Genomic DNA, 115,343 nt, shown 5'->3' with positions numbered 1-115,343 from the left:
GTGTCACCGAATTCAACTCGGGTAGCGACGATACTCTGGTCACAGACGAAGAAGTCAGTGCTAGTATCGATGTCCTGAGCAATGACAGTGATGGTGACACTAAAGTGGCTAAAGCCAATGCTAGCAGTGGTGGCCAGTCTGCGATGGCGCAAGGTTTGGTAATGATTATGCCAGAGGGCGCGTTAGGCAATGTGGCTATTGCCGAGCAACCGGCCAACGGTAGCGCGACGCTTAACAGTGATAACACTATCACCTATCAACCCAACCAGGATTTCTTCGGCACTGATAGGTTCAGCTATACCAGCGAGGATGAGCAAGGCAATACCGGCATACCCGCCTGGGTCAATGTGACCGTCAACAACATCAATGACGTTCCGACCTTGTCGCCTACTGGAGCCACAGTTAATCAAGGTCAAAGCGCGACATTGAACGCCAATGCCACCGATGTGGATAACGACGCGCTGACTTTCAGTTGGTCGCAAGTGAGCGGGCCGAGCTTGGCTATTAGTGCCACTACCGAGCAGGTAACGGTCACGCCTAGCGATGCTGGTACCTATGTCTACGATGTAACGGCTAACGATGGCACTGTAGATAGCGCGACCGCTGAAGTGACCTTGGTGGTTAATCAGGTGCAACAACAGCAACAATCTGGCTCTTCTGGCGGCGGTGGCGGCGCTTGGGGTTGGCTACTGAGCCTAACCGCTCTGATGCTGTGGCGACGCCGCTACAGCCATTAAATCGCAAGCAAAAAAAAGGGAAGCAATAATGCTTCCCTGCGTAGTATTAACAGCCCCAAGCCTGTTTTTTGCACTACTAATTCCCACATGGGAGAAAGTTTTAGCGCGTGAGTAGCTCCTGTGCTGCTTCCGCGCTCATATCATTGGCCGTCATCTGCTCCACGTCTTGCGACAGAATACGCAGTACACGCGCCAGATACGCTTGCGTATCTAGGCTGCGCTTGTCCGCCTCATCCTTACTTGGCTGATAGGCATCGATTTGCCCTTGGCTGATCACGCCGTTTTCTACCAACAAGGCTTCCATGGTCGCCAGACGCTCACGAGTCACGCTTAATTCCATCGCCAGTGACATGGCAATCGACATCACCTGCTCGGTTTGTTTGTCTTGCAAAAAGTATGGGCGCTCACCCTTGGCTTTTTGCGCTGCTAATGCAATTTTGTCTAAGTCTTTCATGGCCACTTCCTTACGCCGCTTTCCATACGCCAAAGGCGTTCCACACTGGTGCTCGACCAAAGTCTTCTCCAGCGTCTCCTGCCTTGCGGGCACCAAAGATCTTTTCGTCTACTTTAGAAACCACACCAATTTCAAACATGGCGCTACCGTCTAAGCCGGCGTTGTTCAACGCGCTGGCCAAGTCCAACTCGTGCATTGGTCCCCAGTATGGTTCGTTATTGAAGTAAGTATCCCAGTCACGAGCGAACTGCTCGTATACCGACATGCCTTGGTACTGAGGCTGCTCAAGGTGAAGCGTCAAACCACCGGGTTTCAGCAAGCGAGAAATGCTGGCCATTTTCTTAGGCAGCGCTGCGTGGCTTGACTCGTGCCAGAACATGGCGGTGGTGATCAAATCAAAGCTCTCATCTTCAAAGCGAGACAAGTCTTCGGCGTTGGCTTGGACGAAGTGAATGTTGTTCACGCCAAGCGCTTTAGCGCGAGCGTGACCGTAGCGCAAACTTGGTCGAGCCACATCGATGGCAATCACTTCCGCATCAGGGAAAGCTTGAGCCAAAGGCACAGCGTTGTGGCCGATGGTGCAACCTATGTCCAAAATGCGCTTTGGTTTAAAGTCAGGCTGGTTTTCTTTCAACCAAGTGGCCACGGCTTGGCCGCCACCGTCGTTTAGCGCACCGAGCAAGCCCGCGGTACTGACAAACAAGCCCAAGTCGTAACTGGCTGCAACGGTAACATCGTCTTCAAACAACTCTTGGTAGTAACAGCCGGGCTGACAATGAATATCAACCGCTGAGACATTGTCTGGGATAGTCACAGAGTCATCGAGCTGAAGTGTGTCTGCACCTTCGTTTAGGCCGTTGACCTTGTTGACTATTTCGTCAATTTGCTCAAGTACTTGCTCGCGACCCGCTTGATGGCGCATTTCCATGGTGTTGCGACGCAGTGCGCTCCACATTTGAAAGAAGCCATTATCCATCATGGCATGGCGCACTTCGTGTCTGTCCTGCGGCTCGCGACCGTTTTTGGCTTTAAACTCAGGCAGCACTTCAGTTTCGTAGGCGGTCTTCACACCGGGCAGTACTCGACCACCTAGGTGCACGTTTAAATGGGTCAGAAAGTTCAAGCGCGCGGCTTGGTCGTGGTCGCCATCGGCAAACACAGTGTGCTTTTCTAGATTGTGCCAAGACGGCAATGGTTTGGCCTGACTCATAAAAGACCTCCTTCAATAATTTGATAGTCGATAAGCTCGTAATGAGTTTGCATATAGCCACCCACACCGGCTTTTAACAGCAAATAATCCTCATCGGCAGTCAGCCATACATCGTATGGAGGATGCTCCTCTGGCAAGTTGCCTGCAGTATCCACCACCTGAAAGTGGCGCGCTTTAAAGGTGCCGGCTTTTACCGTCACCTCTTCAATACCTACGTAGCGAATGCCAAAACCGGTTTTAAACAACAGCGGGCCTGTGGCACCACGGTGATCCGGCGAGGTCAGCATCAAATCGTCAAAGAAGGTTTTACCTGGCCCCTTGGCAATGTCGTACAACTTCATCAGCAGGCCATCCCCAACAATTGGGTGTGCCTGCAACCAGCGAATTGGATTTGGCGTTTCAATGCGCTGAGTGATGCGACCGTCCCTTTGATTATGGGTTTCGCATTCCACGCTGTCTTTGCCAAATCGCATCCAACCGCTGCCTTCGTAGCGATCGCCAACACTTAAGCGCACGTGGCAATCGATTGGGCTAGCATCAGGGTTCATCGACAACACCACATCGCGAATCACATTTGGTGCGTCGTCAATTTCGCAATGGGCGTGCAGTACCTGCACCCCATCCGCCTGCGTGGTCAGCGTGAAAAATTCGCGACCGCGCTCTTGGTCCATGCGCTCTGGCTTTTTCGAGGTGTATTGAATCACCCCTTTTATTGTTCTATGCGCCACAACAAGCTCCTTTTGTCGGCTTTAGAAAAACGCCTGCAAACCGGTCTGGGCACGGCCCAGAATCAAACCGTGAATATCATAAGTACCTTCGTAGGTGTTCACAGTTTCCAAATTGATCATGTGACGGATCACGTGGAACTCGTCAGCAATACCATTACCGCCATGCATGTCGCGAGATTGACGGGCAATGTCCAAGGCTTTACCACAGTTATTGCGCTTCACTAGCGAAATCATGGTTGGGTCCCAATCGCCCGAATCAATGATGCGACCGACTTGCAGCGAGCCTTGCAGACCCAAGCTGATTTCGGTTTGCATGTTGGCCAATTTGGTTTGGAACAACTGAGTTTGCGCCAAAGGCTTGTTAAATTGCTTGCGATCCAGACCGTATTGACGAGCTGCATGCCAGCAGAATTCAGCCGCACCTATTGCACCCCACGAAATGCCGTAGCGCGCCATATTCAAGCAGCTAAATGGCCCGCGCAGTCCGCGCACATCTGGAAACATGTTCTCTTCTGGAACGAACACCTGATCCATCACAATCTCACCAGTGATAGACGAGCGCAGCGATAGCTTGCCTTCAATCTTAGGCGCTGAAAGGCCTGCCATGCCCTTCTCAAGCACAAAGCCGCAAATGGCATCGTTTTCTGCTTCGTTTTTGGCCCAAACCACAAACACGTCCGCGATTGGCGAGTTGGTGATCCACATTTTCGAGCCAGTTAACTGATAACCACCCGGCACCTTCTTGGCACGGGTTTTCATGCTGGCGGGATCCGAGCCCGAATCCGGTTCGGTTAGACCAAAACAGCCAATCCACTCGCCGCTGGCAAGTTTAGGTAAATACTTTTCACGTTGCGCTTCTGAGCCAAACTTATGGATAGGATGCATCACCAGTGAAGACTGTACGCTCATCGCCGAGCGATATCCGCTATCGACGCGCTCGACTTCGCGAGCCACAAGGCCATAGCTGACATAGTTAACCCCAGAACAGTTGTAACCATTGATGGTAGCGCCCAGAAGGCCCACTTCGCCAAACTGACGCATCACATTAGGGTCAAAGTTCTCGTGGCGGTTGGCCTCAAGGATCCCTGGCATCAATTCGGTTTGGCAAAAGCTGTGTGCCATATCGCGGATCATCCGCTCATCTTCGCTGAGCTGACGGTCCAAATGTAGAATGTCGTCCCAATTACTTAATACTGCCACTTCTGACTCCTTTTGGGCCTTTGGTTAATCTTGCGTTAACCTGGGTTATTGCGTATAACTGATTCCAGCTTCTTGATTTGATTGATGTCTTTCCCGCACAGAATTACATCTGACTTGGCACCACCTAGGTGCGCAACAAAAGCTCAACATCGATTGTTGATAATTTCCACAGGAAATACGTTGATAAAAGTCAAACCAGAAATTGATTCAAATGAAGAGGTCTCGCCATGCAAACCACAGATAAAACCGCCAAAGAAATCTACTTTGACGTGATCAACAACCCAGCGCGCAAACGCTTTGGTTTTGGTCGAAAAGCCGTACTTGTCAATATAGACCCTCAAAAGGCCTACACCTGTACTGACGAGTTTGCCACGGCCTATGAAACCGACCCCAAGCAAATGCAGTACATCAACGAGCTGTCACAACGTTTTCGCGAGTTGGGCTGGCCAGTTGTTTGGACTCATGTGGCTTACATGGAATCGGGCGAAGACGCCGGTATTTGGGGCACCCGCACCGACACCCCCGACAGCCTGCAAAACATTAAGTTTGACTCGCGCCGCTCAGAGTTTGACGACCGCCTCGACATTGATCGCGTCAAAGACGTGGTGTACTTAAAGAAAATGCCGTCAGCGTTTTTCGAAACTCAGCTGCAAAGCCTGTTGGTTTGGCATCAGGTGGACACAGTGATCATCACTGGCGGCTCGACCTCAGGTTGTGTGCGCGCCACTGCAGTAGATTCATTGTCCCGCGGTTATCGCACTATCGTGCCTGAGGAGTGTGTGGCGGATAAGCACGAAAGCTATCACTACGCCAACCTCACCGACTTGGCGCTGAAGTACGCTGATGTGGTGTCGGTGGACGAAGTTATGACTTATCTGTCTCAACAGGACGAAAAATAAGAATTCAGGCTGAAATCACAAGGAGTGAGCCATGAAATCCGATCCCGGTTTCTACGACTATTGGCCCTACAAAGACCGTCCCAAAATCCAGTGGCCTGACGGCAAGCGCATGGCATTCTGGGTCGCCCCCAACATTGAGTTTTACGAGCTAAATCCGCCCGCTAATCCGCATCGCCAGGCGTGGCCACGTCCGCTACCCGACATCGGCGGCTACGGCATCCGCGACTACGGTAACCGCGTCGGACATGTGCGGCAGATGGAGCTTTTGGACAAGTACGGCATTCGCGGGTCTATCTCGCTGTCGACCGCGCTTTGTCAGCACCATCCAGAAATCATTGAAATGTGCAAAGAGCGCAATTGGGAGTTCTTTAGCCACGGCATCTACAACACTCGCTACACCTACGGCATGTCCGAGGTGCAAGAGCGAGCGATGATCAAAGACTCGATGGAAACCATCTATCAGGCCACCGGACAAAAGTGCGCGGGTTACTTAGCACCAGCCTTAAGCCACTCAGAGAATACGTTGGACTTGTTTGCCGAAGTGGGCACTGAGTTGTTTGGCGATGAGGCAGGCTTTTACACCTGCGACTTGTTCCACGACGATCAGCCAACCCCCATTCACACCCGCAGTGGCAAACGCTTCATCTCCATTCCCTATTCGTTGGAAATGAATGACACCATCGCTTACGTCGTAAACAAAGTCGAACCGCGCCGATACGGCCAAATGCTCAAAGACAATTTTGACCGCTTGTACGCAGAAGGCGAGCAATCGGGCACCATCATGTGTATTCCGACCCACAACTATCAAGTGTCCTGCCCTCACCGCTTAAAAGCCTTTGAAGAAGCGCTGGAGTACATCACTAGCCATGACGACATTTGGGTGGCTACCGGACGAGAGATTGCCCAGTACTACATGCAAAACTACTACGACTCGAGCCTCGCGAGCATTGCGGCTGTCAATGGAGGAAAGCGCTAATGTCCATTAACGACGATTATCTGAATTACCCAGAGCGCAGCTATGGCATGGATCACGAGCGCTACGATTGGTCCATGTTGGCCAACCGTTCAAAAGTGGAGTGGCCACAGGGCAAAAAACTGGCATTGTGGATCAATGTGCCGCTGCAGGTCTTTCCGCTCAATCAGCAGGGTAAGCCGTTTAAAGTCCCTGGCGGGATGACCATGCCCTACCCGGATTTGCGCCACTTTAGTCTGCGCGATTACGGTAACCGCATTGGTATCTTTCGCTTTTTGGAGGCCTTTGACCGATTCGGCATCAAAGCCAGTTTCGCGTTCAACTCAGTGTTAGCCGAGCGCAACCCGTATCTGTTAGACACCATAGTCAATCGAGGCGACGAAATCCTTTGCCACGGCTTGCACATGGACGCCTTGCACTACGGCGGTCAGGACAAAGCGCAGGAATCAGAGCAAGTGGCTCAAGCTTTGTCGAGTTTGCGAGAGCTCAGCGGACAGGCGGTTAAGGGGTGGCTGAGTCCAGCTCGCAACCAAAGTACCAACACGCCGGACATTTTGGCGGCGAACGGCATCGACTACTGCGCGGATTGGGTTAATGATGACATGCCCTACCCGCAGCACACCGACAATGGTGCCCTGTGGGCGATGCCATTAAGCAACGAGCTCGAGGACCGATTTATCATTCAGAACAACCTGCACAGCGAAGACAGCTATGTCGAACAGGTGCTCGATGCGGCTCATATGCTGATCAATGAAGCACAAGCGAGTGGTGGCCGCATGTTGACGCTTAACATTCATCCTTGGCTAATGGGACAACCCCATCGCATTGGAAAGCTTGAGAAAATGCTCGAAGCCCTGATGGCGCTGGATGTGTGGTGTGCGCACCCAAGCGAGATATTGGCTAAAGCGAAATCGTAACAAGGAATGAGCCAAGGCGCTGTATACTGCGTTTAGCAACTAAACTTACAACACTAATGTGACAAGCGAGGAAAGAGTATGAAGCGCTTAATGGCAGCCCTAGCCGGCGTCCTGTTTACATGGGTTGGGGCCTGGTCCGGAGCCGTATTTGCGGTACCGAGTATGCAGTTTGGTGAGCCCGTAGATGGCTCGGAGGCGATTTCGGTAGACACCATCTTAGACAGCCCGGATGACTATTTGGAAGCACCTGTGACCATAAGCGGCAAAGTCACCGGCGTTTGTGCCAAGAAAGGGTGCTGGCTAACGGTGGCCTCGGCGGATCAACGTCCAGAGCTTCGCGTAAAAGTTCGCGACGGTGACATGGTATTCCCAATGAGCGCCCGCGGTAAAGACTGCTTGGTGAAAGGCCAGCTGAAAGCCATGAACCTAAGCATCGAGCAAACTCGAGCGCGCATGGCTCACTTTGCAGAAGACGCTGGCGAGAAGTTTGACCCAGCGAGTATCACTGAACCTATGGTGGTGTATCAGCTAGCGCCTACCGGGGTCGAGATTATTAACTGATAATCACTGGTCAACATTTGAAAGCTCTGGCATAGCCCAGAGCTTTTTCGTTTCTATGCCAGTCGAGCGCTATACGCCTCCATTTTCCACGCTCAAATGTGATAGATTAGCGGCGTGTTGACCACTCATAGTACAAAAGGTGTTTTGTGGTAAAAATCATTGCTGGAGCCTTGTTGCTGCTCGCCCTGCTGTTCATCGGCGGCCCGATGCTAGGTGCCGCGGGCCTAATTGGCATCGGGCTCTTGTTCATCCCGGGCTTTGGCAGTTTTATCGGCTATACCACCCTTGCAGGAGTGATTGCCGCGGCGGCGATAAAATTGGGATTACCCGCGGAGATTGCAGTGCCTGGTGTGTTAGTGCTGGGCCTTGGCGCTACCTACGTATGGGCATTTAGAGAAAAAGCCAATGCTCGAGCGCGCCTCGAAATGGCAAGAAACCAATCCGATGCTAACGCAAAACTTTCGCCGGACGAAGACCAGCAAGCCTAGTCGTCGCACATAAAATGTGTACACCTAGAGCTAGATTTAGAGCTAATGACGCTCAATATTTATAAAGTAGCTCAAAGTCTTTTCATTCTTGCTGCTTTTGTTCTGTCGTCTTTGCGCCAGCAAGATTGAGTACTTAAACCCTTTCATCAATTTAAATCTGGTAAATAGTTCATTGATTAAAAATTGTCACATTGATCAACAGCAATATTTTGCGAGAAGCGTCACACGGAGGGGAACAAGCATACTCAGCATGCCTACAAGGATTACAATTCCTCGCAACATGTCAGCAAATTGCAGGCAATATATAGCCCGAACAAATATGATAATTGCGCCTGATTACAGGAGTTATATAGTCAATTTTTTAATTAAGGGAATGATGTTGAAAAAACTTTTCATAGTGACAGTCTTAAGTTGTGCGTTATTGGGTTGTAAATCTGACGAACCATCGACAGGCTCTAACACCAATTATCAATGGCACAATGATCTAAACTTTGAATTGGGCTGCAGTGAAAACCACTATAGTTCTGAAACTAAAGATTCGAACATCCCAGGTGTAATACACTACACATACTTCGAAACTGAACTCGAGAAGGATGTTCTTAACGCCTGCGACAACAGCGAATTCTCAAACGTATATTCCATTATCGACTTTAGGGAAGCCGAAGTGGAAGATGGAGTACTGAAAGAAGTCAGCGAATTACTAGATTTTGGAACGTTCGAATGGGTATATGAAATTGGCAGAGACAATGACACCGTTTTTCAGATGAACTACATATTAACGGATTATCTAGCTGACAACACTATTGTAGTAGGAATACCGTACTCAATTATTAATCCCGGCGTATCCTTCACGGATTTAGAAGATGGCGAAATATTTAATATTTTAATTAAGCATAAATATGGCAGTTCAACTTTTGACGTACAACTTTTGAAATATCGCAAAGACTCAAACGATTTTTCTGAGTCGGACATCATAGAGTTGACGATGGGGCCAGACGATAACCCACAGCAATTACTTCCATGGACTTTAGGAGAAATTGTTAGTACCCGCCGTTCAAAAGAGTATATTGAAAAGCTAATAGAAGTTTCTAAACCTTCAACCAACTAACTCTGGGTAGATGTGACACAATTTAGAGTCGCATTACTCCCAAAAAAGTTAAAAATTAGGCGGTCGCTTTTGTAGAAAGGCGGCCGCACCTTCTTTGAAGTCTTTACTTTCAAAGGCGTCACTAAACAACTGGCGCACTTCACTCTCAAAATCCGTTCCAATGGCTAACGCCGCCAAAGTGCGTTTCATGCCCGCAATCGACTGTCCGCTGACACTTACCAAATGCTCAATCATTTGAGCCACAGTGTCATCGAGTTGTTCCGCTTCCACCACTTGGGTGACCAAACCCCAAGCCTCAGCAGTGCTGGCGTTTATAGGACGTCCTAATAACAAGAGTTGTTTCGCTCGTGCCAATCCAACTAGGTTAAGCAAGCGTTGAGTGTCTTCGAGACTGTACAACAGACCAAGCTTGGCCGGAGTTACTGCAAAGCGCGAATGACCGACGCACAATCGAAAATCACATGCGGCTGCTAGCCCCATACCACCACCAAAACAATCCCCTTGGACTTTGGCAATTGTCGCTTGTGGTAATTGCTCCAAAAGTATTTGCGCCTGTTGTACCAAGTCTTGGCTGGCTTTCATGGCCGCAACGTCGCCTAATTGCTGATTAAGCTCAGCGATGTCTGCACCAGCGCAAAAAGCCTTATCACCGGCGCTTTCTAACACCACTACGCGCACTTGTGACGCCCCTTTCGAGAGTGTGTCGCAGTGATCAATTAGGTCCTGCCACATACCTTTGGTCATGGCGTTGCGCTTGTCAGCGCGGTCCAATATCAGCCGCGCTTGCTGGCCTTGAATCTCGAGTCTTACCCTTGACATTAATCAAAAATTCCCTGTGTATGAGCGGGCTTAAGTTGTATTCCCCAAGCGCACACCGCACCATTAAAACTAACAATAATTAGTACCACCGCCGTCCTATTCAGCACAAGCGCATTTTATTCAATGAGTTAACTGTTGTGGACGCGCCCTAGACAGTCGTTGGAGCTAGCATGGCCCTAGAACAAGCCGTATCTACGCCGCAAACATTGGCACAAAAGATCATCGCCAAAGCCTGTGGTAAATCTCAGGTTCGCCCAGATGAAATCGTCACTTGTGCCGTTGATTTGGCGTTAATGCATGACTCCAGTGGCCCGCGTCGAGTCAAATCACGTCTCGAAGAACTGGGAGCCAAAGTCTTCGACCCAAGCAAAGTCGTACTGGTTAGCGATCATTTTGTACCGGCTACCGACCCGGAAAGCGCCGAGATCCTCGCCCTCACCCGCCGTTGGGCCAACGACAATCAAATTGCACACTTTTACGACATGCAGGGCATTTGCCACGTGATGCTGCCCCAACAAGGCCACTTAAAGCCCGGCATGTTCTTGGTGGGTGGCGACAGTCACTCGCCCACCGGCGGTGCCTTTGGTACCTTCATGGTGGGTATTGGCGCAACCGAGATGACCGGCGTGCTGGCCACCGGCGAGATTTGGGTGAAAGTGCCGCAAACCGTGCGTCTAAATTGGGAAGGTCAGCTTCAACACGGCGTCAGCGCGAAGGACATGATGCTGTTCTTGTGCGCCAAGCTAGGCATGAACAACAACTACAAAGTAATGGAATACGCCGGCAGCACGGTAGCTGAAATGTCCATGTACGAGCGTATGGTGCTGTGTAACATGTCCGCTGAACTCGGCGCTAAAACCGGCATCATCGAAGCCGACGCCACCACCCTTGAGTGGATCCGCAACACAGGCCAGAACATCGATGACTCACAACTCAGTTGGCGCTCTGACGAAGGAGCGCAGTACGAAGCGGTACACAATTTCGATGCCAGTCAACTATCGCCTCAGGTGGCCGCTCCTCACAGCCCAGAAAACACTCACAGCGTCGATAACTTTGAGCAAGTCAAAGTCCATCAGGCCTACATTGGTGCCTGTACCGGCGCTAAGTTGTCGGATCTAAAAATGGCGGCGGAAGTACTGAAAGGCAAAAAGGTCGCCGCGGGTACTCGTCTACTGATTGCACCAGCTTCTGCCAAAACCACCGAAGTCGCCGCTAAAGACGGCACTTTAGCCACGCTTACCGAAGCCGGAGCGATTTTACTGCCGACCGGATGTGGCGCTTGTGCGGGCATGGGCGCAGGTGCCATTGCCAAAGGTGAAAACTGCCTCTCAAGCACCTCGCGCAACTTCAAAGGCCGCATGGGCTCACCAGATTCCAATGTGTATCTGGGCTCACCTTACACGGTAGCTGCCAGTGCGGTTACCGGCATCATTACCGATCCACGCGAGCTACTGGGCTAAGGACGACTCATGACTGACAAGATTTGCGGCAAAGCCTGGGTATTTGGCGACAAGATTGATACCGACTTATTGGCACCAGGCGCTTACATGAAAGCGCCGCTATCCGAATTGGCCGCCCACTGCTTAGAGGCCATTGCCCCCAATTTCGCATCCGAGGTGAACGCCGGTGATGTGGTGATTGGCGGCGATGCGTTTGGGATAGGTTCCTCGCGCGAGCAAGCCGCACAAGCGCTCATTGAGCTTGGAGTAAAAGCCGTGGTTGCAAAATCCTTTGCACGCATCTTTTATCGAAACGCTCTAAACCTTGGTTTGGTAGTAGTGACCTGCGACCAAATCGATGCGATTGCGCAAGGCGATCAAATAGAAGTCAATCCAGTGGATGGTAAAGTCATCAATCACACGCAAAGCACCAGCTATGACTGTGAAACCATTCCTGAGCAGTTGATGGAAGTGGTTAATGCCGGTGGGCTTATGCCCTACCTAAAGAACAAATTTGCACAGTCCAACGGATAACCAAGGAAGGCATCTATGACTCAACGTCAACTGACAGGTGTGCGCGGCGCCACTTTGGTCGCAAAAGATATCGCTGAAGTTGCCAAAGCCTACACAGGCGGGCTGCATTTCAGTGTGACCGAGGAAACTCAGGTGTCACCAGAGTTAGCCGAATGCTGGGGTGCGCCTAGTATAGCTGGCCAGCCCATGTTGATACTGGCAGCCGCCAACGGCAACGACTGGCTGAGATTAGTCCAAGACCCTTCTGCCGTCGAATTTGAACCGCTGAAACGCTTGGGCTGGATGTCATTAGAGATCAATGTTCGCGACGTGGATTCACTACGCCAAAGCGCTATCGATTCAGGCTTTGAAGTGATTGGTGAACCGGCCTATTTGGCCATGAGCGACGCCATCAAAGCCATGCAACTTATCGGCCCGGCTGGCGAAGTTTGCTATATGACTCAAATCGACCGAGAAGTTCCACCGTTTGAGTTGCCTCAGACTAATGCGAAAACCGGTGATTTGTTTATTCCTGTGCTCGCCTGTGCCGATCGCGACCAGACCAGCGATTTTTACCAAGACCTACATCAGGCCGACAAGCCGCTCAAATTTGACACGAAAGTCACCGTGCTCAATCGTGCCTGGAAGCGCCCGATCGATAGCCAATATCCGTTGGCTACCCTGCAAATGGGTGGACTGAGTTGCTTTGAGTTCGACCAACTACCGCAAGCTAGCGCGAATCACCTAAGTCAATCTGGGCTGCCTAGTGGTATTGCGATTATCACACTGGAAGTACAAGACTTGGATGCAATAGCGAAACGGATTAACTGCCCAGTTTTTGAGTTCGATGAAACTATTAGCTATCAATCGCGACGATGCATAATGCTCAAAGGACCTAGTGGTGAATGGCTTGAACTCATTGCCCAAAAAGCGACCACAAGCTAAAGCAACCGAAAAACGCCTAATTATCGAACCAGCCGCCGCACTATTAAAGGCGGCTCTTTTGTTCCTATTAAAGCCAATCCACCCACAAAAGCCGCATATTTAGAAAATTCTGTCAAGTCGCTGCTAGACTCACGAAATGTCGCGATAATGGTTAAGCTAGGCTCACTTAAATCCGTCGACAAGAGTAACTCTACCATGCAGCTATTCAAGATCCTCGCGGTGCTCAGCGCCGGCTTATTCACCCATTCTGCGATCGCCTGTGGCAACCACGACCTCGCCCACATGGATATGGCGCTGGAAGGACAACGTCTCGACATAAGCCTTTCGGTTCCAGCAGACAGCTTAGTTCACGCTGGCCACCAAGATTCGCACGCCGCCATCGCCACGGCAAAGAGTCTACTCGAAGACCCAAGCCAGACCTTTGCAATTCCTGCGAACGCTCAGTGTCAGCCCGTTAGGGTCCAACCAGATTGGAACGACATTGACCATAAGCACGCGGATGGTCATATGCATGTGGATGTCACCGTCAGGTATCAGTTCACCTGTGATAACCCTGAGCAGTTAACCGACGTTTCGGTACGATTATTTGAACATTTTGATGCCCTTTCGAAAGTTAAGGTACAAATCATCGACCAAGACTCGCAGCATCAAATGGAATTGAATTCAGACTCTGCCAATGTTGCGTTGCAAGCGGAGTAACGCCCATGTCGCTACTGTCTCTTTCTGATATTCGTTTTCGCTGGCCCAATGCCACGCATGACGCGCTCCAGATTGATTCGCTCGACGTTCAAGCGAACGAGCGCGTATTTCTTTATGGCCCCAGCGGCTGTGGAAAGTCGACCTTGCTGAGTTTGATTGTTGGCGTTGTTGCGCCGCAATCCGGCAAACTCGAAATGCTAGGACAATCGTTAGCCGAGCTATCAAGTGCAAAGCGCGATCAGTTTCGCGCTGACCACATTGGCTATGTGTTTCAGCAATTTAATTTGCTGCCCTATCTGAGCGTACTGCAAAACGTGACGCTCGCTTGCCAGTTCTCCAAGACACGAACTGCCAAGGCGATCAAGCGCAGCGGCACGGTTGCTCAAGAAGCAAGACGCTTACTCAACCAACTGCAACTGCCTGGTGAGCTAATCGATAGCCCAGTAAATGAGCTAAGCATTGGCCAGCAACAACGGGTGGCTGCCGCCAGAGCGCTCATTGGCTCTCCCGAACTGATCATTGCCGATGAGCCAACTTCAGCGCTCGACAAGGTCAACCGCCAACGCTTCATGGAACTGCTACTCACCGAAATTGAGCACGCAGGTTCGAGCTTAATTATGGTGAGTCACGACGAGCAACTGCTTGAGCACTTTCAGAAAGACATTCATCTTCCTAGCTTGAATAAGGCGGTACAGCATGGGCTTGATTAATATCGCATGGCGCAGCTTGGCGGCTCGTCGTTCGTCGGCGATCCTGACTGTCTTAACCATATCCCTGAGTGTGGCTTTACTGCTCGGTGTCGACCACCTACGTCACCAAACCAAGCAAAGCTTTGCTTCTACCATCTCGGGAACGGATCTCATCGTTGGTGCGCGCACCGGCCAAACCCAGTTGTTGTTGTATTCTGTTTTTCACATCGGTGAGGCCACAGACAATATCTCGTGGGAGTCCTACCAAAAAGTCGCCAATGACCCCAAAGTCGACTGGACCATACCCATAGCGCTAGGCGACTCTCACAAGGGCTATCGCGTCGTTGGCACCAACAATGACTTTTTCGAACATTATCAATATGGTCGTCGCAACAACCTCGACTTTGCCCAAGGCCATGGCTTTGAAGATGTGCTCGATGTGGTATTAGGTGCCGAGGTGGCGCGCAAGCTAGGCTATGAAATTGGCGACAACATTGTGGTGTCCCATGGTGTGTCAGAAATCAGTTTTGCTGATCACGATGAGCACCCGTTTGAAGTGGTGGGGATTTTAGCGCCGACCGGCACGCCGGTGGACCGCAGTTTGATGGTGGGGCTTGATGCCATTGAGCTGATTCACCTGCCCTACCAAGACGAAACGCACAGCCTAGATTTAACCCCTGACAGTGTTACCGCTTACTTAGTGGGACTCAAATCTCGTGTCGCCGTGTTTGGACTGCAGCGTCAAATCAACAGCGATGCCAGCGAACCCATGCTGGCGATTCTTCCGGGGATCGCTCTGGCTGAAATGTGGCAAATGGTAGCGATGATCGAAACCGCGCTACTGGCAATCACAGCTTGCGTGGTTGTCACTGGACTCCTGAGCATGTTGGCCGCGCTGCTGGCTAGCCTCAAAGAACGCCGCCGTGAAATGGCGATCCTGCGTTCGGTAGGCGCTCGCCCAATGCACGTGTTTGCCTTGCTAATTTTTGAAGCGACCTTGCTAACCGCGCTAGGCTGCGCACTTGGCGTTGCCAGCTTTTACGCACTGGTACTCATCGCTAAGCCAATCTTGCTCAATTTGGTGGGCTTTAATCTCGGCCTGAGCATGCTGTCTTTGACTCAGTTGTACATGCTGGCCGCTGTGCTGGTTTGCGGAACTGTTGCCGGAGTGATTCCCGCATGGCAGGCTTATCGCAACTCGCTTAGCGACGGCATGAGTATTCGCGTCTAAACAAATCTGTGGCCGCAATAGCGGCCACTTGTTATCCCTGAATATGCAGGAGTTGCTGCAACAAATAGCTTTGCACCGAATCGGCTTTGACACTCGGGCGAAGAAAACACTCAACCGGCGTCAAGATGGGTTGTGCTATCGGGCGAAAAACCGGCTCAAATACTGACAGTGCGCCGATAGCCACTCGCTCATCCACCATTGAGGCAGGCACTAACGCAAACCCCAAGTCCTGCTCTACCATCTGAATGACGTCCAATTGCTCTGACACGGACCAAACTTGCGTTGACGCCGTACCCAGCAACTCGGTCAAAGGCAGTTCTGACAGCGCATCACACACGATTTGGCGATAACTCGACAAGGCATCCATATCGATTTCGTTCAGGGTCAACAAATCTGAGTCAGGCGAACATACATACTTCCACGCCAAAGGCCGGCATTCGTACAGGTCGACAAACTCTGCCAGGGTGCCTCCTCCCATGATCTGCACAAAAACATCAAGCTCGCCTTGCTCAATCTTGTGGCGAAGCACCTCATGGCTGCCTCTCTCGACTTTGACTTGTAGATCCGGAAAGCGATTGGCCAGCTTAACTAATGCCTCGTCGACATAACTCATCGGCATTAAACGCCCAAGGCCGATTCGCAATTCGGTGACGCCGCTGTCCGCGAGCGAACTGGACAAGCCAATCAAGCGGTTGTGCTGGTGAATCATAATTCGGGCGCGCTTTAACACCTCAGCCCCTTCATCGGTGAGTTTTGGTTGATGAGGAGCGCGATCGAATAACTTTAGATTGAGCTCAATCTCCAGTTCTTCAACCAACTGGCTCACACGAGTTTTGTTGGTGCTCAATGACTTAGCTGCAGCACTGAAAGAGCCGGTTTCAACGGTTTCTAAAAACGCGACCAATTGATCCATTTGCAACATTTACACCTACCTAACTACAAGTGATTCAGAGAGTTAATAGCCAATCCAGATTTAGACTCACATTGTTGACCAGCTTGTCAAGTCAGAGTCTAAATCAATGAAACACTAAACAAAAGTTAATATCACGGTAAGCTAAACCAATGGCCTATTGCCAATTTAAATCACCGGAGAAGTTTGATGAAGCCATCAAGTATCGCCCTAGCCCTTGCCGCCACTTTGGCCGCTTCCGCTGCCAGCGCAGCTGACACTGTATTTTTGAGCAAGAACATTCACACAGGTAATGCACAAATGCCTGTCGCCCAATCGATGGCGGTTGAAGGCAACACTATCGTTTGTATCGCTGCCGACGATTCGTGCAAAAAGCTGGCTACCAGCAACACAGAGATTGTCGATAACGGTGATGCCACCATTATGGCGGGTTTTGTCGATACTCACCTTCATACTCGTTTGTTTGGTCAAACCCACGGCACCATGTTGAACCTGTTTGGCTTTAACGACAAAACTCCGGAAGACGTCGAAAACGCCATTCGCGAATGGGCGGCAAAATTAGGTCCTGATGAGTGGGTTATCGGTGGCGGTTTTTCTGCAGGCCACTTTCCTAACCCAACCAAAGAGCGTCTCGATGAGCTAGTCGACGGCCGCCCTGCGCTGATTTCTGACAACACGCAACACAATGGTTGGTACTCCACCAAGGCGCTGGAGATCCTAGGCATAGACGAGAACTTCCAAGTGCCGAAAGGCGGCTACATGCCTTTGGGTGAAGACGGCAAGCCAACCGGTCACCTGCAAGAGAAAGCGCACTTGGCCACTGGCTTTGTTGAGCAGCACAAACTCTACTCACATCAGAAGCAAGAAGAGTCCATCGCGGTTGCAGCGCGCATGATGAACGAAGCCGGTGTTACCTCTGCTTTAGAGGCCGCGGGTGGTTCCAAAGAAGGTTCTGACGACGTTTATGTGCGTATGGCGAAGAAAGGTACCCTAAACCTACGTCATGACATTACCGGCGTATTCTGGGGTGGTCACGGCGATCGCGCTCAAGACCAAGCCATGATTGACGAGTTAGTTGAGCGCCGCGAAGCGGTTCGCAAAGCCATGGGCAGTGATTCTCACGAATTCTTGACCATGAACACAGTTAAGTTTGCCATTGACGGTACGCCTGGCGCCTACGCTCACATGGAAGAAGCCTACCTCGACGGTACCTCCGCCGAAATGAACTACGGCGAAGAGAACTTGGGATGGATTTTCAACGAGCTCACCGAGCGCGGTTTCCGTTTGATGCTACACGTTGAAGGTGATGCTGCCATTCGCAAGTCGTTGGATGCCTTTGAGCATGCCAACGAAACCGGTGACAAACTCGACCCGAATGCTCGCCACATCATGACTCACTTAGACCACGTCACCACTGCGCACATCTCTCGTATGAAGACACTGGGCATTTACGCACAGTTGCAATACCACTGGGGTGATCCGGCCGATGAGTACTTCCAGTCCGTAGTTAAGAAAAACGTTCCTCAGTTCATTCTGGATAACTCGTTTAACGCTCACGGTATGGTTGTCAACTCAGGCGTTGAATACGGTGCAGGTCCGGATGCGCCAACCAGTCCTATCTACAAGCCGTTTGACGGAATTGAGATTGCCATGACTCGTCAAAGCCCTGGTGAGCCGGATAGCGAGCGTCTGCCAGGTCAAACCATGACTCTTGAGCAAGCTCTGTACGGTTACACCTTGGGTAGCGCCAAGATCATGCACAAAGACGACAAAATCGGCACTTTGGAGCAAGGTAAACTGGCTGACATCATCGTGCTTGACCGCGACATTCACGCCCAAGCCGAGAAGGACGTGTACCAATTGCACCAAACTCAGGTACGACGCACCTACTTGGACGGCAAGCTGGTTCACAAAGCCGACTAGCCTTTTAAGTCAAAGGGCAAACCACCCGGTTTGCCCTTTCTCTCTGTTAGCGAGATTCTTGCGCCAAAAGTTTGTTTTAGAAAGTGCCGAGCAAAGGACTGACTCACAACGAGGAGTATTATGAAAAGTTTGTTCCGTTTGTTTGTCACGCTTTGCTTAGTGATTTCGAGCAGTCTAGCCAGCGCCGCGCCGGTTAAACTGCATTGGCATCAGCTGATACCAGAAGAGCACCGCGAAGATACTCTGGCACTGATCAAATCCACCATGAACCCCTACATTCACAAGGATGGTGTGGTTGCGCCGCAACGAGTTAACGACACGCTAAAGACCACGGTGGACACCTTTAACGGTCAACAAATCGCAATTCGCGGCTACATGGTACCCTTGGATGCCGATGAGCGCGGTATTTTCACCTTGATGCTAGCCCCTTTTGCTGGCGCCTGTATTCACGTACCGCCACCACCACCGAACCAGTTGATTTACATCGAATTGGCCGAAGGCGAGATTTTGCCTTGGGAAGCCTACTCAAGCCCTATCGAAATACGCGGTGTGATACAAACCGAGCAAATCGACGGCGAGATGGCCATGACCAGTTACACCATCAAAGGGGCTGACTTTAGCCTGCTTTAATCGCCAGTTTCACAGCCAAGTCACTGACATTACAAACACTATTTTGTAGTGGTCGCGTGCCAAATTAGCGGTAATTAAGCAGCTATTAGCGACTGACCACTAAACTATTCTGGCTTTCCTTTCGTTGTTAGCTTAGCGAACGACTATGCTAACAACGACCAAGGAAAACACATGAAACAGCGACAACTGGATGCGCTAGAGCAATGGTTGAACGAGCGCAATCCCAATCAGCCCGAATTCACTCAAGCGGTGCGCGAGCTCTATGCCGATATCACACCATTGTTAGAAGACGAACCCGCTTACCAAGACGCGTCAGTGTTGCAGTGCCTGACAGAGGCAGACCGTTGCATAGAGTTTCGCGTTTGTTGGGAAGACGATGACGGCAAGATACAAGTCAACCGGGGCTATCGAGTCCAGTTTTGCGGCGCTTTAGGCCCTTACAAGGGTGGCATTCGCTTTCACCCCAGCGTCAATCAATCCATCTTAAAGTTTCTAGCTTTTGAGCAAACCTTTAAAAACGCTCTAACCGGACTGCACCTAGGCGGTGGTAAAGGTGGCTCTGACTTCAATCCCAGAGGTCGTTCTGACCGAGAGATCATGCGCTTTTGCCAGGCCTTCATGAACGAGCTATATCGTCACATCGGCCAGCACACCGACGTTCCCGCCGGCGATATCAATGTCGGCAGCCGAGAGATAGGTTATCTATTTGGCCAGTATCGCAGACTCGCCAATGTGTTCGCCGGCAGCTTAACCGGCAAGGACATCGAATTTGGCGGCAGCCAAGTCAGACTTGAGGCTACGGGATACGGTCTAATCTATTTCCTGCGCGAAATGCTATCGGCCAGTGACACCTGCATCGATAACAAGCGTATCGCCATCTCAGGTGCGGGCAATGTCGCGCTGCACGCGGCGCTCAAGGCCATCGAGTGCGGCGCTTCCGTAGTGACGCTCTCCAATAGCGACGGCACTCTGCATGATTCCAATGGCATCAAGGCCGATGCGATAAAACAGATACTTAAATCCAAACAGCGCCCTGACCTAGAGAAGATTGCTAAGGACACACAAGCGGATTGGCATTCTGACAAAAAACCTTGGCAATTTGACTGCGATATTGCACTGCCCTGCGCCAGTCAAAATGAGCTGGACGAATCAGACGCGCAAAACCTTGTGGACAACGGCTGCTCCTGGCTTGCAGAAGGTGCCAACATGCCTTGCACCGAAAAGGCCATCGCTGTGCTCAATGAGTCACGAGTCGCTAACGCACCGGGTAAAGCGTCCAATGCCGGTGGTGTTGCGGTATCGGGATTAGAAATGTCACAAAACGCCAACTTTGCGTCCCTGCCCTTTGAAGAATTGGACGAGCGCTTACAAGCCATTATGAAGGACATCCACAACCAGTGTGTTAAGCATCAGCAGACTCAGGAGAATGGCTGGGTTAACTATCGCCAAGGCGCTAATGTGGCCGCTTTTAAACGAGTTGCGGCCGCATTGATTGCTCAAGGCATCGGCTAGTAAAGCACTTAAAATGGACCAAGACTTCACAGGAGAGTGAGCCAATGAATGACAAGCCATTAGAAAACTCAGAAAGGAGAATCGGTGTTGAGTTGGAGTTTGCCGGCCTAGGCCCGGACGTTATCGCTCGAGTAATAAAGCGGTTGTATGGCGGGATTATTAAGCCGCAAACAGCGTTTGAGTATCAAGTCACTGATACCAGCTTTGGTCATTTTAGAATCGAGCTCGACTCTGAGCCCCTGCAAGAATTGGCACAAAGTCTGAGCGAAGAGCCAAGCGTTTCGGCAGAGTTAGAAACCAAAGCACTAGAGCTTGCGCAAAAAGCCGCTGAATTGATGGTTCCCTGGGAAGTGGTTAGCCCGCCAATTTCTTCTGCTGAATTTTTGCAGCTGGAATCTTTGGTGGATGCCCTACGCGAACATGGCGCTTTGGGCACTAGGCATTCGTTGCGTTACGCCTTTGGTATGCACCTCAATCCAGAGCTTACGCCGATAAACGCAGACCAAATATTGCAACACCTCAGAGCCTACTTTTGCCTAAGAGATTGGATAGAAGAGCGCGAGATAATCGATACGAGTAGGCAGCTAACGCCTTATATTGCCAGTTTTGATACCGACTATATTCAGCGGGTGTTAGCGAAGGATTACCGCCCGTCAATGGAGCAGCTCATCGACGACTACCTGCGCGAAAACCCCACTCGTAATCGCTGTTTGGACATGTTGCCACTGTTCGCTCATATCGACAGTACAAGGGTGGAGCAGGCCGTAAAGGATACCAGAATCAATCCAAGGCCCACCTTTCATTTCCGGCTGCCAAATTGTGATATTGATAACCCCGATTGGAATATCGGCAAAGCTTGGCGATTATGGCGTTTAGTGGAGCGGTTAGCTGCAGACAAGACCACGCTAGCTCGTTTCAGCAAGCATCTGATTGAAATAATAAAAGCACCATCAGAAAAAGCTGATAATGTTTATTTTTCAGCAATAAACGAATGGGCTAAAAGTTAATTAATTCGACAACTAAAAGAACACAGAAATCCAATTAAAACACTAGAAAAATTCGATTTAAAACACAGCAATTTAATTCATCATTAATATTGACGCCCTTGACTTATTAATGAGCAATGCTAGTATTCGATACCTCATTCTAACGATGAGGATAAATTAATTTTTATGAAGATTTTTGAAGAGTACTTGAAAAATCTAAACGTCAAATTCTTTTATCATTCCCCTACCAGCAAGGTGCTTTCTATCGACGACTTGGGCGATGCCGATGTCGCCGTGCTTGCCAGTCTTGTCAAAATGATTGGCCTACGTCGAGGGCTTCAATACGTATCCTTGCGGGTCAAACAGCCTTTGGCCATCTATTTCTTCCCTCATGGTTTTGAAATCTATGCCACTGATTCGTCTGTCAGTTTTGATGACGACAGTTATGTGGTGCTTACCAGCCCAGTCTCCACCGAAATTCCTCGAGAGTTCGTGCTCGAGAAATTACACGCGGTTCGCCACATGGCCTATGTGAGCTAGCCTCAAGCAGTCGATTACCCAATAGACTTAATTCAATAAAAATGTTGCCCAAAGGAACACCATGATTGCAGCACATCCAAAAGCGTCTGGCGCAGATTTGCGCCAGGCCCTAAAAGAGTTCGGTAAACGACAAACCCAGGATTTTTTCTCGTCCTCTATCGCAGAGTTAGAGCGAGAGCGGGCCGCCTATCTCGACACTGTGTTGGTTTCCTTGTGGGAACAGTTCGGCCTATGCCAAAGCAGCCTATCGCTAAACGCGGTTGGCGGCTACGGGCGACAGCGACTCCATCCCCAATCGGATCTGGATATCTGTGTCCTTCACCAAAGCCCTCTAACCGACGAGCAACAGCAACAGCTGTCGCGCTTTCTCGCTGCATTGTGGGACTTAGGAGTGGAGATTGGTCATTCGATTAGGGCTGTTGATGATTGCTTAGCGCAAGCCGCGAGCGATGTCACCATTGCAACCAACCTATTGGAAATTCGCACCATCTGCGGAAATCAGCAGTACTCAGCAGAGGTGCTGCGGGCGCTCAACCAAGAGTCGGTTTGGACTAAGCAGGGCTTTTTCAAAGCCAAGTTAACCGAGCAAACCAAGCGTCACGAAAAGATCAAACAAACCGCTTTGTATTTGGAGCCCAACCTAAAGACTCAGCCCGGTGGGTTACGTGATTTCCATACAGCCAATTGGCTAGCACAGAAATACTCAGCGCAAGTGCAGCCAGAAAAACCTGCCAAGATCTTTCTGACCAGCGATGAGTACAACGAGTTTTCCGAATGTTATGACTACTTGAGTAGAATTCGATGGGCGTTGCACTGTGTCGCTAACCGGGCCGGCGATGTGCTGCGATTTGAATATCAAGCCCAGGTTGCCAGTTTTATGGGTTTTGGCGAGAAAGACACCCAGCTAGCCATTGAAAGCATGATGCGTCAATTGTTTCGAGCCATGACTCGAATCCGCGAGTTGAATAAGATCATTCTCGACCGCCTGTCCGAAGAGGTCTTTCCCAGCACACAAGAACGACAGTGGTTAGACGAGGTTTTTTACCTGCAAAATCGTGTGTTGCACAGCGCTACAGACACAGCATTCATTAAAAAAAGCAATGTGTTGAAACTGTTTCATCACCTGCTTCAGCATCCTAATATTACAGATATCTGTCCTCACACACTGCGAAGATTACGCCAAAATCGAAGACGCTTGTTAGGAGAGCTTAAAGACTATCAAGACTGCAGAAAGTTGCTGATTCAAATACTTGATCACCCAAACTGCCATAAGAGCGCAATAGGTTGGATGCATCGCTATGGCGTACTGGCCAGTTACTGGTCAGATTGGCGTAGCATCGAGGGCAAGATGCAATTTGATATGCACAACGCGTACACCACCGACGAGCACGCTGTACAAGCGGTCAAGCAAATAAAGTCAATCTGGGCATCTGCCAGCAAGAGTGAAACCTATCAAATCTGCGCTCAAGTTCAGCACAAGACCGCGCTTACCACAGCGCTACTGTTTCATCACGTTGGCGGGGAACTATGCTCACAGAGCGCTCAACGCAGTGGCGAGAAAATGGCCGAATTTGCTCAGCTGCACGACTTTACCGCCTACGAAACCGAATTGATCGAATGGCTAATAGTAAACCAACACGCGATGACAACCGCAATTCAAACCTTGAACTTAGATGACGTCAGAGCTGCTATTCCACTGGCGAAAAAGATTAGTTCACGGATGCGCTTAAACGCCTTGTTTGCTTTTACAGTGGCAGACATGAAAGCGACCAATGATCAGCATTGGAACGATTGGCACGAGTCCCAGCTGCACAAACTTTACCAAGCACTGCTGGACAATATTGTCGGTGGGATAGAAACGGAGACAAAGCTTGAGGATTCGATGCAAGCTAGCTATGCGGAAATCAAAATGAAGGGTGAGCGTTTTAATCGTCTGCCAAACTCGCTGGTGTCCATACTAGACAACCGACTGAATCTAGAAGAGTCTCAAGAACAATTGATCCGAACGTTCAATTCTGGCGAGCAGATCTCTATTTTTCAAATGGACAGCGAGAACTGTACGGGTTTGATAATCTACACTCAAGATATGCCCTATTTATTCTTAAATGTATTTAACTTAATTCGCTCTGCAAAATTCAATGTAAAAGAAGTTGAAATATTCTCGACTGATGACGGAAAAGTCATTGAAATAATCAAATTATTGGACGAAAACCACAAGCCGATTTTAGACGATTTGAGACTCGAAAAGTTGCAGAGCAAAATAACGCAGTTGATTGCTGAGGGTGAAATTAATGTAGCGTTAAATAACCCGCGCCATCTGCGTAACTTTGACGAGCCCGCCGAAGTTGAGATTGTAGAAAAGCTGAGCGATGACACCTTCCTCATTCGCATCAAAGCCCTAGATGATCCCAATCACATGGAGAGTATCTGCAAAGCCTTTGACTCGATGAATTTACGCATTCACTCCGCCAAAATCACTGCGCTTGGGGAAAGTTGCGACAATGTGTTTTTAGTCTCACCTCGAACAGATGAACAATCCCATGCCGATTCAGACAGTGTGATTAAAGCGGTGGAGCGTCAATTGGCATAAATGACTGAAGCCCACAGCAGTCGCTGATTACTGCTGTGGCGCTCTGCTACAGCCATCGTTTACGTCTAAAGGTCCACACCAAGGCACTCGCCACAGCTAGCATGAATCCCCAAAGCATAAAGTAGCCATGCTTGTAGGTAAGCTCAGGAATGTACTCAAAGTTCATCCCATAGATACCCGCGATAAAAGTCAGTGGAACAAATATCACTGACACAACGGTGAGTAATTGCATGGTGCGATTCAACTGGTGAGAGCTTAGGGATATATAGCCTTCAATCAAGTCTCCACAGAGGTCGTAGTACATCAAGGTCAAACTATCCAAACGGTCAAACTTATCGTAAACGTCGGTAATGCTGTGTTTGAGTTCACCTTGCTCCACATCAAAGCGTGCCATTTCACCGGCCATAATTTTCTTAACCAGTTTGACGTGGTAGGACTGAATTCGGTGGATTTTTCGAAGATGGGATTTGAGCGCTATCAACTTGTGCATTAACTCGTCATTGGACTCAGTGAGCATAGCATCTTCCAAATCGCTAATATCGTCCTCAACTTCCAATACCGCTTGCATGTAGCGATTCGCTGAAGCGTTCATGATTTTGGCAAACAGCAAAGGCGGAGTTTGCAGGTATTTGATTATCTTAGACTCTTCCCAAAGCGCATTGACGCCAATGGATTCACCGCCTCGGCGAGTGATAAGTATGTCGTCACCAATGAATGCCGCGAGCGCTAGAGTTTTAATGTCTAGCAGCTCGTCGCTCGAGCTAAAACCTCGATACAAGATGAAACAGAATTGTTCGAACTCTTCTATTTTGGGTGGTCTGCGGTCTTTTTGCGCATCGGCAATGGCCAGGCTGTGACAACCCAAACTCCTGAGCAATTCGGCCTCTTGGCTTTGAGGCTCATCAACCATGTCTAGCCAGAGCTGACCTCCCTGCTGCTGCCAGTCTGGTATCAGCTCCACACTGCCAAAGCTGAGTTGATTATTGAGTAACCATGCTGCTCGTATCATTCCAGGTCCCTAGCACCAAATCTATCGTGTGAGTTTCAGCTCGCCATCAACATGTATGTCCCTTTGCGGGAAAGCGATAACGATCTTGTGTTGATTGAACGACTCGTCTATGGCGAAGCGAACTTTGCTAGCCGCAGCTCGTATGCCACCCTCAGCGGTGGAATTAATCCAAAACAGCACCTCAAACACCAACGCGTTGTCGCCGAAATCCTGAAAGAATACCTGAGGCGGTGGCACATCTAATATCTGATTTTGCTCAAGAGCCACCTGCTCGATTAATTGAGCCACCAGCTTTACATCGCTGCCGTAAGCCACCCCTACTTTCACCGAACCTCGAACTAGCTTGTCTCTTAGAGTCCAGTTGATCACTGTGTTTTCGAGTAACTTGCTGTTGGGCACTAACAGGTGCACCCCGTCGACGCGGCGAATGCGCGTGGAGCGAGTGCTAATTTGCTCTACCGTTCCTTTGAACCCCTCGAGCTCCAAAAAATCCCCCAAACGTATGGGTTTTTCGCCGATGAGGATCCAGCCACTAATGAAATTGTTGATGATGTTTTGTGCGCCAAAACCAAAACCAATGGCAATCGCGCCGGAGAGAAAAGCAAACGCTGTGATTGGAATATTTAGCAGTGACAAGGTCGTCAGAAAAATTACCGCAATCGTCAGCACAAACAGTATGCGCTCTATCAATAGAATGATATTGGGGTCTTTATTCTTAGCAGCGAGACGATTTGATACCCCCTTAATCAACATTCTCGCCGCCCAAAAAGCGACCAAAATGCCCACGGGCACCATCAAGATTTCCCACAAGGCGATGGGCTCTTCATTGAAAGTGAACAGGGTGATCTCAAAAAAACTGACAATATCGCTCAACATTATTTCACCTAAATACCGGCTACAGCTGCCTATCTAGAGTCTAAGTTACACGTAACGCCTTTGCTTGCAACAACAATTTGTCGCCTAAGTTTCGAGCGACTTTCTTCAGTTAGGCTATGATCTAAAACGTAAATTTGTGCGTTTACCTAAGCTCGTGAGTAGGGAGAGCTAACGACATGAACTCAGTGATTAAACTCATCAAACACGATGCTGCCAGCGGCGTGTTACTAGTTATCGCGGCGGTGTTCGCGCTAATACTAGCCAATTCATCATTAGCCGGCTTTTACGCAGATTTTCTCAATATTCCGGTCACTTTTCGCTTTGGCGACTTTGAAATTGCTAAACCCTTTGTACTCTGGATCAACGATGGCCTGATGGCTATTTTCTTTTTCTTGATTGGTCTGGAAGTCAAAAGAGAATTACTCGAAGGCCAGCTCTCTAAGCCATCACAAGTGCTGCTGCCTGCGGTCGCCGCAATTGCTGGTATTGTGTTCCCTGCCCTGGTTTACGTTGCATTCAACCTTGACGACGCTATTGCCATGCGAGGCTGGGCAATCCCATCGGCGACAGATATCGCTTTTGCTGTTGGTCTGTACGTGTTGTTCGGTGACCGCCTACCAACCTCACTCAAGATATTCCTTCTCAGCGTGGCCATCTTTGATGACATTGGCGCGATCATCATCATTGCCATTTTCTACTCGCAAGACTTATCGCAGCTGTCGCTTGGGGTCGCTCTGGCGGGCTTGGCTGGCTTGTTTGTGCTCAATCGATTTCAGGTGAGATCCCAAGCCGCATACATATTGGTGGGCGTTGTTGTTTGGGCGGCAGTGCTCAAGTCTGGAGTACACGCCACACTCGCCGGATTTGCTTTGGCCTGGTTCATACCACTCAAATTGCCAAACTATGCGGACAAGCCGATGGCTCCCCACATCGAGCATACGCTCGAACCTTGGGTTGGTTTTTTGGTGTTGCCTTTGTTCGCCTTCGCCAACGCTGGTGTTCGAGTTCTGGACGCATCAGCTGAAACACTCTTCAACCCGGTTTCTATCGGGATTGCAACGGCACTGTTTTTGGGCAAACAGATCGGCATCTTTGGCAGTTGTTGGTTAGTGGTCAAAGCAGGCCTTGCCAAACTGCCCGAAGGCGCGTCGTGGCGTCAGCTCTACGGTGTCTGTTTACTCTGTGGTATCGGCTTTACCATGAGTTTATTCATAGGCTCGCTAGCCTTTGAAGAACAAGGGGAGTACTACAATATAAGTGTGAAAGTCGGTGTTCTTATGGGCTCATTCTTATCAGCAATAACGGCCGCGCTTGTACTTGCGGGGAGCGGAACGAATAAAGTCAAAGCATCAAAGGGAGAAAACTATGCTTAGAGTAATTTTGTGGTTAACGGTCGTTGTGGGTGTCACTTTGACACACAGCGCAAGAAGCGAAACTTTTACCTCAACGGATAGTTGTGACTTGGCCAAACTATCGAATTCAGAAGCGGTTGACCAACCCTGCTTCCAATACGTGAAGGGCTTTCTAGAGGGTGCTGTAGTTACCGATGCGGCCACACTAGAGGGGATTAAAGCCGAGCGTGGTTTTACTTCCAATTTTTCAAAACGCGCATTTTCTCATCGAGTGGGCGGTGAGCACGAGGGTGTGCCCGCGACCTATTTTGCTCAGTTTTGTCTGCCCGGCGATCGAGTAACCGACGACACAGTCATGCAAATACTCAAGTTGCTACCGACCAAGGCCAGCTCAAGAGATCCGTTGAAAGAGCAGGTATATGACATCATCAGAGAAGAGTTTCCCTGCCGCGGTTAGCTTGAATCAAATAGTTCGCTAAACGGTGGTCGATTCACGACCACCCTCACTCTGTGTGATGCTTTAGCGCTTACGGAACCCTCTTGTCTAAATCCAACCGACTGCTGCTGATAGGCAGCCAATTTTTAAGCAAAACTGCCGATGAGCTTTCAAGCGCCAAAGTGGTTCTGCCGTGGCTGCTAAACGGTGTGGGTATTCCTGTGTTTGTCAGTGGCTTGCTAGTCCCAATCAGAGAATCTGGTTCGCTCCTTCCACAACTAATATTCGGTCCTTGGGTCAAGACCAAGCGCCACAGAAAAACACTTAACGCGCTAGGGGCTGTAATTCAGGCCTTGAGTATTCTCGCCATCGCTCTGCTGGTGTTCCAAAGTACCAGCCCGATAGTGTTAGGCACCGGCGTGCTAGTTTTAGTTCTTGTTTTGAGTCTTGCTCGCGGCTTGTGCTCCTTGACCGCCAAAGACTTGCTTGGCAAAACCGTAGAAGAAGCCCAAAGAGGCAGCGTTTCTGGCCTAAGCGCTTCTTTGGCAGGCGTGGTCACTTTAGGTATTGGAGCCTTAATCCTTTATCGAAGCCAGTTATCCAGTGATGTTTATTTTGTACTCTTGCTAACTGCCGGACTGTGTTGGTTGCTTGGTGCCGCCCTCACCTCACGCTTACAAGAGCCCGCCAGCGAAACTGAGTCACTCGATAACAATGCGTCACAAAACTTGCTCGACACACTTGCACTGCTAAAAACAGAACCAGACTTTCGGCGTTTCATCCTTGCCAGAGCTTTGTTAGCAGGTTCTGGATTATCCATTCCCTTCGTTATCATCCTGGCTCAGCGAACTCACCCTGATTCTTTTTGGGGACTGGGTGCATTTGTCATCATCAGCGGTATTGCCAGCCTGACCAGTGGTGCAATTTGGGGCAAGCTCGCTGATTGGAATTGTCGACGAGTGTTGATTCTCGCCGCAGCCTTAACCAGTATCAGTTGCTTAGCGGCGGCGCTTTTCAGTTTTTCAAGCAATGCGGTTTCCATGCTCGCGTTTTTCGGGCTGGCGTTAGTGCTTTCGATTGCTCACCAAGGGGTGCGTCTAGGCCGAAAGGTGTTGCTGGTTAACATGGCGAAAGGCAATCGACGAACCGACTATGTCGCGATAGCCAACAGTGTTATGGGTCTGTGGTTGTTGGCCTTGGGTGCTGCCAGCGCATTGCTGGCCCAATGGTCAATCAATGCCAGCTTTGTACTTTTTGCGGCGGCATCCGCCTTGTCGATAACTTTTCTTATGAGTAAAAACAAAGACTAAGCTTTGTCATATGAAGTCAAACTTTAACAGCGAAGATCTCAGCCAAATTTTAGTTGGTGCGTTTGCGCTAGGCGTGCCCATTTCTTTTTCAGAAGAAGCCTGGCGGCTTGGTGAGAATTTGCCAAACCAGAACTTATTGCTACTGGCGTTGTTGTCGCTGTTTTTCTTGGCACTCTACACCTATGAAAGTGTATTTCAACGCCAGGTAGCCAATCGCATTTTTGCCTTTGTATTCCGTGTGGTCGCCGCGTATTTGATAGCGGCACTGGTGGTGGCTTTGATTCTCATTTGTTTAGACAAATTACCACTACTTAGCGATCCCGCTATCGCGCTAAAGCGCATAGTGGTTATCACCATGCCAGCCTCCATGGGAGCAATTGTCGTGGATAGCTTTGACAAAGAGTAATGCTTTAAATGGCCAAGGCTTTCAGAAACTCGACCACAGGTAACACGTCTTTTGCTTGCTCAGCTGTGTCGCTGTGGGCCAAATAGACGCCGCGAATCACACTGGGCACATGCTCCACATGCACAAGCTCACCGCGGTCGATATGCGCTTCAACCAAGCTAATTGGCAAAAATGCCGCGCCACCGTGCTTAAGCAAAAACTCCAACGCTATGTGGCTCTGCCCCGTGTGCAGAACCGGCGCAATCGGTGCATCAAATACTCTCGCTTGTTGCAGGTTGAAAGCCGTGCCCCAGTCCACAAAAACATAACCACAGGCTTCCAGCTCTTCGGCATCGGCTACCGCTCGACTGGCCACCAGGGTCAGCTCCAAGTGCCCAATGGCCTGCACATTGAGCTCTGAGACTTGTGGCGGGTCAAGCAACACCGCCAAATCGAGACGACCACCAAGCATGGCTCGAACCAGCTCCCGTTGCGGATTGATTTCGGTGCGCATGTATAATTCAGGAAAGCGAGTGGCCATTTGTGGCAACAAGGACTGTAAAAAGGTGTCCCACAGATTCGAGGTACTGCCAATAGACAATTGCACGTTTTTCGGCCCTGCCACACCAACATCCTGCAGCGCCGCTTGCCATGCTGCGAGCATGTTTTCTGCATGGGGCAGCAGACGCTCGCCACTCGGTGTCAACAAGATGTTATTGCGCTCGCGAGTAAACAGGTCCGTGCCCAGCATTTCCTCGAGTTGCTTTACGCGAAAGCTCACCGCCGATTGAGTGATAAATAGGTTTTCACCAGCCTGTGCAAAGTGCCGCGTCTTGGCCACTTCTAAAAAAGTGCGCAGTAATTCTGTATTCATACCATCTCAATAAAAAATTTTTATCAAAATAAGAAATATAACTCGTTTTACCAAATCTGAGTTTGCCAACTATATTTCAACAACGCAACTACGCCGCCAAATCAAGGCGTTAAGCCATGCATTTATTGCGAACAGAATTTTTTATTGTAACTAACATAATTGCTCTAACTAAGCACATTCAAAGGACAGAATCATGCGTGTAGCCATTTTATCTCGCAACCCGAACTTGTACTCCACCCGCCGCCTTAAAGAAGCTGGCGAAGCTCGCGGCCATCAAGTGGACATCATCGACACTCTGCACTGCTACATGGACATCACCCGTAGCCGTCCAGCGGTGCGTTACCACGGTGAAGAGCTGCCGAAGTACGACGCGGTGATCCCCAGAATTGGCGCTTCGATTACTTTTTACGGTACCGCTGTGGTGCGTCAATTCGAGATGATGGGCGCATTTTGTGTCAACGAGTCGGTGGCTATCAGCCGCTCTCGCGACAAGTTGCGCTCATTGCAATTGCTGTCGCGCAAAGACGTTGGACTACCGCGCACAGGCTTTGCTAACCGCCCAGACAACATCAAGGATTTGATCAAGAACGTCGGTGGTGCACCTTTGGTGATTAAGTTGCTAGAAGGCACACAAGGTATCGGTGTGGTACTGGCCGAAACCAACAAAGCCGCTGAGAGCATTATTGAGGCCTTTATGGGGCTAAAAGCCAACATTTTGGTGCAAGAGTTCATTAAAGAAGCCGGCGGCGCGGATATTCGTTGTTTTGTGGTGGGCGACAAAGTAGTTGCAGCGATGAAACGCCAAGGGGCTGAAGGCGAGTTTCGCTCCAATCTGCACAGAGGCGGCAGCGCCAAACTGATACGCCTGACCAAGGAAGAGCGTGCGACCGCGGTAAAAGCGGCAAAAGTGATGGGACTCAATGTGTGCGGCGTGGACATTTTGCAGTCTGCCAATGGTCCTGTGGTGATGGAAGTGAACTCTTCGCCGGGCCTCGAAGGCATCGAGAGCGCCACCAACAAAGATGTGGCGGATCTGATTTTTCAGTTCATCGAAGCCAAAGCAAAACCCTTTAACACTCGTACTCGAGGAAAAGGCTAATGACTCAAGAAGTGTTGCAAATTGCCGGAGTGGATATCGCTCCGGGTCGCAGCCTGCGCTTGGCGATTCCTGTCGCCAAGCTCTACACAGATACTCAGGTGTCGATCCCAATTCAGGTGATCCGCGCTAAAAAGCCCGGGCCTGTGGTGTTTGTGTCGGCAGCGGTACACGGCGATGAGCTCAATGGCATTGAGATCATACGGCGTTTGATTAACTCCAAGCGCTTGAGCCTCAAAGCTGGCACTCTGATACTGGTACCTATGGTGAATGTATACGGCGTGCTTAACCAGAGCCGCTATATGCCAGATAGGCGCGATTTGAATCGCTGTTTTCCAGGCTCAGAGAAAGGCTCGTTAGCCGCTCGAGTCGCATCGATATTCATCGAGGAGGTGGTACGCCATTGCGACTATGGTATCGACTTGCACACCGCAGCGATCCACAGAGCTAATTTGCCGCAGATCCGCGCCAATTTAAAAGACGCGCAGACACGGGAAATGGCCGAAGCTTTTGGTGTGTCGGTGATGATGAATTCGGATTTGCGCGACGGCTCATTGCGCCAAGCCGCGGTGGAATCGGACACTCGAATTTTGCTCTATGAAGCAGGACAAGCACTGCGATTCGATGAAGTATCGATTCGCGCCGGCGTTAAAGGGGTACTCAATGTGTTGAGTCATTTGAATATGCTAAAACGCCGCATGACTCGCAAGAAAGTGACGCCTTTTATGGCCAATAATTCCGCTTGGGTACGAGCCAACGCCAGCGGCATTGTGACGCTTTTGAAAGAGCTTGGTGACCAGGTCAGCAAAGGCGAGCCTTTGGCCATCATAGGCAACAGTTTTGGCGATACCTTGGGCACCATTAATGCCCATCGCAGTGGTGTTATTGTTGGGATGCAAAAGATTCCTTTGGTGCAAGAAGGCGATGCCATGTTTCACATTGCCTACTTCTCGGAAGACGAAGAAGTGATTGCCGAACAAATCGAAGCCATGCACGATGAGTTAATACAAGCAGAAACCGAGGTGATAGGAGCCATGCCATGACGGCAACCACAGTGATTCTACTCGTCGCAGTCATTATTGGATTTGTTCTGAGCAATCGCGCCTTGCGCGCTTTGGTGCTCAGAGTGGGATTGGAGCGCGACATTCCCGAAGCGCGAGTGGATTACGTCCTTAAAAGTCTGCAGGTGCTGCTGTTGTTCGTCGCGGCAATTGCGGCATTGGCGGCAACCGGACGTGGCTTACAGGACGTGGGACTGCTGCTGGGGTCATCGCTGGCGTTTATTGGTATTGGACTATTCGCACACTGGTCGCTGTTAAGTAACGCCACCGCTAGCATCATAGTGTTTTTCTTTTTTCCCTATGGTGCGGGGGATTGGGTGCGAATTATCGAGGGCGAGAATAGCGTCATCGGTAAGATACGAGAAATTACCCTGTTTCACGTGATATTGGTGGACGACGAGGGTGATGTGTACACCTACCCTAACGCCATGGTGTTTCAAAAAGCGGTACAAATTAGCAAGCAGAAAATTGTGGCTAAGCCCAAAGTGCTCGCCGCAACCAAAGAGGACAAACTGCCGTGAAGCAAAAGATGATTATTGGCAACCTAGAGATGTGCCAGTTACCCGACTTGGGGATCAGCGATTTGCAAGTGCGCATCGATACCGGTGCAAAAACTTCGTCATTGCACGTGGATAACCTAAAGCGAATTAAGAAAAACGGTCGCCCTTGGGTGAAGTTTGATTTGCACCCAGACATACACTCGGTAGACGAACTTGTGGCTTGCGAAGCGCCATTACACGATATTCGGCGGGTCAAGTCGTCCAATGGCGTATCGCAGGAGCGCTATGTCATCAAGAGTACACTCAATTTAGGCGGGCAAAGCTGGCCTATCGAGATAACGTTAACCGACCGATCGGACATGAGTTATCTAATGCTGCTCGGGCGGGAGGGTATGGCTAAGCGAGTACTGGTAGACCCGTCACAAACATTTTTGTTGAGCGAGGATGGCGAGTAACATTGCCTCCTTTCAAAAAGGTTAACGCTAGTTTGAGGCAATCATGTTATCGACAAAGCAATCAGCTGCACTGCTTAACCACCTATCAGTGCGGTACGCTACTTCGGCATTCCAAACAAAGGCCTGCTCGCCTTCAAAACTAAATTCAGACACTAAGCCCTGTTCAATATAGGGCTTAGCCAATTCGCTAGGAACGCTGGCCCAACCTATTCCACTGGCTACCATGCGAACCATTTCATCAACGTTATTGACATAAATGTTGTGGTGGCTTTTTTGTTGATGCGAAAGATCTAAGTTTTTCAAGAAGCGAAAGTTAATCAGTGGTTTACTTCTTACCTGCCAATCGTTTAATACCGCTCCTTGATTGAACCAAGTCGGCGGCGCGATATCGACAATGTCGAAGCTGAAAATGCCAAAGTGAGTTAGACCTTCGAATCTATCCATCAAGCTGGTTAGGACACCAACTTCAGCGCGACCATCCGCAACCCACTCCATCACGCTTTTGGTATCACCACTCAGTAGTGTCAATTCAATTGTGGGAAATTGTTGTGCGACCGTGGCTAAACTCCGGTAAATCCGGCTTCTTGGTAACAGACTGTCCACCGCTAGAGTCAAGTGATTGGGCTCGCTTCGATTTAAGCCCTCAACACTTGAGTTAAACAGTTTCTGCTCTTCAAGTGTCGCTTTGGCAAATTGAAAAAGATGCTGCCCGGTGTCAGTCAATGTCAATTTGCGCGCGTGTCGCTCAAACAACTTAAGCCCAGCATCGACTTCTAGACTCTCAACTAACTCGGAAATGGTGGTTCTATCTTTTTTGAGAAATTTGGCCGCTTGACTAAAACCACTGTGTTCCGCTGTTGCTACAAAAGCCTGTAACTGCTTGATTGTATACATATACTCAAGCTCCAATAAGAAATCTTTGAAACTAGCTTAGCTTAGCCAAATCCTTCCCACAATCGCATAAAACGGAAAACCCCACCAAGAGCGTCTCATCGATTTTCCCCAACAGCACAATAATTGACAGCAAGTGTTACAACTCACTTGGTTGCTTAGCACCCATTTAGCAACCATCAAATTTCAATCGTCAGGGTAAACTTCGATGAAAAAATCACTTCTCAAACAGGCCAGTTTGGCTCTTGTTGTTACCAGTGTTCTCACTGGTCAGGCGCTTGCGGGCGATCTTGCAGATCGCGTGCTAACTAGTGGAACAATTGAAACCATGAACCCGAATCAGCCAGTTGCTGAAGCGGTAGCTATGAAAGATGGTCGTATTGTTTACGTTGGATCGAATAAGGGCGCCAAGCAGTTCATCGACGACGCTGACGATGTTATCGATCTTAAGGGCAAGTACGTAACCCCAGGTTTTCTAGAAACCCACAACCACGTGGTTGGGTCGACTTGGATGACTCAAGGTGTTGACTTGAGCCAAGCAAAATCACCAGAAGAGATCGCTCAAACTCTGAAAGAGTATGCCGATGCTCACCCCGATGCCAAAATCATTGTTGGTAATGGCTGGATCCCAGCCGCGTTGACTCGATTGCCAACCGCTGCGGATTTGGACGCTATTGGTATCAATGTTCCTATCATTGCGATTGGTAACTCATGCCATGACGCCGTGTTTAACAGCCTAGGCTTGAAACTGGCCGGGATTACTGAGGAAACACCTGATATCCAGCCTGGAATCATCTACTGGGCAAAAGACGCCAACGGCAAAAAAACCGGTTTGGCTATTGAAGGGCAATGGGCTCAAGCCTACGTAGACTTGGGCGCTTGGCAACCAGAAACTATGATCCCAGAAGCCTCGGATTACCTGCAGGGCTATCTATCAACCCAAGGGGTCACCACCACTCAGGTGGCGGGTATTATGTCTCCTGAAGCCATTATCAGCCCAGAAGCAGTGCTGAATTCGTTCGAAAACACTGTCATGCCAATTCTCAACGAACGGGTAGAAAACGGCAAAGCACCTATGCGTCTGAGTGTTATGCCGATTTTCAAAATGATTGATGCAGACCCCAAAGAGTATGTAGACCTAGTTGTGAAAATGGGTGAAAAGTACAACTCTGACATGCTGTGGACTGACACTATTAAGCTTCATCCTGAACTTGCATGGATCGACGGTGGCTCGACTCAATTTGTACCATATGTCAACACGCAGCCGGGCGAGCAAGCTAACTTCGGCGAGTACGGTATTCCTCCTCACATCATGTACAACCTGCACGCAACGGCCAATGCGCAAGGTATTAAGATCATCACTCACTCAACCGGTGCCCGTGGTCTGCGCCGCCTAGTCGACATTTTCTTAGAGCTAGAAGAGTTGTACCCGGATTCTCGTAACCGCCTGGATCACGTGGACTTTATCACCAAGTACGACCAAGAGCGTATTATCAAGCACGACATTCCGATGAACGTCACGCCAGCCTTTACTCTGGATTCTGACTCAGGTGAAGCTATGTTTGATACGGTAGATCGCGAGTACGCCAAAGAAGTGTTCGGTGCATACTCAGATATGGCCTACGAATACAAAAACATCAGCCTGTCTGGTGATTCGCCAGGGTTCCCAATTGAGCGCGCTTACCCAGTATACTTGATGCAACAAGTGCTAACCTTGACCGATCCAAATAACAAGGACTCTAAGCACTTCCCTGAGTGGCGCAAGACTATGACTTACGACCAAGCTTTGTACTCGTACACAGTTGCGCCAGCATGGCAGCTTAAGAAAGAGAATGACCTAGGTTCAATCGAAGTCGGCAAATACGCAGATATGGCGATTTTCAAGAACAACCTTCGTGAAGTCGCTGAAAACGAGCCACACAACCTGATCGAAAAAGGCACTGTGGTTGGTACGCTGCTAGGCGGCGAATTTACGCACCGCAAAGGTATGTAATTAAACCCCGACCTAAGCAGGCCTCGGTTGGTGAATTCTCAAGTTCGAGAATCACCGCGCCGAGGCCTTTTTGTATCCAAAACTTGCCTTTCGCGACCAATCCAAGTCATTGTTGTACATAGCAAGCCACCTTATTGAAGGCTAACCAGCAATGAATTCTCTAGCCCAACTCCAAGCATTTGTCGCCACAGCAGAGCTTGGCAGCTTTAAACAAGCCGCCATTAAGCTCAAGAAACGCGCTTCAACAATCGCTGAGCTAGTGGCTAGCTTAGAAGCGGAAAAACAAGTCCAGCTATTTGTTCGAAATACACGACAACTGCAAATTACCGAGAACGGCACTCAGATATTGAGCGGCGCCAAAGCGGTACTAAAAGAGGCACAACGGTTTTCTATTGCAGTGGAGCACATCAATCAGGGCCAGCCGATTCAGTTTAGGATTGGGATAGGTAGCCTAATGGCCGGACTTGACGTCACTCAGTCGCTGAACAAATTGAAACTGCAATTCCCAAGCATGGCTTTGGAAGTACTGGTTGCTGACTCGGCCCAAGTGGTGGAGTGGATCCACCAAGGGGAACTAGACGCTGGTATTGTGGTGGCTCCATTTGAGACTTCACCGGCGCTGGTCACCAAGGCTTTGTATCCTATTCAGCGAGCGATCATTGCCCCAAAGAGTTGGGCATTGAATAATGAGGTAGCGCCAGAGCAACAACTGGTTGAACGGCGACAAATCATGTTCACAGGGGATCGAAGCGAGCGAGCGGCCAACACGCGAATAACTCAAGCCAACAGCAGCCAAGACATCATAGGTATGGTCGCCGACGGTCAAGGCTGGGCCAAATTACCGTTAAAGCTGGTCCAAAACTCAATTATCGCCAAGCAAATTTCGGTGTTTGTATTGCCGCAAGCGACAGGCGATATGGAACAGGCTCAACTGGCTTTCCTTAGCGACAATGCACAAAGCACCGCCATTCAAAAGATGCACGAAATTTTAACCGATTCAGCTGCCAAAGTCTGACAGCAGGATAGACAGGAAATCCCCTCTCTTACTGTTTTAACAACCCAAACCTGCCTCCGTATAATTTGCCTATCAGTCAATCAGTGACCTAATCACTGTTTCGCTTTATATCAATTCGACCAAGGGCCCGCTGGAGGTGCAACTCTATGAAATGGTTAGCAACACTATTATTGGCATTCAGTGCCACCTGCAGTGCCACAACCACCTTGCAGTGGCTGGATTTAGCCCCTAAAGAGGCGCACCAGGACATCATTTTTTACTCGGGCAAGGTCAGCAATGCGCACCGAATGGGCGGCAATCACGAGACTCAGTACGATCAAGTGCGCCATATGCGCAACAATCCACAGATGAGTAAAGTTATTGATGCACTCGATGGCAAACAAGTGAGGCTAGCGGGTTACATTGTGCCTCTGAATATCGATGGCGATGTCATCGATGAAATTTTGCTGGCACCCTACCCCGGCGCTTGTTTGATTGCTCCTCCACCTCCAGAAAACCAATTGGTTTACGTCAAACTTAAGCAACCAATACCAATGAGCCAGCTATTTGAGCCAATTTGGATTGAAGGAGTGATTTCTACCGAACACAGCGATACCGATGCTGCTGCATCTGGATACAGCATGATGCAAGCCAATTGGCAACTTTACGCCAAAGGTTAACAATTTTCTGCTGAAGTGATGTTTGGCGGCTCTTCCTAGAGGAGTCGCCTTTTTTTGGTTTTTCGCCTGGCTAAAATTAGTACACCTTGACCGATAGATCGCGCTAACATACTTGTATTATTTTTGTTCAAGCAATCGTTAGGAACGCAGTGAGCCAAGCCTACAAAAAAAGCTCAGCACTAGTATGGACTGTAATAGCCTTGGGAAGCTGGCTTTCCCATTCGGCTTCGGCCAACCAACTTGACGACATAATTAGCAATGATTTGGCTGGTGACTTCGCCGTCGCCGGTATCATTCACGATAGTGAAAGCTTAAAAATAGGCTTTAAATCTTTTGACCCTAATCGCTTTCTGCCAATCCAAGACGACAAACTCGGCAACGCAGAATCGGCGAAACTCAAAAGTGAACTGAGCAGCTACACACTGCCTTGGACCAAAGAATTTAAGCGCAAAGACAGCAAGTGGACGCCTTTTTTCAACCTGCGTTTAGGCCTTTTTGAACGCCGCGCCAAAACGGCACTACTCGAGGGAGTCACGCCAGACGGCGACCGTTCGCGTACCAGTGTCTATTCAGCCTTCGTTGGCGGGGGGCTGAAATATCAACTAACCGATACCTGGAGTATGGAAGGGCTACTCGGCGGCTATTTACAACACTATGAGAGCCGTTACTACTATCGAAATAATGTGAGCGGCTCCCTCGCCTATTTGTTTGATGGCTACATTCACAATTACGATGTAGACGCCTGGCAGGTCAACCCGTCGATAAGCGCCACTTATCGCAAAAATTGGGGAATGAAGAGTTTTCGGTTTCGCTCTCGAGTGAATTACCAGCACGGCCGCAGCTTCAACGCCACCCATCCTGCCCACGACATCTCAATTCGCGCGGCCCACTGGCGCAACTCCCTTCACTACAAGCATCCATTTGGCGACATTGGCAAGTATCCAATCTCTGGCATCGTCGGTGTTAGTCGCATTGAGATTTTTGAAGATTTGCGCTTTGCGCTAAATGCCGCCCACTACTACGAGTTCCATTTGGATTTGCAGCTAGATACGCGACCCGCAGAATTTCGTTGGGTCGACAACCTGACTTTCGGAGTACTTATCAACTACGGTTCTGCTATCCGTGGTGCCAGCCTGACCTTTTCCTACAACGATTAGTGACTGCAGCTAGTTTCAATCACTAAAACCCAAACAGAAACTGGTCAACTAGCGTCGAGTATTCCTTTAGATAAGAATTAAGGGCTTCAAAGCGATTGTTCTCTGAGCTGAGGTGAATGTTCTCCACCACCACCGCCATTTGCTTGGCCAACGCCTGTTTATCTCCGCTTAAATTGTCGGCAAAGTAGGCAATGCTCTTTTCCAGCGAGTAGGTGATGATATGGATCTGCGCCGCTTCTACCTCGCCGATATTCTTCATTTCAGCAATCTCAAAGGTGGTGTCGAGGAACACGGCTTTGGCTTCATCCATGCTGCTGACGTCTGCCACTTGCAAGTGCTGAATCGGTTTCTCGCCGGTTTCGCTCGCCGCCAGCCCCGTACTCCACAGACACGCCATCAACACCAATCCATAAATTCTCGTCATCTCGCAACTCCATTGTTTCAAAAAGAAAGTGATATTAGTTATCCATAGTAGTAGGCGGCACTGCGCCACTCAATTTAAGGACTAACGTTATACGCATCAGCGACAACATAGGGCTCACTTAAGTGGCATAGATACTTTCTAAAAACAAGGCCGGTCTATACAGACCGGCCTTAATCTATCTTTCAACATTGAGGGAGTGAATCAATCCGTTTTTAAACTTTGCGGGAGTCTAGCAACCGATTACCACTGGATGGCTTGGTAATCCTTTTTAGTGTTGTAGATATCGCGATGAGTAAACTCAATTTTGTCGAAATCAATCTTGTCCAAATCGATTTTTTGAATGTCCATATTGTCAAAGGTACGCAGGTAGTAATCGGTATTTTTCAAATCAGCGACGTTTGCCCAGCCAACCATTTGTGGCAACTCATCCAACCAACGCCAGTACAGCGCTCCTTGTGGAACATCCATGGTATTGAGCATTGTCCAAGCATGGTTTACCGCGTCATAGTCGGTTTTAACACGAGACAAGTCGTTGGTGTAGTTCATTGCAACTATGTGCTTAGTACGGCCAAATGGCGTGCGCTCAAACGCTGGGAAATTCATTTCTGACCACTTGACGTGCGAGTTCTCAAAGCTTGCTTCACCGCCTAAAAAGATAGCGACTTCTTCCATTTGTAGAGGATAAGCCGGCTCGTTAGTCATCACACCTAGCTTGTTTTCGTGAATGTCTGGGTAACCTGAGCCATCAGTCCACTCCACTACTACCGCACGATTGACATCAGTGATAGCTAGGTGCAAACCCACATCAATGTCGTGCGCTACTGGCAAATGAGAGTTCTCAACTTTTACTTTCTTCACCAATTCAATGGCTTCATCTACCGATTTCGCATTCGCCAAAATGTAAGCCGAAATGTTTTGCTGGTTGTAATCACCTTTGCCGATATCAGCATATTTGCTGTGATTACCGCTGGCACCAAGACCCAAAGTTTCCACGTTCAAACCGTGCTCGTTTAGGCCAGAAGACACCCAGTCAGTGTCGCCGTGCATGATACCCACATAGCCAATGCTACCTGTCACACCACCAAAACCTTCATAATTGCGCGGTGCCATAAAAACGTGCTCTTCGAGCTTAATTGGCGATTCCATGGTACGACCGACAATGCGATTATCCTGAGGCGTGTCAAAAAAGAAGGTAGAACAGGCTTGGGCTGAACCGGCTAAGGCGGCAGAAACGGCCGATGCGATTGCTAGAGTTTTTACTAATTTGCTCATAGTGCTCTCTCACATTAATAAACGAGTTTTGAAGGTTTACAAGGCATCAATGTCCTTGCTTGAATGCTATTCTTTCAACAAAATAGTTTCCCATCGAACCGCATTGAGCACCCTGAGGATGCTCAAGAGCCATTTTGGAGCCAGCGTGGATTATTCATTGAGTCAATTACAAGCCTTTGTGCACACTTTTGAGACCGGTAGTTTTAAGGAGGCAGCCGTACGCCTAAACAAACGCCGCCAGGTGGTTGCACGAAGCGTTGCTATGCTTGAAGAAATCTGTAATATCACCATTTTTGAAAGGCATGTCAGACACTTAGAGGTTACCGACGAAGGGCGTAAACTCTATCAATACGCCAAGCGTGTGCTGCGAGACCTGCATCAATTTGACGAACAGTTGGCGAGTTTCAATCGCCAATTGCCCAACGAATTTCGCCTTGCGGTAGACCTAAGTCTCTCCTGTCCTCAAATCTCTAATTGCTACCTTGGGGCGCTTGAAGAGATCCCCACCATAGACCTTCAGGTATTGTCGGGTGGTACAAAACAGTGCATCGAATGGGTTCAAGGTGGTGTGGTGGAAATGGCTCTATTGTTTTCGCCAGTGCTAAATTTTGAAAACCTACAAAACGTGACCGTACTTGATTTTGAATTGGTGGAAGTGGCAAGCCCACAAGAGATCAACGCGGGCCAAGTCTTGAGCGAGAACGAGATTGCAGACATGACTCAGATTGTTCCACAGTTCATCTTTGACTATGGCCACGAAAACGCCCACATCGACAGTGATAAAGTCATTAAAGTCAATAACATGCAAGAGAGCATCAATATGATACGCGCGGGTGTAGGCTGGGCTCGAGTCCCCAAATTCATTGCCCAACCTTACGTTGATGCACAACAGATCAATAGTTTTTCGCGCATGGGTGGCTTGTCTGCCAGCTGGTATGCTGAGGTGCTCTACCCCAGCGACGAATCGCTGTCTTTGGCTGGCGATATCTTCTTAAGCAAGCTGATGCAATTGCAAGTGTAACTAAAAAGGCCGAACCATATGATTAACTTAGACCACCTGGTGATCTTCATAACAGCGGTTGAACAAGGCTCTTTTAGCGGCGCTTCGCGCGCACTGAAACGCAGTGTCAGCAATGTGAGCACCAGCATCTCAAATCTAGAAAGTGACCTGAACGTTACTTTGTTCGACCGCTCCAAAAAGTACCCCACGCTGACCCCAGGCGGCGAGCGTTTGTTTAGCCATGCGCAAACGCTATTGAGACAAGCCGCGCGCCTCGATCATATCGCTCAAGATGTGAATAATTCGGTAGAAGAGCAATTTAACATCGGCGTTGGCGAGGAAGTGCCGATGAGCTTGATTGAAGAGCGAATCGCCAAAACCATTCGCCAGTTTCCCAACACCAAATTTAGACTGGTGCGTGACTCGCGTGACCAATTGCAAAGCCGTTTTGAGTCAGGTGAGCTTGATGTGTTAATTCGCGTAGAGGCAGGCTTAGAGACGGACGCGGATTTTTACACCTTTGAAATCTTTGACATGGTGCCGGTTTGCTCGCCCGATTCAGCGCTGGCTGATGGCGAAATCGTTGCAAATGAGCTGATGATAGCCTCCCGCCAACTGATTTGTGAGAGCTTGTTTGACAATGACATGCTGCGTGCCGAGGTCACACTTGCAACCGATGTAATGCTGGTCAGCGCAATGAGTGATCTGATTAAGATGGTTGAACAAGACATTGGCTGGGCTTACATTAGCCTCATCGAAGCTGAGGACAGAGCCGCTGCTGGCACACTGAAAATCATAACTCCAGAATACAGTCTGATTAATCGTGGCGCGGCATTGGATTTTTGTATTATGCCCGCCAACCAATTAGGCCCGGTAGCACAATTCATCAAGTCTCAATTCACCGAAAAATGTTACTCCTGAGAGTAGAACAAAAGATAAAAACAGAGGCGGAAACTCCGCCTCTGTGATTTATTTGCGCCTTAGCTATCCAAGTCGGCAGTTCAAGCGCTCGAACACTTTATTTACAAGGTGCCCAGGTTACATTCTGTTGCGTTTTGGCTTGCTCAAAGATATTCGCACACATGGTCTTGCTAAATGCTTTGGTCTCGCCGAAATCAATTTCTAACTGAGTACCGTTACCTTCGTTGTAGTAGGTAGTATCTAGGTCATTCAGGTTGTAAACGTAGGTCTCCCAAGTGGCATAGGTTTCACCATCGTTGGTTGGATCACCTATGTCTTGCGGGATCTTGTTACCCCAATCGAACGCTGATTTGGCTTTCCCACGCACATCAATCCAGTCTAAGGTCGGGTCTATTTTGGTATGGCGAACGGCATGGTTGCCACGCACATAGCGCGAGTGTGAACTGATATCGGCTGGCATCTTGGTGGTGTCGTCCATATCGAACTGAGCCATGTGCTCTAGGACATCCCTGCGAAGTGGCTTGTTCGCCATAACCGCGAGATCCATGTGGATATCACCCTTGTGCACAACCATCTCACCGCCTTCGTACAGTTGGAATAATGCTACCGCACCAGACTTATCTTGTACGGAGAAATGGAAGCCATGCTGATGCCCGCCAATGCCGGTTTTCCAAGCTACTTGGAATTCGCCTTTTTCAAACGATTCAACCGCCTCATCGACAGTCGCGAACTGAGTCACCATGTAGTTCACAATATCTGAAAGGTGTACCGTTGGCGCACCAGTATCATCGGCGTCTTTAATGAATTCTGCAGATGGCGCCTGATAAAGCATCGAAGACGATAAACCCTTGTCATTGATAGCTTCTCCAGAGGTGTTGTGGAAGGTGTTGAACTCCACGTAATCAACCACATGGTGCTTTGCAGTCCAAGTCGCACGCTTCTTGTACTCTGGAACGTCCTTACCTTCAATGACTGTACCTACAGGAATCGCTTTGGCAATCGACTGAAGCGGTTGGTCATCATTCCATTCGAATGTTCGTACAACGACAGAGCCGTATTGCTCGCCACCATCAAAGATCAGGCGAGAACAAGCGTCCGCAGTTTGTATTGCGCCAAATGTGGTTGCTGCAACTGTAAGTGCAAGAAGGGTCTTTTTCATGTTGGTTACCTCAAAATTAAGAGTGTCATTCCATTGAGGTTGAGTGCCATGTCCCGAGGCGGGAGGGACTATAGCGCTAAGAAAAGAAAGGACAAAGCAATGTTCTTTCTGCTTTGAAGAAAGGTCACTGAGTCCAACAGCCTTAAAGCTGATGCAGCGACAGGTGTAACCTAGTCATGCCGTCAGCTTTCGTGCGTATAGCTCAATGAGGTTGGTATCAACGATTCGGCAGTTTTTGGACTTCCTGGATAAAGCACTTAACCACAGAGTTGACCGGTTGATCCGATGGCAGCAACAGCTCGGTATACCATTGAACGTTGGCACTACCCTCGATAAAGAACTCCACTAAATCGCCATCCTCTAGCTGCTGCTCTACTTTAAACCTAGGCACAATGGCCCAGCCCATTCCTAGGGTGACCATGTCCACGAGATCGGTAAGATTTTGTACCACGTGATAGTGGTGGCTTTGAATGTGGCCTTCGAGTTGCGGCGATTGCTCAACGTATTGATACACCAACTGTGTCTTAGCGCGAATGTCGCTTTCGTTGATCACATTGCTTTGCTCTATCCAGTTCGGCGCGCAAACCGTTATCATCTCATAGCTAAACAATTGAATAGGCGTAACATTTTCAAAGCTGGTGAACAGAGTATTAAAGATCCCCACATCGGCCTTGCCTTCGCTAACCCAGGTTGCCACCTGAAGCGAGTCACCACTGAGTACCTTGAGTTTTAACAAAGGGAAACGTTGCAAGACTGAATTGGCACAGCGCATAAACTGACGGCTTTGAATGGTTGTCTCTATTGCCAATCGAAACTCGCTCGGTTGTTGAGCGTTCATGTTGTCAACTTTCTTAATCAATTGCCCTGCTTCCATTAGCACCGGCTTTGCGAAGCTTAGAAAGTCTTTGCCCTCCTCAGTAATTTCAAGCCTTCTGACGTGACGTTCAAACAGGGTCAATCCCGCATCAATCTCAAGCGTCGCCACATGCTGACTGATGGTCGTACTGTGCTTACCCAGACGCTTGGCCGCCAGCTTAAAACTGCCTAACTCGGCGGTATGAGCAAACGCTTCTAATTGATCCAACGAGAACTTCATCGGTGTCTCCTCTCAACTGATATCAACTCCATAAAAGGGTAATACCCTTTCAATGCGAGTTTATGATAGCAGCATTTGTAATCCATAATGCGCCCAAGTTAATTTTTTACTTAATTACCCACGAGGTTCATCATGAACAAGAAGCTTATCTCTCTCGCCCTAGCAAGCGCCCTAACCGCAGGTTTAACTGCAACTGCCAACGCTTGTACTTATGCCACTTTCGACAATGCTGCCGGTAACACCTTCACTGCGCGCAGCATGGAATGGCCTGGTGAAATTGGTGCCAAGCTAGTTATCTCACCACGCGGTCACGACTTTGGTGACTTCAAAGCCAAATACGGCTTCGCTGGCATGGATCACGATGGCTTTGTTTCTTCAGGTATGAATGAAAAAGGCCTATCTGTTGAGCTATTGGCTTTGGGTGAATTTAACGTGGTTGAGCCAGGCCAAGGTGACCTGGCGCAAGGCTCTATCGCCGGTATGCTGCTTGGCAACGCGAAGAACGTTGACGAGGCCATCGAAATTCTTAAAAACACCAAGATTGAAGGTCATGAGTACGCTGTGGTTGGCGGCCTTGTGCTAGGTATTCACTTGGCGATTACCGACGGCGACAAGAGCATCGTGGTCGAGTGGTTGGACGGCAGCGGTTACCCAGAAATCTTTGAGAACAAACTGGGTGTAATGACCAATGATCCTAACTACCCAACCCAAGAAGCGCTAGCCATGATGATGCTGGGTGGCGATCTTGAGTCGGGCAACGCCAAGTTTGCAGAAGAGACTTTCATTGCGGCAGACTCTACCCCAATTGGTCGTTTCCAGCGCATGGTTGCTGCAAACTACACTCAAGATGAAACCTTGATGAAAACCGACCTAGACGGCGTAAACCGCGCTTGGACTATGATCAACTCAGTCGACATTCCACAGGGTTCTCTGTACTGGCGCTTTGCCTCTGATTTGCCACAGTTCACCTCTTGGTCAACCGTGATGGATCTAGACAACAAAGCGTATTACTTCCGTACTTACGACAACATGGACATTCGCAAGGTAGCTATTGGCGAGATGGACTTCTCTAAAGTGAAGTTCCAAAAACAAGAGATCTTCAAAACTGCCACTGACTATCAACAAGTTCAGTACTAAGCACTCTTGTCTCTAAAACCACACAAGACCGGCTTTCTAGCTGGTCTTTTTTTTGAGACTAGTTCACAGATTGAGAGCTAGTTTCGATCCGGTATTTGTTTTACCAAATCAATAAACAGCTTCATGGCGTCATTCATGGGTTTCTCGGCGCGCCATTGCAATTGCGTGTACCAATCGGCAACGTTGCCACCAATCATAGAAAAGGGTTTGAGCTCATTGTTGTCGATGGCGTTTTTCACCATGAAAGCCGGTGCCGAAGCCCAGCAAGGGCAGCTTTTCAGCAAATGCAGAATATCAATCATGCTTGCACAACGGGTCACCCTATGGCTGATATCGTGAGCGTCTTGCATGCCGATATCTTTAAAGAACTTTAAAGACAGCTGTGGAAGTGCTCTGAGTTGGTGCTCAGTCACTGTATCTGAAGGCAGCGCCAGTTCGGGATGCGCCACCATTTGAATCGCAAAGGAAAAGGTATGAACGACCTCGATTTCCTTGTGGTTGGTCACTGTGGTCATGCCAAAGCCGATATCCGCTTGGTTGCTTAACACCCAACTTCTGATAAGCAAGGGATCGCCGCTTAAAATCACCAACTCTAGTGTCGGAAACCGCAACATCAATTGCCGGAACACGTCGGCCAAGTCTGGGCCTACCAAAGAGGGGTCAATGGCGAGAGTGAGTTTGCTTGGAAGCCCTTCTAGCATTGAGCTCGCTTTAGCGTCGAAATAATCCAGCTCGTGCAAAGCCGATTTGGCGTGCTTGTAGAGCTCCTCGCCTTTCTCCGTGATTTCAATTGAACGAGGTTTGCGCACAAACAAGTCAAAGCCCAGGTCCGCTTCTAAGTTGGCCACTAACCCACTAACGGTGACAGCGTGCTTGCCTATCTTTCTCCCAGCGGCTTTAAACCCACCTGACTCAACCGTTTCAACAAAGGCGGATAATTGTTCAATGCTTCGAGACATGGGTCATCTCCATCGGTTAATCAATGAGTTAGCTGTGAAACTGGACTGACTTGGGTGCCATTTGATTACGCCACAAGGATAGGTTAAGCCTTATCTTGGCAGCGTGTTAACTCTAACACACTTTGAATAAGATACCGCTAAACAACTGTTCGTCCTCACTGGGAGAAAACATGAAATTTCCATCCTCACTGAAACTGGCTCCAATCGCTTTGGCCATGGTTGCCGGCAATGCTTTTGCTGCTGAATTTACCCAACAAGAACTCGCTTACATGCCTGCCAACACTCAAATCGAGTTGTTCAAAAGCGGCATGATTACCCCAGTTGATGTTCTCAAGGCACAAAAGGCTCAATTTGAAGCCACCAACAAGACAGTCAATGCGGTAACTTACGCGCACTGGGACGATGCGATGAAAGCCGCTCAAGAAGCGACCAAGCGCTACGAAGATGGCACCTACCGCGAGCTAGAAGGTATTACCCTTGCGGTTAAAGATGAGCATCACGATGCCGGTTGGCGTGTAACTTTTGGCTCTAAGCTGCACCTTGAAGACGAAGTTATGCCAGAAGCTGATGAACTGGTGGCTCGTATGAAAGACGCAGGCGCCATTCCTGTTATCCAAACCACAGTGCCAGAGTTGTACTTCAACTGGGTTACCGATACCGATGCTTGGGGTACTTCACGCAACCCTTGGAATCCTGACTACGCGGTAGGTGGTTCTTCTGGTGGTTCAGGTGCTGCACTGGCTGCTGGTTACGCCACTATCGCATCTGGCTCAGACATGGGCGGTTCAATCCGTATTCCTTCTTCTTTCAACGGTTTGTACGGTCTTAAGCCTGCGGCATTTACCGTGCCAAGCCCAGAGCTTCTGGGCCACTACGTAGGCAGCGGCCCAATCGCTCGTAGCTTTGAAGACATGGTGATGTTCTACAACGTTATCGCCGGTCCCGGTGAGCACCTATCCCACCCAACCGTTGCCGAGCAAAAAGAGCAATCTAAGAAGCTGCAATCCCTTGAAGGCATGAAAATCGCTTACATCGGTGGTATGGGCATCAGCCCAATGGCCAACTACGTGGCCGATGGCATGCAAAACGCAATTGAAGTTCTTCGCAAGCAAGGCGCGACTGTTGATGTCATCGATTTTGACTTTGAAATGTCAATGACGCCGCTAGAAGGCATTGCTCACTTGGCCTTTGGTGGCGCACTAGGCGGAGCCCTGTTGCCTGGCTACGAAGGCGCTACCGATCAGATGACCAGCTACACAGGCAAGCTGCTTGAGAAAGCGATGAAAACCGAGCACGGCGCGGTGCAACTAGCCGAGATGCAAGCGGAAGTGCAGAAGATGTGGAACAACTTGGCCGATGCAACCTTTAAGAAAGGTTATGACGTGGTAATTGCCCCTACCATGCCAACCGTATCGGTTCCTGCCGACTACAACTTTGTTACTGATGCGCCAATTCAAGAAGATGGCCACACTTACAGCACGGCGGTAGGTATGGACTACACCTTGCCGTTTAACCTGCTTGGTTGGTTGCCAGTAGCGTCTGTTCCAGCCGGTCAAAGCCCAGAAGGTGTACCTTTTGGTATGCAGATCATTGGCAAGCCTTCAGACACGGATACCGTAATGAAAACCGCTGGTGCCTACTCAAAAGGCGCTCCTAAGCTGTACAAGGGTGACAAGCTACCTAAGTTCAAGTAAATCGCCTAGTTGAGCTTTTGAGAGAAGGCCGGTGCTTTTAAAGTACCGGCTTTTTTACTGGGTCAATTGCAATAAGTATTGCTTCAGAAGTGCGGTTAATTCACCAAATCGATCTTGGCTAACTTCGTCTTTGTTGTGCAGCAGGTCCACCGACCAGACATTATTCTCATCCTTTGCTACCGCTAACAAGCGGCCATCCTCAATGTAAGACTGGCAATGATGTACCGCCAAATGAGCGAAACCAATGCCCGCTAACACCATTTGAATCAGTACATCGTGGTTATTCGCTAACACCACTTTGCTGCTTAGAATGTCTTTGGACTGCAAGCTGGTGTCATGAGTAAAGGTGTAGGCGCACTGGGTCATGCCCGCGAGACCTAGCTCGGCGAGCTGGGTTTTCATCGACTCGCTGTTGGCGATTACTGTCTTGACCTCGAATTGAGCCAAAGGCGTGGCTTTTATCTCTACCGGGTAGAAAAAGCTAGAGTAGCAAACGCCGACATCAATCAGGTTCGACATCAGCCAAGACTTAATTTGCAGTGTGTCCCCAACCAACAATTTGATTTGCTTGTCACTGAATTTACGAGCCAAATCGCCCATGAAATCGGCGTTAAAGCAGTGCAGCAGGCCTGAATCGATGCCGACACTTAAACTGCTAGACTCGCCGTTGTGCAAGCTGTCCATTGTGGCATCTAACTGCTCGGCGCTAACAAGTAAGCTATAAGCAGAGGCATATAGGGTTCTACCCTGTTCGGTAAGCTCCAATGACTTAGCTTTTCTGGTGAACAGCTGCAGCCCGGATTCGGCCTCCAGAGTGACCACTTGATCCCTGACTGTCGCTATGTGCTTGTTCAAGCGACGCGCAGCCTGAGAAAAACCGCCAGAGTCCACCACAGCGATAAAGGATCTTACTTGCTCAAGGGTATAGGGCATTCGTTATGCTTCCGAGTACGTTACTAGCTAGGCTTAGCCATTCGCCATCAACCTAGCTAAGTCGCTAAAAATAATACCAATTCTGGTGTCCACCATAGCAAATAAGGCATCCAATACAACACCATCGCTACTCGGTCTCAGTGGCACTTGATACAAGCAATGGCCTTAGCCGAACTTTCGACTAAGGCCACAGCAGCTTGGCTAGCCTTTGCACTCGCCCCAAGTGACCACGCCTCGATTAGCCGCCTTCATCAAGTCATCCGAACAGATTTCTGTTTTTGCGTTCTTCAGTACCTGATACACGTTGAAGTTAACATTCTGGTTTGTCTCAGTATTATCGAACTGGAAGTACCCAGAGTTAAGCCCGTGACTGTATTTGACTCGAGTTGGATAAACGCCATTGGCATCCAGCGCCATTACTGTTTTTGATACACCGCTAGCATCTTCAAAAGCCTGCTGAACCGCTACATTGCTACCAGTAGCCACGAATTGAGCTAAGTTGGCCGCTTGGTCAAATGCACCGTTTAAAGTACCAATGGCTTCCAATTCTGACTTACCACGGTAGTTCTCAGCAGTGTGCAACGCATGCATGCCTTGTAAGCGCGCAAAGCGGTCAATCGAGCGGATCCCAGCCGGCACTTGGTTTAAAAAGTCTTGATCACCTGGCTGAGCCTCAAAAGTCGCCAAATACTCTTTTGAGGTGTGCAATAGAGGTTCGTTGGCCTGCATCGCCACATCGGCATCGGTCGCTATTTTACCCAGGGTCACTACGGTTTTGCCGCCCTCGCCCAACTGCAACAACACCGCATCACCGTGCTTATCCTGTACATTGATGTGCGAACCATGCGCGCCACCGTCACCCAGTTTCATACCCCAACCGATGTCGACCTTGCCACTTTGCAAGTCGCTCACAAGCGCTTTGACGCTGGCGTAATTCGCCGCGATGGTCGAAGGCGCTTTGTCTACCGCAATGTAGTTGACGCTAGCACTTTGATTGGCCACGTGAGCATCGAGATATGTGTAAGAGGCGGACTGATACAGAATGTCAGCAATTAACCCACGGTCGTTCCTAGCCGCCATGTTGGTGCCGTGAAAGACAATGTGCTCGTTAAACGCCATGGTCGGGTACTTAGCTTGGCCGCGCAGTACATTCTTGTAGGTCTCACTGTCGTTTACGATCAATTCACCGCCAAGAGGAATAACTTTAGCCACAGTATTAATAGCAGTGTCCCAGTCCAACGAGCGCACTTGAATAACACCGTGCTCTTGAGTGTGAATCGCAATCTTCGAACAGGCGTTGGCAACGCCCACAGTTCCAACAAAACCTGCAACGGCAAAGGCTAACGCGATAGATGTCTTTTTCATAACTGATCCTAATGGGTTGAAAGTTACACCTATTTTGACCCTGCAAAGCTGACGAATGAACTAGCCTAAGCATAGTTAATATACCAACCCTTGGGCATGATTGAGTAAATTTGTGTATTAACACATGCGTTGGGCGCTAAAACCATATTGACGGTCACTTACGAATCATGAGCTGTGGCGCCCCTCTTCTCGGCTTGTTTTGATTCGGCATTGCAAATGGCCTAACCTTGTGGGCATTCCTTATTTAGATGTTCAACTTTATGGCGTGGATTCACCCACCGGGCTCTTCCTTGGTGTCGCGATTTGTCGAAAACTACTGGTTTCTTGCACGTCCCCAAAGCTCAGACCGTTGCCAAGCGCCAAAACTCATTCCAAACACCAGCGCCAATTTGGTGTTGACTCCCCCTCTGCAACAACACCTCTATTTTTCAGGAACTAAGCACTACTCGCAGCAGGGCTCGCACCTAGTCTCCTCGCTAACCCAAGCCTTGGAGATGAAGCACGACAGCGAACTTGTTTTTCTGGGCATTAAGCTACGCCCAGGAGTGCATTGGCTTATCAGTCAATGTGAATCGCAGGAATTGCTTAATAGCATTAGGGAGGTTCCTGGCCCACTTACCTCGCTAAACGACTTGGTTGGTGAAACTTTGAATGAGGCGCAGACCTGCCATCAGCTGGATATCGCGCTTGAGGCTTACTTCTGCCAACTCGCTATCCCCAAGGCTTTTGGCGTGCTAGAGCGAACACTGAGTATTCTCACAACTGACTCAGGACTTCTCGCAGACTTGCCCTACTCCAGACGCACCATTGAGCGCAGTTTTGCGAAAACCACGGGTATGCGCATCAAGCAGTTTTCCGCTTGCCGAAAGCTAGAAGATTTACTGATAGGTATACTTGCACTAAGTCCTGACGACTTGAGTTGGCCGACCCTGGCACAAGAGTTTGGTTACAGCGACCAATCGCACATGATCCGCGAGGTTAAAAAAGCCCTGGGCAAAACCCCAGAACAGCAAATGCGAGCCAAAGACGTGGTTATCGATGTCTACGGCGATGAGTTTAGCGACTAACCTGTCGCTTTTGTTCAATACAGGCACAGCACTATTAGCAGATACTAGCGCCAACTTCCCTTTTCTACGCAACACTGTGTTACCCAATGACGAGTGCAAAAAATGACAATGATTGAATCGATAGCCGATCCACAGCTAATGGAGCGCGCCGAGCGCATGCTTGTTGAGAGTGTGCTTGATTGGACCCAGTGGCAGCATATCGATGCCATCGAGCAAGATGACGCCATTCTTACCAAAAGCCCGATTGATTTCCCTCTGTTCAACAACGTGCTCTCGCCACGTTTACCCAGTGCAGATCTTGAATCAAGAGTTGAAGCGATAAACTCACTCTTAAGCGAACAAACGCGCGGAGTGTGTTGGTGGCTAGGCGCACGCTCTACACCATCGAATCTCGCCGATACACTGCAAAAAGCCGGTGCCTTTTGTGCCATGGAGTCGACTATGATGGCGCGAAATCTCGACGGGCTTGCCGATATTGATTGGCCACAAGGCATGCAAATCGACGAGGTAACCTCGGCTTCGCAACTATCTCAGTGGAGTGATTTGGTCACTCAAGTGCATCAAGTTCCACCTGTGGTGGCTGACAATTGGCAAGACATGTATCAAGCGGCAGGCTATGGTAAACCCGACTCTGTCCATCGGCATTTCATCGCACGAATGGGCGAGCAAGTGGTGGGGGCCGCTTCCCTGATAACCGCCGCTGGCGTCGCCAGCTTGTCGAATGTGTCTACCGACCCCAACCACAGCAACAAGGGGATAGGCAAAGCCCTTACTTTGCATGCGCTAAAACAAGCACAGCTCGCTGGCTATAGGGTCGCCTGCCTTAGCGCTTCAGACGAAGGTAAGCGAATTTATCAGAAACTTGGATTTGAAGAGTTTGAACAGACTCAGGCGTTTATTTGGTTGCCACGGCAGTTATAACCGAGCTCAAAAAAAGCACCTTGAGCGGATTATCAAGGTGCTTTGCTAACTTTCGAGAAAAAGGTCTTACTGCTCTTTTGTGCTCTTGTGCTTGTTCTTGCTTTTCATCTTGGCGTCTTTAGCGGCCTTTCTCTCTAGCTCCGCCTGAGCTTTGCGCTCTTCTCGCTCAGCGCCTTCGCGCTCTGCGCGCGCTTGGCCTTCTAGCTGGTCTTGCTCTTTGCGTGTTTCATACTCGAACGCTTCACGATCTCGTTTGGCCTCCTGAAGGCTTTCCTCACGCTCAAAGGCCTCGCGCTCTTCATTGACCTGACGTTGTAAGTCTTTTCTTTGTTTTTGAATCTCTTTTTCTTTGGCTCTGCGAGATTCTTCAATCGCCTGCCTGGTTTCCGCCTTTGACTTTACCGCTTCATCACTTGTTGCTGCCACACTTACACCACTGCTCAATCCCAGTAGCGCAGTAACACCCGCGAGAATGATTAGAGTTGAGAGTTTCATACATGTTCCTTTTATTAACCCTATGATTGTTATGGCACTAACAACAAATCGCAGTCACTTGACTCCAACAAAGGCACCACTGTACTGCCTAAAGCTCGCTTCTTAAACAAGCCTCTGGCAGATAACCCCATCACGACTATTGCAAAGTCGTGCTTTTTTACCAAGGCCCGAATTGCTTCGCTTGGCTTGCCATTGAGCAATCGACATTCGAACTTCGACCACCCATTGTCCCTTAAAAAGCGTTTAACCCCCTGCTCGTGGGTGTTGTAAATACTGCTGCTATAGCGCATCAAAAAAGTCGGCACATAACAACTGTGAGCCAACTGCAATCGACTGTCGCTGGCTTGGCATAACTGCTTACTGGTTTTGACGACTCTGACATCTAGCTTGGCTTCAGCGTCATCCTCGTGAAAGGGGTCAATTGCCGCGAGAACGTGTAAAGGCTCTGCTTTCGCCTTGCTGCGAATCACGAATACCGGTCGTTGGCTTTGCTCAACCAAAGATACGTAAAGCGCAGGCGGAGTTCCTTTATGGCAATAAACGCCAAGATACTCTGTATCCTTCAGTTGCTGCAGATGCTCGTTGAGTTCTGACTTTTTCCAAACATATGAGAGTTTTAACGAGGGATTTTTTTGGGTAAGTCGCGCAAAGGACTTTTTGGCTTTTGCGCGAACGCTATCGCAATAGAGATTGGCCGCCTCTACTAACTTGGGATCATCAAATAGGTAGTATCTTTGCAGTGAAGGGGTTTGGGCGCTGACCAAAATTTCAAAACGAAGGTGAAGCCCACTACAAAAGGCTTGTAGTTTGCTCGCTAATTGCTCCGACTCCAGTTCCTGCTCTGGCACTATGATACAAATTCGAGACACCTGCTACCCTCGCCACAGTAGTGAGTCACTGACTCACTGATTTTGCTTTAATTATAGTAACTTCGCACGAATATTGGCGCTGTGCTAGAGCCTTCTCTAAATAAGCAAAACCAACCAGGTAACTAGTTGGTCTTTGTGGAGAGCCAGGCTTTTAACTTCGAATTGTCTTCACCCAGACTAGGCGGCGCTTTATTGTATTCAATCTGAGTTTCGGAGAACTTCACCGGATTGGCCACCAAAGGTGCTTTTGCACCTGAGCTGTGCTCCAGCTCTACCGTCATTTCTCTGTGTTTTACCTGAGGCTGGTCAAATACTCGATCGAGCGTGTTGATTGGACCACAAGGCACCTTGGCCTGTTGCAACTGGGCCATCCAATGGTCTAACCCTTGAGTCATAAAGACTTGTTGCAGCTGAGGCACCAAGTCGGCTCGATTGGCCACGCGCGCATCGTTAGTAGCAAAGTCCGCTTGCTCGGCCAAATGCTCAAGTCCGAGTACCTTAGCGCACCGCTGGAACTGAGCGTCGTTACCTACCGCAAGCATGATATGACCGTCGGCCACTTTAAACGACTGGTAAGGCACGATATTGGGATGAGCATTCCCCAAACGCTGCGGCACTTTGCCACCGACCAAATAGTTGCTGCCTTGATTGGCCAAGTACGCCACTTGGGTATCCATTAGCGCCAAATCGATGTGTTGGCCTTCGCCGGTGGCGTTGCGATGATGCAACGCGGCTAAAATACCACTGACCGCGTACATACCGGTCATTAAGTCGGTTACCGCCACGCCGACTTTTTGCGGGCCTCCGCCAAGTTCGTCGGGCTCGCCAGTGATACTCATCAAACCGCCGGCAGCTTGGATCATGGCATCGTATCCTGGCTTGTGCGCATCTGGCCCGTATTGACCAAAACCTGTGATTGAGCAAAGGATAATGCTAGGGTTTATTGCTTTTAGGCTGGCGTAATCCAGACCGTATTTGGCCAAGGTGCCCACTTTAAAGTTCTCGATGACAATGTCGGCCTTGGCCACCATTTGGCGAACTGTCGCTTGGCCTTCGGCAGAAGCTATGTCGATTTCCACCGAATGCTTGCCGCGGTTCGCCGCTAGGTAGTAGGCGGACTCAGCAGTATCATTGCCCTGCTGGTCTTGAAGATATGGAGGGCCCCACTTACGAGTGTCATCCCCCTGCCCCGGACGTTCTACTTTCCAGACGGTAGCGCCGTAATCGGCTAGCACCTGAGAGGCCCAAGGTCCTGCAAGAATTCGGCTCAAATCTACTACGACAACATCGGATAAGGGCCCTGGCATACTAGTCTCCACTACTTGGCAAATAAGCCCAGTTACAGGCTTTGTAAAATCGCATCTGGCCAGCGAAAGCGCCAGCCTGAAGTCTGTTGATACTGCTCGGCAAGTTCTATTAACGACTCATCTTGTCCCCAATGCCCCACCAATTGCACTCCAACCGGTAGCTCGGCGTCACCCGCCATTGGCATACTCACGGCCGGTAAACCAGCAATATTGGCTAAACAGGTGAGATCCGCCTGATGCGCCGGTACCGCGCTTTCAAAAGAGAAAGCACGTTGGCCAGTAGTCGGCATCAAAATACCAGCAAAACCGTCCATCGCCAGTCGAATTAGTGTGGCTAATTTGTCCAAATGAGTTTCGGCTTGTTGCAAATCGGCGTCGGTTTTTCGGTCGAGATAGGCCAGTAAACCGCGTAATTCCGGGTTGAACCAGTCTGGGTTATTGTCCCAAGCCTGTTTGTATTCGGCTCGAATGTCGCGCTCACACAACAACAAACCCGCTCGGCGCGCCTGGCTAAAATCCCAGTCGCTTAAATCCCAACTTACCAGCTCAAAGCCCATTTGTTGCCACAGAGGTAATTGAGCTTCAAATTGAGCGGCGACATCGGCATCGACACCCAATCCAGCGAGATCCGCTGGCACCAATAGACGATTAGACGCGGGGATTATCGCCGCACTGTTGTTCGACAAAGGCCACTTTTCGTCGCGCGCTTGCATAGCGGCGAACACCAATTTTAAGTCTCGAGCCGAGCGAGCAATTGGCCCTATGGTGTCCAAGCGATTGGCACAAGCTCGACTACCTCGGTTACTCACGCGGCCAAAACTTGGCTTGTGCGCAAAGACGCCACAATAACTGGCAGGAATGCGTACCGAACCCATGGTATCTGTGCCCAAAGCAACCGCGCAAAGTCCAGAGGCCACCGCGGCTGCAGAGCCGCCTGAGCTGCCACCTGGCGTAAAGCCCAAGCGATGGGGATTATGGCAATCGCCAAAGTCCGGGTTGTGATTAGTCGCCCCAAGCGCGGCAGCGTGCATGTTGAGCTTGGCTGAGATGCTAGCACCGGCTTTTTTAAGCTGGCCGATAACAAAAGCGTCTTTGTTGGGCATATGCTCCTTTAGCCAAGCCATGCCTGCACTGGTGGGCATCCCCAAGCAATCGATATTGTCTTTTGCTGCGATCTGCACCCCAGAGAGTGCCCCATCGTTAAGAGTCAATTGATTGCTGCTTTGATAGTTCAAGGCGTTTACCAAAGGTTCAATTTGCTCAACCCAACGGCGGTGCAAGCCAGAGTAGTCACTGGCACTGAGCTCACCGCTGCGAAACAGCGCTTGTTGGGCGGTGGCATCTAATGCAAATAACTCTTCGGCTTTCATGGGTTACCCCTTGCGCTCGTCGATTAAGCGAATCGGCTTTTGGCGAATATCCACTTGGGTCAGAGGCGTGAGTTCGCCTTCTAGTGCCAGCTCTACCTGCACCTGAATGCCAAGCTTGCGCTTGAGAATCGCTTGCAGTTCGTCGTCCAAGCCTTCGGATTTTTCGCTGACTTCCACGTGTACCACCAAGTCATCTCGACCCGTGTTGTCGCGTACTGCTCGACAAATGTACTCACCGAGGAACGCAGAATTCTCTTCAAGCATTGGACCGATACTTTGCGGATAGATGTTGATTCCACGCAGTTTGACCATGTTATCCGAGCGGCCCATAAAGCCGCGCACGCGCTTAAACGGCAATCCCAGTTGATTCTCGCCCAGAACTTCTTGGGTTAAATCAAAAGTGTTAAAACGGATCAGCGGGTAAATGTCGTCTTTAAACAAACAAGTCACGACCATGTTGCCCACATCACCCGGCGTTACTGCTTCATTGGTTTGCGGGTCTAGAAGCTCAAGCACGTGAGCGTCTTCCCAGACGTGCATGCCATCGTGGTCAGGGCCTTCGGCAGCTACCGCACCGGTATCACCTACCCCGTACCAGTCAAACAGTTGAACGTCCTCACCCCAAGCATCCAGAATACTCTGGCGACTCTCCATGCCAAAATGGCCGATGATCATGTCCAGCTTGATATCTTTACCCGGGATCACGCCGTTTTCTTTGGCCACATCGGCCAAGCGCTTGATGTAATCCACAAAGCCAACTAACACATTGACGTCAAAATCTTTCATCAGATTGACTTGCTGAACCGAACGGGTTTCAACGCCGGTGCCTGCCGACAAGAACAGTGAATTGGTATAGCGAGTCACAGCTTCGCGCATGTAATGGCCGCCGTTGACCATGCCGTGGCCATAGCAAGACTGAACGTGGGCCGCATCCGGCAGCCCCATCATGCGATAGCCACGAGCCACTAGGCGGTTTTGCACTTCGCGAGTTTTAGGACCAAACAGCAAGGGTTGTGGCTTACCCGTTGTGCCCGAGGTCGTATGGAACACCACTGAGCTGCGCTCTGATTTTGGCAGTTGCTCCCAACCGCTAAAATCACCAAACGGCGGATAGTCCTGCACGCTTTGCATAATGTCGGACTTAGAGATAATTGGCAGCTTGGTAATATCATCGACACTTTGAATGTCCTCGGGCTTAACCCCAGCCTTGCTCCAGATGCGTTGGTAAAACGGAATTTGCCAAGCGCGGTCGACCACTTTCAAAAAGCGCTCGTTTTGTAACGCCTTTAAGGCGTCTGCACTCATTCCTTTGTAGCGCGCGTACAAGTCGTCACCTAGCGGGTATTCCGCCGCTAATTGGTCACTATCAAAACAGTCAAAGTAATTCGCAAACTGACTCATTTGGTCTTCCTTAATACGTCATGGTCTTAACTAGCGAGTTGACATCTTCCAACTCGGGTAGAGCCCCAAGCTCGTCCAACAACACTTGAACTTGTGACTTGTCGGGTGCCGGTGTGGCACTCAAACAAGCCGCATAAAATTTTTCGATTTGCGCCTGAGCCGATAACGGGCGCTGTGGATGTCCTAAAATGGCAGGTAATTCGACACTGTGCGATTGACCATTATTCAAGGTGACGCGAACCGTTACCGGAGCAAGAGCATTGGGATCCTGACAATCATTCAAGCTAGTGGTTAGCTTGGCGCCAAGTTGCTGACGTTCGGCGTCGCGCATGGGCTCAGGGTCAAAGTCTGTCACTGATACATTGCCAGTTAGCAGCGAGGTCGCGGCAATATAACCGTTGCACAACTTGGCATAGGCCACATCCATATCAGGCTTTATTGGACGCCCGACCAAACGATTAATTAAAGGCGTCGCTGCGACGTGAATAGCGCTGATTTCGCTTACTTCAAAGCCATACTCTTGTTGGAGCTGTTGCAGACCATCAACGGTGCCGTGCCCTGCTCGACCGGTTGGGAAAGGTTTGTGGCTAAGCTGAGTTATCTGAAAATCACGACCTATATTGTCTATCAACACTTGCGGGTCCACTTGGTCTTCAAACAGATTAAAGTAACCAAACTCACCTTCTAAAATATCGTGTGGGCCGGAGAACCCGGAACGGGCAAAGTCGACTGATTGAGTGGCGCTGCGGGCGTTTAGCGCCACTTGTAAGGCCAGCATGGGCGAGCCTTCAACGTGGGCTTGCATGGTTCCGCTGGCCGAACTGTAGGCGATGCCCAAAGCGTTTTTAAGGGTATCGCCCTTAAGCCCCAGCATGGCGCAAATACCCGCGGCAGAGCCAATGCCACCACAAACCGAAGGTCTGAAGAACTTAAGCCCTGTACTGGCACAGGCACCGATTAGAGTGGCCACTTCCACCCCAACTACGACCCCAAGGATCAATTGGCGACCGCTCAATTCATGCCCTTGGGCGTAAGCCATCATTGATGACAGCACGCTTGCCATCGGGTGGACGACGGCGCGCTCGTGCACACAGTCCCATTCCTGATTGTGAATTTGATAAGCGTTGACCATAGCCGCATTGGATACGGGCAACCACTCGCCACTGCCCCACACTTGCGCGCAAGGACCACTGGGTTCACCCCATTGGCGAGCCATTTCGAGAATGCGTTGGCGATTCGCCACTCGAGTACCACTGAGCCCCACACCGATGCTGTCCATAATAAACATCAGTGCCGCATCGATGGCGCTTTGCGGTAGGGTTTCAAAGCTTTGCTGTTCGACGAAATTTACGACCGCGTCAATGGCTTTCATTACTCTTATCCTTTGCTGGTCGATTTGCGACTGGCGTGCATCTGTCCTATCAAGCACGTCAGCTGGTCTAAGTCTTTGTCCTGACTCCAACCCAAGCTGGTCAAGGCTGCTCGAGTTGAATTGCCGACCTTGGCTTCAGCCATTAGGGTCTCAGCCTTACGACGCAGTTGCACTGGCGACATAGGCCGCTCGGGATCGCCCAAGGTATGTGGCAAATAGAAACTCTGAATCTCGCCGTTGTAATGAATGACTTTTATCTTGGCTCCATAAGCGTTGGGATAGGCGCGCTCGATCAGCTTAGATTCTTGCACTACCACCTTATTGCGTATTGCCACCACTTCCGGATGGTGCAAGCGCGTCAATTGATAGTGTTCCAACTCAGGCTCACCCCAAACAAGCGCCGCAGCCACACCGTGCTGAATCGAGAACTTAGCCTGCAGTTCAGTTTGCGGACTGGAGTTGTCACAGAAAACCTTGGCGTCTCGGTAGACTTCCAACACGATACTTTCTATGTGCTCAGCGCCGGGCAGTTTGTCTTTCACGCTCAAGCAGGCATCGATAGAAGGATGGGCGTGACGGCAAGCCGGCCAAGGTTTAAAACTGGTTTCTTCGATGAGCCAGTGTTCGGACTCCTCGAGCATAGCCTCCGGCTTGGCGTCCTTACTCATGGCGTTAAACCAACCTTGAGAGCCTTCCAGAATAGACGCAGGACCACTCAAGCCATGTTCGGCCAACACCGCTGCTTGCGCACCAGAGCGGGCCGCTTCGGCGTTGTGCCATTGTTTGGTTTGACAGTTTTCATGACGCATTTGCCACAAACCGCCGGTGCGAGAAACCGCATTGGCAATCGCGGATACGGTTTGAGCCGGACTTAAGCCAAGCACATGGGCTGCGGCCATGGCCGCGCCAGCGCTGCCACAAGTCGAAGTATTGTGGAAAAATTGATAGTGACTGCGCCCTATGGCCTTGCCCAGTCGAATATTGATCTCATAGCCAAGCACAATCGCTTCTAGCATGGTGGCCATCGATGCGCCTTTGTATTGCGCCATCGCCAGTGCCACAGGCACTACTACAGGCCCTGGATGCAGAATAGAGCTGCGATGAATGTCGTCCATCTCCAGCACATTACCAATGGCTGCATTATGGCTAATGGCATCTACCCAGTTGCTGTCACTCGCAAGAATCCGAGTGACGCCGTGGCCGTTGTGCTCGCTAGCCATGGCTTGCATGGCATGGCCCGCAGGGCTGTCTTTACCGATAGCCGCGCACCCCAACCAATCGAGCAAGTGCCAGGCAGCACGCTCGCGAATATTGTCGTTTAATGGCTTTTCTCCGAGGCGCTGCACCACCTGCGGCAACAAATGTTGACTCATGCGAAATCCTTCTTCGCCTAACTTAACTTCAATCTTGGCTTAGAGTGGCAATTAGAAAAATGACCAATATCAATTGTGTGTACGGCGTAAACTCGGTTACCCCTTTGTTGCCTGAACAGTGGTTTACCGATACACTGAGGCCAGCCGATAATCTATTGATAACAATCGGTTATTTCTAATACAAGAATAATAAATCCCAATACAGCAGGCTTGTCGTATGAGCATTGATTACAATAAAGTCACCATTAAGACCTCTCTCCATCATTGTTTCGGCAGTCCAAACGACGACATTGAAGGGCTTCCCCAATTTTTTGCCGAGTTGGCCGAAGGCGCCGATGAGGTTGATATTAAAGGCAATACTTTTCTGTTCCGTGAAAAAGACCCAAGCGACTACGTGTACATTCTGGTGTCTGGCGCGGTAATGCTTGAGCGCTCAACCTCTACCGGCAGCCGCCAAGTGTTTGCCTTCCTATACACGGGTAACCTAATGGGATTGTCAGAGCAACTAACCTACTCGTTCAGTGCCAAATCTCTGGCCGACGCCACTGCGATTCGAATCAGTCGCAGCGCAATGCAGTCCATGTTTGACCGCTACCCAGCGGTAGCGCAGAAGTATCACAAGGTGACCGGCCGCATTCTGGCCTTGATTTTGGACCAGCTGTTTATCATGGGACAAAAGAGCGCTCACCAGCGTCTAGGCCACTTTTTACTGGACATGATCCCAAAACTGGGTCGTGGCCAATCTCAGTTCTACTTGCCCATGAGCCGTCAGGATATTGCGGATTATTTAGGAATGTCGCTGGAAACCGCCAGTCGCGGCTTCAGCCGATTAAAGCGCAGTAAGCTGATTGATATTCAAAGCAACTACCACATCACTATCTTGGACGAGCAAAAGCTCAGAGATTTTATTGCCGATTGATACCACTAGCGTGGCGCTGATACCTCGGCGCCGCTACCTTTCTCTGCACGCTTCACCGCACCGATTCTTGCCACTACCAAAGCCACCACAAACGGCAATACGCGCTCAAGCACATCACCCGGCGCATTGGCCTGCCAGTTGAACACTATGGTGAGACCAAAGCCCAGCATCATGGCGGCCAGTCGATAGCGACCGTCAATTTGATAGCCGGCCACCAGCCAAATCAGTACAGGCGCAAACGCCGAACCAATCGCCGCCCAGGCAAATAGCACTCGAGAGAAAATCGCTTCCGGGGCAAACAAGGCAATCACCAAGGCCAACACGCACATAGCAACCACAGCCAAGCGGCTTAGAGTCAGCGCGTTACGACCCTTGGCCAGTTGTAAGTCTTGCGCGAGACACGCAGCTGACACCAACAGCTGGCTGTCTGCCGTCGACATAATCGCCGACAGCACAGCCGCGACAATAATCCCAGCCACCACAGGGTGGAACAGCATTTCAGTTAGGGCCAACATGACCTGTTCGGCATTGGCATCGGTTGGAATAAGCACTCGAGCGCACCAACCCACGGTCAGCATGCCAGCAAACACAATCACAGGCCATGCCACACCAATGCGAGCCGCACTTTTTAGCGCTTTGTCATCGCGCAGCGCCATGAAGCGATTCACTACGTGCGGCTGGCCTGGATTACCTAGGCCTATACCTAACATACCGACCACAAAACCAATCGCCGAAGCTCCAGCGAAGTTGCCGTAAAGTTCGCCACCATTGCTGATAAGCGACTGGTAAATTACCGAAGGACCTCCAGCTTGAGTCACCGCCAATATGGGTAACAGAAAGGCAATCGCCGCCATTAGCAGGCCTTGTAGGGTATCGGTGACACTCACCGCCCAAAAGCCTCCTAAAAGCGTGTACACCAAGATAATGACAGCACCCGTAACAATCGCTTCAGTGATACTGACATCGAAATTCGCTGCGAAAGTGGAACCCGCTGCCTGAAATTGAGCGGCAATATAGAAAGCAAAAGAAAATACGATGGCGAAACTGGCGAACCCTAGGATGGCCTTGCGCCATTGGTCTTTACCAGCGACGACTTCTGAGAGGGTAATCGCCTCTTGCTGATTGGCGTAGCGACGCACTCGTGGTGCTAGCCAGTACCAATTGAAGATGTAACCTAAAACTACAGCAGGGAAGATCCAAATGGCAGAGAGACCCATAGTAAAGGCCGCACCAGACACTCCAAGTAAACTCCAGGCCGATGAGGCACTGGCTGAGGCGCTAACCGCCGCCACCCACGGCCCGAGTTGTTTACCGCCAATGAAAAAGTCTGAACTGTCTTGCGTGCGGCGAGAGGCCCAAAGTCCAATCCATACCAATACCAGTTTATAAACCACAAGGGTGATCAGAATGATCCACTCGCGCGCCATACTCTCTCCCGGAGTCTCTGTGCCTGCTGTTATTGAATGACGTTGCCGTCCAGCATGTTATCGATTTGTTGCTCAGAGTAACCCAAGTCGGCCAAAACTTCACGGCTGTGTTGGCCCATACTCGGGCGAGCCAGATTTGGCTGTGCTGGCTGGTTTTTGAATTTGATTGGCACCCCAAGGTGCTTAAGCCCTTGCTCGTCGGTGAGAATCATCTCGCGCTCGGCCAAGTGCTCGTCAAACACCGCCTCGTGCAAATCGCGCACTGGCGCCCAACAGACATCCACCGAGCTCAAGAACTCATGCCAGTGGCTCAGCGGCTTAGCGGCAAAGGTGGTTTGGTAGAACTCCCGCAACGGCGCTTGACCAGGTCCAGGAGGTAATTGCGCTAACGGATATAGGTCTTCGCGGCCTAACGCTTTTAATAGGTTGGCTGCGAACTTGAGCTCCGAGCCGCCCAGAGTGAGATACTTGCCATCTGAGGTCTGGTAGACGTTATACATGGCCGACCCACCCCAGCTGCGCTCATCTTTGGGGTTGGGTGCTCTATCCTCGGCAAATACCGGCCCCATCACATTGGGATACCAGGCTACTAGGCTGTCCTGCATGGAGATATCCATGTAATCGCCCTCGCCGGTTTGCGCCTTTTTGTACAAGGCCATCAGCACGCCGGAAAAGGCCATCAGGCTGCCCGCCATGTCCGCTACCGGCATTGCTGGTTGTGCGGGCTTGCCATCCAAACCAAGGTTAATCGACAGCGCGCCCGAGTCCGCTTGAATGCTCAAGTCGTGGGCTGGGTTTAGTCGTTTCGGACCAGTCTGGCCGAAGGCTGAAATTGAGCAGTACACAATGCCGGGATTTATGGCTTTGATGGTGTCGTAATCGATGCCAAGACGCGCCACCACACCAGGACGAAAGGCTTCAATCAGCACATCCACTTCTTTGACCAAGCGATAAAAGGCCTCTTTGCCTTTTTCTGATTTGAGGTTGAGTTGAATGCTTTTCTTGCCGCGATAAACGTTGCGAAACCAGACACTCTCATCGTTTTGCTTAAGACCAACGTGGCGCACCGGCTCACCGCTGATTGGCTCCAAGCCAATCACTTCGGCGCCGTGATCCGCCATCATCATGGAAAAATGAGGACCGGGAAGAAATAAAGAAAGGTCCAGAACTTTTACACCGGAGAGTTTCATGTATCGCTCCTTGAATAATTTAGATAGCGCCTGAGTCGCTTAAATCGCGCTGCGCCGCACGGTCAAAGCCCAATTCTTCGAGTAGGTCTTGAGTGTCCTGGCCGCGAGCGACTGCCGCATTGGCCTGTAAACGTTGGCCATCGATTTTGATGGGATTACTCAGCAGCTGCATTTGTGGATTTTGCGAATGGCTGACCTGTTGCTTTAAGCCCAGCTGCTCTATGTAAGGGTTGGTCAGCGCTTGTGCCATGTCATAAATCGGCGCAATCGGCAACCGTCCTTGAAAGGCCTCGAGCCACTGAGCTGTGGTACGAGCGCTAAAGCACTCATCCAGAATTTCATTGAGCTCGGTGCGGTTATCACGACGCTCAGCAAAGCCTACAAAACGCGCCTCACTCAAACGGGCGTCTTGAATCTCATCCACTAAGGCTTGCCAGAACTTGTCGGTCATGGCCATCACAAACACGTGGCCATCGGCGGTTGGATACCACTGGCACGGCACTGTGGCTGGGTGCGCGCTGTGGGGCATGCGCTCAGTTACATGGCCCTTATTCAAATACCAAGTGGCCGGATAGGTCAGCTGATGCAGCGCCACGTCAAACAGACTGACGTCCACATCTCGACCCTTGCCTTGGCGATGGGCGCCCAGCATGGCCGAGGTTAATCCCAGTGCTGCCACGGCACCGGTCATAAAGTCCACCATGGACACCCCGAAGCGATTAGGACCGTTTTCTGGCTCGCCGGTTAGCGACATCAGGCCCGCTTCCGCTTGCATCAAATAGTCGTAGCCTGGCCAGCTGGCGCGGTCGTTGTCGCGACCATAGGCAGACAAGTGACAACAGACGATTTTGGGGTTGATGGATTTGAGATGGTCGTAGGTGATCCCCAGCTTTGCTGGTTGATCACCACGCAGGTTGTTGTAAACCGCGTCAGCGCTCTTTACCAAACGTTCAAACACCTGCCAGCCCTGCTCGCTTTTGAGATTTAAGCTCAGGCTTTTTTTGTTGCCGTTAAAGGTTTGGTAAAAGTAACTGTCATTCTCCCCCAAGAAATAGGGGCCAGTTTGACGGGATATGTCACCTTTGGTTTTGGGGTTTTCGATCTTAATGATCTCAGCGCCCATGTCCGCTAGGTAAGCCGAGCCGTAAGGCCCAGCGCCGTATTGTTCCACCGCAATAATGCGAACACCGCTCAGTGGTAAATCAGCCATATCCCTATCCCTGTTCTTTTCTCTTTTCTTATTACCGCGATAGCTTAGATCTTGTTTTTGGCAACCATTTGCTTGGCAATAATGATGCGCTGCATTTCGTTGGTGCCTTCACCAATACACATCAACAAGGCGTCGCGATAGTAGCGCTCAATATCGTACTCTTTTGAGTAGCAGTAACCGCCAAAGATGCGCATGGCTTCGTTAGCACAGAAAGAACCCGCCTCAGAGGCAAAGTACTTGGCCATACCCGCTTCCATGTCACAACGCTCGTGAGCGTCGTACTTAGCTGCCGCTTGTTCGATAAGCAAACGGGCCGCTTCCACCTTGGTGGCCATCTCGCCAAGCTTCAGCTGAATCGCCTGGTGCTCGCAAATTGGCTTGCCAAAGGTCTCGCGCTCTTGGGCATAGCGAAGCGCATGCTCAAAGGCACCCTGAGCCACACCCGCGCCACGAGCGGCAACGTTAATACGACCAAGCTCAAGGCCGCCTACCGCTTGCTTAAAGCCCTTACCTTCTTCGCCACCCACAAGGTGGTCAGCAGGAACGCGGAAGTCTTCGAATACCACTTCACAGGTATCGATTGAGCGATAACCCATTTTCTCAAGCTTAGAGATGGTGATACCTGGCTTCACGTTGCCATCAGCATCTTTAGTCTCAACGATAAACATACTGGTGCCACGGTGACGCGGCTGAATCTCGGTATCAGTTTTTACCAATACCGCCAGCGAGTTACCGTGTAGTGAGTTGGTGATCCAAGTCTTGGTACCATTGATGATGTAGTCATCGCCGTCGCGCACCGCAGTGGTGGTAATCGCCTGCAAGTCCGAACCGGCATTGGGCTCGGTCAGGGCAATACCACCGCGCATCTCACCGGTAGCCATCTTGGCCAACCAGCGGTCTTTTTGCGCATCGGTACCACAGCGCTCAATGGCTGAGGCCTGAATCAGGTGCGAGTTAAAGATACCGCCTGGCGACATCCATGCGCTGGACACTTTCATAACAATCTTGGCGTAAATTGCCGCCGGCAAACCCAAACCGCCGTATTCCTGGCCGATAGTGGCACCGAAAAGGCCCAGCTCTTTCATTTGCTCAACTAGGCCGTGTGGGTACAAATCCGCATGATCGTGCTCTTTGGCAATTGGGCGGACTTCGTTCTCGACCCACTTGTCGATCATATCCAAGATGGCGCTTTCGTCTTCTTTTGACCAAACCTCTGACATGACTGCTCTCCGTTAGTAATTCACTTTGTCTTCTACTGAGTGACCTTGCTTTGCGATCAACATCTTACGAACGAAGGTACACACCATATCGCCGTGTTGATTAAAGCCGTTTGTACGCACGGTCACGATGCCGGCACCGGGACGCGAGGCCGATTCGCGCTTAGCAATCACCTCTGACTCTGCAGTCAGCGTGTCGCCTTCAAATAGCGGGTGGGTCAGTTTGATGTCATCCCAACCCAGGTTAGCAATCGCTTTTTGGCTCACGTCAGTAACGCTCATGCCTACCATCAAAGCCACGGTAAACGGCGAACATACGATGCACTTTTCAAACTCAGAGGCTTTGGCGTACTCATCGTCAAAGTGCATTGGGTGAGTGTTCATGGTCAGCAAAGTAAACCAGGTGTTGTCGGTTTTAGTGATAGTACGGCCCGGACGGTGCTCGTAAATGTCGCCTACATGAAACTCTTCGTAGTGACGACCAAAGCTCTCACGGTAGCGGTTTTCGCCAACTTTCTTATGGGATACGGTCATCGGTTACTCCTTGTGCTCGGATGACAAACTGCAATTAATTGGCGTTCGCAGCGGCTGCTGCTAAGGCCAGAATTCGTTCGGATTGGGCAATCACTGGCTTATCCAGCATGCGCCCGTTTAGCATCACTGCCCCACCCTGCGACTGTTCAGCCGCGGCTATTACCGCTTGTGCCTGCTCAATTTGAGCTGGCGTTGGCTGATAAGCATTGTGAATGGGAACAATTTGTTTGGGATGAATGGCCGATTTGCCGGTAAAGCCCAAAGCTTTGACCTTGTGGGTTTCATCAATCAAACCCGCTTCATCGCTCACCTGAATGTAGGGAACATCAATTACAGACAAGCCTTGAGCCGCAGCGGCCATCACCAGTTCACTGCGGGCGAACAACAATGGCTCATAAGCAAACTCGCAGCCCAGCTCAACCGAGAAATCCGCACCGCCAAACATCAAAGCGGCAATTGGCAATCCGGCTTGGCTCAACGTTGGCGAGAGCTTCAAGCCCTCAATGGTCTCCACTAGTGGCAACCACTGGGTTGATTCGGATTGCAACCACTGATGGGCCTTGGCCAACTCTTGTGGCCCCTCGCATTTCGCCAGCATAACCACCGCCGGTGGATTGGCCTTGAGTGCGGCTAAATCGGCTTCGGCGTCAGGTGTGCTCATCGGGTTAATGCGTACGCACACTTTTGCTTGGTTTTCCGCCAAAAAGTCTTGCAAGGCGATACGAGCGTCGGGCTTTTCAGCAGCAGGCACTGCATCTTCTAAATCGATGCATACCAAATCTGCACCGGCCGCCAGCGCCTTAGCGTAGCGCTCAGGCCGATTAGCGGGTACAAACAGCAGCGAGCGAATCAAAGGCGACATTAGACATCTCCAGACTTAGCTGGATTGTTGTCGGCAAAATGCTGTGCGATGCGCTCACGGGTGGCAAACCACACTCCAGATTTGCTGCTGGCGTACTGCAAGAACTCCTGCAGCGCCCAAATACGACCGGGACGACCAATAATGCGCAGGTGTAAACCTAGGCTCATCATGCGCATTTGATCTTCGCTTTCTTCATACAACACGTCAAAAGTGCGTTTGGCGTAGTCCAACCAATCTTGTGGCGTATAAGAGGCAGACACCCACATCTTCATGTCGTTGGAATCCAGTGCGTAAGGCATGATCAACATGGGCTTGTCGCTGCCCTCAACGCTATCCCAAAACGGGTTGTCGCGAGAGTAGTCATCCATGTGGTAGGTGTAGCCTTCTTCTTGCAGCAAGCGACGTGTGTTATCGGTCAGCAAGTAGCGCGATAACCAGCCGGCTGGGCGTTTGCCCGTGCTGCGCTCAATGCTATCGGCGGCATCGCGAATGAATTTACGCTCTTCGTCTTCGCTCATGCGAAATTGGTGGATCCAACGATGACCGTGACTACACACCTCATCACCTCGGCTGACAATGGCATCGGCCAAGTGCGGCGCTCGCTCGAGACTGACCGCCGCTGCGGTCCAAGTCGCGCGCACATTGTATTGGTCGAGCAACTTTAGAATTCTAGCCGCGCCTTCGTTAAGGCCGTACTGATAGTTGGATTCGTTACCGTAATTGCGAATGGGCTTTTTAAGGCTTACGCCCAACTCGTCAACCGGCTCCATTCCTTTGTCGCCATCGCGAACGTTGTACTCAGAACCTTCTTCAACGTTAACTACAATGGATAGCGCCAAGCGCGCTTTTTCTGGCCAAAAGGCATTCATTACAACTACTCCCTAGCCTATTGAAATTAGTGATATTCTTCGCCACCGGAGACATTCATTGCCTCACCGGTGATGTACTCGGCCTGCTCCGAGCACAAGAAAGCACAGGCCTTGGCGATGTCTTCTTGTAAGCCCGGGCGCCCCAATGGAATGCGGTCTTTCATGTCTTGCATGTACTTGTCATGGCCTTTGCCGGTCACTTCTGAAAAGTGAGCGTTTTGCCAAGCGCCAAGCCCTGTGGTGACGTGATTAGGGCAAATCTGATTGACGTTAATACCGTGCGGCCCTAACTCCATCGCGGCAACACGCGTGAGGCCTGTCATACCGTGCTTGGAGGTGGTGTAAGCACTGGCGTGGGCAAAACCGGATTTAGACGCCTGCGAGCCAATGTTAATGATCTTGCCGCCTTTGCCTTGCTTGACCATTTGCTCAGCGGCGAACTTAATGCCCAAGAACACTCCGCGCAGGTTGACGTTTTGTACGGCATCCCACTCGGCCACTTCCATTTCCAAGATAGGCTTCATCAGATAGCCAATCCCGGCATTGTTGACCCAGATATCCAACGAGCCGTAGCGCTCTACCGCAAACTTGGCGGCTTCAGCCACTTGCTCGGCATCGGTGACATCACAGGCAAAAGCCGTTGCGTCACCGCCGGCAGCGTTAATCTCTGCCACAATTTGCTCGAGCTCATCGCTCAATCCCACCGCATCCGCGCTGGCGTATTGTCCCTTTGCCTGACCGATGTCGGTCAATACCAACTTACAGCCTTCGGCGGCTAGGCGTTTGGCCATCGCCTCACCTAGACCCTTGTGACGTCCTGCTCCGGTGATCACAGCCACCTTGCCATTGAGTTCTGGATATTGCGCCATGATGAGTGTCCTTACAGCTGGTCGCACAAAATGAACATTGGGTTGTCAGCGAAGCTTTGGAATTCGCTGGCTACCTTTTGCATTTCTTCGCTTGAGATGTCTTTGCCGAACTGGTCCATATCATTAATGGCCAACACTTCGATGTACTGATACGGAGGCGTGGCATCGCTCATTAGCAAGCCCTGACTTTTGAGAATATCGAACTGGTCTACTGACGGCAGTCCACCGGCAATTGGTAAGTCGCGTGTGCGCGCCCAGTTCTCGTAATCGCTAATTGCTACGTCGTCTTTTAGGTTGAATAACACCACGATCTTAGTCATGCCTAGCTCCTAGTTGGCTGCTCCGCTCTCAAGGTTCACACGGAGATTTTGTTAATGATTAGCATCCTTTAAAAGGGCGGTTAAGACTTTGACAATTGACAAAGAAACGCCCTGTTTTCGGCGGATTATGAGAAGCGATTTTCCACGCGCCAGCGCAAAGTGTCTGACTGTTTCCACAAGTAGCGGTGCAACAGGCCACTTTGGTCAATTTCAAAGCTGGCGTTATCTTCTTTGTAGTGTCCGCCGCGCATTCCAAAGGCTTGTGCAGCAACTGTAGGCTGCTCCTCCAGAAGGAAAGACTGACGTAAGTCTTGCTTGGGAAGTAGTTTGTCATTGGGTGGACAACTGATTTCGATATCGGGAAGCAGCAAGGTTAGCCCTGGCTTTTGCATCGCTAACAACATGGCGCCAGAAAACACCCTGAGCAACGGGAAAAATACCAGCCCTTTGACACACTCGCCTTGCTGCTGGCGCTCACCCTGAGGACCGCGGTGGCGAGCCTGCCAAACATTGCCTTCAATGTTGTAGTGCGCTTGCACCTCTGGTTGGCCCTGCGCGCGCATCCACACTTTGGCGTGGGTTTGCTCGCCATCTTGTTGCCAGTCTGCCGCCAGCACCAAACCGTATTGCTCGCTGACTCGAACACTTTGAATGCACTGCACGCCTTGCGGGTTGGTACCGATACGCCAAGGCTCAACCACGTCGGTTAACTCGTCGTTTAACCAATAGTGAAAACTGCCGCTGCGTTGCCATTGCACCTGTTGATCGTCATCGTGGCTGTTGCCAAAGTGCTGGTCGAGGATTTGCTCTATTCGCTTTAGAGGCATGAGGACTCCTCTGCTGGGGTCTTAAGTTGAATCAATTCGATAAGATGGCCGTCGCAATCATCTGGATTGAGATAAACCAAGAATTTGTCGGGCAGCTCAAACGGGCCATCCGGTGTCACGTACCCTGGCTTAACGCCTTGCGCTTTTAAAATCTGCAACGACTGGTTCATGTCTTTCACAAGCCATGCCACGTGATTAATACCGCCGGCTCCCTGAGGCTGCTCTCCCAATAACTCCAACATAGGTGAGCGTTTGGCCTGAATGTACTCGTGCTCTAATCCACCCACCTCGATAAAGGCAAACACGCAGAGGGCTTGAGGGTCGTCTCTGCCCATCCAACGCACAGACGCTGGCGCTAAACCAAATCGCCGACAGCTGTTTTCAATCGCCGCTTCTATGTCTGCCACCACGTAGCCCACGTGAGCCACGCCGGTGATTTGCTGCTGTAAAGAATCGATTGGGTTTTGAGACATCAGGCGCTAACCCGCTGAGCAATCAAGCGCTCGCACAAATGAAAGGGTCTGTCCGCTAATAAGTCGGTATCCGCCGACATCAATTTGTTATTAGCCGCCTGCAAGGGAATTTTGCATTGGGTTATCTCACCATCAGCCCCTTGAAGCACCATAGGCGGCTGATTGATATGACCATCGAACTGACGATCGCTCCAGGGTGTCAACAGGGTAAAATCGGTTTCCAAAGAACAAATCAGTCCGCCCATGCGCACCTTGTGATAGGAACTGGCCACAATGGCTACTCGGTTTTCGGCGGAGCGCGAAGGCAGAGCCAGTTGGTTTTCCCAGGCTTGCTGTAAGGAGAATGGATACAGAATGAGCTGTGCGCCTTTAAGAGCGGCCACTTTCACGCTTTCAGGTATATGACCGTCATCGCCACAGAACAGCGCGACCTTGCCAAATGGCAGTTGATGAACGCCGATATCCCCTGCCAACTCTGCGTCACCATAACGCTGGCTAGGATGCAGCAGTCCCTGACTGGCGACTACGCCTTCGCTACCGACCAGTATCGCTCGAATGCCACTGGCTTGTTTAAAACTAAAACACACATACTTAGCGCTGTCCGCTAATGCTTGTTTTAAGGTGCCCACCAAGTCTGTCAGGCTGTAGTTGGCATCGTCGAAGCACCCCTCGGCCAATACCATTACGTCAAATGCCTCATCGACAATGTTCTCTAGCACAGTTTGCATGCGTTGCTGTGGGTAACCTACAGGCGCTAACATCGCCGCGATGACGGGGCGAGCGCTAGACTGATACTCTTGCTGAGCAGGGTTGACGCTAAGCTCCGTGTAGAGTTCTGGACGGCGCAATTGCAATAACTTGGAACCATCGGGTCGAGTATTGGCCGCGACCTCAGACAAATCGACATCCGCCCAAACAAAGGCCTCCTGGTTGTAAGGCGCCATCGCCAACACTTCCCCGCTTGGCGACACTATCTGACTTTGTCCTGCGCCCATTAAGAAGCGCTCGGGAATTCCGGTTTGCTCAGCCACTTGAGCGAGCTGGTCTTCGGGGATCAGCGGGCCAACCTTGTTAGCCGCCGCCATGAACACTCCGTTTTCGACGGCGCGAGATGGCACGTGCAAGCGCGCTTCATCTAATGCAAAGGAGTTGAGCGAGTCGCAAAACAACTGGGCGCCATCAATTGCCAAACCTCTAGCGGTTTCAAAGGTCACTCCATCGCGACAAGCAAAAATACCGAGACGGCCCGTGTCTGATGAGTAAACGCCGGCGCGCTGCTTGGCACGCTGGAAAAAGAAATTCTCATGCCCCATCAAGGTCTGTTTATCCGCTTGATGGACCAAACGACCACGGCGGTCAAAGAGTAATGAAGTAACACTGATTTGCTCTACCATCAGCGGATGTCGACGCACAGTGACGTTCACCACGAGATAGGTTTTGTGTTGCGCTGCTTTGCTGGCCAAGGTCTTTACAAACTCACCGTCTAAGCTCACTGCAAGCTCAAAAGCTTGCTGCTGTGATTCGTACCACGACAGTGCATTACAGAACTCTGGAAGCACCATCACATCAGGGTTAACCTCTGCCGCTTGGTCGATCATTCGACAACAAGTCTCAAGGTTTTCAGCAACATCCAATGTAGTAGCGAATTGCAAAACGGCGACGCGAGTCATGGCCGGGGTCCTTCGTTGACATTTGATATAATGTTAATACATTATGACTTCGAGGCATAAAAATCAAAACAAACTGATAACAGGAGCCGCCGGTGAAGATTCTTATTTTGGGTATGGGACACATTGGAAAAGCGCTAGCGGCCGAATTGTCTTATTTAGGTCACCAAGTCAGCGGCACCACCACCACTCCGGCTAAGGTCAAAGACCTACAAGCCTTGGTATCAGAAGTGCACGTGCTCAAAGGTGAAGAAAAAGAAAAAGTGGCTGCGGCGGCGAAAGATGTCGATGCCATCATTGTGACGGTAGCGCCGAATGTCCGACAAACACGCACTCCAGAAGAGCGCGAATTACACTACCGCAAAGTACTTCAACTCAGCTGTGAAAACGCAGCGGCGGCCTGCCCTCGAGTGATTTTCTTATCGTCTTTCTCAGTCTATGGCGACGGTGGCAAAGGCCAAGCGCCCATCGATGAGTCCACACCCACCGCCAATCATGAGGAGCCGTCATCCAAGTACTATCAAGCGGGTGAGCGCGCCGTGTTGGCCAGCGAGCGTGGTTGCGTACTGAGGTTCCCGGATATGTACGGTGCCCCTGGGGATATGGACTTTGAGCAAAGGGTAAAGCTGGCGATTGAGTTCTTTGGCGGCAAAGCGCTATTCAGCGCCGACGCACCCTTGTACGCGATCCATTTTGAAGACGTGGCTAAGTCCGTGATTCACGCGGTTAACCACGAGCTTTGTGGCATTTACAACGTTTGCGATCAAAACAATTTGCCCGCGTCGAACCAAGTGATATTCGATGCCATTTGCGATGCCAACGGTTGGCAACGGCTCGATTTCTTAGGTCAAATCAAAGCCCCTAATCGCAAGATCTCAGCACAAAAAATCTACGACACAGGCTTTGCGGTTGGCCATCCAGATCCCAATCGTCATTGGGCAGCACAAGGAGCTGAATCATGAACAAAGTGATTACCGGTGCCAGTCAGGGAATTGGCAAAGGCTTGGCCATGGAGTTTGCTCGACAAGGGCACAATGTGGTGGTTGCCGCTCGCTCTCAGCAAATCTTGCAGCAACTGGCCGACGACATAAACCAGCTAGGCGCTCAAGCCCTGCCCGTGGCTTGCGATACACAAGACTGCCAGCAAGTGCTCAATTTGTGGCAACAAGCCGTCAATACTTTTGGCCAAGTGGACGTATGGATAAACAACGCCGGAATCGCCCGCACCACCTGGAGTATTGCTGATACACCGCAAGACCAAATCGAAGCCATGGTAAACACCAATATCATTGGCACCATCAATGGTTGTCGCGTCGCCGCTAAGAACATGAGCCAACAGGGCTTTGGAAAAATCATCAATGTGCTCGGTGGCGGCAGCGACGGCGAATACTTCCCGGGTATGGGGATCTACGGCACCACTAAGCGAGCCTTGGATTACTTTACCAATGCCCTGGTCAAGGAGCTCAAAGACACCCCTGTGGTGGTCGCCAAAGTGCGCCCAGGCATGGTGATCACCGAGGGCATGGTACGCGAAGCACAAACCGACCCAAAAAAATTTCAGCAAAGCCGACGCTTTGCCAACATCCTGTGCGACTACGTGGAGGACGTAGCGCCGTATTTAGTGGAGCAGATCCTCGCCTGCCAAAAGTCCGGCAGCAAAATTGCTTGGCTAAACGGCTGGAAAATCACTAAGCGAATGCTGCTGGCCAAGCTCAAGCAGCCGCAAGATAAATTTGCCCGATTTGGATTATAAGGAAAGGCTTCATGTCTCAGAACAACGACATTAAAACCCTTGATGAGTTTTTAGCGGACAACCCTGATGTAGATGTCACTCGCTACTGGGAGCGTTGCTGGAATATTCTTGAAGCGCTAAAAACCAAGGTCGAAAGCCGTTTTCCCAACCTACAACGCTGCCCCACTACTTTGGACCGCGAATATTACACTTCACCTAATGGCGAATTTGAAGGCTCGTTTAAAGCTTACAGTGGCGAAGGTGTTGAATGGCTGGTGAATTCTTGGCTAGGCAATCGCAAAGCTTCGATTCTGGACATGAATCTCACCGTATTTCTCGACCAACAAATTGATGTACCCCACCTAGTTATCGTATTTGGCACTGTGCCTCAGCTATTTTGCTACTGCGATTACACCCCGCGCAAAAATTTACTAACCGATGTCGATTACCTCGACAAGTACTACGGCGATGAGGTCAACCAATGGTACTTAAAGTTCCGCGGTGACGAGCGTTTTCACTGGTCGGTGAGCCACGGCAACTACATGCGTGCGCTCAACAACCCTGCTACACAGAGCCTGATTGGCGAGCTCAACGACGAGAACATCAGCGTATACGAAGAATATCTTCACCAAATGGTCGACCGTTGGCTGGAGTGGGTTGACGCCGCCATACAGGTACCACTGGAAGAGCGCGCCGCACTGCGCGACACAGACCACAAAATTCGCACCTACGGCTACGAGCGCGATCCTATGAACAAACTGGCCGCGCAGGTATTTGGCGAAGATCAGGTTGAGAGCATGGTGAAAATGCGCATGGGTAGCGAACAAATGCAACGCAGCGGAGGCTAAACCATGACTCATCGCTTTCTTGGGTTAGATCTCAGCGAAGGGGTAAAACCCCGCCATTTCATGGCATATCTGTTCGTGGTGCTGATTTCCTCAGCCTACGCAGGGGCACTTGCCATCTTGCAACCCGGTTTGTTGCAAGTCATTGGCGTTCCCCAAGAAGAGCAAGGCCAAATTACCGGCCTATTGGGCGCTCTACAAGAAGCCATCTTCTTAGTGATGATGGTGTTATACGGCCTTTGGGCAGACAGATTTGGTCGCCGTCGTATTTATCTTCTGGGTTTGGTACTGACATCAATTGGTTTCACTTTATACGGCAGCGCTGAAAACCTCACTCAACTGATCGGCTATCGCGTGATTGTCGCCTTTGGTACCGCTGCCATGCTGACCATGATGGTTACCGTGGTAGCGGACTACGCCCAAGACAACAGTCGTGGCCGAGCCAATGGTGTTCAGGGCCTTCTGGCCACCCTTGGTGCCTTTATTCCGCCAATTCTAGCGGGACTGCCTCAGCAGTTTGTTGAGCAAGGTTACACTCAAGCGGATGCTCAGCAGGCGACTTTTGCCGTGGCCGGTGCCATGGGTATCGCAGCGATTATTGTGGCTTTCTTTGGACTGGCCAAAGGCGTGGCCAACCGCCCAGTGAAAGCCGATGACACCCAACCCAAAGAAAGCATGGCCACCAGCTTTAAGCACGCCACCGCTGCGGCTAAGAATCCCAAGATTGCCCTGTCCTACGCGGCGGCTTTTATTAGCCGTGGTGACTTAGCTGTGACCGGTGCTTTTGTGGGCCTTTGGCTGGTGCAATTTGGCGGCAACAACATGGATATGACACCAAGTCAGGCCATGGCCGAGCTGGTGATGCCGTCGGTGATGATGGTGGTTGGCGGCGCTTTGGTAGGCTCGTTGGCCATGGGCTGGCTGTCTGACCGCATCACCCGTGTCCAGGCGGTGACAGCTGCTGCGGGCCTTGCTGGAGTGATTTACAGTGCCATGTTCTTCGTCACCGACCCCACTCAAAGCTGGGTGAAAGGTCTGCTGTTTGTGATGGGGGTGGCTGAAATCAGCGCCTTTGTGTCCAGCCAAGCTTTGGTTGGTGAACAGGCCCCTAGTCATCGCCGTGGCGCCATCATTGGCTTTTTCGGCGTCGCCGGTGCTGTCGGTATTTTCTTGGGTACCGCCGGCGGTGGCACTCTGTTCAGTAAAATTGGACCAAGCGCGCCATTTGTGTTGTTTGGCATTCTCAATTTTGTGGTATTTTTCTGGGGCTGGCGCTTGTCACGAAAATCACCAGAACCGCAACCAGAATTAAAAAGTGCGCTAAGCGATTGATAGGGAGATTACATGGTTAAGCGAATAGTTCTCGGTCTACTTGGACTCATAGTGGTGCTCATTGGTGGCACCGCTGTGTGGATGAGTATTCCTTTCCCCTATCAAGAATCCGTGACTCAAAACGCTCTGGTCAGCGACGAAAACGTAACAGTGACCGAACAAGACTTTATTGCCTTTGAGCCAAGCGAGAGTCAGCCTCAGGTTGGGATTATTTTCTATCCAGGTGGTAAAACGCACGCAGCGACTTTTGCACCTGTGATGCGCCAGTTCGCCGAGGGTGGGCAATTGGCGGTGATAACCCCTATGCCATTGAATACCGCTTTTTTGGGTATTAACTCGGCGGACCAAGTGATGGAACGCTATCCCTTGGTACAACGCTGGTATCTAGTTGGCCACTCGTTAGGTGGCGTCGCTGCCGCAGCTTATGCCGAGAAGAATGCTGACAAGCTAAAGGGGCTGGTGTTGTGGGCCTCCTACTCGGCCTCTGATCTTAGCGGCCTCGAGTTGCCTGTGCTGTCTATCTCTGGTGGCAAGGACTTGATGACCACCAAGGCTGATGTCACCGCCAACTCGCGCATGCTGCCCGCCAACGCTTTGTGGGTTGAGCTTCCAGAAGCTAATCACTGGAATTTTGGCTACTACGCTGACGAGTTAAATGAGGACAAAGCTGTTATGGCCCGCGAAGCTCAGGTTCAAGCGGTTATCGAAAACACGCGTCGCTTTGTATCAGAGCGACCCAGTACGGCTTCACGCGGTTGATCGACCAAAATAGGGCTTACCGATTAAGAAGTATAACTCCCTGTTAAAACTAGCCTTTTGTTTACCAAGGGTAGACTTCTCGTTCGCGAAATAGACCACCGCTTGGGCCATTCTCATCCAAGGTCGCCAGCCACAGCGGCGTATCAGCCCCTTGCTTCGGAGTAAGCGGTGCATCTTCGCCACCCAACTCGGTTTTAACCCAACCCGGAGCCGCAGCATTAATTTTTACGTTGCTGTGCTCGGCCAACTCCAAAGCCAATAGTTTGGTCATGGCATTTAGCGCTGACTTTGACATGCGATACGCAATCGTTTGCCCAAGCTCGATAACTCCAAGTGAAGCCAGTTCGCTTGAGAGATTCACCACCCGCCCATAGCCTTGCTCTACCATCACTGGCAGGACTTTTTGGCACAAGTCGAGCACGGCCCAAGTGTTGATATCAAAGGTCTGCTGACAGGTCTCTAGTGACACCTCAAGTCCACTAACCCATTTATCCAGAGCGACGCCGGCGTTGTTGACCAAAACGTCGATTCGACCAAATTCTTGCACAGTCCAAACAATCAGGCGTTGTCGGCCTTCGGCATCCCCCAAGTCCAATTGATAGCAGGTGAGCTCACCGGGCAAGTGCTCTGCCAATCGCTCAGTTTCAGCCAGCGATTCGGCGTTGCGGCCCACCGCTACCACCTGCATCCCCCGCTCCAACAAACCCAAGCTGATTTCGCGGCCAATACCGTCATTTCCCCCGGTAACCATTGCCACTTTTGGCTGCTGTTCCATGACCTCTCCTTGATATCCACAAAAAAATAAGGGCTTTACATACACTGGATTACACCATATTGTTATAACTATAATACAAATGCAAACCTAACCTCAGGGAGAGAAGCGATGTCGATTGACTATTATGGTTACCGCAAGAAGTTCGCGGTATTAGTACCCTCCACCAACACAGCGGTTGAAACCGAGTACCACATGATGGCGCCAGAAGGCGTAGTCGTGGCGACGCGTGGCTGTGTGATTCCACCGTTTAAGGTCACCAACGAAAAAGAGTTCGTTGAAATGGTAGAAGCGATTGGTGCTGCCACCGAGCAGGGCTTACGCGACTCCTTGACCTGTCGCCCAGACCACGTGATTTTCGGCTATTCAGCGGAAACTTTCTGGGATGGTAAAGACCGTTCTGATCGCGAATTCCATCGCTACAACAACATTGCCAAGGACGCAGGTAACTGTGAAATCACCTTTGGTGCGCAAGCGATTCTGGATGCTCTTAAGTGCTATCCAAAAGCGCGCCGCATCGGTGTTATCAGCCCCTACATGCCTGTCGGTGATGACAACGTGGTTAAATTCATGCAGGACATTGGCTATGAAGTTGTACGCATTAAAGGCCACAGCTCACCGGGTCCTGTTGAAATTGCTCACGAGCCGTTCGGTAAGACTCGCGCCCTACTTGATGAAGTCGATGGCGAAGATGTCGACCTGATTTTGCAAGCCGGTACCAACATGTATTTCGTTGAACTGGCCGCCAAGCTAGAAAAAGAGCTCAATAAGCCAGTGTTGGCGATTAATGCCGTGACCTTTTGGCATGCGCTGCGAACCCAAGGCATTCACGACCGAGTGCGCGGTTACGGCTCACTGCTTGAAGAACACACTCACATTCCGGAATAAGGACCTTGCCCATGACGCCGCAACAAACGCTACGCCAACGCCTGCAACAAGACCAAGTGCTAAAAGCGCCTGGTGTTTACGATGGGCTATCGGCCTTGCTGGTCGAGCAAGCTGGGTTTGAAGCGGCGTTTTTGTCTGGTGCCTGTATCGCTTTTGCGCGATTTGGGCGCCCAGACATGGGGCTTGTGAGTATGAACGAAGTGGCTACCACCATTAGCGACATTCGCGAACGCATCGAGATACCGCTGATCGTGGATATGGACACAGGCTTTGGCAACGCCTTGAACGTGCAGCGCACCATGCGCCTATTTGAAAAAATGGGTGCTAGTGCGATGCAGATGGAAGACCAGCTAATGCCGAAGCGTTGCGGTCATATGGCGGGTAAGCAAGTGATCCCTTGCGATGAGATGGTGGGAAAAATTCACGCCGCTCTGGACGCTCGCCAAGACCCAAATACCCTGCTGATTGCCAGAACCGATGCTCTGGGAGTCAATGGCTTTGACGATGCCATGACTCGTGCTGAAAAATACGTGGAAGCTGGTGCCGATGTGCTGTTTATTGAGGCACCAAAAGACCTAGACCAAATGCGTCAGATTGGCGAAACCTTTGGCAGTTCAATGCCACTGGTACACAACTTGGTGGAAGGTGGCCACTCGCCGGTTAAATCTTCTGAAGAGTTACAGAAGCTTAATTACCGGATTGCCATCTACCCAGCGGCTTTGCTACATACTTTTGTACCTGCCGCTCGACAAACCCTATCCCATATTGCGCAAACCGGTGCTCAGCTTGAACTTGACGAGAATCACTGTGATCTGAACGAGTTGAACAGCACCACAGGCGCACCTGAACTGCTGTCCAAGCTGCAAAAATACACCTAATTCGGTAAACATGCCTCAAGCGCGCAAGGCTCCAGCCGTGTTAGCGCTGCAGCATGAAAGTTTCGTACTCTAAGCGCAGGAATTGTCGGTTGATAAGCACCAAACCTAACAAGGTGCTAATGAGCATCGAAAGTGCAAAACCATAACCGTAAAACTGCGGGCCCAAGTAGACAGAAACGTAAGACAACACGAAGTTAGAGGCGGCCATCACCGTTATCAATGCTAGCGCTTGATAGCGTTTATCCAAGTAAAACATCACATTGAGAATGGCCATCAACATCACTTGCAGTGACACCCCAACTAAATCCACGTAAAACAAGTGAAGATAGGCTAAATCGATGTTTAGCAGACCGAGAATCTCGTCGCTCCAAAGCAACAGCAAAGCCAAAGCCATGCCCTGCACTTTGAAGATTTGATACAGACTGTTTTTGCAATCTAACACCATCTTGTCTTTGAGCAAAAAGATGGAGCGCAGTGTGCCCCCTTCGCGCACAGTGTCAAAGAACTTTTCGTAAGATGCGGCAAAGTCAGTCTCCATGTGCAGCATGAACACCGCCATGCCTGGAATAATAGCCAAGTAGGCGATAAAGATCGGTAAATCATAGATATAGGAAGCGCGGAACATGTCAACAACCTGAAACGAGACCTCAGGGCTAAACCAAAACACAAACTTGTCGACCCACACCCCTAAGTTGTACAAAATTCCACAAAACGCTAGTGAGTAAAAAGCTCGCTTGGGATTTAAAAACTGAAATGAGGTCAGCTTTTTCGCCGGAAAACTGCGCAACACAAAGAACAGCAAAACAAAGGTAATTAGTCCCTGGCTGGCGGCAAAAATCACCAGTAGCCCCAGCAGGCCATTAGGTGGCAGTAACCAAGAGGCTAACACCATTACTGTGTAGCCCCCCAGCAGAGTGAAAACGATGCGATAGTATTGTTTCATACCGCTTAAAAACACTATGATCACCCACAAGTTACACAGGGTGACAAAGCCGCATAACAGCGCCATTTTAATCGATGGTGGCAGCTGAGTTTGCGATAAGATACTTATCCCAATCAGTACGCTGACAACAGATACCGTTAACATGCACCCGAGCAAGTTGGGCGTAACTGAATTTTTCTCCTCGGAGAACAAACAGTCCGAAATAAACCGCGTCAACATCAGTTGGAAAAATCCGCTTAAGATAAGCGAACCCGCCATCATATAGGTGACCAAAACCAAGTACTGAATTACCAATTCACTTGGTGCCACCCGTCCAATACTGACAATACCTATGACCAGCAAGGCCAGAATCGACAGCACCCAAGGACCCGAGCCCACTACCGCTGCCAATCCATAGGCCTCGACGTAGGATAGCAGAGTGTTTTTCTTGAGAATTCGCCTTAATTCAAAGCCTATTCCTGCCACGCTAAACGCTCCTTGTATAGGCTTTGGTAGCTTTCATACATCATCGACTCTTGATAGTACTTCTGCACTCTGAGATACCCGTTATCGCCCATTTCACGCCAGTTTTGCTCGTCAGACAGCAACTTAATCAATGCCGCACTGGCCTGATTCGGGTCTGCAATGCTGATGGTGTAGCCACACTCCCCTAACGCTCTATCCTCTGGCTCCATGCCTTCGATAATTTCACGACAAGAGCCCACATCAGTCGCAATACACGGAATGCCCGCTGCCATGGCTTCGAGTAACACCAGCGGCTGCGCTTCACTGATTGAAGTCAGCATACACACCCCAATCTTTGGCAAAATCTCGGCGACGTTTTGCATCCCCAAAAACTTAACTTTATCGGTTAACCCCAAGCTGCTGATCAACAACTCACACTCTTTTACGTAACCTGGGTCTTCTTCCGTTGGGCCGATAATCCAGCCTTCCAGCTCCGGTTCGGCATTAACAGCGACTCGAATCGAGCGAATAAAGGTCTTTATGTCTTTGATAGGCACCACTCGACCAATCAAACCCGCCACCTTGGGCGGAGATTGCGGGCGCGACTGATGCGCCTCGATGAAGCGCGCCATGTTGATACCGTTAACGATCACTGAGGTTTTGTGCTCTGGCGCGCCGTCTTGAATTTGGCGCTGCCGGTTGCCTCCGTAAAGCGCAATAATGTCATCCGCTTGGTGGTAGGCCGAGCGTCCTAACTGCTCGAAGAATTGAATCCAAGTTTGGCGAGTCTGCTCCATTTTGCGATGCAAACTGGTATCCAACGCGCTCTGTCTGTCCTTGATCCAAGTGGCCTGGGTTAAATCAATCTTGCGCTCTTTGGTGTAGATACCGTGCTCGGTCAAAATGTAGGGAACGTTTTGTTTTTGTTTGACCAGCGCCCCCAAAAAGCCGGCGTAACCGGTGGAAATACTGTGAAACAGCCGACATGGTGGAATGCCTCGCGCCACTTTGGCCAAGGTGAACAAGGGGCTGTAAATATTGCGAAAGGTCCAAAAATAATCCACAAACGACTGGTTTTCAGCGTGATTCATGTACAGCTCAACTAAGACTTCCCAAGACTCTTCGCTGTACAAGAAATCTTCGTAGCTAATGCCATCACTCTGGCCCAATCGGTCGAGCAAGCCGGCCAATTGTGGTTTGGTCAAGGTTTCGTCAGTTTTTTGGAAATTGCTCAGCACTGACTTCCACAGGGTAAAGGCGTTAGCATCGCCGACTCGCGCTCTCGGATCTAACACACCGCCTTTATCCATCAGGTAGTGTTCTTCGATACCGACCACATTCGCGGGCAACTCATAGTGCTGTTTGCCATAGAAGGATTTGCTGCCGCCGACGAACACCAAATAAAACTGATACTGGGGCAATCCAGAAATTAACTGGTGGACCCAGCTCGATACCCCGCCGCGAACGTAAGGGTATGTTCCTTCTAGCAACAAACAAATATCAATGGGCTTCACGTAGCCAATACTCCTTTAATTGGCTCAGCGCAATGTTTGAGCTTTCTGGCAGTGATTTCAGTAGTTCTGCGGTTTTATAGTATTCCCCTTGCGCAAACGCGACTTCCGCCAAATAAGGTACGACTTGAGTGGCCAACAAACCGCTGGCGTGGGCTTGCTCTAAGTACACTTTGGCCTGGTCAAACTCTTGTAGCTGAAGCAACACCCTACCGAGTTTCAACTTGGTTTGAGCCGAGGGTTTGAGGTCTAGAGAGCGTTGCAGATAGTGCTTGGCCTGTTCCAAATAATGCAGTTGCAAAGGCCCTTCAGCAATTTCCAAATAACACAACTCCCAATACAGGCTAGCGATTTGGTAGTGTGCTTCGGCGGACTCTTTTTGTTTGAGTTTTTTAGTCAGAGCATCAATTTTTTGGTTGATGGAAAATTCCATCTTCTCGATGGCGGCGTAGGCCAGCAAACGAACATCATCCACTTTGTCGGTTAGCGCAATTTTCAGCAGCGGCATGGCCACTTTTTCAGGCAAAAAGCGACAGGCATTTACCGCGATTAAGCGCCGCTCATCGGAAGGGTTAAACAACAAGATGTCCTTGAGCGCCGCACTGCCAAATTGACTGGCTTCAATTGACTCCACGTGTTGAGGTAATTCGACAATTTCGCTGCGCTGCCACAGTTGATCGTCCTGTTTGGAAGGTAGATAAAGAGCGACCAAAAAAATCAAAGTAAGCCCGAGCATACCAACTAACGGCATACTAATCGCAATCACAAAGATGAAACCCATCGAGGCGTATAACGGGGTCTTGTAGCGCATGGGTAAAATTAACCAAAACAGCGCAGTAAACGAGATTGCGGCAATAGAGTGACTACTGGCATAACTGATCCAGCCAAGCAGGCTTAGCTGTTCGGCACTGAGTAGATATAAGCTAGCGGACTCAAACAATATGGTTTGAAGAATCAACCAATTCCTCATTATCCACTCCTAACTGCTCTAGTCGCTTTACGATCTCATCGTACTGTTGCGACACCACCAACGGACCAATGACTTCCAGTTGTTCAGACGCCTCAACTTTGACGCGTTTTAAGGCATCTGAAATTCGATTGACGTATTGGCTTGCCGCCTGCACGGTTGTCATCGGCAAAAGCACACATAGTGCTTGGCGGTCATCAGGACCTTTGCATGACCAATAAATATCAGCATCGCGTTTGAAATCGGTAATTCGATACAAGTCCATTACCTGATCCAGTGAGTCGTCATAAAAAATCACCAAAGCGCTGTCAACGCCATAACGGCGCTTGTACCATCTTTGATACTTGACGTATTGAATGAAAGTCTCGCCCTGGCTGGGCTGTAGAATTGTCGTGAAATACTCGCTGCTGAGCAAATTGCCAATGTAGCCCGACAGCAAGCCGATAAGCGCGATGTTGCTTTCGGTAAGGCTGATGAACTGTACTTTTTCAGCGACAATCAGGCCTCGCACCACACCTTTAATGTCGGTCAACGGAATGACCAATTGATAGGCCAAGCCTCGTTCCGTCGACTCTAGAAAATTAATCGGCGAGAGCACAGCTTTGGTCTGCAGTGCATCGGCTATCATGGCATCGTCAAGGTGCAAGTCGTGTTCAACACCAATTTTGGCCAATTCAACCGGCTCAACCTGCCCGTCTTTTACCAGATAGAAACCCGCTTGATATAAGGTCACCACGTCTGACATGAGTTTCAGACTTTTTTGCGCAAGCTTGGCCATTTCCTCTGGCGTATCTAGCGATGCCTGCTGCTGCAGCAGGCGGATCCCGGTGCGCAAGCTCATTTGTTTACCAGCCGCGCGTTGCTCGAGCTGGTCGTGGGAGACTTTTAGTAGGTGATAGTTTTGCGTGAAGCTCTGTAGCTTTTGCTCCATGAAGCGAAAGTTCAGTTCAAAGCGCTCGTTCAAGGTATGCCAATGGTCTCGAAACTCGCCCACCAACATGGTCAAAATCGCGGTACCCACGGAGACAGATACACTAACCGCGACGGTTTGCTCCATCACCGAATTCCAAGCCCCTGCGAGGATAAGCACCAAAAAGAAGCACATCATGCCGCGACCAAAGCCATACCGCAGCGCTATCAGCACTGGGCCGAGCATGGGCCAATAAAAGTAGTCAACCGCTTGCGCATAAGGAATCGATGACTGGTATATCCATACCGTCATCGAGCAAACGGCCACTAACACCATTTCAAACCAAGCAAAAGCCTGGTGGTCTGTGCCTAAAATTAGGCGATAAAATATGGCGTTAAAACGACGGTTAGACGTTTGGGGCATAATCCTTTAGTTCCACTCCAAAGAGCCGAGCAAATCTTCCATGGCTTTCATGCCGATATGGGATATGGACTCTCTTCCCCACCCACTTTTTGACACGCTGCCGCGCCACAGCTCTTTTTGTTGTTTGTCAGACAAGGTGATGGTGATCCCGATAGCCGGTTCACCATCCAACCCATATTTGTACTGCCATTCCTGAATTGAGCCGCCGACCACATAACCATTGGGTTGGCTTTCAAGCCACTGCATAGCCTCGGTCCAACGTTTTTGCGGAGTTAAGCTGGCCTCGATATCACTCACTTGTTGCTTGGGATACAGGACCACCTTTACTCCCTGCTCTGCCAAAACTGATGCCAACAACTGTTCGGCCTGAGCTTGGGCCAGTGGCATATTCGACTGATTGTTTAGCGGCAACACATAAAAGGGTTTGCTGCTGTCCAATTGCGGACTATCGCTACCATATTGGCTAGCGCAAGCACTCAGTAATAACACAAAACACGCGACTGCTAATCTTTTCACTTTGACTTTTCCTTATTAAAAATCAACAAAATAGCCCAAATTCCAAACTAAACTTTTTCGGTTGTTTTGGTCTGCACTTTGCCAGCGCAGTTTAAAAAACAACTCATCGGAGCCCATTAGCGGCAACCCGCCCGCGAGGCTAAAACCGTAACCCACTCGGCGAGTCACAAAATTGTATTCCACACTAGTATCCAGCCAATACCTAGGCGGTCGTCTATCGGGACCCGGCACACCTACCTCACCATGAACCAAATGCTGACCCAAGGTAAACTTGCGATATTGTGGCTGTAAAAACTGATTGCCACTTAGGCTCGCGTCGCTGTTGAGATAATTCGACAAACCGTTCAGCGGCTGCTGACTGATGCGATTGTCTTGGTAATCAAACTGACCGTAGACTTGCCAACCAGGCTCTCGGCTCAGTTGTTCGGCGACGCGCAACTGGGCTCTAAACTGATCGCCAATACGATCGTTAAAATCGGTGTGAAAACGCGCCAACGAGAGCCCCAAGCTAAGCTGCTCGTAGCGAGTGGCACGCCAGCTACCACTCCACTCAATTCTGTCTTCGCGTCCCAAAAGCGCCATGTTTTCGCTTTGCGTGGTGGGCATATGACGGCTAAGTCGAAGCTCTTGTTGCACGCGTTCGCCGGTATTGAAGCTGCCATACAGCATCTGGCCAAAGGTTGTTTTTCCAAATCGTTGGCGGGCGTTTAAGGCCAACTCAACAGCGTTGAGCTCGCCCCATGGTCGCCCGACCCACCCCGCGCGAAGCCGCTGAGCTTGATAGGTGTCGAGTAAGTCGGTGGTGGGTTGACCGTATTCCTGATAGCCATCGAGATTCAACCAGCCGTCGAATAGCGGACGATAGTAGGTCAATTGATCGTATGCCACATTCCAAGTTTGTTGGACTGTGTGCTCAACTCGAACGCCATGGCTGTGCTCCGTGTGTATGTCAGCCAAAAATCGTTGCAAAGGCGCCTGTTGATTGGCGGGTAGACTTGAATTGAGCGCCTTCTCACCCGCTTGCCAAGCAGCAAAGTTCTCTGACAGCAAATCAAATGCGGTAGCCCGCTCAAACTCGCTCAGTTGGTTGGAATCTCTAGCCAGAGCCAGCATGGTCGGCTGGTCTTCTCTGGCGATGGCCAGCGCGAGCATAATGCTGTCGCTAAAGCGCACATCAGCTAACAAGTCCAACGCCTGCCAATACTGATACTTTTGCAGGGCAAAACTTGAGCGAATGGACAAACCGTAAGCGACATTTTCGTTGGTTGCGCGTTCAAATATGGCCAATTCATTGTCTAATTCCGCACGCTGTTGGCCTACAAAAGTTGCCACCAGTGAACGATAGCTCAACTCACCTTGCGGACTTTGTTTGAGCGCTTGTCCGAATTGACTGAACACCAGCCAGCGCTGTTGTTGAGCCAGCGCTTGGTTACCCTGCTGCTCGGCCACTAAAGCCCAGCTTAAGCGGTCCGTTATGCGCAGCTGGTCAGCCTGATTCAAGGCTTGGTACCAATAATTGGCCTGAGATAACAAGCCCAGTTTTGATGCGCCAAAACCCAACACAGGGTAAAAAGCCATATCGCCTTGATGTCCAATCGCGGCTCGCCAGTACAACTGCTGTAACCATTGCCAATCTCGCAGCTGAACTGCCAACCACAATCCATTGAGTAGCGCGTCAGCGTTGTTGGGATATTGCTCAAGCATGCTTTCAACCGATGCGCGCGCTTGCGCAAGGCTGCCGCGGTACAGCTGCAACTGCAATCGCATTGACATCGCCATTTGAGTGTCGTCTTGGTGGCTTTCAAGAGCCGCAGCCACTCGCTCGATAATCTGGGAATCTTGTGTTTGCAGCCCGTAGCTCAACAAACTGTTCAACACCACCAAAGACCCAGTTTCTCGATAGGCCTGCCAAAGGGTTTGACGATCCTCTGACGAACTTAAATCAAGCAGTTCAGACAAACGATAAGGGTCAATGCGCTTAGCATCGGCGACCAATAACGCTTGTTGCACCGCTCGCTCTATGTCTTCGGCGCCGGTGTAGTTTGCCAAGGAGAGAATTTGCGCGAGCTGTGAACCATCGAGCTGACCCAAGGTTTGCGCTTCAGCATAGATTGCCAACGCTTGCTCAAGCTTCCCGAGCGCAACAAAACTCTTGGCAAAATAATTTGCGGTTTCAAAGTCTAGTGCCTGGCCGGATGGACGACGTTCCCACAAGTCGACAACCGCTTGTAGCTGGCCAGTAAAGCCATAAAAACGAGCAGTTTGGCCCCAGTAAAATTGAGACTTTGGAAATTGCTGCTGAAGATTTTGCAAGCGCACAAGCGTTAAACGCGCGCCGAAGGCTTTGTCATTGTTGTTCACCCACACCAGCCTTTCGCCATCCGCCAACAGGCCCTTGCGCGCCAGCTCGTAGCCAAAATCGCTTGCGGCTTGAATGTCCCCTACCGCTCCGGCCTCTAGCAAGGCTTGTTGCAACCGGGACTGACTGCTTTCGATGGCCAGTAGCTTTTTGCTGTATTGCAATGCGCGTTGAGGCTTGCCCTCCCACAGCGCGTAATCGTGAAGCTTTTCTAAATACGTTTCTTTTGCTTCTACCTCAGCCACTTTCTCAAGCCAGTAGCGGGCGGCCAATTGGTCCGACGCCGCGAGACTTAGCTGACTGGCCTGAAGCCAGTCAGAGCTCTGTGAACTCGAGTTTGCCTTCAAAATTGCAAAGCGTGCGGCTTGTTTGGGTTGATTGGCGCGCAGTGAAAAATCCACCATCGTTTGCTTGCACTGAGCCTCACACAAACCCAATTGTTGGTGACGACGATACAGAGCAAAACCGTTATCAAAGCGCTTGAGCGCTTCGAATAAAGCCAACACCTGAGCAAAATTAGGTTGACTTGGGTTGTCCAAATAGAGGCGATAGGCGTGCTCTACCGCTCGTCCGGGCAGGTTGGCTTGTAGGGCTAAATCAAGCAATTGAGCTTCATCTGGGGTACCTGCCTGACTGCGAATGTAATAAGCAATATTGGGCCGCCCGATCTGCAACGCATAATCACTGAAGGAATCAATCTGACGTTCTTCTACTTCCAGTATTTTGGTCAGCAAATACTGTTCTAATTCCTGACGAGCACTATCGTTGCCCACTAACGTCAGGTTGAGCAGAGTTTGGGTATACAAAGAGGTTGCAGAAATCCTTAGTTCCGACTCGTAAAATCGAGTGATAGGCGTGAGCAGGGCTCGAGTCTTGTTGTATTGCCCCAAGCGCGAGTATTGAAACGCAAGACTGTAATCCACCTGCAAAGAGGGTTGGTCTTTGTCTTGCAATACCTTGAGAAAGGCAATCGCAATATTAGGGTCTTGGGCAGAGTCCATCATGCGTACCAATAGGTCGCGATTGGGCTGCAACACCCACAACAGGGTCAAAGTCACTATTGCCAAGGTGTACAAACTCGTACGGTTGATCAATACAATCCGCTTTTGCTTGTCCCTTAGGTCGTACTTTGCCGACTTCACTCTGGCGCTACACTCGCAGTTTGCGAATTAGAACAATCGATTAAAAAGCCAAAGTAACCAGTTTCAGCGCTCGTTATCTTCACTTCACTATTGCTTGCCACCGTTTGATGGCTACCTCCCTGTGTTCTATTTATTTGGCAGTTGGCCGCGCCCTTGATACTCATATCAAGCGGCTGATGAGCTAACAGCTCTATTGCAAGGCTCCTTCCTTTGCCCTCCCATTTAGTGACAATCGCATTTGCCGAATTGAGCATTGGCAAGCTGTATGTAACCTCTGCTGATTTGGGTATCAAGGCAAAGTCCGACGTGGCTTTTGACAAGGTGAGATATTGGCCATCTGGCCCATCAGCGGCTCCGGCGACCCCCTTGTAGTTGGTGGCTAATTTCGTATCAGAGCCAACCCTTAAAGAGCGCACGCCAGTGCTTCGAACACGCCACTTTGGGGACAGCAAATGTCTAGCGACACCTGTTTCGTAAAGCGCTTGAGCCCGCTCGGCGTATTCGCTCAGATACAGTGGGGTCAGCGGTTGTTCCGCCACCCAGGCATACACTTCTTTCAGCGCTTTTAACGCGCTCGGATACTCCCCGCTGTACATGTGGTAATACACAGACACAGGCTTGATGCGACGAGGCTCCCCCAGGAGTTTGAAGGTCTCTAGTACTCGTATGTACCCTTCGTAATTCTCCTTCCATAAATTGGTGAAGAGGTTCTCGTTCATGATTGGTGCGTAGACCTGCACCGCGCTAGGGTGCCAATTGATGTGCGGAAACACTTGAGACAGAGATGGGTTGTCGTTAACCAGATAGGTATTGCCGCCGTTAACGTTGACTAAACCTAGGCGCTTAGTTTTGGCGATAATGTCTTCGGATGGGTTAGCCGCCCCAGTCCAAAGGAACACCTTCACCTGTTTACCCGGAGGACTTAACCGCGAATTAACGTAATCCACGCTGCCACCGACCTCTTTATCGTAATCAAGGACATAGTCCGGCAGTGCAAGGTTTTCACCGTAAGGTTTGTAATCGATATCAGCCGCTAAATCCCAAAAGAAGGGGTGGCTGAAGGAGTGTGAGGCAATTTCTACGTTATCTAATGCGAAAATCTCTTTGGCGATGCTTTCAAGCTCGCGACTCGCTTGGGGAAACAGCCCGTTCGGCGATACCTCAGCTTCAATGACAGATACTGTATGAGGCCAGCTGGAAGGTTTTAGGATCTGCTGATAAATAATGTCCGCTGAGTACTTTTTGCCGGGCAACCATGACACCGACGGAAAACCATCGCCATCAATGTGTTTAGTGGCAATCCGTCGACCAGATTCTGTGGTGACATCCGCCACTGGAATTTCTGGCAACTCAAGCAATGGAATCAAGGCGTCGAATGGGTCAAACAGCCAACGAGAGCCTTGCCCTTCTATAAATTTTATGTCCAAAGGCGATAACAAAGCGCCGCCCCAGGTGGCGCGAAAATGAGCAAGGCCTAATTGATCACTCTTGTCTTGCAGCTCTGCCAAAACCTCTATGCTTTGGTCTTGTAACAGGTAGCGTCGAAGGGATTGATTGACTTTCTGAGTGATGGGATAGCGCAATTCGCCTCCCTTCACTTTAAGCGCGCCATTGAATTCGCCAGCATCACGAACACCTATCATCTTCAAAAGCTGAGCCTGCGGTGGCAAGGCGCCGATGAAAACAGTGGTTTTGCTACTCAGAACACGCTCTATGAAAGCCGCACTGTTATTGCCTTGATAGCCTTGCCGCGACAACCAAAATACAACCGCTTGTACCTGATTCAAATCCATTTCAAGTAACTGAGTTTGATTGATATCGACACATTTAGGTACGTAGCCTTGATACTCAATCAAACTGGACAAATAGTGATGACAGTAGGATTCATTTCGTTTGACAGTACGACCGTCGTAAAAACCCAAGACTGTGCGAGGAATAGGATAGTGGTATGACACGCCGTACTCTTTTAACAGCCCGTCGGCTATGTAAGGCGTAAAGCCATCCTGATGAATTTGTCGCGCCAACGCGACTCGCTGGGTTTGGTCGCCAACGGCGTAGTCGATCACTATGGCTTCACTACCGAGGGCTTTAACCTCGTTCAGCCTGTCGGCTAGCCAACGTATGTTGTCTGGACTTTGAGAGAAATAATCGTCATTGGCGACATCAAATCCATTTCGATAGGATTCCGCCACCACAGCTTCGGGGGCAAAATCTAACTCTGGAATCAGCTCAAAACCGCGATTTAGCAACAGCCGAGCAAAGACTTGTTGAATCTCAGACAACAAACTGGCGAGCGCTTTTTGTTGCTCGGCCTGCTGTTTTGGTGGAAGGACTATTTGATAGCTATCCAGCGTATCGAGGAACAAGCCGTCGTAACCCAGTGCTTTCCAATGGTTCGCTTGTTGCAGCAGATAGGCACGCCATGAAGCCTGACTGGCATCCATCACCTGAGCTTGCCACTGGCTGTTTTCCCCTAATACCGCCTCCGATAGTTGCTCGCTTACCGACGGAGAAGCTTCGCCAATGCTCAAATACATGAAGACTTCGACACCAGCTTTCTTTAGTTGCAGCAACTGTTCAGCGGTAAGAGTATTAGGCGCGACAACCACTCGATCGTAACTCAACAGATAACGAGTTGACTCTGCCACTTGATAATAAAAAGCAATAGAGCGCTCTTCGGTGCCTGATTCAGCCCGACTCCCTATGCTTAAACACAAAGCAAGCACACATGTTATCAGCGCTATTGTTCTAGTTATCATTCACCACATTTTTTTTACGCGCACAACTCCATTGCAGTATACCTCGCAACTTTTAACAGAAGAAGTACATATAAGAGCCGATTGGCTTTTTGTTTTACTGTCTAAAATTCAATCAATTACATAACGCAATTTAGATTGAGCGTGTTTTTTTATGAAAGGCTTTCACAAACACAGAAAATCACATTATTTATTGCCTAAGTTCGACCTTTTTACGTAGGCAAACTGTGTTAACGAGCCTAACGGTTTTCAGAGTTTGTCCCTAGGGTTGACCCTATTCCGCTCCCTTGTTAACTAGTTTGTGCAAGAATTGGCCAACGATTTGCTGCTCGCAATTAAGCGTTATCTCAAAACCTAAGGCTTGCTTACAAGCGATTGCCACAGCGACGACTAGTGTCTAAATTTTGGTGCGCCAGAGCGCTTATTCCGCTGGGCGACGGCCCTCATCAATCCCTGCCGTCAAACCCAAAATCAAAAAGTTAGAGCCCTGACTGATTGTGTTTGATAAATGTCAAAAATTTTGTGATGTTGGTTGCATGGTTAAAATTTGTGCGTGATATTGACATAAAGTAATAACAATAACTCGTTAGCAAAGTACTGACGGAAACCAAGTATTCCAAGCGACAACGAATCGCGGTGAATAACAAGACAATCAACATTGTGGGGTAGACTTCATGAAAGGTTTCAAGTTTCGCCATCCGTTATTGGCCGCGGCCGTAGTTAATGCGTTGGTTCCGGCCTATGCTTTGGCTGAAACCGCAGCTGAGAAGGAAGAGTCAATCGAGCGCATCGTAGTAACGGCTCGTAATAAAGCAGAAGCGATCAACAAAATTCCGGTGTCCGTCAGCGCTATTGGCGGCGAGGAACTTAAGCGCACCGCGATTGCATCAATTCAGGATGTCATCGAGGAAACTCCAGGGGTAACCTACGACAACGTCGGTTCACTGGGTACCAGCCAGCCGGTAATTCGTGGTCTAGCTCAGCCAGGCTTGGTGGGCGATGAAACCAACGTGGCAGTATTCATCGACGGCGTATACGCCTCGGGTCGTGATGCCGCGGTTCTGCCTCTTGCAGGTTTGGAGCGTGTGGAAATCGTTCGCGGTCCACAATCGGCGATTTACGGTCGTAACGCATTCGCCGGTGCAATTAACTACATCACTAAAGCGCCCACCCAAGAGTTAACCGCTGGTATTGACGCGACTATCGGCACTGACGAGCGCAAAGGTGTGGACCTTTTCGTATCAAGTGGCATTACCGATTGGGCTCGCTTCCGCGTTGACTTGAGTAGCAATAACTCCGGCTCGACCATTGAGAATATCGACCAAACAACCGGCAAGAAAATCGACGATCGTCGCCTAGGTCTGACCGAAAGCCAATTAGCTCGCGCTAAGTTGATTATTGAACCTACCGACAGCACCGCTATTACTTTGTCGCACACCTACGGCGACGACAAAATTACTCCGATGGCGGAAGCTCACTTAGACATGAACGCTGGCTTCAAAGTCAACGTGCCAATGCGTCCAATTATTCTTGGCCGCGACGGTGTGCAAAATCCAGATGGCAGCATTGAAGTCTTTCCTAGTTACTACTCTGGTCAAGCCTCTCGCTATATCGGCGAGCTAAGCGAAGATTTGTGGAAGAAAAGCTTTACCGGTGTAGCACCGGAAGCCGAAGGTGAGACTCGCAAGTCGCACCGTACCGCCCTGCAGTTTGACTATGTCGGTGATGACGTAAGCTTTACCTATATTGGTGGCTACAACACCAGTGAATACACAGTGAACCAAGGGCAATTAGCTTCTTATGCCGGTACGGTTATCCTGCCAGCAGTGGCCGCTGGTTTCCTACCAGATCCTAGCACCATCCCAGGAGCTCCTAACATTCAGCCGATCATTCTAGATATGCCGGGACTACCGTTCCCAATGGCTATCTACGAGGGTGTAATGGGTTACGACTACGGTGGTCAGCCAAACGATGACCGTAAAGAGCAGAGTCACGAAGTGCGCTTAAGTGGCTACGCGGGCGATTTAGGCTGGGTTGTTGGTGGTTTCTACTCGAAGCTTGATTTGAAACAGTCGCTAGTCAACGCTGTGGTTGGTGCGGACCCATACTCGGCCATTTTACTGGAGGCTGCCGGCATGACCGCGGGTGAAGAAGGTATCCCGGTAATGCAGGCAACCGACTACACCACAGACACTCGCGCCGTATTTGCCTCTTTGAGCTACGACTTCTCGGATGACTGGAACGTTACCCTTGAAGGTCGTTACACCAAAGAGAAGAAGACTGCCGATAACCACACGGATAACCGAGCGCCTGGCTTCCTATTCCCTACTGGTGAAATGGAAGGCGATTGGGGTTACTTCACCCCTCGTGTCACCATTGACTACGATTTGAACGAAGACTCGCTGCTTTACCTAAACGTGGGTAAAGGTGTTAAGTCAGGTGGTCTAAACGGTGGTGCTTCAGGTTCTGAGATGACTTATGATCCAGAGGAAAACTGGACTTACGAATTAGGTATTAAGAGCTTCTTGTTTGACGATGCGCTTAAGTTCAACCTTGCCGGTTACTTCATCGATTGGGACAAGCAGCAAGTGCGTGGCTTTTCTAGCATTGATGTGCCGGAGAACTCGTTCCCAACCGTTATTGTAAATAACTTGGGTAAGACCGAAGTTACTGGTATTGAGCTAGATACTCGTTGGCAAATCAATGACAACTTTGGCTTTAACTTCGGCGGTAACTGGAACGATGCCAAAGTTGTCAAAGGTGGCCTTGGTCCGGATGCTGGTTTCCTAGATTACGAACAGTTAGGTCTGAAAGGAGTCGACTATCCGTTTGACCCTGAGCAACGACAAGTCATTGGTCCTATGGGGCCAATCATGGGTATGTTCGGTCCAATTAGTGTTGATGTTCCGCCTGCTGGAACCATGGTTTCTGATGGTGATGTATCTGGTAAAGATATGCCGCGCACGCCGAAATTTACGGCTAATGCGAGTATTGATTGGATTCAAGGCTTTGGTTCATTTAACGGCTACGCCAAGCTGAGTGTCGGCTACAAGACCAAACAATATATGGATTCGATCAACAAGATGTATCTGCCAGCGAGCTACACCTCTCGCCTGACCGGTGGTATCGAGACGGCTAGCTATCGCGTTGGTTTCTACATCAACAACTTGACCGACAAAGTTTATGCGGTCTCTGGCTACACCAAGTACTTGTGGAACGGTCATGCCCAGTCCGTTAGTGCAATTGGTCAAGGTCGAACTGCTGGTATTAACTTCAGCTATAAGTTCAACTAAGCCACACTCCGCTAGTAAAGACCGGCCTTCTGGCCGGTTTTTTTGTTCTGATAGTCACTTTGTTAAGATTCTTAACAATTGGAGCGTTGACATTTGCTGTGGAAACTCCAAGATAAATGCGATTAATCAACAAGGTAGACACTAGAATAATGAAACCTTCTCTATTAGCCGTTGCCCTCACCGCTGCATTTATCAGTGGCTGTGGCACCTCAGAAACTCAAGCCCCTACCGTCAAACAAACCGCTGAAGCCACTGCCCCAGCACCTGCCGGGAAAGCGGAGTTAGGTCGCTTTGGTATCGACCTAACTGCTCGCAACGAAGCGGTTAAACCAGGCGACGATTTCTTCATGTACGCTAGCGGTACTTGGTACGACAATTTTGTTATGCCTGCGGACAAGACTCGCTATGGCGCGTTTTCAGCGCTAGGCGAACGCAGCGAAGAGCGCGTTAAAGAAATCATTGAAGACATTACTAGTCGCAGCGACTTGAATGCCGAAGAGCAGTTAATTGCTGACTTTTACGCCGCCTACATGGATACGGCCACTATCAATGAACAAGGCATTAAGCCGATTCAGCCAATGTTGGACGAGATTGCCAAAGTTGCCTCGACCGACGATTTAACTAAGCTGTTTGGCCAAGCTTGGATAAATGGCGGTGCTTCGCCAATTTACGGCGGAATGTGGTTCAACCGTTTAGATCCAAACGAATATCAAATGTCTATCGGTGCCGGCGGCATCGGCCTACCTGACCGCTCTTACTATCTAGAAGAAAGCGAACGTTTCGCAAAGATCCGCGAAGGTTACACAGCTCACATTGCGACCATGCTGGGTTTTGCAGGTTTGGATAACACTGAAGAGCGCGCCAAAGCGATTGTTGCTCTTGAGACTAAAATGGCCGAAGGCCAATGGCCTCGCGAAAAGCGTCGTAACCGCGACTTGACCCTAAACCAAATCGCTCGCAAAGACTTGGCTGCTGAATACCCAGATTTCAATTGGGACCTGTATTTCGAGCAAACAGGCTACAAAGTACCAGAGCTTAACATGTCGCAGCCTGAGCCAATCAAAGCCATGATTGCGCTTGTGAACAGCGAGTCGGTAGACACTTGGAAAGACTACCTGACCTTCCACGCCATTCGTGGCAACGCCGAGTTCCTTAGCGAAGACATCTACAACGCCAGCTTTGAGTTCTACGGCAAGCAGCTTAGTGGCCAGGCCGAGCCTCGCCCTCGTTGGAAGCGCGCGGTTGAAGAAATGTCCGGGACTCAATCACTGGGCTTCGCTATCGGTAAAGTGTACGTTGCCCGTTATTTCCCAGAGTCTTCTAAGAAGCAGATGGCCGAGTTGGTTGAAAACCTTCGCACAGCCCTAGGCGAGCGTATCGACAATCTGGACTGGATGGGTGAAGAAACTAAAGTAAACGCCAAAGCCAAACTGGCAGCGTTTAACCCGAAAATCGGCTACCCAGACGTATGGCAAGAATTCGACGGTCTTAAGATCAGCAAAGACGACTTGCTAGGCAATATTCACAATCTGCGTCAGTTCTTCCGCGACGACTCGGTTGCCAAAGAGCTTGAGAAAACCGACCGAAATCGCTGGGGCATGACGCCACAAACCGTGAACGCCTACTACAACTCATCGTTCAACGAAATTGTATTCCCAGCGGCGATTTTGCAACCTCCTTTCTTTGACCCTAACGCCGATCCTGCAGTTAACTACGGTGGTATTGGTGCGGTAATCGGTCACGAAATGGGCCACGGCTTTGACGACCAGGGTTCTAAGTCAGACGCCGAAGGCATTCAGCGTAACTGGTGGACCGATGAAGACCGCGCGGCTTTTGAAAAGCGCACTGCTATGTTGGTTGAGCAGTACAACCAATACGAGCCAATCCCGGGCAATAACGTGAATGGCAAAAACAGCTTAGGTGAGAACATTGGTGATGTAGGTGGTATCGCGATGGCTTACCACGCCTATCGTTTGAGCCTAAACGGCAAAGAAGCGCCAGTTATCGACGGTTTGACCGGCGATCAGCGTTTCTTCCTAGCTTGGGCGCAGGTCTGGAAAGAAAAGCGCACCGAGCAAAGCATGCTGAACCAGCTGCGCGCCGGCGTTCACTCGCCAGGTCGCTTCCGTGCGCTAGCCCCACGTAACCACGATGCTTGGTACAAAGCCTTTGACGTTAAGCCTGGCGACAAGCTCTATTTGCCAGAAGACCAACGCGTACGCATTTGGTAATCTGACTTAGCAGTCAAAACGCCCATAAATCCACTCGTTTATGCGAGTGGATTTTTTTATGCCCTCTCGCCGACAAATAGGATTGTCAATTCCGAGCTGTCAATAATCTTGAAGGGAGCTTCTTTGAGCTAAATCCAGCGCTTGTTTAGCATGTTGCCCACTTAACCGGCCGCCCCTAGTTGGTACCGCCGTGTTTGCTTAAACGATAGTGGAGACCGAAATGAAAGCCCTAGTTGCCGCAGCTTTAATGATGACCACCTTAGGGGTCAGCGCTGAAGAGTTTGTCGCTCCAGAGATGACCGCCAACCAACCGGGCTTTAATGCCACGGCAAATGCCGCCGTATTTGCCGGTAAAGGTCTGATTGGTGCCATGACCTATGGTAACTACAAGATTAAGGGCGTCGACGCCAATGGTGTGAACACCCCAATAAACACCAACCTCAAAGTCTTGTTAGCTACCCTGCACTACAACACGGGTAAAAAACTGTTTGGAGGCCACTACAGCTTTGGAGCTACTTTTGTATCCGGTGGGCTTTACGCACCAGGCTCAGAGCAAGACATGAATGGCAAGCTACTGTCGGTTTCCCGCAGTCCTTGGGTAACTCCCATCAAACTCAACTGGGCCTTGGGCAACGACTGGCATATAGCGGCCAACTATACCTTTCGTTTGGGTCTAGCTCAGGGAAATACCAACACAGATAAGACCTACGACGTTCATCAAATTGGTGCTCAAGCAACTTGGAATATCAATGACCACTGGCAGGCGAACTTCGCCTCTAACATTGAGCACCGCAGCAAAGATTTACGCCGGGGCCGCGATATGAAGCCCGGTACCATTGGCTACTTTGAGTCGTCACTGCAACGCAAGTTTAGCAATGGCATGAATCTGGGTGGCTATGTGTACCATGTGAGTCATCTGAGTGGTGATAAAGGCAGCAATGACGCTGGCCAATTGCTGGGTCGTTTCAGATCCCAAATGACTGGTGTGGGCTTAGAATTCGGCATGCCCATTGAGGCGATTAAATCCAGCTTGAGTATTCGAGTATTTGACGAGCCAAGCCATCGCAATCACATGCACGGTGTGCGTACCTTTATCAGCATCGCCCATAAATTCTAGACACAAAGAAGCCGCTATCTAAGTAGCGGCTTCTTGGGCTTCCGACCTATTAGTCGTAGGCACGCCAGATTGACGAGTCTGAGCAGTCGATACCCGAGTGGAAGGTATCCCAAGTGTTTTGATAAGGCACTGGAATTGGCTCAATGCCGTTTTCTTCCAGTATTTTCATCGACTTGGTACAGCTATCATCAATGAAATATTGGCCAGTACCGGTAGTCACACCGTTCATCGCACCCCGTTGCTGGTCTTCCAATGGAATTGGCAAAATCTTCCAGCCGTCGATGGCTTTAGGCGTATCAGTTAGGTAACCCCAACCTTCCACGTCTGGCAGACCACACATGCCTTCAACTAGGTTCATGTGCAAGCAGTCATGGTGATAGGTCAAACGGCTATCAAACCACACCACTTCCTGCTTAAAGCCGTAATCGTCGAACACACGACCGTACATGTCTTTACCCATTGGCACGCCACCGCTTACTAAGTGAGGGTCGATGTCATGAGCGATGTTGGCCTTATCCGCGGTGGCAAAGTGCCATACCAGCTGCTTGTTCGGGAACAAGCGATAGTCCGCTTGGTCGAAGCCAAATACACCGCCACTTGGCGCCATTGGATTTGGCTCTTTAGAAGGTGCTGGATACAAACGCGCATCCGGGTCTTCTTTAACGATACCTGCTACTGCAGCGGATGCCGCGGCCTCTTGGCCGTATACGCCTGGGCTCTTAGCGCGAGTCCACAGGTTGCGCAGAACAATCCAGTAGCCACCGCCATAGATAGACAAGAACTTAGAACCACCCCAAGACTTGTTGAAGTTCTCAATCTCATCTGGGTACCAACCCAACTTGTTGCGAATAATGGTGATACCAGCTTGCTCGTAAGCTTCGTCACGCGCTGCAATTTCGTTTACGATTTTCTCGTAGAGTACTGGGTCACAGTCTCTAAAGTGCTTACCCGCACGACGCTTCCAAGCCGCTTTAAACTCTTCGTCAGTATTGTCAGCAATCAAGGCTTTCAACTCAGCTGAGTCTGGATCAGGACCAAAGATAGAGAACGGGTCGCCAACGATAGCGGCTTTTAGTGGAGCACCGGCCCAGTCGCAGAACATTTTCAGTCCTTTGCCTTCGACCTGCTCCTCCCACATTTTGTTATAAACGTCCCACTGCTCTTTCTTGTCTTCCGGCTTATGTAACGGGTTATAAGCTAAATCGCGAACACTTGGATTAGACATAATTACCTCAAAAAAACGATAAAAAACGCGTCCTGCATCGGGTTTGCAACCGTCTTGGCTGCTTCAAGTTGTGCGCAGTATAAGGAATCGCTAAAAAAGACTAAAATAGTCTGAATCCCATTGAATGGGATGGTGGACGCAGATTTACTACTGGAGACTGGAATGCTTACCCTAGAACAACTGTCCGCATTCAAAGCTGCGGCTGAAACAGGCTCCTTTACCAAAGCCGCTAAACGCAAGGGTAAAGGCCTTAACACCATCAGCAACTCGATTATCAATTTAGAAGACTACTTAGGCTTTAAGTTGTTCGACCGCACGGGGCGTTACCCAAAACTCACTGATGAGGGGGAGCGGCTGTACGCCCAGGTCAAAGTCTTGTTCGCCCAACTAGACACCATTATTCACTCATCAACCGATGCTATGAGCCAAATAGAAACCAGTGTGCGGATTGGGCTTGGTGAGCTTATTCCCACTCAGCTGTTTGAGACTCTGGTACAAAAAGTATCTGTTAAGTACCCGAATACCAAACTCATACTAATCCGAGGCACCGCAGAGCGCTTACATCAAAGTCTGCTGAATGAAGAACTCGATTTAGGCGTCATGGTGTCTAAGGGCAATCCACCAGATGGGGTTAAGTTATTAGATACTGGTCTACTGAATATGGTGTTGGCTTGCTCCGCCGACTCGGAATTAGCTCAAGGCCCTGCAGTCAGCCAACAAAGACTACAGGCAACTCGACAAGTGGTTTGCCAAAGTATTTTGGACAATCCACTGCTTGCCAATTACATGTTGTTCTCCCCCAATTATTGGGAGACCACCAGCTTGGATGACTCGGTGGCAATGGTGGAACAAGACATAGGCTGGGCCTGCCTACCGGAACTCTTGGTTAACGAGAAAGCAGCCGCAGGAAGTTTAGTAAGATTTGACTGTGATTTCTTGGGAGAACAGAACAGTAAAATCCAAGTGTATTTGGATTTAGTAGTGCCAGAGCATGCTGAAAGTGGTCCTGTATCTCGGTTTCTTCTGAAAACATTACAAGAGCTTTTGTTTTCCAAGGCGGACGCTTAGTTCGAGGCTTTTCAACTCCATGTGTCCTCGCTAACTCGCAGCAACAAAACACAAGTATACCTTTGAGCTGAGAGACATTATCATCGAAGCGTCTTTCAATAAAATACTAACTAGAATCTCAGCGAGGGACTTTCGTGCTCAGCCTTACCGACATTGAAAATGCGCATAAACGCATCAAGCCTTTCATACACAATACGCCTATCCTATCGTCGCAAAAGCTCAATGAGTATTTGGGCCACAACATCTACTTTAAAGCCGAGTGCTTGCAGAAAGTTGGCGCCTTTAAAGCCCGTGGCGGTGCCAATACCCTCCTGTGGCTAAAAGAACAGGGACACGATATCAAGCGCGTAGTGGCCAACAGCTCTGGCAACCATGCCCAGGCGGTTGCCTGGGCGGCATCCCAGCTCGGTATTCCTGCCACCATTTATATGCCCACCAATGTCTCTAAGGTAAAAGCTCAAGCGACAGCCGCCTATGGTGCCGAAGTCGTCTATTGCGAGAACCGTCAAGAGGCGGACCGCAAAGTGGCGGAAGCACAAGAACAGCCTGGTGTTTTCTGGATCCCTCCGTTTAACCACGAGCAAGTGGTTTGCGGACAAGGTACCGCAGCCTATGAAGCGATACTGGAGCTGCGTGCTCAAGGTATAGACACTATCGATGCAGCCTTCGCGCCCTGTGGCGGTGGTGGCGCGATTTCTGGTACCCATATCGCCACCAAAGGTTTGTGCCCTGAAGCCAAAGTTATCGCAGCCGAACCACTGGCGGGTAATGATGCCGCGCAATCGCTACGATGCGGTGAGATTGTGACATTAGATCAGCAACCCAACACGCTGGCCGACGGTGCCATGACGCTTGCGGTTGGTGAGATCACCTTTGACTACCTTAAAAAACTGGATGGCATGATCGAAGTTGACGAGCCAGAGATTGCCTATTGGACACAGTGGCTTAGTCACTTGCTAAAGCTTCATGTAGAGCCCACCAGCGCGATGACCATGGAAGCGGTTAAGCGATACTTAAGCGATAAAACCGAAAAGCAGAATGTCTTGGTGATCCTTACCGGTGGAAATGTCGACAACGGCAAAATGAAGGCAATTTGGGAAGAGGACTACCTTTCTCAAGTTCCAAGTTTATGAGCTTGACCGCAATACTCTAAGGCTAGCTCGCTTGCGAGCTAGCGCTTATCCAACTTATCTACACAACAATCTCACTTTTACTTTTCACGCCTAGATGCACTCAACGAACCATAACCGGCCCCCTTTTCTCACACCCTTTACCTCTCTCCGTCTCTAATCAATCACAACAGATTAAACCTTCAAGGATATCGAAAGTACCTAACTACATAATTCAGCAACCTCTAATTATCATGCGCCCACTTGCCGAGGCTAGCGCTGTGCAAGATTTCGAAACGAATAGAGAGGTATTCACATGAGTTACGCAAAATACTTGTTGGCGTTTTCTATTGGCGCAATGGTTAGCGCCCCAAGCTTCGCGCAGGAAGAAGATATTAACTACGGCGATCCAACCGCCAGCTTTAAAACTTTTGGTGTATCGGTTTCTAATAAGAACTCAGCTCAAGCCAATCTTATGCTGGGTTTTGGAAAGCACATCCTTCAGGCTGACCTAACCAGCCAGTAAAAAGATGTTAAAGCGGGTGATAACTCTAAAGGCTTCGGCTACCGTGCCCGTTACTTCTACGTAAACGACGGACTGGGTGCCAGCCTTGACGTGATCGGCAGCGACAACAAAGCCACTCGCTCGACGACTGCAGTAGCCAGCGTTATCTACAAATGGTCTGTGACCGACAACATCATGATCTTCCCTATGATGGGCGTGGGTAAAACTCAGGTTAACAACAAGATTGGTAGAGCTGACGAATCCAGCTCGAACATTGTTCAGCCAGGTGTTTACGCCATGTACGCGTTTGATGCGGGTCACTGGTTGTACGCCAACCCTAAAATGACCCACACCCTATCCAAGCCAAACGGATTCGGTGCCAAAGACAAGTACGACGCCAACACTTGGGAAGTCGAGCTAGGTGGTGGTTACATGATCAACGATTGGTCTTCAGCCGAGTTCAAAATCGAACACAAGTTTGCCAACAACACCAGCATTAACGGAGTAAAAGGCAAAGACGACACCACTGCATGGATTAAGTACGCTATCTACTGGTAATCGCAAAGCTGATAAAGCATCAAAATAGCACTCAATTCAATTTGAGTGCTTTTTTTGGTGGGCACGAGCAGCGACTCGAGTCTGGTATCACGACTTTATTCTTCAAGGACAAAAAACCAATAATAATGGTTGAGCCTACCAACCAGATTAATAGGGTTTCAGCGAACAAATACGCGTTGATACTCATGCCTGTTCTCTTCCATGTGATTACTACCAACAGTCACTCTAAGCCATTGATACTTATGTATCGATAAACAAACCTAGCCCGTCGCTTACCCAATCCAAAATGTGCGCAAGATCACTCTTGTGTAAATATTCGACGAGTGCCTTTCCAACTAGCTCCCAGCTTTAGCGCTCAATTATTCAACACTGGCTAAAAGTTGATCGCAGTCAACCCGCTTACAACAATTTCCACACAACATTCAAACAATCGGCTGCGGATTCGCGGCCTGATTCACAAAAAAAGCAAAAATGCAGGGATAAAGTATGAATAAGAAACTATTACTGGCGGCCATGTTCGCCTCAATCGGCTTGGCCGGTTGTGGTGATGATGGTAAAGACGGCCCCCAAGGTCCTGCAGGGCCTGAGGGACCCCAGGGTCCTGAAGGTCCTGCTGCCCCGAGTGGCGTACTAATCGATGTTGCCGATACCGCATTTGTATCAATTGATAACGCCAATTATAACAGCGGCGTCATTACGGTAGACTTCTCCATAGTCAATGAAAGTGGCAAAGGCCTATACGGGCTAGACGGAACCAACGAATTCCACGATTTCCGCTTCTCAGTCGCTCAGCTAGAAGTCGATGCCGACAGCCCGCTAAAACAATGGAAGTCCCTGTTAAACGAGACCACCAACGAAGCCGGCACTACCTTTGAGCAAGGTTTCGAGAAACTCAGTGACTGCCCTGAATGCCTGACCGACAACATGGACGGCACCTATAGCTACTCGTTCAAGACCAATCTTGCAGAATTCGAAGATCCAGCAGGCGTTGAGTTTAATCCTGATATTACTCAGAGAATCGCCATTGAAATGCAGTTTGAATATGATGATGGCCATGAGTTAGCTGAAAATGCTCACTTCGACTGGATCCCTGCCTCCAATACTCAAGAAGGTATCGATACTCGTCAATTGGTGACTCTTGAAACCTGTTACACCTGTCACCAACCAGACAGCTTGCGAGCCCACGGTGGCCGCCGACTAGACATGGAAAACTGTCAGGCTTGCCACAATGGTATTGTGAGCGATCCTAACGGTGTTTCGGTTGAACTTGGCCATATGATCCATGCCATTCACAAAGGCAAAGATCGCAAGGGATTGGACGACTCAGGTAACGAAGCGCCTATGCCATACACTGTGGTCGGCTATCACGGCCCGCATGCGTTTGATTACCCAGCCTTCCCGACCAAACCAATGATGGATTGCGCATCTTGTCACGTGGATGATGAAAATCTGGCTGACAAAGATCTTTGGAAAGCCAATGCCAACGCCAATTCTTGTAGTGGTTGTCATACTGAGCGTCCAACCGGTCACGGTGCATTTAACCCACCGGCCGACAGTGTGTGTACCGATTGTCACAGCCAGGTAGATCACAGCAAGTACGCCGCACCGTATCAAGCGGCCAAAGACTACAGCGTTAAAGTGACTAACGTGATGGTTAACGATACCAACCTGATTGAGTTCGATGTACAAGTGATGGATGCCGAAGGCAATACTGTCACTGCAGACGAAATCTACCAGGAAGGCTATTCGAATCCGTACATGGTGGTTAGCTGGGATGTGGAGAAAGACTATCCTGAGTCTGTGGTTACAGCCGAAGGTGCGGACTTTAGCCTAGGTACTACCTATAACCATCGCCGCTTCAGCCTAAAAGGCGACGGTTCAACCACTTACGATGCAGACACAGGCGTATTCCATACCACCACTGAAAAACAGAGTTATGGTATGACTTACACCTTAGACGTCCCTCTCGACATCAAAGAGCGTTCGCTAGAGATTCTGCCAATACTTAAGGTTTGCTTTATCAAGGGCACCGCTGAGCGTGTTGCATGCGATAACGAAAAAGCTTACCCCGCATACGTGCAGACCGATGCGTACCGCGCGATTTTGAACGATGCCGAAGCTGAAGTCGCTGACCGTCGCACTATCGTTGACGAAAGCACCTGTTATGGTTGTCACAGCTACGAGTTCTACCACGATTCCAATGGTGTGAACTGTATTGCTTGTCATACCAACGACAAAGTACTCAAGGGTAACGGCACCACTTCTGATGGCATCGCCCTGCAAAAGTCGACCAACTTCATGTACAAAGGCCACAAAGCTGCTGGACACGACAATGGTCACGGCGGTAGCGGCACAATTTTGAAGTCAGACTGCTCAACCTGTCACGGTGCGACTGGTCACGAACTGGGCCGTAACCAAGGTGCTGCTCATACCCTGCCAAGCACACAGCGCCCAACCGCGGATGACCCGGTTGAGACTTGGTATGCCTCACCTGACTTGGCTGCTTGTATGAGTTGTCACCAGAAGTACATGTCTGCTTCAGCCATGGCTCACGTTCGTCAGAATGGCGCCTACTTTGGCGATGATAAATCTCAAGCGCAAGCCGCCGTGGAATCTTGCTCAGTGTGTCACACGCCGGCAAGCCTGCTTGAATCACATGGGCACTAAGCTTTCTTAGGCAACTGCTCAAGTAAAAGCCCGCCGCCTGCAAGGGCGGGCTTTGTTCAACCATAAAAAAGAGCCGCAAGGCTCTTTTTTAACGACGGCTCAAGGTCAATTAAGCATTCAGTTTGGCAAGGTATGCGGCTACAGCCGACTCCAGCGAAGTAAATTCCTCTGTGTGACCCGCCTTTCTCAGGTTCCCTAAATCCGCCTGAGTGTAATTCTGATAAGCGCCCTTTAGGTGCTCTGGGAACGGAATGTAATTGATTTCACCTTTGCCGTGATAGCTGATAACCGCATTGGCCACATCGTTGAAGCTGCGAGCCTTACCGGTACCACAGTTATAGATGCCAGACACCGCTTGGTTTTTCCAGAACCACAGATTCACCTTGGCCACGTCCTCTACGTATACGAAATCGCGCAACTGTTCACCGTGACCGTACTCTTCATCGCCCTCGAACAGATTACAAACGCCCTTGTCCAAAATCTGATTATTGAAGTGGAAAGCCACGCTGGCCATTGAACCTTTGTGCTGCTCAAACGGGCCAAACACGTTGAAATAACGCAGTCCAACAATTTGAGCGGTTGGCGTTTCAATGCGACGTACGTACTGGTCGAACTGGAACTTAGAGTAGGCGTAGACGTTCAGTGGCTTTTCGACTTCTAGCGACTCGTGGAACTGCTCACTACCGCCGTACACCGACGCCGATGAGGCATAGATAAACGGAATGCGATGGTTTTGGCAGAACGCCAGCAAGTCTTTGGAGTACTCGTAGTTGTTCTTCATCATGTACTTGCCATCCCACTCGGTAGTGGCCGAGCAAGCGCCCTGATGGAACATCACTTCGACGTCGGTAAAGTGCTGATTCGACTTAACCATTTCTAGAAAATCGTCTTTGTCGAAGTAGTCAGCAATTTGTAGGTCGGCCAGATTAAACATCTTGTGACCATCGCTCAAATCGTCAACCGCAATAATGTCTGTGCGCCCTTGCTGGTTAAGCATGCGAACTATGTTACTGCCAATAAATCCTGCGGCACCGGTTACGACGATCATTTTAACTCCTTAACTGTATCTGATTTCTGAATCTTACCTTGAACTTCAACGGCCACATCAGAAATCGTTTTATTCGAAATGTTTACCACACTGTCGTTAGCGCCTAGTGGACCGTAATTGTCCGGTGAAGTGGCGTTAAACAAAGCAATCACTGTGGTTTGTACGGCGGATGCCAGGTGCATAGGCCCGGTATCAGCGCAGATGAAGTAGTCGAGCGACGACATAAAGCTGCTTAGTTCGCGCAGATCGGCAATCCCAATCGCTAATGCAGCCGGATGCACCGACTCGCTCTGCCCTGGGGCGAGAATATCGACAATGATCAGTGAATCGCCTTTAGCCAGGTCGTCAATGAAGGCTTTCCACCAGCTGTCTTCAATTTTCTTCTCGTTGCGGGCGTCTCTAAACAAACCCACAAACACCTTGCCTTCCACATCGGTTGAGCGCTCAGATTTATGCAGCAAAGAAAATAGAGTCTCTTGACCTTGGGCGGCTTCTTCTGGGTGTAGGTTAATGTCCAGCGTGCGCTTGTACTCTTGATGCGGACCGTCAAAGCCATCCATCAAGGCTAATGGGATCAAGGCTTCGTGGTGTACACCTTCAGGGTAAGGCACCTTGATGTTCGCCGGCGTGTAAGCCCCTTCGCTATGAAAACTGAGCTTGTATTTGGCCTTGATCATCATGGTAGAGATATTGGCGCTACTCGAGCCGGCAATCGGTGAAATGGCCAAGTCGTAGTTATTTTGGTTGATTTCTTTGACCTGACGAATCAGCTCACCAGGCTCTTTGAGAATTTTGCGCGGCACCTGATAGACGTTGGTGACATTGTGCATTGGTTTAAGCACGGGTATCAGCAGCTTGGTACCAATCAACACATCGATTTGCGCTTCGGGAAACTTGGCTCTCAGGGCGTTAATCAGTGGCGTTAGAAATATGATATTGCCAATGCGGTAGTTAATTCGAACAATGAGGATCTTCTGAATCTCTTCAGAAGGAATTTTCTCTACCGACACTTGGTTACTGGTCAACTTCACCAGCAGTGCGTTCATCCAACCCCGCAAAGACCTACGAAGCTTGGAGTGAAAAGGAATTGCCATATTTTTATCACCTACTTTCCAGCGCTCAAACAGCTCGTCGCTTGCGCCGACTTTCACAAAGCTAAATTCATTAAAACGGACAAGCAAAACCTTGCCGCAAAAAAGCCAACCGCTCTGGTTAGCTCAAATGGATCATACCGAAACCAGTGTAGGGTTCAACAATAGTTAATCGCCAGCATATCAGCTCTAAAACCCCTGTTAGATCTCGTAATTTCCCCCATTCGCAGGCTTTGCCTTTCTTGACGGATATTCCCTGCTCTACTAACCGTTAATCAAGCCAAGATTCTAAAAGCGATAGTAAGGATTGATGATGAAACAAATTCCGTGGATTTATAGCGGTGCAATTTTGCTAGCAGCACTTCTCACCATCGCCGAAACAAGAGCCGAAGATGGCTGTGATGAGGCCTGTCAAGCCGCACGTAAAGCGCAAGACCCTCTGTCTCCTATTAAAGGGGTGCTCACCGATTTCACTAGCGCTTTTGGCCCCAAGACTTGGTCAAACAGCACTCGTGCCGACAACTATCAATTCCAACCCGTATACAGCTTAGAAAATCTCGGCGGTGGTGAGGGTAATATGATTCTAAGGGGGATTATTCCGCTAAACACCATCCCCCCTATGGGCGACAGAGGGCGTCAAACCGGCATTGGCGATACCATCTTGCAGGGGTTCTACGTGCCACCGGGACAAGACTCGGGTTTTAGCATAGGCTATGGGCCGCAAATCTCGATGCCCACTCGCTCGAGTAAAGACTTTGAAGGACCTGGCTGGGGCGCAGGCCCAGTGCTAGTAGGCTTCGGTGGAGCCGGACCTTTAGTATACGGTGGTATTGTCGCTCATTTGTGGGGACAAAATGGTGTCAGTTCTTCCCTGTTAAACCCTATCGTTTTCTACAACTGGTCCCTGTTTGGCGGCTCTTACATTGGTTATAGCAACTCAATTACCTACGATTGGAAGGCCAGTAGCGGTAATCGCTGGAACGCGCCCTTAGGACTTACCGCTGGTAAGGCTTTCGTGCTAGACAACGACAGTATTTTAGATGTGAATTTTGGTTTTTACGCGGTTCCCGCTAGAGCCGATACCGCTGGCGATAGACAGTTTAAGTGGGCTGTCTCTTGGATCATTCCGTAACCACAAAACCGGGAGCCAATTGGCTCCCTCTCCCTACAGCGCATGTGCAATAAATGCCAAACAGCTCTCATTTTTAATCCTTGTGCCGACTTAAAATCAAACAAACCCAAATAACATCGATAATCACTCGCATGCAGGAATCTTCCCTAGAAAGCTGGCGACACGAGCACAATTTCGGCCTCCAGCAAAAGAAAAACGAACGTCGCACTCTGTACGCAGTTCTTATAACTGCAGCCATGATGATTATCGAAATTGTGGCGGGTTATATGACCGGCTCGATGGCGCTATTGGCCGATGGTTGGCACATGGCCACCCATGTTGCCGCATTTGGCTTGACCCTGTTCGCTTATCGATACGCACGGAAAGCGGCCAACAACCCTATGTACACTTTTGGTGCTGGCAAAGTAAATATTCTGGCTGGGTTCACAAGCGCCGTCGCATTGGTGTTAGTGGCGGCGATGATGGCGCTTGAGTCGGTGTGGCGTTTAATCGAACCAGTAGCCATAGATTATTCCAACGCGTTAATGGTGGCCGTCGTCGGCTTGGTGGTCAATTTGGTCTGCGCCTATTTGTTGCATCAAGGGGACGACCACCACGAACACCACCATCACGGCCATTCGCACGACCACTCTCACTCTCATAGTCATAGCCACGACCATAATCTATACGCCGCCTACCTGCATGTGCTGGCGGACGCCCTAACCTCATTAACCGCAATTTTTGCACTATTGGCCGCTCGATACTTTGGTATGCCGGGGCTGGACCCCATCATGGGCATAGTGGGCGCTGTAATTATCACTCGCTGGGGCTGGGGCTTGATTAAGGACACCTACCCGACCTTGTTAGACCGGGCGCCAGACAACGCGATTAGCGAAACCATAAAGCGCACAATTGAAGACGATGGTGACGGCCAAGTGGTCGACTTGCACGTGTGGAAGCTATCCGGGCATCATCAGGCAGCAATTGTCAGCTTAGTCAGTGATACGCCACAACCACCTGAGTTCTATAAACAACTGTTAATGAGCAAAGTCGCGCTGGCGCACGTCACCATTGAAGTTCATCCTAGGGAAGTCGCTAACTAACCACAGAGGACGCGTATGACCCAACTCACCATAGTGGCAAAGATACTAGCCAAACAAGCGCATACCGAACTGGTAAAGCGCGAGTTACTTCGCCTACTCGAACCTACTCGCGCCGAAGCCGGCTGCATTAATTACGACCTGCACCAAGACAAGGATAATCCAGCCTTGTTTGTGTTCTACGAAAATTGGCAATCTCGCAAGCTTTGGCGGGCTCACATGGAAAGTGAACATGTCGCGGCTTACGCTCTGGCGACCCAAGGTTGCGTAGAGAGCTTTAGCCTTAATGAAATGATTCGCTGCAACTAACACTCGAACGGAGTAATTAGCTGAAAGATATAGAGAAAAACAGATGAGAGTGTTGTTCATTTTTGTACACCTCAGTACCGTATCCAACAGGACATGCTAAATTTTAATAACCAAGGTCTGTATTGAGAACGTTGTGATAAATCTGGAATACCTAAACGTGTTCGTCGCCTGCGTTGAGCACGGCTCGTTTAGCGGTGCCGCCAAGGCATTGAATAGAGTCCCTAGTGGCGTGAGCATGTGCATCGCCAAGCTCGAGCGCGACATGGGCTGTGATTTGTTCAATCGCGATACCAAGAAAGCTACTTTGACTCCAGCGGGTGAACGTCTGTTTGACCACGGTAAGACCCTGCTCCGTCAAGCCAAACGTGTGAACGCCATTGTGCAAGACGAAATGAATGACGGCGAAACTCGGTTTGTGCTGGGCATTGGTGAGTTAGTACCTATTTCAGTATTTGAAGAGGCGCTAGCTCGAACCATGCGGCAATTCCCTCACACCGAATTTGAGTTAATGCGAGGACCAAGAAAAACGCTAGAGACGGCTTTTGATAAAAAAGACATTAACGTGTTGATTAGAATACAAGCGTCCGCGGTAGATACCCACTTGGATTACATCCAATTTGCTCAGGCTGAGGTTGTTGCTATTTGCTCCAAAGATTCAGAGCTTGCTGATTTAGAAGAAGTTCGCGTAGAAGATTTGATAGAAAAGCCACAAATCGTTCTACGCTCTATGTTGGATAATCCCCTACTACAACTAGAAGGCATGATATCCAATCGTAAAATCGTTGCTAGTTCGACCCAAGATCTTTTGAGCTTAGTGGAAAACGACGTCGGATGGGCAATTACTGCTGTGGCAGATGCACAACCCCGCATTGAGCATGGTAGCTTGGTTGGTTTTATGCCATTCGAATCCTATGATGTGCGCGGCTTGCCCGTAGATGTATTATTTCCCCCGCAAAACCAAAACGCCTCAGTACTCAACTACTTCATTGAGCGACTGACCACAGCACAAAACAACGTCGACGGTACCAATGGTGATTAACTTTCCGGCGCGGTAGCCTGCTCTTGTTGGGGCGCGCGACCCAACTCAACAATCGGCCAAACGATAAACACCAGCCCCATGACTATGCCAATACCCCACGCCGCTTCGTAGCCAAATTGAGTTAGTACGACACCGGCGCTCAGCGGTCCGGCCACTCGACCCCAAGCGCCAATCGCCATCGACGAGCCCATCACTCGACCGCGGTTCGACAGTGGTGTGCGTTGCGACAGCAAGGAGTTCATCACTGGAGTACAAATGGTGGCACCTGTGATAATCCCAAAGAAAGCCACCAGCACCCACGGCAGGTCAGAGCTTTGAGTCGCAATAGCATAACCGCTAATAAGCAGCACTAGGCCAACTATCATCATTTGCACCTCGCCAAACCGCGCCGCCAAAATCCCAACTAAACGGCCTTGCAGAGCCGCCATGGCCAAACCTTGAACGCCAAACACATAACCAATTTCTTTGGGACCCCAGCCTAGGTTGTAACCCGTCCAGAGAGGGAATAGATAACCGGTAATCGAAATCACCATGGAGTGCAGCAGGTACAGGCTCACCAACCAACGACATTGAATTTCTTTGAGCAATTGGTACAAGGTTCGTCTGTGTTTGCGTTGGGCGCGATTCTCAGCCCTGTCGCGCTTGCTCAGAGATTCAGGCAGGATCACCAAACAAAGCACAGCGGCAATCGCAGACAAGGCCGCTGCAACCAGCGATGGCAAGGTGAAGTTCAGCGCCTCACCGGCCAATACACCGCCAAGAAATGGGCCTACTACCATGCCTAGGCCAAATGCCGCACCAATCAATCCCATGCTTTTGGTTCGATTCTTCTCGTCACTAAGATCCGCCACCATCGCCGACGCAACCCCATAAACCCCAGCGCTACAGCCCGCCATGATGCGAGCTACGTAAACCATGGTCAAAGTCTCGGCAAACGCCAACACCAAATAGGAAATGGCGGTGAGAAACAGACAAGCCGCCATCACCGGCTTACGCCCGACTTTGTCGCTGAGCGCTCCCCAGTAACCACCACATAGACCAGAGAATACCGAGAAAACCGCAATAATTAGCGCGATATCAAAGTTAGATGCGCCAAGGCTTGGCGCCAAAAAAGGCAGAATGGGGATAACAATCCCGAATCCAATGAGTTCGATCAATACGACCGCGAATAACAAGGGCATATACCACTCCCTGACAACTGTTTACTTACTATTTAAGTGGGCAAATCCCTGTGAAATCTGCTCGATGTTTTGTGCTTGTAACCTCAACCAAGGCTCGCTTTGGCCCTTGAGGTAATGGTCTAAAAAGGCGGTACTAAAGGCCAGTAGCCACTCAAACTGCAATGTTTGTGGTTCAACTTCGCGCTCGGGACGACATATCAATTGGCCGAAATAATGGTCCGCTCCCGCCAAAGTGAGGGCGAATTTGTCTCCCGCAGGCGCTTGCTCAAACGAAGTTAAATGCAGGCGGTAATCTGGGAAAAACCTGGCATCCACATCCCAAGACCCTGTGGTGACTAGTGTTGGCTTGTTTAAACTGGTCCAACTCGCCGGCGTAATCTCATCAAACATGGGGCCCGGCGGTGACACAGCCACCACGGCTTTCACTTTCTGCAGCAACTCGTCGCTCAGTTCTTCGTTGGCCACCTGAGCTCCGTCGACGGTTGCAGTAGCACCGGCAAACATCTGTGCAGTAAAACCCCCAAAGGAATGACCGGTAATAGCCACCTGGTCGAGCAAGACTTGCCCCGACAAGCCGTGCATCTCTAACAAGCTTGGTAGCTGGTCCATTAAACTGACGATATCTTGCTTACGCTTTTCGATAAGGCCCAAATTGCCATAGCGCAGGCTGTTAAAAATCCCCTTAGGCATAGAACAACAGTCCACATGATCGACACTGGCCACCACATAACCGTGACTTACCCAGTGCGCTAAAAGCGCATCGTACTTACCTTGGGTTGACCAAAAACCGTGACTGAACACCAGTAAAGGATATTCCCCGGCCTCCTTTGGGCTGAGCAGTCGAACATTCAGTTCTCTGGGGCCAGCGTTGAGCTGAGTGTACTCATGGTCGAACACTTGGTACGAACCGCTTTGCTGCAAAGGCAGTTGCATCGCACTGGCCACCTGCAAAGTCTGCTCTGGTACCGGCGGCAACTCCACCTCTGCCGGCGAGCAGGCGCTCACCAAGCCAATGGCAATGGCTACGAAGAACTTTTTCATAAGGCCTCGCCTCCTTGGCTGATTTCCGAGTAGCTCGGGACAGCTTCAATAAAGGCTTGCACGTCAGCCACAGTAGAAATTGGCGCCTCAAGACTCAATACATGGCCAACCCCAGGATACACGCGACTGATTACGTGCTGACTTTGGGTGAGATTGTTCTCAAATTGCTGCAGTAAAACCACCG

Annotated in this window: 107 protein-coding genes (2 of these 107 running past the window's edge); 57 read left to right on the top strand and 50 right to left on the bottom strand. The window is 50.1% G+C overall.

All coding sequences use genetic code 11. From position 1 onward, the window contains the following. A protein-coding gene (locus CLC93_RS17900) for a S8 family serine peptidase (RefSeq protein ID WP_095505302.1) crosses the window boundary here: on the top strand, nt 1–737 show its 3' end. The gene continues 3,085 nt to the left of window position 1, outside the view; the window shows 737 of its 3,822 coding nt (coding positions 3,086–3,822); its start codon lies beyond the left edge, outside the window; the stop codon is at nt 735–737. A gap of 100 nt (nt 738–837) precedes the next feature. Here the strand turns inward: CLC93_RS17900 and CLC93_RS07225 are convergent, their stop codons facing one another. Genes CLC93_RS07225 through CLC93_RS07210 form a run of 4 tightly spaced genes read right to left on the bottom strand, consistent with a single transcriptional unit; the run spans nt 838 to nt 4,329 of the window. Then, nucleotides 838–1,191: a hypothetical protein gene (locus CLC93_RS07225; protein WP_095505301.1), complete on the bottom strand. Its 354-nt coding sequence runs from the start codon at nt 1,189–1,191 to the stop codon at nt 838–840. 10 nt (nt 1,192–1,201) lie between these two features. Then, the gene (locus tag CLC93_RS07220; RefSeq protein ID WP_095505300.1) at nt 1,202–2,401 is read right to left on the bottom strand and encodes a class I SAM-dependent methyltransferase; all 1,200 of its coding nucleotides are present in this window, start codon (nt 2,399–2,401) and stop codon (nt 1,202–1,204) included. Then, a complete protein-coding gene (locus CLC93_RS07215) occupies nt 2,398–3,129 on the bottom strand; it encodes a DUF3108 domain-containing protein (RefSeq protein WP_095505299.1) in 732 nt (243 codons plus the stop codon). Before CLC93_RS07215 ends, CLC93_RS07220 begins: the two co-directional genes overlap by 4 nt. A gap of 21 nt (nt 3,130–3,150) precedes the next feature. Beyond that, nucleotides 3,151–4,329, bottom strand: a complete 1,179-nt coding sequence (locus CLC93_RS07210; RefSeq protein WP_095505298.1) for an acyl-CoA dehydrogenase — start codon at nt 4,327–4,329, stop codon at nt 3,151–3,153. 227 nt (nt 4,330–4,556) lie between these two features. Between CLC93_RS07210 and CLC93_RS07205 the strand changes: the two genes are divergently transcribed. The 6 genes from CLC93_RS07205 to CLC93_RS17710 all read left to right on the top strand — a co-directional run bounded on the left by CLC93_RS07205 (nt 4,557) and on the right by CLC93_RS17710 (nt 9,275). Then, nucleotides 4,557–5,228 (top strand): isochorismatase family protein, encoded by a 672-nt coding sequence (locus CLC93_RS07205; protein ID WP_095505297.1) that lies wholly within the window; start codon nt 4,557–4,559, stop codon nt 5,226–5,228. Nucleotides 5,229–5,259: 31 nt separating this feature from the next. Further along, the gene (locus CLC93_RS07200) at nt 5,260–6,204 is read left to right on the top strand and encodes a polysaccharide deacetylase family protein (RefSeq protein ID WP_095505296.1); all 945 of its coding nucleotides are present in this window, start codon (nt 5,260–5,262) and stop codon (nt 6,202–6,204) included. Then, nucleotides 6,204–7,118, top strand: coding sequence for a polysaccharide deacetylase family protein (locus CLC93_RS07195; protein WP_095505295.1), 915 nt, complete (start codon nt 6,204–6,206; stop codon nt 7,116–7,118). The genes CLC93_RS07200 and CLC93_RS07195 overlap by 1 nt, the downstream gene beginning before the upstream one ends. 78 nt (nt 7,119–7,196) lie before the next feature. After that, entirely contained in the window at nt 7,197–7,679 is a 483-nt protein-coding gene (locus CLC93_RS07190) for a DUF4920 domain-containing protein (RefSeq protein WP_095505294.1), read from the top strand. 146 nt (nt 7,680–7,825) lie between these two features. Beyond that, entirely contained in the window at nt 7,826–8,167 is a 342-nt protein-coding gene (locus CLC93_RS07185) for a hypothetical protein (RefSeq protein WP_095505293.1), read from the top strand. A gap of 319 nt (nt 8,168–8,486) precedes the next feature. Beyond that, entirely contained in the window at nt 8,487–9,275 is a 789-nt protein-coding gene (locus CLC93_RS17710; RefSeq protein WP_095505292.1) for a hypothetical protein, read from the top strand. 48 nt (nt 9,276–9,323) lie between these two features. On the opposite strand, the gene CLC93_RS07175 is transcribed toward CLC93_RS17710, so the two are convergent. Further along, nucleotides 9,324–10,094: an enoyl-CoA hydratase/isomerase family protein gene (locus CLC93_RS07175; RefSeq protein ID WP_095505291.1), complete on the bottom strand. Its 771-nt coding sequence runs from the start codon at nt 10,092–10,094 to the stop codon at nt 9,324–9,326. Nucleotides 10,095–10,264: 170 nt separating this feature from the next. Between CLC93_RS07175 and CLC93_RS07170 the strand changes: the two genes are divergently transcribed. The 6 genes from CLC93_RS07170 (at nt 10,265) to CLC93_RS07145 (ending at nt 15,610) form a co-directional block, all read left to right on the top strand. Further along, on the top strand, nt 10,265–11,554 hold the full coding sequence (locus CLC93_RS07170) for a 3-isopropylmalate dehydratase large subunit (protein WP_095505290.1): 1,290 nt from the start codon (nt 10,265–10,267) through the stop codon (nt 11,552–11,554). Between the two features lie 9 nt (nt 11,555–11,563). Then, a complete protein-coding gene (locus CLC93_RS07165) occupies nt 11,564–12,067 on the top strand; it encodes a LeuD/DmdB family oxidoreductase small subunit (protein WP_211286830.1) in 504 nt (167 codons plus the stop codon). Nucleotides 12,068–12,082: 15 nt separating this feature from the next. Further along, nucleotides 12,083–12,991: a VOC family protein gene (locus CLC93_RS07160; protein ID WP_095505289.1), complete on the top strand. Its 909-nt coding sequence runs from the start codon at nt 12,083–12,085 to the stop codon at nt 12,989–12,991. Between the two features lie 195 nt (nt 12,992–13,186). Then, complete coding sequence (locus tag CLC93_RS07155) at nt 13,187–13,690, top strand: ZrgA family zinc uptake protein (RefSeq protein ID WP_169902876.1); 504 nt, start codon at nt 13,187–13,189, stop codon at nt 13,688–13,690. A gap of 5 nt (nt 13,691–13,695) precedes the next feature. After that, nucleotides 13,696–14,400, top strand: coding sequence for an ABC transporter ATP-binding protein (locus CLC93_RS07150; protein WP_095505287.1), 705 nt, complete (start codon nt 13,696–13,698; stop codon nt 14,398–14,400). Then, nucleotides 14,387–15,610 carry an ABC transporter permease gene (locus tag CLC93_RS07145; protein WP_095505286.1) on the top strand — a complete coding sequence of 408 codons (1,224 nt, stop codon included), beginning with the start codon at nt 14,387–14,389 and terminating at the stop codon, nt 15,608–15,610. Before CLC93_RS07150 ends, CLC93_RS07145 begins: the two co-directional genes overlap by 14 nt. A 31-nt stretch (nt 15,611–15,641) precedes the next feature. On the opposite strand, the gene CLC93_RS07140 is transcribed toward CLC93_RS07145, so the two are convergent. Continuing rightward, nucleotides 15,642–16,523, bottom strand: coding sequence for a LysR family transcriptional regulator (locus CLC93_RS07140; protein ID WP_169902874.1), 882 nt, complete (start codon nt 16,521–16,523; stop codon nt 15,642–15,644). 186 nt (nt 16,524–16,709) lie between these two features. Here CLC93_RS07140 and CLC93_RS07135 point away from each other — a divergent pair, with 186 nt between their 5' ends. The 6 genes from CLC93_RS07135 to glnD all read left to right on the top strand — a co-directional run bounded on the left by CLC93_RS07135 (nt 16,710) and on the right by glnD (nt 24,701). Further along, nucleotides 16,710–18,443, top strand: coding sequence for an amidohydrolase (locus CLC93_RS07135; protein WP_095505284.1), 1,734 nt, complete (start codon nt 16,710–16,712; stop codon nt 18,441–18,443). A gap of 120 nt (nt 18,444–18,563) precedes the next feature. Beyond that, complete coding sequence (locus tag CLC93_RS07130; protein WP_095505283.1) at nt 18,564–19,073, top strand: DUF3299 domain-containing protein; 510 nt, start codon at nt 18,564–18,566, stop codon at nt 19,071–19,073. A 171-nt stretch (nt 19,074–19,244) separates the two neighbouring features. After that, nucleotides 19,245–20,585, top strand: coding sequence for an NADP-specific glutamate dehydrogenase (gdhA, locus tag CLC93_RS07125; protein WP_095505282.1), 1,341 nt, complete (start codon nt 19,245–19,247; stop codon nt 20,583–20,585). A gap of 44 nt (nt 20,586–20,629) precedes the next feature. Next, on the top strand, nt 20,630–21,592 hold the full coding sequence (locus CLC93_RS07120; protein WP_095505281.1) for an amidoligase family protein: 963 nt from the start codon (nt 20,630–20,632) through the stop codon (nt 21,590–21,592). A 165-nt stretch (nt 21,593–21,757) separates the two neighbouring features. Next, complete coding sequence (locus CLC93_RS07115) at nt 21,758–22,111, top strand: hypothetical protein (protein WP_095505280.1); 354 nt, start codon at nt 21,758–21,760, stop codon at nt 22,109–22,111. Between the two features lie 61 nt (nt 22,112–22,172). After that, nucleotides 22,173–24,701: a [protein-PII] uridylyltransferase gene (glnD, locus tag CLC93_RS07110; RefSeq protein WP_095505279.1), complete on the top strand. Its 2,529-nt coding sequence runs from the start codon at nt 22,173–22,175 to the stop codon at nt 24,699–24,701. A 46-nt stretch (nt 24,702–24,747) separates the two neighbouring features. On the opposite strand, the gene CLC93_RS07105 is transcribed toward glnD, so the two are convergent. Then, nucleotides 24,748–25,710 (bottom strand): magnesium transporter CorA family protein, encoded by a 963-nt coding sequence (locus CLC93_RS07105; protein WP_095505278.1) that lies wholly within the window; start codon nt 25,708–25,710, stop codon nt 24,748–24,750. Between the two features lie 21 nt (nt 25,711–25,731). Continuing rightward, nucleotides 25,732–26,586, bottom strand: a complete 855-nt coding sequence (locus CLC93_RS07100) for a mechanosensitive ion channel family protein (RefSeq protein WP_095505277.1) — start codon at nt 26,584–26,586, stop codon at nt 25,732–25,734. 176 nt (nt 26,587–26,762) lie between these two features. Here CLC93_RS07100 and nhaA point away from each other — a divergent pair, with 176 nt between their 5' ends. The 4 genes from nhaA to CLC93_RS07080 all read left to right on the top strand — a co-directional run bounded on the left by nhaA (nt 26,763) and on the right by CLC93_RS07080 (nt 30,090). Continuing rightward, a complete protein-coding gene (nhaA, locus tag CLC93_RS07095; RefSeq protein WP_095505276.1) occupies nt 26,763–27,959 on the top strand; it encodes a Na+/H+ antiporter NhaA in 1,197 nt (398 codons plus the stop codon). Then, nucleotides 27,952–28,395 (top strand): hypothetical protein, encoded by a 444-nt coding sequence (locus CLC93_RS07090; RefSeq protein ID WP_095505275.1) that lies wholly within the window; start codon nt 27,952–27,954, stop codon nt 28,393–28,395. The genes nhaA and CLC93_RS07090 overlap by 8 nt, the downstream gene beginning before the upstream one ends. Before the next feature lie 83 nt (nt 28,396–28,478). After that, nucleotides 28,479–29,684, top strand: a complete 1,206-nt coding sequence (locus CLC93_RS07085) for an MFS transporter (protein ID WP_095505274.1) — start codon at nt 28,479–28,481, stop codon at nt 29,682–29,684. A gap of 10 nt (nt 29,685–29,694) precedes the next feature. Next, complete coding sequence (locus CLC93_RS07080) at nt 29,695–30,090, top strand: DUF2391 family protein (protein ID WP_095505273.1); 396 nt, start codon at nt 29,695–29,697, stop codon at nt 30,088–30,090. Between the two features lie 4 nt (nt 30,091–30,094). On the opposite strand, the gene CLC93_RS07075 is transcribed toward CLC93_RS07080, so the two are convergent. Further along, nucleotides 30,095–30,943, bottom strand: coding sequence for a LysR family transcriptional regulator (locus tag CLC93_RS07075; protein ID WP_095505272.1), 849 nt, complete (start codon nt 30,941–30,943; stop codon nt 30,095–30,097). Nucleotides 30,944–31,136: 193 nt separating this feature from the next. Here CLC93_RS07075 and rimK point away from each other — a divergent pair, with 193 nt between their 5' ends. From rimK to CLC93_RS07055, 4 genes are read left to right on the top strand one after another with little or no spacing between them, the layout of a single operon-like run. Continuing rightward, the gene (gene rimK / locus CLC93_RS07070; protein WP_095505271.1) at nt 31,137–32,042 is read left to right on the top strand and encodes a 30S ribosomal protein S6--L-glutamate ligase; all 906 of its coding nucleotides are present in this window, start codon (nt 31,137–31,139) and stop codon (nt 32,040–32,042) included. Next, on the top strand, nt 32,042–33,082 hold the full coding sequence (locus tag CLC93_RS07065) for a succinylglutamate desuccinylase/aspartoacylase family protein (RefSeq protein WP_095505270.1): 1,041 nt from the start codon (nt 32,042–32,044) through the stop codon (nt 33,080–33,082). Before rimK ends, CLC93_RS07065 begins: the two co-directional genes overlap by 1 nt. Further along, the gene (locus tag CLC93_RS07060) at nt 33,079–33,621 is read left to right on the top strand and encodes a mechanosensitive ion channel family protein (RefSeq protein WP_095505269.1); all 543 of its coding nucleotides are present in this window, start codon (nt 33,079–33,081) and stop codon (nt 33,619–33,621) included. Before CLC93_RS07065 ends, CLC93_RS07060 begins: the two co-directional genes overlap by 4 nt. Continuing rightward, nucleotides 33,618–34,055 carry an ATP-dependent zinc protease family protein gene (locus CLC93_RS07055; RefSeq protein WP_245837113.1) on the top strand — a complete coding sequence of 146 codons (438 nt, stop codon included), beginning with the start codon at nt 33,618–33,620 and terminating at the stop codon, nt 34,053–34,055. Before CLC93_RS07060 ends, CLC93_RS07055 begins: the two co-directional genes overlap by 4 nt. 27 nt (nt 34,056–34,082) lie before the next feature. Here the strand turns inward: CLC93_RS07055 and CLC93_RS07050 are convergent, their stop codons facing one another. Then, on the bottom strand, nt 34,083–34,949 hold the full coding sequence (locus CLC93_RS07050; protein WP_095505268.1) for a LysR family transcriptional regulator: 867 nt from the start codon (nt 34,947–34,949) through the stop codon (nt 34,083–34,085). Nucleotides 34,950–35,154: 205 nt separating this feature from the next. Between CLC93_RS07050 and CLC93_RS07045 the strand changes: the two genes are divergently transcribed. The 4 genes from CLC93_RS07045 (at nt 35,155) to CLC93_RS07030 (ending at nt 39,770) form a co-directional block, all read left to right on the top strand. Beyond that, nucleotides 35,155–36,939, top strand: coding sequence for an amidohydrolase (locus tag CLC93_RS07045; protein ID WP_095505267.1), 1,785 nt, complete (start codon nt 35,155–35,157; stop codon nt 36,937–36,939). A 151-nt stretch (nt 36,940–37,090) separates the two neighbouring features. After that, complete coding sequence (locus tag CLC93_RS07040) at nt 37,091–37,954, top strand: LysR family transcriptional regulator (RefSeq protein ID WP_095505266.1); 864 nt, start codon at nt 37,091–37,093, stop codon at nt 37,952–37,954. A gap of 146 nt (nt 37,955–38,100) precedes the next feature. After that, nucleotides 38,101–38,613 (top strand): DUF3299 domain-containing protein, encoded by a 513-nt coding sequence (locus CLC93_RS07035; RefSeq protein WP_095505265.1) that lies wholly within the window; start codon nt 38,101–38,103, stop codon nt 38,611–38,613. Nucleotides 38,614–38,762: 149 nt separating this feature from the next. Next, nucleotides 38,763–39,770 carry a Solitary outer membrane autotransporter beta-barrel domain gene (locus tag CLC93_RS07030; RefSeq protein WP_169902872.1) on the top strand — a complete coding sequence of 336 codons (1,008 nt, stop codon included), beginning with the start codon at nt 38,763–38,765 and terminating at the stop codon, nt 39,768–39,770. 22 nt (nt 39,771–39,792) lie between these two features. On the opposite strand, the gene CLC93_RS07025 is transcribed toward CLC93_RS07030, so the two are convergent. Together CLC93_RS07025 and CLC93_RS07020 are read right to left on the bottom strand one after the other, a co-directional pair. Then, nucleotides 39,793–40,194 (bottom strand): DUF6746 family protein, encoded by a 402-nt coding sequence (locus tag CLC93_RS07025; RefSeq protein ID WP_095505263.1) that lies wholly within the window; start codon nt 40,192–40,194, stop codon nt 39,793–39,795. 240 nt (nt 40,195–40,434) lie between these two features. Beyond that, complete coding sequence (locus CLC93_RS07020) at nt 40,435–41,466, bottom strand: linear amide C-N hydrolase (protein WP_095505262.1); 1,032 nt, start codon at nt 41,464–41,466, stop codon at nt 40,435–40,437. 145 nt (nt 41,467–41,611) lie between these two features. Between CLC93_RS07020 and CLC93_RS07015 the strand changes: the two genes are divergently transcribed. Beyond that, complete coding sequence (locus tag CLC93_RS07015; protein WP_169902870.1) at nt 41,612–42,487, top strand: LysR family transcriptional regulator; 876 nt, start codon at nt 41,612–41,614, stop codon at nt 42,485–42,487. A gap of 18 nt (nt 42,488–42,505) precedes the next feature. After that, nucleotides 42,506–43,387, top strand: a complete 882-nt coding sequence (locus CLC93_RS07010; RefSeq protein ID WP_095505260.1) for a LysR family transcriptional regulator — start codon at nt 42,506–42,508, stop codon at nt 43,385–43,387. A 97-nt stretch (nt 43,388–43,484) separates the two neighbouring features. Here the strand turns inward: CLC93_RS07010 and CLC93_RS07005 are convergent, their stop codons facing one another. Together CLC93_RS07005 and CLC93_RS07000 are read right to left on the bottom strand one after the other, a co-directional pair. Next, on the bottom strand, nt 43,485–44,546 hold the full coding sequence (locus CLC93_RS07005; protein WP_095505259.1) for a linear amide C-N hydrolase: 1,062 nt from the start codon (nt 44,544–44,546) through the stop codon (nt 43,485–43,487). Between the two features lie 217 nt (nt 44,547–44,763). Then, nucleotides 44,764–45,642 (bottom strand): LysR family transcriptional regulator, encoded by an 879-nt coding sequence (locus CLC93_RS07000; protein ID WP_095505258.1) that lies wholly within the window; start codon nt 45,640–45,642, stop codon nt 44,764–44,766. 132 nt (nt 45,643–45,774) lie between these two features. Between CLC93_RS07000 and CLC93_RS06995 the strand changes: the two genes are divergently transcribed. After that, nucleotides 45,775–46,779 (top strand): linear amide C-N hydrolase, encoded by a 1,005-nt coding sequence (locus CLC93_RS06995; RefSeq protein ID WP_095505257.1) that lies wholly within the window; start codon nt 45,775–45,777, stop codon nt 46,777–46,779. Nucleotides 46,780–46,856: 77 nt separating this feature from the next. On the opposite strand, the gene CLC93_RS06990 is transcribed toward CLC93_RS06995, so the two are convergent. Continuing rightward, entirely contained in the window at nt 46,857–47,738 is an 882-nt protein-coding gene (locus CLC93_RS06990) for a LysR family transcriptional regulator (RefSeq protein WP_095505256.1), read from the bottom strand. Between the two features lie 170 nt (nt 47,739–47,908). Between CLC93_RS06990 and CLC93_RS06985 the strand changes: the two genes are divergently transcribed. Further along, a complete protein-coding gene (locus CLC93_RS06985; protein ID WP_095505255.1) occupies nt 47,909–49,432 on the top strand; it encodes an amidase in 1,524 nt (507 codons plus the stop codon). Between the two features lie 54 nt (nt 49,433–49,486). Here the strand turns inward: CLC93_RS06985 and CLC93_RS06980 are convergent, their stop codons facing one another. Beyond that, complete coding sequence (locus CLC93_RS06980) at nt 49,487–50,365, bottom strand: LysR family transcriptional regulator (RefSeq protein WP_095505254.1); 879 nt, start codon at nt 50,363–50,365, stop codon at nt 49,487–49,489. 201 nt (nt 50,366–50,566) lie between these two features. Further along, nucleotides 50,567–51,730, bottom strand: coding sequence for an Ntn hydrolase family protein (locus CLC93_RS06975; RefSeq protein ID WP_095505253.1), 1,164 nt, complete (start codon nt 51,728–51,730; stop codon nt 50,567–50,569). 260 nt (nt 51,731–51,990) lie between these two features. Here CLC93_RS06975 and CLC93_RS06970 point away from each other — a divergent pair, with 260 nt between their 5' ends. Together CLC93_RS06970 and CLC93_RS06965 are read left to right on the top strand one after the other, a co-directional pair. Further along, nucleotides 51,991–52,797, top strand: a complete 807-nt coding sequence (locus CLC93_RS06970; protein WP_169902868.1) for a helix-turn-helix domain-containing protein — start codon at nt 51,991–51,993, stop codon at nt 52,795–52,797. 102 nt (nt 52,798–52,899) lie between these two features. Next, a complete protein-coding gene (locus CLC93_RS06965) occupies nt 52,900–53,718 on the top strand; it encodes a GNAT family N-acetyltransferase (RefSeq protein ID WP_095505251.1) in 819 nt (272 codons plus the stop codon). A 66-nt stretch (nt 53,719–53,784) separates the two neighbouring features. On the opposite strand, the gene CLC93_RS06960 is transcribed toward CLC93_RS06965, so the two are convergent. From CLC93_RS06960 to CLC93_RS06930, 7 genes are all read right to left on the bottom strand, one after another. Continuing rightward, nucleotides 53,785–54,213 carry a hypothetical protein gene (locus tag CLC93_RS06960; RefSeq protein ID WP_095505250.1) on the bottom strand — a complete coding sequence of 143 codons (429 nt, stop codon included), beginning with the start codon at nt 54,211–54,213 and terminating at the stop codon, nt 53,785–53,787. Between the two features lie 29 nt (nt 54,214–54,242). Then, nucleotides 54,243–55,082, bottom strand: coding sequence for a universal stress protein (locus CLC93_RS06955; protein ID WP_095505249.1), 840 nt, complete (start codon nt 55,080–55,082; stop codon nt 54,243–54,245). A 122-nt stretch (nt 55,083–55,204) separates the two neighbouring features. Further along, a complete protein-coding gene (locus tag CLC93_RS06950) occupies nt 55,205–56,389 on the bottom strand; it encodes a CaiB/BaiF CoA transferase family protein (protein WP_095505248.1) in 1,185 nt (394 codons plus the stop codon). A gap of 32 nt (nt 56,390–56,421) precedes the next feature. After that, on the bottom strand, nt 56,422–57,759 hold the full coding sequence (locus CLC93_RS06945) for an amidase (protein ID WP_095505247.1): 1,338 nt from the start codon (nt 57,757–57,759) through the stop codon (nt 56,422–56,424). 3 nt (nt 57,760–57,762) lie between these two features. Next, entirely contained in the window at nt 57,763–59,160 is a 1,398-nt protein-coding gene (locus tag CLC93_RS06940; protein WP_095505246.1) for a phenylacetate--CoA ligase family protein, read from the bottom strand. A 10-nt stretch (nt 59,161–59,170) separates the two neighbouring features. Continuing rightward, the gene (locus CLC93_RS06935) at nt 59,171–60,532 is read right to left on the bottom strand and encodes an MmgE/PrpD family protein (RefSeq protein ID WP_095505245.1); all 1,362 of its coding nucleotides are present in this window, start codon (nt 60,530–60,532) and stop codon (nt 59,171–59,173) included. A gap of 5 nt (nt 60,533–60,537) precedes the next feature. Beyond that, nucleotides 60,538–61,905 (bottom strand): MmgE/PrpD family protein, encoded by a 1,368-nt coding sequence (locus CLC93_RS06930; RefSeq protein WP_095505244.1) that lies wholly within the window; start codon nt 61,903–61,905, stop codon nt 60,538–60,540. Between the two features lie 217 nt (nt 61,906–62,122). Between CLC93_RS06930 and CLC93_RS06925 the strand changes: the two genes are divergently transcribed. After that, on the top strand, nt 62,123–62,824 hold the full coding sequence (locus tag CLC93_RS06925) for a Crp/Fnr family transcriptional regulator (RefSeq protein ID WP_095505243.1): 702 nt from the start codon (nt 62,123–62,125) through the stop codon (nt 62,822–62,824). 5 nt (nt 62,825–62,829) lie between these two features. Here the strand turns inward: CLC93_RS06925 and CLC93_RS06920 are convergent, their stop codons facing one another. The 12 genes from CLC93_RS06920 to CLC93_RS06865 form a co-directional block, all read right to left on the bottom strand. Beyond that, entirely contained in the window at nt 62,830–64,251 is a 1,422-nt protein-coding gene (locus CLC93_RS06920) for a sodium/proline symporter (RefSeq protein WP_095505242.1), read from the bottom strand. Between the two features lie 29 nt (nt 64,252–64,280). Further along, nucleotides 64,281–65,441 (bottom strand): CaiB/BaiF CoA transferase family protein, encoded by a 1,161-nt coding sequence (locus tag CLC93_RS06915; protein ID WP_095505241.1) that lies wholly within the window; start codon nt 65,439–65,441, stop codon nt 64,281–64,283. A gap of 19 nt (nt 65,442–65,460) precedes the next feature. Then, nucleotides 65,461–66,651 carry a CaiB/BaiF CoA transferase family protein gene (locus tag CLC93_RS06910; RefSeq protein ID WP_095505240.1) on the bottom strand — a complete coding sequence of 397 codons (1,191 nt, stop codon included), beginning with the start codon at nt 66,649–66,651 and terminating at the stop codon, nt 65,461–65,463. Nucleotides 66,652–66,695: 44 nt separating this feature from the next. After that, the gene (locus tag CLC93_RS06905; protein WP_095505239.1) at nt 66,696–67,871 is read right to left on the bottom strand and encodes an acyl-CoA dehydrogenase family protein; all 1,176 of its coding nucleotides are present in this window, start codon (nt 67,869–67,871) and stop codon (nt 66,696–66,698) included. A gap of 12 nt (nt 67,872–67,883) precedes the next feature. Next, nucleotides 67,884–68,402 (bottom strand): MaoC family dehydratase, encoded by a 519-nt coding sequence (locus tag CLC93_RS06900; protein WP_095505238.1) that lies wholly within the window; start codon nt 68,400–68,402, stop codon nt 67,884–67,886. A 34-nt stretch (nt 68,403–68,436) separates the two neighbouring features. Next, entirely contained in the window at nt 68,437–69,264 is an 828-nt protein-coding gene (locus CLC93_RS06895; RefSeq protein ID WP_095505237.1) for an HpcH/HpaI aldolase/citrate lyase family protein, read from the bottom strand. After that, on the bottom strand, nt 69,264–70,133 hold the full coding sequence (locus CLC93_RS06890; protein WP_095505236.1) for a polysaccharide deacetylase family protein: 870 nt from the start codon (nt 70,131–70,133) through the stop codon (nt 69,264–69,266). Before CLC93_RS06890 ends, CLC93_RS06895 begins: the two co-directional genes overlap by 1 nt. 26 nt (nt 70,134–70,159) lie before the next feature. Then, on the bottom strand, nt 70,160–71,002 hold the full coding sequence (locus tag CLC93_RS06885; RefSeq protein ID WP_095505235.1) for an SDR family NAD(P)-dependent oxidoreductase: 843 nt from the start codon (nt 71,000–71,002) through the stop codon (nt 70,160–70,162). An 11-nt stretch (nt 71,003–71,013) separates the two neighbouring features. Next, nucleotides 71,014–71,322 carry an REDY-like protein HapK gene (locus tag CLC93_RS06880; protein ID WP_095505234.1) on the bottom strand — a complete coding sequence of 103 codons (309 nt, stop codon included), beginning with the start codon at nt 71,320–71,322 and terminating at the stop codon, nt 71,014–71,016. Nucleotides 71,323–71,447: 125 nt separating this feature from the next. Then, nucleotides 71,448–72,149 (bottom strand): hypothetical protein, encoded by a 702-nt coding sequence (locus CLC93_RS06875; protein ID WP_095505233.1) that lies wholly within the window; start codon nt 72,147–72,149, stop codon nt 71,448–71,450. Further along, on the bottom strand, nt 72,140–72,622 hold the full coding sequence (locus tag CLC93_RS06870; protein ID WP_095505232.1) for a VOC family protein: 483 nt from the start codon (nt 72,620–72,622) through the stop codon (nt 72,140–72,142). Before CLC93_RS06870 ends, CLC93_RS06875 begins: the two co-directional genes overlap by 10 nt. After that, nucleotides 72,622–74,292: a nitrilase-related carbon-nitrogen hydrolase gene (locus tag CLC93_RS06865; RefSeq protein WP_095505231.1), complete on the bottom strand. Its 1,671-nt coding sequence runs from the start codon at nt 74,290–74,292 to the stop codon at nt 72,622–72,624. Before CLC93_RS06865 ends, CLC93_RS06870 begins: the two co-directional genes overlap by 1 nt. Before the next feature lie 92 nt (nt 74,293–74,384). Between CLC93_RS06865 and CLC93_RS06860 the strand changes: the two genes are divergently transcribed. Genes CLC93_RS06860 through CLC93_RS06840 form a run of 5 tightly spaced genes read left to right on the top strand, consistent with a single transcriptional unit; the run spans nt 74,385 to nt 78,957 of the window. Further along, nucleotides 74,385–75,251, top strand: a complete 867-nt coding sequence (locus tag CLC93_RS06860; protein WP_095505230.1) for an NAD-dependent epimerase/dehydratase family protein — start codon at nt 74,385–74,387, stop codon at nt 75,249–75,251. Continuing rightward, a complete protein-coding gene (locus tag CLC93_RS06855) occupies nt 75,248–76,042 on the top strand; it encodes an SDR family NAD(P)-dependent oxidoreductase (RefSeq protein ID WP_095505229.1) in 795 nt (264 codons plus the stop codon). The genes CLC93_RS06860 and CLC93_RS06855 overlap by 4 nt, the downstream gene beginning before the upstream one ends. Nucleotides 76,043–76,053: 11 nt before the next feature. Continuing rightward, complete coding sequence (locus CLC93_RS06850) at nt 76,054–76,869, top strand: red chlorophyll catabolite reductase (RefSeq protein ID WP_095505228.1); 816 nt, start codon at nt 76,054–76,056, stop codon at nt 76,867–76,869. A gap of 3 nt (nt 76,870–76,872) precedes the next feature. Continuing rightward, nucleotides 76,873–78,198: an MFS transporter gene (locus CLC93_RS06845; RefSeq protein ID WP_095505227.1), complete on the top strand. Its 1,326-nt coding sequence runs from the start codon at nt 76,873–76,875 to the stop codon at nt 78,196–78,198. A gap of 12 nt (nt 78,199–78,210) precedes the next feature. Beyond that, the gene (locus CLC93_RS06840; protein ID WP_095505226.1) at nt 78,211–78,957 is read left to right on the top strand and encodes an alpha/beta fold hydrolase; all 747 of its coding nucleotides are present in this window, start codon (nt 78,211–78,213) and stop codon (nt 78,955–78,957) included. Between the two features lie 61 nt (nt 78,958–79,018). Here the strand turns inward: CLC93_RS06840 and CLC93_RS06835 are convergent, their stop codons facing one another. After that, nucleotides 79,019–79,732 carry an SDR family NAD(P)-dependent oxidoreductase gene (locus tag CLC93_RS06835; protein ID WP_095505225.1) on the bottom strand — a complete coding sequence of 238 codons (714 nt, stop codon included), beginning with the start codon at nt 79,730–79,732 and terminating at the stop codon, nt 79,019–79,021. Nucleotides 79,733–79,840: 108 nt separating this feature from the next. On the opposite strand from CLC93_RS06835, the gene CLC93_RS06830 reads away from it, so the two are divergent. Together CLC93_RS06830 and CLC93_RS06825 are read left to right on the top strand one after the other, a co-directional pair. After that, the gene (locus CLC93_RS06830) at nt 79,841–80,617 is read left to right on the top strand and encodes a maleate cis-trans isomerase family protein (RefSeq protein WP_095505224.1); all 777 of its coding nucleotides are present in this window, start codon (nt 79,841–79,843) and stop codon (nt 80,615–80,617) included. 11 nt (nt 80,618–80,628) lie between these two features. Then, a complete protein-coding gene (locus tag CLC93_RS06825) occupies nt 80,629–81,495 on the top strand; it encodes an isocitrate lyase/PEP mutase family protein (RefSeq protein WP_095505223.1) in 867 nt (288 codons plus the stop codon). 40 nt (nt 81,496–81,535) lie between these two features. Here CLC93_RS06825 and pelG read toward each other — a convergent pair whose 3' ends face one another. The 7 genes from pelG to CLC93_RS06790 are packed head-to-tail and all read right to left on the bottom strand — an operon-like array spanning nt 81,536 to nt 93,469. Continuing rightward, nucleotides 81,536–82,903 carry an exopolysaccharide Pel transporter PelG gene (gene pelG / locus CLC93_RS06820; protein ID WP_095505222.1) on the bottom strand — a complete coding sequence of 456 codons (1,368 nt, stop codon included), beginning with the start codon at nt 82,901–82,903 and terminating at the stop codon, nt 81,536–81,538. Then, on the bottom strand, nt 82,891–84,396 hold the full coding sequence (gene pelF / locus CLC93_RS06815) for a GT4 family glycosyltransferase PelF (protein ID WP_095505221.1): 1,506 nt from the start codon (nt 84,394–84,396) through the stop codon (nt 82,891–82,893). Before pelF ends, pelG begins: the two co-directional genes overlap by 13 nt. Further along, complete coding sequence (locus tag CLC93_RS06810) at nt 84,383–85,363, bottom strand: tetratricopeptide repeat protein (protein WP_095505220.1); 981 nt, start codon at nt 85,361–85,363, stop codon at nt 84,383–84,385. The genes pelF and CLC93_RS06810 overlap by 14 nt, the downstream gene beginning before the upstream one ends. Further along, complete coding sequence (locus CLC93_RS06805; protein WP_095505219.1) at nt 85,326–86,693, bottom strand: PelD GGDEF domain-containing protein; 1,368 nt, start codon at nt 86,691–86,693, stop codon at nt 85,326–85,328. Before CLC93_RS06805 ends, CLC93_RS06810 begins: the two co-directional genes overlap by 38 nt. A gap of 6 nt (nt 86,694–86,699) precedes the next feature. Further along, nucleotides 86,700–87,209 (bottom strand): hypothetical protein, encoded by a 510-nt coding sequence (locus tag CLC93_RS06800; protein ID WP_095505218.1) that lies wholly within the window; start codon nt 87,207–87,209, stop codon nt 86,700–86,702. A 15-nt stretch (nt 87,210–87,224) separates the two neighbouring features. Continuing rightward, nucleotides 87,225–90,710: a tetratricopeptide repeat protein gene (locus CLC93_RS06795; RefSeq protein ID WP_141237355.1), complete on the bottom strand. Its 3,486-nt coding sequence runs from the start codon at nt 90,708–90,710 to the stop codon at nt 87,225–87,227. After that, a complete protein-coding gene (locus tag CLC93_RS06790) occupies nt 90,707–93,469 on the bottom strand; it encodes a bifunctional glycoside hydrolase/polysaccharide deacetylase family protein (protein ID WP_095505216.1) in 2,763 nt (920 codons plus the stop codon). The genes CLC93_RS06795 and CLC93_RS06790 overlap by 4 nt, the downstream gene beginning before the upstream one ends. A 671-nt stretch (nt 93,470–94,140) precedes the next feature. Here CLC93_RS06790 and CLC93_RS06785 point away from each other — a divergent pair. The 3 genes from CLC93_RS06785 to CLC93_RS06775 all read left to right on the top strand — a co-directional run bounded on the left by CLC93_RS06785 (nt 94,141) and on the right by CLC93_RS06775 (nt 100,107). After that, nucleotides 94,141–96,759, top strand: a complete 2,619-nt coding sequence (locus tag CLC93_RS06785; protein ID WP_095505215.1) for a TonB-dependent receptor — start codon at nt 94,141–94,143, stop codon at nt 96,757–96,759. A 149-nt stretch (nt 96,760–96,908) separates the two neighbouring features. After that, a complete protein-coding gene (locus CLC93_RS06780) occupies nt 96,909–98,990 on the top strand; it encodes a M13 family metallopeptidase (protein WP_095505214.1) in 2,082 nt (693 codons plus the stop codon). A 220-nt stretch (nt 98,991–99,210) separates the two neighbouring features. Further along, nucleotides 99,211–100,107 carry a transporter gene (locus tag CLC93_RS06775; protein WP_095505213.1) on the top strand — a complete coding sequence of 299 codons (897 nt, stop codon included), beginning with the start codon at nt 99,211–99,213 and terminating at the stop codon, nt 100,105–100,107. 49 nt (nt 100,108–100,156) lie between these two features. On the opposite strand, the gene CLC93_RS06770 is transcribed toward CLC93_RS06775, so the two are convergent. Further along, nucleotides 100,157–101,332, bottom strand: coding sequence for a hypothetical protein (locus CLC93_RS06770; protein ID WP_095505212.1), 1,176 nt, complete (start codon nt 101,330–101,332; stop codon nt 100,157–100,159). A 162-nt stretch (nt 101,333–101,494) separates the two neighbouring features. On the opposite strand from CLC93_RS06770, the gene CLC93_RS06765 reads away from it, so the two are divergent. The 5 genes from CLC93_RS06765 to CLC93_RS06745 all read left to right on the top strand — a co-directional run bounded on the left by CLC93_RS06765 (nt 101,495) and on the right by CLC93_RS06745 (nt 107,239). After that, complete coding sequence (locus CLC93_RS06765) at nt 101,495–102,400, top strand: LysR family transcriptional regulator (RefSeq protein WP_169902866.1); 906 nt, start codon at nt 101,495–101,497, stop codon at nt 102,398–102,400. A 134-nt stretch (nt 102,401–102,534) separates the two neighbouring features. Further along, complete coding sequence (locus tag CLC93_RS06760) at nt 102,535–103,533, top strand: serine/threonine dehydratase (protein WP_095505210.1); 999 nt, start codon at nt 102,535–102,537, stop codon at nt 103,531–103,533. 292 nt (nt 103,534–103,825) lie between these two features. Next, nucleotides 103,826–104,035: a hypothetical protein gene (locus tag CLC93_RS06755; RefSeq protein ID WP_095505209.1), complete on the top strand. Its 210-nt coding sequence runs from the start codon at nt 103,826–103,828 to the stop codon at nt 104,033–104,035. Nucleotides 104,036–104,125: 90 nt separating this feature from the next. Continuing rightward, on the top strand, nt 104,126–104,572 hold the full coding sequence (locus CLC93_RS06750; protein WP_095505208.1) for a hypothetical protein: 447 nt from the start codon (nt 104,126–104,128) through the stop codon (nt 104,570–104,572). A gap of 486 nt (nt 104,573–105,058) precedes the next feature. Then, on the top strand, nt 105,059–107,239 hold the full coding sequence (locus CLC93_RS06745; protein ID WP_095505207.1) for an OmcA/MtrC family decaheme c-type cytochrome: 2,181 nt from the start codon (nt 105,059–105,061) through the stop codon (nt 107,237–107,239). Nucleotides 107,240–107,348: 109 nt separating this feature from the next. Here the strand turns inward: CLC93_RS06745 and rfaD are convergent, their stop codons facing one another. Further along, nucleotides 107,349–108,287 (bottom strand): ADP-glyceromanno-heptose 6-epimerase, encoded by a 939-nt coding sequence (gene rfaD, locus CLC93_RS06740; protein ID WP_095505206.1) that lies wholly within the window; start codon nt 108,285–108,287, stop codon nt 107,349–107,351. Next, nucleotides 108,284–109,333, bottom strand: coding sequence for a glycosyltransferase family 9 protein (locus CLC93_RS06735; RefSeq protein WP_169902864.1), 1,050 nt, complete (start codon nt 109,331–109,333; stop codon nt 108,284–108,286). Before CLC93_RS06735 ends, rfaD begins: the two co-directional genes overlap by 4 nt. Before the next feature lie 355 nt (nt 109,334–109,688). On the opposite strand from CLC93_RS06735, the gene CLC93_RS06730 reads away from it, so the two are divergent. The 4 genes from CLC93_RS06730 to CLC93_RS06715 all read left to right on the top strand — a co-directional run bounded on the left by CLC93_RS06730 (nt 109,689) and on the right by CLC93_RS06715 (nt 112,937). Then, a complete protein-coding gene (locus CLC93_RS06730) occupies nt 109,689–110,510 on the top strand; it encodes a hypothetical protein (protein ID WP_169902862.1) in 822 nt (273 codons plus the stop codon). Nucleotides 110,511–110,641: 131 nt separating this feature from the next. Continuing rightward, nucleotides 110,642–111,592, top strand: coding sequence for a CDF family Co(II)/Ni(II) efflux transporter DmeF (dmeF, locus tag CLC93_RS06725; RefSeq protein WP_095505203.1), 951 nt, complete (start codon nt 110,642–110,644; stop codon nt 111,590–111,592). Nucleotides 111,593–111,607: 15 nt separating this feature from the next. Next, nucleotides 111,608–111,898, top strand: a complete 291-nt coding sequence (locus tag CLC93_RS06720; protein ID WP_095505202.1) for a putative quinol monooxygenase — start codon at nt 111,608–111,610, stop codon at nt 111,896–111,898. A gap of 133 nt (nt 111,899–112,031) precedes the next feature. Continuing rightward, nucleotides 112,032–112,937: a LysR family transcriptional regulator gene (locus CLC93_RS06715; protein ID WP_095505201.1), complete on the top strand. Its 906-nt coding sequence runs from the start codon at nt 112,032–112,034 to the stop codon at nt 112,935–112,937. Here CLC93_RS06715 and CLC93_RS06710 read toward each other — a convergent pair. The 3 genes in view from CLC93_RS06710 to CLC93_RS06700 are tightly spaced (at most 21 nt apart) and all read right to left on the bottom strand, a layout consistent with a single transcriptional unit that may run on beyond the window. Continuing rightward, nucleotides 112,934–114,118: an MFS transporter gene (locus tag CLC93_RS06710; protein WP_211286829.1), complete on the bottom strand. Its 1,185-nt coding sequence runs from the start codon at nt 114,116–114,118 to the stop codon at nt 112,934–112,936. The genes CLC93_RS06715 and CLC93_RS06710 overlap by 4 nt on opposite strands. Nucleotides 114,119–114,139: 21 nt before the next feature. After that, nucleotides 114,140–115,159, bottom strand: coding sequence for an alpha/beta hydrolase family protein (locus tag CLC93_RS06705; protein WP_095505200.1), 1,020 nt, complete (start codon nt 115,157–115,159; stop codon nt 114,140–114,142). Next, on the bottom strand, nt 115,156–115,343 hold the final stretch of the coding sequence (locus CLC93_RS06700; protein WP_095505199.1) for an alpha/beta fold hydrolase. It continues 808 nt past the right edge of the window; the window shows 188 of its 996 coding nt (coding positions 809–996); its start codon lies off the right edge, out of view — the gene reads right to left on this strand; it ends in the stop codon at nt 115,156–115,158. The genes CLC93_RS06705 and CLC93_RS06700 overlap by 4 nt, the downstream gene beginning before the upstream one ends.

Source organism: Paraferrimonas sedimenticola, from assembly GCF_002282855.1.
GTDB lineage: Bacteria > Pseudomonadota > Gammaproteobacteria > Enterobacterales > Shewanellaceae > Paraferrimonas > Paraferrimonas sedimenticola.
This window is presented reverse-complemented; position numbering and strand designations above follow the sequence as displayed.

What these genes read in the sequence shown, in the direction of transcription:
- CLC93_RS07225 (WP_095505301.1), bottom strand. Translation starts at nt 1,191, where the DNA reads ATGAAAGACTTAGACAAAATTGCATTAGCAGCGCAAAAAGCCAAGGGT.
- CLC93_RS07220 (WP_095505300.1), bottom strand. Translation starts at nt 2,401, where the DNA reads ATGAGTCAGGCCAAACCATTGCCGTCTTGGCACAATCTAGAAAAGCAC.
- CLC93_RS07205 (WP_095505297.1), top strand. Translation starts at nt 4,557, where the DNA reads ATGCAAACCACAGATAAAACCGCCAAAGAAATCTACTTTGACGTGATC.
- CLC93_RS07200 (WP_095505296.1), top strand. Translation starts at nt 5,260, where the DNA reads ATGAAATCCGATCCCGGTTTCTACGACTATTGGCCCTACAAAGACCGT.
- CLC93_RS07195 (WP_095505295.1), top strand. Translation starts at nt 6,204, where the DNA reads ATGTCCATTAACGACGATTATCTGAATTACCCAGAGCGCAGCTATGGC.
- CLC93_RS07190 (WP_095505294.1), top strand. Translation starts at nt 7,197, where the DNA reads ATGAAGCGCTTAATGGCAGCCCTAGCCGGCGTCCTGTTTACATGGGTT.
- CLC93_RS17710 (WP_095505292.1), top strand. Translation starts at nt 8,487, where the DNA reads ATGATAATTGCGCCTGATTACAGGAGTTATATAGTCAATTTTTTAATT.
- CLC93_RS07175 (WP_095505291.1), bottom strand. Translation starts at nt 10,094, where the DNA reads ATGTCAAGGGTAAGACTCGAGATTCAAGGCCAGCAAGCGCGGCTGATA.
- CLC93_RS07170 (WP_095505290.1), top strand. Translation starts at nt 10,265, where the DNA reads ATGGCCCTAGAACAAGCCGTATCTACGCCGCAAACATTGGCACAAAAG.
- CLC93_RS07165 (WP_211286830.1), top strand. Translation starts at nt 11,564, where the DNA reads ATGACTGACAAGATTTGCGGCAAAGCCTGGGTATTTGGCGACAAGATT.
- CLC93_RS07160 (WP_095505289.1), top strand. Translation starts at nt 12,083, where the DNA reads ATGACTCAACGTCAACTGACAGGTGTGCGCGGCGCCACTTTGGTCGCA.
- CLC93_RS07155 (WP_169902876.1), top strand. Translation starts at nt 13,187, where the DNA reads ATGCAGCTATTCAAGATCCTCGCGGTGCTCAGCGCCGGCTTATTCACC.
- CLC93_RS07150 (WP_095505287.1), top strand. Translation starts at nt 13,696, where the DNA reads ATGTCGCTACTGTCTCTTTCTGATATTCGTTTTCGCTGGCCCAATGCC.
- CLC93_RS07145 (WP_095505286.1), top strand. Translation starts at nt 14,387, where the DNA reads ATGGGCTTGATTAATATCGCATGGCGCAGCTTGGCGGCTCGTCGTTCG.
- CLC93_RS07140 (WP_169902874.1), bottom strand. Translation starts at nt 16,523, where the DNA reads ATGGATCAATTGGTCGCGTTTTTAGAAACCGTTGAAACCGGCTCTTTC.
- CLC93_RS07135 (WP_095505284.1), top strand. Translation starts at nt 16,710, where the DNA reads ATGAAGCCATCAAGTATCGCCCTAGCCCTTGCCGCCACTTTGGCCGCT.
- CLC93_RS07130 (WP_095505283.1), top strand. Translation starts at nt 18,564, where the DNA reads ATGAAAAGTTTGTTCCGTTTGTTTGTCACGCTTTGCTTAGTGATTTCG.
- gdhA (WP_095505282.1), top strand. Translation starts at nt 19,245, where the DNA reads ATGAAACAGCGACAACTGGATGCGCTAGAGCAATGGTTGAACGAGCGC.
- CLC93_RS07120 (WP_095505281.1), top strand. Translation starts at nt 20,630, where the DNA reads ATGAATGACAAGCCATTAGAAAACTCAGAAAGGAGAATCGGTGTTGAG.
- CLC93_RS07115 (WP_095505280.1), top strand. Translation starts at nt 21,758, where the DNA reads ATGAAGATTTTTGAAGAGTACTTGAAAAATCTAAACGTCAAATTCTTT.
- glnD (WP_095505279.1), top strand. Translation starts at nt 22,173, where the DNA reads ATGATTGCAGCACATCCAAAAGCGTCTGGCGCAGATTTGCGCCAGGCC.
- CLC93_RS07105 (WP_095505278.1), bottom strand. Translation starts at nt 25,710, where the DNA reads ATGATACGAGCAGCATGGTTACTCAATAATCAACTCAGCTTTGGCAGT.
- CLC93_RS07100 (WP_095505277.1), bottom strand. Translation starts at nt 26,586, where the DNA reads ATGTTGAGCGATATTGTCAGTTTTTTTGAGATCACCCTGTTCACTTTC.
- nhaA (WP_095505276.1), top strand. Translation starts at nt 26,763, where the DNA reads ATGAACTCAGTGATTAAACTCATCAAACACGATGCTGCCAGCGGCGTG.
- CLC93_RS07090 (WP_095505275.1), top strand. Translation starts at nt 27,952, where the DNA reads ATGCTTAGAGTAATTTTGTGGTTAACGGTCGTTGTGGGTGTCACTTTG.
- CLC93_RS07080 (WP_095505273.1), top strand. Translation starts at nt 29,695, where the DNA reads ATGAAGTCAAACTTTAACAGCGAAGATCTCAGCCAAATTTTAGTTGGT.
- CLC93_RS07075 (WP_095505272.1), bottom strand. Translation starts at nt 30,943, where the DNA reads ATGAATACAGAATTACTGCGCACTTTTTTAGAAGTGGCCAAGACGCGG.
- rimK (WP_095505271.1), top strand. Translation starts at nt 31,137, where the DNA reads ATGCGTGTAGCCATTTTATCTCGCAACCCGAACTTGTACTCCACCCGC.
- CLC93_RS07065 (WP_095505270.1), top strand. Translation starts at nt 32,042, where the DNA reads ATGACTCAAGAAGTGTTGCAAATTGCCGGAGTGGATATCGCTCCGGGT.
- CLC93_RS07060 (WP_095505269.1), top strand. Translation starts at nt 33,079, where the DNA reads ATGACGGCAACCACAGTGATTCTACTCGTCGCAGTCATTATTGGATTT.
- CLC93_RS07050 (WP_095505268.1), bottom strand. Translation starts at nt 34,949, where the DNA reads ATGTATACAATCAAGCAGTTACAGGCTTTTGTAGCAACAGCGGAACAC.
- CLC93_RS07045 (WP_095505267.1), top strand. Translation starts at nt 35,155, where the DNA reads ATGAAAAAATCACTTCTCAAACAGGCCAGTTTGGCTCTTGTTGTTACC.
- CLC93_RS07040 (WP_095505266.1), top strand. Translation starts at nt 37,091, where the DNA reads ATGAATTCTCTAGCCCAACTCCAAGCATTTGTCGCCACAGCAGAGCTT.
- CLC93_RS07035 (WP_095505265.1), top strand. Translation starts at nt 38,101, where the DNA reads ATGAAATGGTTAGCAACACTATTATTGGCATTCAGTGCCACCTGCAGT.
- CLC93_RS07025 (WP_095505263.1), bottom strand. Translation starts at nt 40,194, where the DNA reads ATGACGAGAATTTATGGATTGGTGTTGATGGCGTGTCTGTGGAGTACG.
- CLC93_RS07020 (WP_095505262.1), bottom strand. Translation starts at nt 41,466, where the DNA reads ATGAGCAAATTAGTAAAAACTCTAGCAATCGCATCGGCCGTTTCTGCC.
- CLC93_RS07010 (WP_095505260.1), top strand. Translation starts at nt 42,506, where the DNA reads ATGATTAACTTAGACCACCTGGTGATCTTCATAACAGCGGTTGAACAA.
- CLC93_RS07005 (WP_095505259.1), bottom strand. Translation starts at nt 44,546, where the DNA reads ATGAAAAAGACCCTTCTTGCACTTACAGTTGCAGCAACCACATTTGGC.
- CLC93_RS07000 (WP_095505258.1), bottom strand. Translation starts at nt 45,642, where the DNA reads ATGAAGTTCTCGTTGGATCAATTAGAAGCGTTTGCTCATACCGCCGAG.
- CLC93_RS06995 (WP_095505257.1), top strand. Translation starts at nt 45,775, where the DNA reads ATGAACAAGAAGCTTATCTCTCTCGCCCTAGCAAGCGCCCTAACCGCA.
- CLC93_RS06990 (WP_095505256.1), bottom strand. Translation starts at nt 47,738, where the DNA reads ATGTCTCGAAGCATTGAACAATTATCCGCCTTTGTTGAAACGGTTGAG.
- CLC93_RS06985 (WP_095505255.1), top strand. Translation starts at nt 47,909, where the DNA reads ATGAAATTTCCATCCTCACTGAAACTGGCTCCAATCGCTTTGGCCATG.
- CLC93_RS06980 (WP_095505254.1), bottom strand. Translation starts at nt 50,365, where the DNA reads ATGCCCTATACCCTTGAGCAAGTAAGATCCTTTATCGCTGTGGTGGAC.
- CLC93_RS06975 (WP_095505253.1), bottom strand. Translation starts at nt 51,730, where the DNA reads ATGAAAAAGACATCTATCGCGTTAGCCTTTGCCGTTGCAGGTTTTGTT.
- CLC93_RS06970 (WP_169902868.1), top strand. Translation starts at nt 51,991, where the DNA reads ATGGCGTGGATTCACCCACCGGGCTCTTCCTTGGTGTCGCGATTTGTC.
- CLC93_RS06965 (WP_095505251.1), top strand. Translation starts at nt 52,900, where the DNA reads ATGACAATGATTGAATCGATAGCCGATCCACAGCTAATGGAGCGCGCC.
- CLC93_RS06960 (WP_095505250.1), bottom strand. Translation starts at nt 54,213, where the DNA reads ATGAAACTCTCAACTCTAATCATTCTCGCGGGTGTTACTGCGCTACTG.
- CLC93_RS06950 (WP_095505248.1), bottom strand. Translation starts at nt 56,389, where the DNA reads ATGCCAGGGCCCTTATCCGATGTTGTCGTAGTAGATTTGAGCCGAATT.
- CLC93_RS06945 (WP_095505247.1), bottom strand. Translation starts at nt 57,759, where the DNA reads ATGAAAGCCGAAGAGTTATTTGCATTAGATGCCACCGCCCAACAAGCG.
- CLC93_RS06940 (WP_095505246.1), bottom strand. Translation starts at nt 59,160, where the DNA reads ATGAGTCAGTTTGCGAATTACTTTGACTGTTTTGATAGTGACCAATTA.
- CLC93_RS06935 (WP_095505245.1), bottom strand. Translation starts at nt 60,532, where the DNA reads ATGAAAGCCATTGACGCGGTCGTAAATTTCGTCGAACAGCAAAGCTTT.
- CLC93_RS06930 (WP_095505244.1), bottom strand. Translation starts at nt 61,905, where the DNA reads ATGAGTCAACATTTGTTGCCGCAGGTGGTGCAGCGCCTCGGAGAAAAG.
- CLC93_RS06925 (WP_095505243.1), top strand. Translation starts at nt 62,123, where the DNA reads ATGAGCATTGATTACAATAAAGTCACCATTAAGACCTCTCTCCATCAT.
- CLC93_RS06920 (WP_095505242.1), bottom strand. Translation starts at nt 64,251, where the DNA reads ATGGCGCGCGAGTGGATCATTCTGATCACCCTTGTGGTTTATAAACTG.
- CLC93_RS06915 (WP_095505241.1), bottom strand. Translation starts at nt 65,441, where the DNA reads ATGAAACTCTCCGGTGTAAAAGTTCTGGACCTTTCTTTATTTCTTCCC.
- CLC93_RS06910 (WP_095505240.1), bottom strand. Translation starts at nt 66,651, where the DNA reads ATGGCTGATTTACCACTGAGCGGTGTTCGCATTATTGCGGTGGAACAA.
- CLC93_RS06905 (WP_095505239.1), bottom strand. Translation starts at nt 67,871, where the DNA reads ATGTCAGAGGTTTGGTCAAAAGAAGACGAAAGCGCCATCTTGGATATG.
- CLC93_RS06900 (WP_095505238.1), bottom strand. Translation starts at nt 68,402, where the DNA reads ATGACCGTATCCCATAAGAAAGTTGGCGAAAACCGCTACCGTGAGAGC.
- CLC93_RS06895 (WP_095505237.1), bottom strand. Translation starts at nt 69,264, where the DNA reads ATGTCGCCTTTGATTCGCTCGCTGCTGTTTGTACCCGCTAATCGGCCT.
- CLC93_RS06890 (WP_095505236.1), bottom strand. Translation starts at nt 70,133, where the DNA reads ATGAATGCCTTTTGGCCAGAAAAAGCGCGCTTGGCGCTATCCATTGTA.
- CLC93_RS06885 (WP_095505235.1), bottom strand. Translation starts at nt 71,002, where the DNA reads ATGGCGCAATATCCAGAACTCAATGGCAAGGTGGCTGTGATCACCGGA.
- CLC93_RS06880 (WP_095505234.1), bottom strand. Translation starts at nt 71,322, where the DNA reads ATGACTAAGATCGTGGTGTTATTCAACCTAAAAGACGACGTAGCAATT.
- CLC93_RS06875 (WP_095505233.1), bottom strand. Translation starts at nt 72,149, where the DNA reads ATGCCTCTAAAGCGAATAGAGCAAATCCTCGACCAGCACTTTGGCAAC.
- CLC93_RS06870 (WP_095505232.1), bottom strand. Translation starts at nt 72,622, where the DNA reads ATGTCTCAAAACCCAATCGATTCTTTACAGCAGCAAATCACCGGCGTG.
- CLC93_RS06865 (WP_095505231.1), bottom strand. Translation starts at nt 74,292, where the DNA reads ATGACTCGCGTCGCCGTTTTGCAATTCGCTACTACATTGGATGTTGCT.
- CLC93_RS06855 (WP_095505229.1), top strand. Translation starts at nt 75,248, where the DNA reads ATGAACAAAGTGATTACCGGTGCCAGTCAGGGAATTGGCAAAGGCTTG.
- CLC93_RS06850 (WP_095505228.1), top strand. Translation starts at nt 76,054, where the DNA reads ATGTCTCAGAACAACGACATTAAAACCCTTGATGAGTTTTTAGCGGAC.
- CLC93_RS06845 (WP_095505227.1), top strand. Translation starts at nt 76,873, where the DNA reads ATGACTCATCGCTTTCTTGGGTTAGATCTCAGCGAAGGGGTAAAACCC.
- CLC93_RS06840 (WP_095505226.1), top strand. Translation starts at nt 78,211, where the DNA reads ATGGTTAAGCGAATAGTTCTCGGTCTACTTGGACTCATAGTGGTGCTC.
- CLC93_RS06835 (WP_095505225.1), bottom strand. Translation starts at nt 79,732, where the DNA reads ATGGAACAGCAGCCAAAAGTGGCAATGGTTACCGGGGGAAATGACGGT.
- CLC93_RS06830 (WP_095505224.1), top strand. Translation starts at nt 79,841, where the DNA reads ATGTCGATTGACTATTATGGTTACCGCAAGAAGTTCGCGGTATTAGTA.
- CLC93_RS06825 (WP_095505223.1), top strand. Translation starts at nt 80,629, where the DNA reads ATGACGCCGCAACAAACGCTACGCCAACGCCTGCAACAAGACCAAGTG.
- CLC93_RS06810 (WP_095505220.1), bottom strand. Translation starts at nt 85,363, where the DNA reads ATGAGGAATTGGTTGATTCTTCAAACCATATTGTTTGAGTCCGCTAGC.
- CLC93_RS06805 (WP_095505219.1), bottom strand. Translation starts at nt 86,693, where the DNA reads ATGCCCCAAACGTCTAACCGTCGTTTTAACGCCATATTTTATCGCCTA.
- CLC93_RS06790 (WP_095505216.1), bottom strand. Translation starts at nt 93,469, where the DNA reads ATGATAACTAGAACAATAGCGCTGATAACATGTGTGCTTGCTTTGTGT.
- CLC93_RS06785 (WP_095505215.1), top strand. Translation starts at nt 94,141, where the DNA reads ATGAAAGGTTTCAAGTTTCGCCATCCGTTATTGGCCGCGGCCGTAGTT.
- CLC93_RS06780 (WP_095505214.1), top strand. Translation starts at nt 96,909, where the DNA reads ATGAAACCTTCTCTATTAGCCGTTGCCCTCACCGCTGCATTTATCAGT.
- CLC93_RS06775 (WP_095505213.1), top strand. Translation starts at nt 99,211, where the DNA reads ATGAAAGCCCTAGTTGCCGCAGCTTTAATGATGACCACCTTAGGGGTC.
- CLC93_RS06770 (WP_095505212.1), bottom strand. Translation starts at nt 101,332, where the DNA reads ATGTCTAATCCAAGTGTTCGCGATTTAGCTTATAACCCGTTACATAAG.
- CLC93_RS06765 (WP_169902866.1), top strand. Translation starts at nt 101,495, where the DNA reads ATGCTTACCCTAGAACAACTGTCCGCATTCAAAGCTGCGGCTGAAACA.
- CLC93_RS06755 (WP_095505209.1), top strand. Translation starts at nt 103,826, where the DNA reads ATGAGTTACGCAAAATACTTGTTGGCGTTTTCTATTGGCGCAATGGTT.
- CLC93_RS06745 (WP_095505207.1), top strand. Translation starts at nt 105,059, where the DNA reads ATGAATAAGAAACTATTACTGGCGGCCATGTTCGCCTCAATCGGCTTG.
- rfaD (WP_095505206.1), bottom strand. Translation starts at nt 108,287, where the DNA reads ATGATCGTCGTAACCGGTGCCGCAGGATTTATTGGCAGTAACATAGTT.
- CLC93_RS06735 (WP_169902864.1), bottom strand. Translation starts at nt 109,333, where the DNA reads ATGAACGCACTGCTGGTGAAGTTGACCAGTAACCAAGTGTCGGTAGAG.
- CLC93_RS06730 (WP_169902862.1), top strand. Translation starts at nt 109,689, where the DNA reads ATGATGAAACAAATTCCGTGGATTTATAGCGGTGCAATTTTGCTAGCA.
- dmeF (WP_095505203.1), top strand. Translation starts at nt 110,642, where the DNA reads ATGCAGGAATCTTCCCTAGAAAGCTGGCGACACGAGCACAATTTCGGC.
- CLC93_RS06720 (WP_095505202.1), top strand. Translation starts at nt 111,608, where the DNA reads ATGACCCAACTCACCATAGTGGCAAAGATACTAGCCAAACAAGCGCAT.
- CLC93_RS06710 (WP_211286829.1), bottom strand. Translation starts at nt 114,118, where the DNA reads ATGCCCTTGTTATTCGCGGTCGTATTGATCGAACTCATTGGATTCGGG.
- CLC93_RS06705 (WP_095505200.1), bottom strand. Translation starts at nt 115,159, where the DNA reads ATGAAAAAGTTCTTCGTAGCCATTGCCATTGGCTTGGTGAGCGCCTGC.